Below are 115343 nucleotides of genomic sequence, written 5' to 3'. Positions count from 1 at the left end.
CGATTAGAGCGTAAACCTTAGACACATGTATTCAAAGGCTGCAAGTGGCTTTAGATTTTTAGTGAAAATCACCAAATCAGGTTTTGAAATTGGAATAAAACACTGATCGATGAAGTCACCCGCTCCTTATATTGTATACATTATCCTTTATTCAGAACGTATTCAAGCTTTTGTGCAGCGACCCGCTTTAGCTGTTCCGGATTCCTGCTGACCGGTCCTGCCACTGTCACTTCAACACCAGTCTTTCCGTCAATTGCCGTGCACCGTAGATAAGTGCCGACCTGACGAAGTTCAAAGTAAATCTCGGTTGGTGTGATATGTCGCGTAGCCATTGCTGCACTATGTTCCCTGGAAAAAATAAAGCACACCTATTTTGCGCCCATTTTCAAACAACGCAACACCTAACGAAAACGGGCCCGGCAAACCGGACCCGTCTGATTACTGTATCGACAAGATGAGCTACTTCTCGCCATCCAGCATTTTAACGATTGCCGAGAAGTCCATCCCGCCATTTCCACTGTTGGAATACAGCGCATAAAGGCTTTCAGCCAACGCCCCCATCGGGGTTGTCGCCCCGGATGCAGCCGATGCCTGCTGGGCTAATTTCAAATCCTTAAGCATCATATCCACCGCAAATCCCGGCTGATAATCGCGGTTGGCTGGCGATGTTGGCACGGGACCGGGGACCGGGCAATAACTGGTCAGCGACCAGCACTGACCGGATGCCTTAGATGAAATCTCAAACAGCTTTTGCGCATCAAGGCCAAGACGCTTGGCCAGCATAAAGGCCTCAGAGACCGCAATCATGCTGACACCCAGCACCATGTTATTACAGATCTTGGCCGCCTGCCCTGCACCGCTATCACCAGCATGAATAATATTGCTGCCCATCGCATCAAGGATCGGCTCTGCGCTGGCGAAATCGGCTTCTGAACCACCAACCATAAAGGTAAGTGTTCCGGCTGCCGCCCCCGCAGTCCCACCAGAAATCGGCGCATCCACCGCACCAAGGCCAGCAGCCCGTGCCAAATCAGCTGCCTTGCGGGCCGCATCCACCTCGATGGTCGAACTATCAATCAGAACCGTACCCGGTTTTGCATTGGCAATAATGCCATCAGGTCCATCATAAACGGACAATACATGCTTACCGGCCGGAAGAACCGTTACGACGAACTCAACATTCGATGCTGCATCCGCAACCGATGATGCTTTGCTTGCACCGGATTCCATCGCCTTTTCCACAGCATCGGCCGAAAGGTCAAACACCTTGACCGCATGACCGGCCTTCACAATATTGGCCGCCATCGGCCCGCCCATATTGCCCAGACCGATAAAACCGATATTCGCCATTTAAAGTCTCCTCTGATATCCCGCTTAAGGGTTTCTGTTTATTGTTGGTTCGTTACAGCCAGTTTCCGGCGCAGTGAATTCTAAAGACCAAGTTCTTTGTCCGCCGGAAGCAGTTCGAAATATTCGGCGACTTCGCGCGGGTCAACCTGCCCGATATCGCCATGCTGCCATTTCGGTGCGTGGTCCTTATCAATGATTACAGCCCGTACACCTTCAAATAGGTCAGGCTTGCACACCATGCGCTGGGACAGACGGAATTCCATATTCAATACATCGGCAAGAGACATTTCACGCCCCTGTCGAATTTGGTCGAAACTGACACAAAGGGCATTGGGCGACTTGCCGATCAGGATATCGCGCGTTTGCGACCCAAAACCGTCCCCTTCGCGCTCAAGTGCCTCAAATATTGCGACAACACTCTCACCCGCAAATGCGCGGTCGATCTCATCACGGATCGCTGCAAGCGGCGCGTCATCGAACGCCGTGGAATGCTGATCAAGGATGGATTCAACCACCGTTTCGGCATCCTGATCAAAAGGCGCATCGGCCAAGGCCGTTTTAAGAGCGTCGAGATCATCGCTTTTGACCCCATGGGTCGCAAGCCCGGCATAAAGGCAATCTGCCGCCTTGATCCGCGCACCGGTCAAACCAAGATACATGCCGATTTTACCGGGACAGCGCGGCAGGAAATAACCGCCACCGACATCGGGAAAGAACCCGATTCCGGTTTCAGGCATGGCAAACAAGGTCCGTTCGGTCACAACCTTGAACCGGCCATGGATTGAAACACCCACACCACCGCCCATGGTAATCCCGTCCATCAACGCGATATAGGGTTTCGGATATTTGGCGATGTAATGATTAAGGTGATACTCGCGCCGGTAAAACGCATCAAGCATCTCATCATCATCGACCTTGCGCGCATCATAAAGCCCGCGGATATCCCCACCCGCACAAAATGCCTTTTCACCGGCACCTTCAATGGTAACAATCTTGATCGACGGATCGGTTTCCCATGATATGAGCTGCGCCATCATCATATCGACCATGACCAGATCAAGAGCATTTAAGGCACGTGGCCGGTTCAAAACGATCCGCCCGACACCACCTTGCTGTGAAAACAGGACGGGTGATTCGTTGCCGGCATCACTTGGGTTGGTTTGATCGCTGCTCATAACTTTAGTCTTTCAGCGCTGCACGCGCGATAATCAGGCGCATGATTTCGTTAGTACCTTCAAGAATCTGGTGAACACGCAGGTCACGCAACAACCGTTCAATCGGATATTCCCGAATATAGCCATACCCGCCATGAAGCTGCAGCGCCTCGTTACAGACGTTAAAACCAGTATCGGTCGCAAACCGTTTGGCCATGGCGCAAAACTGCGTGGCATCATCGGTTTTATGATCAAGTTTCCATGCCCCTTTATGGAGCATCAAACGGGCAGCTTCGAGTTCGGTCACCATATCAGCGAATTTGAACTGCAATGCCTGAAACTGATCAAGGCTTTTGCCAAACTGTTTTCGCACCTTCATATGATCACGTGCATGTTCCATTGCCGCACGCGCGCCCCCGATGGAACAGGCCGCAATATTCAACCGTCCGCCATCAAGGCCCTTCATGGCGAATTTAAAGCCTTCGCCTTCTGCGCCTAAACGGTTGGCTACCGGAACCTTACAGTTAGTAAAAATAACGGCCGAAGTCGGCTGACTGTTCCAACCCATCTTTTCTTCAAGTTTGCCAAATGAAAGCCCTTCGGCATCCTTTGGCACAATGAATGTTGAAATCCCACCCGGGCTGTCATCGCCGGTGCGGGCCATCACAACATAAATATCACTGCGCGACCCACCGGAAATAAAGGCCTTTTCACCGTTCAGAACATAATGATCACCATCCAGAACAGCACGGGTACGAAGCGACCCGGCATCGGACCCTGCCCCCGGCTCGGTCAGGCAATAGCTGGCGAAATGTTCCATGACCACAAGCTTTGGCAGGAAGTTGGCACGTTGATCGTCTGATCCAAACGTATCAATCATCCAGCATGCCATATTATGGATCGAGATATAGGCAGCCGTGGATGGACAGGCGGCGGCCAGTTCTTCGAAAATCACCGCCGCATCAAGGCGCCCCAATCCGGTCCCGCCAAATTCTTCGCCTGTATAGATCGCAGCGAATCCCAGCTCAGCCGACTTACGCAAAGTTTCTTCGGGAAAGATGTGCTTTGCATCCCATTCCCCGGCATGCGGTGCCATTTCGTTCTGGGCAAAATCGCGCGCAGCTTGGGCAAATGCCTGCTGATCTTCAGACAGGTTGAATTCCATTGGATCGCCGCCTCTGATGTTTATCTATTTTCCCTTTACGTAAACGTGAAAACACCTCTTTGTCAATTCATTCGGTATAACAGTACCGAATTATCACAATAATCAACGAGCCCTCGATTTACGCGGAATGATACATCTTATTTTCGCCAAATGTTTCTTGCTGTTTCCCCATACCTGCGCTTACCTTTTGCCGTCAGGAAAAATCACAAATCAGGGAAACAGAAATCATGTCGTCCACCAAACCGGAAACCATTGTCCTACACGCAGGATACCGCGCTGATCCAACAACTGGATCGGTTGCCGTGCCGCTTTATCAAACCACCAGCTATCAGTTCCGCGACACCCAGCACGCAGCCGATTTGTTTGCGTTGAAGGAACTTGGCAACATCTATACCCGCCTGATGAACCCGACCAATGATGTGCTTGAACAGCGCGTCGCTGCCCTTGATGGTGGTGCCGCAGCAGTTGCACTTGGATCGGGACAAGCAGCATCGACCTTTGCAATCCTGAATATCGCGCAGGCAGGCGACAACATTGTCAGTTCGACCGACCTTTACGGCGGTACGTGGAACCTGTTTGCCAATACCTTTAAGCAAATGGGGATCGAGGTCCGCTTTGCCGATCCATCAGACCCGGAAAACTTCCGACGTCTGAGTGATGATAAAACCCGCGCCTTTTATGCCGAAACGCTGCCCAATCCGAAATTGCAGGTTTTCCCGATCCGTGAAGTTGCCAATATTGGCGATGAGCTTGGCATTCCATTGATCATTGATAACACCGCAGCCCCCGTGATCTGCAAACCGATCGAACATGGTGCCAGCATTGTCATGTATTCAACCACCAAATTTATTGCTGGGCATGGAACGTCGGTCGGCGGGATCGTGGTTGATTCTGGCAAATTTGATTGGGAAAAGCACGCCAAACGCTTCCCGCTTTTAAATGAACCGGACCCAAGCTATCACGGTGCTGTCTGGACACAGGCTGTTAAACCAATCGGCCCTGTTGCCTATGCGATCAAGCTTCGTTGCACGATCTTGCGCGATATTGGTGCCGCCGCCTCGCCGTTTAATTCTTTCCAAACCATTCAAGGCATGGAAACCCTGCCGCTTCGGATGGAACGTCATTGCGAGAATGCCAATAAAGTCGCTGATTTCTTGGCCGCCCACCCCAAAGTCACCAAAGTCATCCACCCAAGCAAGCAAGATGGCGAAAGCCGCCACCGTGCGGACACCTATCTTAAGGGTGGTTATGGATCACTGATGGGCTTTGAACTGGCAGGCGGCAAAGACGCGGGTGAGACATTCATCAATGCGCTGGAGCTGTTTTATCACGTTGCCAATATCGGTGATACGCGATCCCTTGCCATCCATCCGGCAACCACGACCCATAGTCAGCTTTCCGAAGCAGACCGTCTGTCATCGGGGGTCACGGATGGGTATGTCCGACTGTCAATCGGGATTGAGCATATCGACGACATTCTGGCGGACCTGACACAGGCACTTGATAAAGCCTGATCACTCAACGCCTTTGTGATCTTTAACTAACCGGTGGGACCAATGTCCCGCCGGTTTTTTATTGACGGCAGCCCTTAAACCGACATAAACATTTCCGGCAAAACATGCATAACGTGCAAAACAGGCAATGACATATGTCGAGCGTCACCACACGACAGGATGAAATCCTAAAACAATTGCGAAGCCACGGCACGGTTCATATCCATGACCTTGCCGCCCTTTTCCATGCATCGCTTGATACAATACGGCGCGATCTGCGTCAGATGGAAGATGATGGCCATTTGCGCCGCATTCATGGGGGTGCACTTCTTCCGAACAAAGCTTCAGAAACATACGAAGAACGCGCCCGTGAACTTCAGCCTGAACGTATTTCAATTTCCCAAAAAACCGCGCGTGATCTTATCCCCGATGACGCCGTTATGTTCTTTGACAGCGGCACCACCATTTGTGAAGTTGCCCGACAGCTTAAACCGTCCTTTCGTGGCACGGTCATTACAGTCAATCCAATGATTGCAGTCGTGCTTGCCAATCACCCCAATGCCGAAGTCATCATGCTTGGCGGGTCGATGCTCAAAAACGACATGGCGGTTTGTGGCCCAACCACAATTGATGAAATCCGCAAATACAATGCCGATATTCTTCTTTTAGGCACATGCGCGCTGCATCCCGAAACCGGCCTTTCAACCAGCAACCCGCAAGAACGCGCATCAAAGGCCGCGATGATCGCACAATCAGCTGAAATCATTGCGGTGACCACAGCGGATAAACTTGAAACCAGCCTGCCCTATCGGGTGTGTGACATTGACGCCATTTCACATCTTGTCACCGGACGGAAACTTTCGGCGGGCTACCTTGCCAATTATTCCGAACGCGGGATCAACATCATTCTGGCGTAGCCCCACACGCTGCGGAGCATCTTTTACATGCAAACCTATTCCATTGCCCACAACCGGGTCCGCGCCATCTTTTTCCTGCATGGCGCAGCCTTTTCAAGCTGGGTGCCTCATATCCCGCTGGTACAAGAACGGCTTGAACTTGGTCATAATGATCTAGGCGGCATTTTACTGGCTGCTGCGATTGGTGTTCTGGCCGTCATGCCAATTGCCGGACGACTTTCCGATCGCTTTGGCAGTGAACGCGTGGTGCGCTATTCGGGCCTCGCCTATTTCATTGCCGTGGGCCTACCCGCCTTCATGCCGAGTTACCTTAGTATTTCGTTTGCGATGTTTGCCCTTGGCTTTTCCGGCGCCTTCCTTGATGTCGCCATGAATACCAATGGACTGAATGTGGAACGCGCCAAGGGGCGCAGCATTATGTCGGGCCTTCACGGATTCTGGAGTCTGGGGGGCTTTGCCGGGGCCGGGTTTGCCGCCTTGTGGTTTGCCCTGCCGATTGGCATTGAATATCACCTGCCCACTGTTTTAGCCTTATTCCTTGCTTTGCACATCATTGCCCAGGCAGGCTTATTGCCCGATGGCGCGGTAAACAAAACGGCTGCTGAAGGAAAACCTGATCCCCAAGCAACGCACTCCCAACCGAAAACCAAAGAACGTTCGATGTTCCTTGTTCTCCTGCCGTTTGGTGTTTGTGCCTTTATCGGTCAATTTGGCGAAGGTGTTATCACTGATTGGGCCACGGTCTTTATGAATAGCGAACTGTCATCAGGCGCAACCATGGCCGCCATTGGGTTTGCCATCTATTCTTGTGCAATGGCGGTTACCCGGCTTTCGGGTGATGCGCTTGTTACTAAATTTGGTCGTGCGCCGGTCTTGCTGACAAGTTCCGTTTTGGCATCCGTTGGGACATTTATCATCGCCCTTGCCCCGCATTACATCATCGCATGGATTGGCTGTGGTATTGCCGGAATGGGGCTGGCTGTTATCTTGCCGTTATTGCTGTCTGCCGCCTCCAAAGCCACCGGCAAAGCTGGCGGAAGTGTTGTATCGATCATCGCAGCGACCGGGTATTCGGCCATCATGGCCGGACCACCAATCATTGGTGCTATCGGTGAGGTGACGGGCCTTGTCACGGCCTTTGCCCTGACGGCCAGCCTTCTTGGCATGATCATCCCGGTTTATCTGTTAACCATGCGTCATCGCTTACAAATTGCTGGCAATGGTTGATCGCGGACGCAAACTATCCCATAAATTGCTTTGCCCACCCTGCACGCGATGCAGCCTCACAAAACAGAGAACAGATCATGGCCAATAAATTCACCTATGGCACATTTCCCAATACCCGCCAGCGCCGTAACCGCATGTCCGATTGGTCACGCCGCATGGTCGCGGAAACCCGATTGACTGCCCATGATCTGATTTTACCGGTCTTTGTCATTGATGGCACCAATCAGCGCACCCCGATCCCGTCCATGCCCGACGTCGAACGCCAGTCAGTTGACGTTTTGGTCGAAACCGCCAAACATGCTGAAAAACTTGGCATCCCGGCCCTTGCGCTGTTTCCCTATATCGAGGCCAACCTCAAAACCAAGGATGCGCGCGAAGCATATAACCCAGACAACATCGTCTGCCGCGCGACCAAGGCGATCAAGGATGCCTGCCCCAATATCGGTGTCATTACCGATGTCGCGCTTGATCCGTTCAATTCAGATGGTCAGGACGGCATTGTGGTTGACGGTCAGATCCTCAATGATGAAACCACCGAAGCATTGGTGCGTCAGGCGCTGGTACAAGCCAAAGCTGGCTGTGACGTGGTTGCACCATCAGACATGATGGATGGCCGCATCGGGGCGATCCGCAAAGCGCTGGAAGGTGAAAGCCTTAAGAACGTGCAGATCATGTCTTATTCGGCGAAATATGCTTCATCCTTCTATGGCCCGTTCCGCGATGCGATTGGTTCGGCCAGCGCACTGGGCAAAGCGGATAAGAAAACATATCAGCTTGACCCGGCCAACAGCGATGAAGCCATGCGTGAAGTCGCCTATGACCTGGAAGAAGGTGCTGATTCCGTCATTGTAAAACCGGGCCTTCCATATCTTGACGTCTTGTATCGCGTCCGTCAGGAATTTGGCGTTCCGGTCTTTGCCTATCAAGTATCGGGTGAATACGCGATGCTGCGCGCTGCGGGTGCCAATGGCTGGCTTGATTATCTTGGCTGCGCGATTGAAACCCTGTCTTGCTTTAAACGTGCAGGTGCTTCTGGTATTTTAACCTATAGCGCCATTGAAGTCGCCGAAGCCATCGAAGGCTAATCCGCACTTTAACGACCAAAGTCAACGGATGAAAAAAGGACCTCGAAATGAGGCCCAAGAGCGCGGATTTTTGATTCAATTGGACATGCTGAAAAAAAGTATCCCATCAGAAAGAGTTGGAGACGGTGACACTGTCATCTCTGGTACCGTCCAATCATTTGCGACGCAAGATCGACGTGGCGATTGATTTCAGTTTCATCCATGTTCGGGGGCAGATTTGTATTGTGCAAATAACGGATGCCCGGCACATAATCCGATGATGTTATTGAAGATCCTGTTTTTCGTTAGCGGGAAACCATGACACTTGGCAGATATTGCATCGGATCTGATGATTTTCGGCCCCGGCGCACTTCGAAATGAAGTTGCGGGAACGTCACAGCGCCAGTGGTCCCGACACTTGAGATTCGTTGCCCCCGCGTCACAACATCACCACGTGCCACCAACGGGTTCTCTGTATGGGCATAGGCCGTTACGTAGTTATCGGCATGCTTGATCAGGATCAGATTACCAAAGCCGCGCAGCTCATTGCCGACATATGTCACGACGCCGTTTTCGGACGCCAGAATCGGACTACCACGGTTGGCCTGAATATTGATCCCGTCATTAAACAGACCGCCTGTACTTGCCCCGTATTTTAGAACGACCTTCCCCTGCACTGGCCAGATAAAGCCTTTACGGTTGGCTGGTTCGGCGATCACGACATCTTTGCGTACAGAGCTTCCCTGACCAGCAATCGGTGTATCGCTATTACTGCTTGCCACTTGCCACGTTCGTTCTGATGCCATTTCACGGGCCGCAACTGCTGCGTAATCTTGTGGCTTGATGCCTGGTGTTGGAATATTACCGCCACCTGATGGCGCGACACGGGTTGCTTGCGCCACTGTGCGATTCAATGGTGATGCTTCAGGTTCTTTGATTGGAACACTAACGACCTGTCGTTTACCGCCAATTGTGACTGTTTTCGTCTGCGAACTCGATCTGTTTGACGCCACAGCCATCGGAGCGGAGCTGTCATAATCTGCAGACCACGGTGGCAGGACCAATCGTTGTCCCGGATAAATCACATAAGGTTTGTGAAGATCGTTGCGCGATGTGAACTGCGCAAAATCCATTTTGTAACGCGACGTAAGTTCTGAAACAGTATCGCCCGGCTCAACGGTAATGACCCGTTCGCCGTTTTTCAGTTTCGGCATGCTATAGGGGCTATAGCTTGCACCATCGCCATAGACGACTGGAACTGGGACAGAATTTAGCAAACAGCCGCTCAGCACTGCGCTTGTCGTACAGACAAGCAGCAGAGTCTTTCCGCGTTGAACAACCCGTTTGACACAATTTTCCATCATGATCGCGATTGTCGACGATCAGCGGTTAACAATCGGTAAGCATCTGCTGGAAAAAGAACAAGTTCACGGATGGAATTTTACTAGAATTCTTCGGTGCCCGGCAGCATCGGAACAAATCTTACCGGCATCAATTCGGTAACCTCTACACCACTTGGTGTGCGCAGGACGCGCAGTAGAAGTTGCGTATGCGATACCTCGCCGACCGGTACAACCATGATCCCGCCAACGGCCAATTGATCAACCAGAACAGGCGGAACATCCTGAGCGGCAGCCGTTACAATAATCCGGTCAAAAGGTGCCTGCGCTTTCCAGCCAAGTCCACCATCCGCATGCAGGGTAGAAATGGTATGAAGACCAAGTTCACGGAACTTTTCTTCGGCTTCGCGTAAAAGCGGTTTGTGACGTTCAAGCGTATAAACACGGCGCGCAAGCTTCGCTAGTATGGCAGCCTGATAGCCGGACCCCGTCCCGACTTCAAGAACCTTCATCCGATCATTAAGCTCAAGTGCCTGCGTCATCAAGGCAACAATGTAAGGTTGCGAAATCGTCTGACCCTTGCTGATGGGCAAGGCGACATTTTCCCAGGCACGCTCAACAAACGGTTCCGCAACAAAGGATTCCCGTGGGATGTCAGCCAGTGCGCTTAAAACCGTTTCGTCATGAATTCCATCGTGGCGAAGCGTCTGAAGCAAATCAGCTATTTTTGTTTCACGCGTAATGACCGGATCGTTCACGGAAATGCTTTCGTCAGTTTGTCATATGTTTCGTAATGGGTGAAATCCAGACTGATTGGGGTCACGGAAATGTTGCCTTGTTCAATGACACGCAAATCCGCATTTGGATCTTCTGGCAGTTCTGACAGAATCTCCCCGACCCAGTAATAAGGTTCCCCACGTGGATCAAGACGTTCAGCAATATGATCACCGATCTTACGTTGCCCCTGGGTCGCAATTTGAACGCGTGCACCACAACGGGCTTCTTGTTCCGGGAAGTTTACATTAATCAGAACACCCTTGGGCCAACTGGTTTTAACCAAGGTGGCGACAACGTCGGTCAGGTGTTTTTCCGCAACAGTCCAGTCAATCATTTCACCAGAAAAATACTGGGAAAAGGCAATGGCCGGTACATCTAGCAATGTCGCTTCCATTGCGGCTGCGATAGTACCGGAATACGTGACATCTTCGCCAAGGTTCCCACCCCGGTTAATCCCGGACAGAACAATATCGGGCGGGGTTTCACGCATCACCTGTTGCAGGCTCAAAAGCACGCAATCGGTTGGAGTCCCATCAACGGCATAATGACGTTCATCGCGCTTGTGGATGCGCAACGGGCGGCGCAGGGTCAATGAATGCCCTGCACCGCTTTGTTCCATAGAAGGCGCTATGACCCACACATCGTCGGAAAATTCCCGCGCAAGCCGTTCAAGCAGCTTAATCCCTGGCGCATCAATGCCGTCATCATTGCTGATCAGGATACGTGCGTTGGTCAGATCAATCATGCCGTCATGCCTTAACGCGCTGAGATAACGTCAAGCCCACCCATATAGGGTTTGAGCACATCAGGAACCCGGATCGAACCATCAGCCTGCTGATAGTTTTCCATGACTGCAATCAAGCAGCGCCCAACTGCAAGCCCTGAACCGTTCAACGTGTGAACAAACTGGGTCTTTTTGTCACCGGTTGCGCGGTAGCGTGCATTCATGCGGCGGGCCTGGAAATCGCGGGTATTCGAGCAAGAAGAAATTTCGCGGTACTTGCCCTGCCCCGGCAACCAAACCTCGATGTCATAGGTTTTGCACGCCGAGAACCCAATATCCCCAGTACACAGAATAACCGTCCGGTATGGAAGCCCAAGGCGTTCGAGGACCGTTTCAGCACAGCGGGTCTTGCGGGTCAGTTCTTCGTCAGATTTCTCTGCCTCAACCACTGACACCATCTCAACCTTTGAGAATTGGTGTTGACGGATCATGCCACGGGTATCGCGCCCGGCAGAACCGGCTTCAGATCGGAAACACTGGGTCAGCGCGGTATAGCGCAGCGGCAGTTTGGCCTGATCAATGATATCGCCAGCCACCTGATTGGTCAGGGTGACTTCCGATGTCGGGATCAGCCAGTAATCATTGGTGGTTTTAAACGAATCTTCGGCAAATTTCGGCAATTGACCGGTGCCAAACATCGCATCGTCACGCACCAACATAGGGGTGGTGGTTTCTTCATAGCCATGTTCATTGGTGTGAAGGTCAATCATGAACTGTGACAGAGCACGTTCAAGTTTGGCCAATCCGCCCCGCAGAATGACAAACCGCGAACCCGACAGCTTTGCTGCGGTTTCGAAATCCATCATGCCAAGTTTTTCACCGATCTCGAAATGTTCTATCGGCTGAAAATCGTATTCACCCGGTGTACCCCAGCGATTGACTTCAACGTTATCATCTTCGTCTGCGCCGATCGGAACTTCCGCATCGAGAACATTCGGGAATGATGACAACAACAGATCAAGCTGCTCATTCAGGCTTGCCTGCCCGTCTTCTGCTTCTTTGATCTTGTCCTTTAGAGTGCCCATTTCGGCCATAAGGTCATCAGCATTTTCGCCATTTTTGCGAAGCTTACCAATTTCACCGGAAATCGTTTTGCGGCGTGCCAGCATTTCCTGATGTTCGGTCATCAGTTTGCGGCGCTCAACGTCGATATTCATCAGACGTTCTGCAGTGATTTCCTGTTTGCGCGCAGCCATTGCTGCGTCAAAAGCCTCGGGATTGTCCCGAATCCATTTAATGTCGTGCATCGAACAGCACCCTGTCAGTCAACTATTTGTGGCTTTATACGACGGGGCGGACACAAGGTCCACCCCGCCAAATCGGACGTTTTCGGTCAAGATTTTCAATTAACGAGCGTTATTGAAATCATCCTCACCGTCATCGTTTCGCGAAGGTCCGGACAAACGCGGAGAACCATCATCTTCGGATGATCTGGTCAAGGAAGTCAGACCGTCATCATAGGATGCAGCAGCAGCTCCTTGCTCATCAACGGCATCATCTGATGTTGCGACAGCAGTTTCAGACGACGTTTCCGCATTATCACTGTCATCTTCATCCTCGTCGTCGCCCTCTTCGGCTTCACGCTTGGCGCGTTTGCGTTCAGAGAACCGCGCCATGATGATGGAGATTTCATAAAGGATAATAATCGGAATACCCAAACCAACCTGAGAAATCAGATCAGGTGGTGTTAAAACCGCTGCAAACACAAAGGCAATCACAACAGCATATTTACGACGCTTGGCTAAGCTATCTGCTGTAACGATGCCTGCACGCGCCATGAGTGTCAGCAAGACTGGCAGCTGGAAACAAAGCCCAAAAGCAAAAATCAGCTTCATCACCAAAGACAGGTATTCCCCGACCTTGGCTTCAAGCTGAATCGCAAGATTTGATGCGCCACCTGCCTGTTCGAAACTCAGGAAGAATTTCCAGGCCAATGGCATGATCAGGTAATAAACCAGCGCCCCGCCCATAAGGAACAAGACCGGGGTCGCGAACAAGAACGGCATGAATGCCGAACGTTCGTTCTTATAAAGACCTGGTGCGACAAATGCCCAGAACTGCCCCAGAAACACGGGAGCAGAGACAAAAAGTGCAGCAAAGAACGATACTTTGACATAGGTGAAGAACACTTCGGTCAAAGCCGTATAGATCATGCGCCGGTCCGGACCCATGATATCTGCCAGTGGCCGCACGAGGAAACCATAGATATCCTCGACGAAATAATAGCAGACAGCAAAAGTGATAAAGAGTGCCAGAACTGCCCAGGTCAGGCGATTTCTCAGCTCTATCAGATGCTCCATAATGGGCATCTGTCTGTCATGCGCTTGCATGTTCACGCCTGGCTCTCCGGGTGGTCATTCTTTTTGCTCTCGCCAGCGGACGGTTTGGCAGCAGTTTTTTCAGCCGGGCTTTTATCTTCAGATGGTTTATCTGAAACAGCCTTGCTGCTCTTTTCCTTTGCCTTGTCGTCGCTTTTGGTAGAGCCGATATTTTTCTCTACAAAGTCAGTTGCACTGGTCGGAGCACTGGTGACCTGTTTGCGCAAGTCATCCAGTTCAGCTTCACGAATGATGTCATCAATGCCGCTTTGGAATTCGCGCGCCATTCCGCGCACTTTTTTCCAGTACCCAGCTAACTTGTACAGAAGATGCGGTAACTCTTTGGGGCCGACGACAAACAACGCGACGACGGCCACAAGAGCCATTTCGGTCCAGCCGATATCAAACATATGACTCGCCTATCTGAAGGAAACCCGACAGACGATCAGGATTTCACGGAATCCTTGTCTTTGCTCTCGGAAGAAACCGATGCAGAGGTCGTGTTTTCGATGGTCTTGGCCGAAGCGGCTACATCTTCTTCTTCTTTTTCATTAATGCCGGCTTTGAAGCTCTTGATTCCTTTACCCATATCACCCATCACTTTCGGCAATTTACCTGCGCCAAAGATGATCAGGACAATCGCAAGAATCAGAACGATTTGCCAAACGCCAATACCCATAACTTCAATCTCCAAAGATCCATTCTGCCTTCCGGCGTTATGCTCGGATAATGGCAGAAAGCCCCCCACTGTGCAATGCGACGGAAGGATTAAAAACCCGCACTGCCGCACACTTGTAATTCACCTGTGATTTGGCAGTCTGTTTTCCCTTTTAACGATTGGGAACAGTTTGCCGCGTCAGGACATAGGAAACACGAAGGTCATCTCAGGATCAAGCGTTATAGCGACAGAGTTCTGATTTAATGTCGAAAAGCGCCGTGGAACGCGGGCATGGATGTGTCCGCCCTTCTGCAACGTCAAATGCATCAGGTTGACTTCCCCCAAAACCCGAACCGCATCAACATTTGCCAAAATATCATGGCCATTCACCGCATCACCAACATGAAGGCCCTCTGGACGGATCAAAACATCAACATCAGTGCCATCATCATATTCGACGTTTGTGATTTCGCCGACGGGTGTGGAAATCGTGCCGTTGGAGACTTTTGCAGAGAAATGATTCACTTCGCCAAAGAAGGAGGCAACAAATCGGTTATCGGGATGAAAATACAGCTCTTCAGGTGTCCCATCCTGCATAATCGCACCTTCATTCATGATAATGATCCGGTCTGCCATATACATGGCTTCTTGTGGATCATGGGTCACCATGACGGTTGCTATGCCGGCGTTTTTTAGAACATGCAGGGTTGTGTCACGAAGATCCGCCCGCCTTGCAACGTCAAGTCCGGAAAACGGTTCATCCAGCAACATGATACGTGGTGTCGCTGCCAAGGCCCGCGCCAACGCGATGCGCTGTTGCTGACCACCTGAAAGTTCATGCGGAAAGGCATTGAGATAGTCGGCCATGCCAACTTGCGCCAAAGCCTTCTTTATGGCTTCAGAACGTTCACTTTCGGAAAAATGCCGCAAGCCGAAACCAATATTCTTGGCAACGTTTAGATGTGGAAACAGGGCATAATCCTGAAAGACCATGCCGACACCGCGTTTTTCCGGCTCGACATATTCGCCCGGTCGCGCAACGACCTGATCGCTGACAGTAATTTCCCCGACCTGCAATTGCTCAAGCCCGGCAGCCAAGCGAAGGGCGGTCGTTTTACCACATCCCGAAGGCCCCAACAAACACACCAGTTCCCCTGGAGCGACATCGAAGCTTACCTCGTGCAATACCCGATTATCACCGAACATATGCGAGACATTCGACATCTTAAGGCCGTCGGTCATCCAAATTCTCTTTTAACTGCAGTTGTCGCGCACTCAGAAGTGCAAATGATTAGCGAAATCTTTCGTAGAACTTAAGGTCCCGAACCTTTGGATGCAAGAAGATGGATCAATCTACCCCTCAAATCCTTCATCAGTCACGCGTCGGGTCATCTTCCGGTTCTCTGATGAAATCGTCATCGGAATCTGCATCCAGATCCGTCTCGATCTCTCGTTCGCCTTCATCCATCAGATTGGGATTGTCTGAATAGATCGTTTCATCAAGGTCTTCGAGATTTCGCGTCGTAAGCGCCTCTTCGACAACGGCATCGGCAACTTCGCCATCATCAACCAGATCCGGCAATGCATCATCATCCGAATTAGCCCCATAGCGGCCCATACCCGGCCGACTATCAAGCAACCCGGCGGCTTTCAGATCCGCAAGCCCCGGAAGGTCGTCACGATTTTCCAAACCGAAATGATCAAGAAAGTCATCGGTCGTCGCCCAAAGAACCGGACGTCCGGGCACACGTTTGCGACCACGCGGACGTATCCATTTGGCTTCAAGCAGAATATCAAGTGTGCCTTTAGACAGGGCAACCCCACGGATTTCTTCGACCTCGGAACGGGTGACCGGCTCGTGATAAGCAATGATCGCAAGTGTTTCCAACGTCGCACGCGTCATTTTCTTGGCTTTTTCAACCTCGATATGAAGGTCGCCCGCCAAATCGGTTGCGGTTCTAAACGCCCACTTTTCGCCAACCCGTTTAAGATTAACGCCACGTGGTGCATAGGTTTTGGCAATATCGTTCAGAATTGCCGAAACATCAGTGCCCTCGGGCAAGCGTGCCGCAATAACCCGTTCACTAACCGGTTCTGCTGATGCAAACAACACAGCTTCCACGACACGGATATGCTGAAAATCAATTTCAGGTCCCGTATCAACGCCTTCGATTTCAAACTGCGCGTCTTCGCTCATCACTTATACCCTGCCCCTCATTATCAGTCCCATGCTGGATCTGCCGGATTGGGACGGGGCAAATCCCCTTCGCGTGGCTTTTGCGGTGATCGCAACAAAATAGGACCAAAGGTTTCTTCTTGTGAAATTTCAAGTTCGCCATCACGGCACATCTCAAGACTTGCTACGAAATGAGCCGCCAACGCAGAACGTGCCTTAAGCGGTGTGCCCAAGCCATGCGGCATGAATTCAAGGAGCTTCGTCCAGGTCGGAACAAGCCGCCGACCGAAAAGATCACGCAACCTTTGGATCGCATCATCCATGGCGTAAAGATCAAATGCCTCGATCTCCAAGGTCTTGCTTTCAGAGGTCAGCATGATCTGCGCATAAGCTTTTAAAAGATCATACAGCGAAGCATCGTAAACCGAGGCCGTTGTCACACGTATTTCTTCTGGTGCGCCGCGTGCAAAGAATTCCCGCCCCAAATTTGGCCGTTCAAGTAACTTTTCACCTGCTGCTTTCATCGCCTCAAGACGTTTAAGCTGGAAAGCAAGAAGTTCGGCCATTTCTTCAGCGCTGAGTTCATCTTCATCACTTGCCTGTTTGGGCAGCAGCAATCGTGATTTCAGATAGGCAAGCCATGCGGCCATGACCAAATAGTCGGCCGCAAGTTCAAGGCGAAGGCCCTGTGCTGAGTTGATAAATTTAAGATATTGCTCGGCCAGATCAAGAATCGAAATCTTGATGATATCGACCTTCTGGTCACGTGCCAGTTCAAGCAGAACATCAAGCGGGCCTTCAAACCCGTCCAGATCAAGGATCAGCCGTTCAGCAAGACTCGGTCCTTCGTCATCGACCGGCTTTTTGTCGAACACCTCGTCCGGAATTTCCAACTCGAACTGGTCTGCCATCTGTCCTCGACTGTTCCCCAGACTGATCCATTTTTTGACGTCCTAGCAATCAGGCAAAGATATTTGCCAGAAATCTTACCAGTGCGTTGGCGGGTTCAAGAACCAGCCACTGAAAGATCGGCAAGTCTATTCCAAGTTTCGCCGTTACATAAGGCAGGAGAAAAACCAGACCAATCAAAACAATCATGCCGGTTTTTTCCATACGCGCCAAGACCCGCGCCACCGGAAGTGGCGAAATTGCTGTCAAAACACGTCCGCCATCCAACGGTGGGATCGGCAGCATGTTAAATACTGCCAGAATGCAGTTCAACCAAATCGACTGGTTCAACATTGTCCCCAGCCAGTCATTGACGGCAGGTGAAAAACTCGGCAGCCAAACCAGAAGCAGGATCGAGACAATCGCAAGCAACACATTCGTTGCAGGCCCGGCAACAGCAACCCCGATAATGCCAAGACGCTGTGGATGAAGGCGATGGAATGCCACAGGAACCGGTTTCGCATAGCCAAACAGGAAGGGTGCGGCTGTAACCAACAGCAATCCGGGGATCAACACCGTCCCGACCGGATCAATATGACGGATCGGGTTAAGACTTAAACGGCCCATACGCTGAGCGGTATCATCACCAAACAATTTTGCAGCAAAACCATGGGCTGCTTCATGCAAAGTGACGGCAAGCAATACCGGAATGATCCAGGTTGATGCCGAAATGATCAGGTCAATAGCGTCGTTCACTTGGCGGTATCCTCAGCCTTCCAGACCGACGCCAACAAGTCCGCAAGGCGCATCCGCCAGTCGGTTAGCTGTGATGCCGACGGCGTATCTGTTTTAAAACTGGCAATCTGGTTGGTGAAAGCTTGCGCGCGCGAAAGTGCATTGCCGCTAAGAATCGGCGTCATGGAAACAACTTCTTCCATCTCTGTACGCTTGCCATTGCAATGAAGTGCTACGTCACAGCCTGCCTGCAGGCATTCATGGGTACGGCTGGCGATGGAGCCGCCCAATGCTTCCATCGACAAGTCATCACTGATCAAAAGATTTTCAAACCCGATCTCGCCACGGATCACATCATTGATAATGGTTGGCGAAACAGTGCCGGGCCGTTGATCATCAATTGCGGTAAAGAGCAAATGAGCCGACATTGCCGCCAAGACATCTTTCATCTGCATGAATGGTGCAAAATCAAGCCGGGTTAGATCTGCATGTGATGCCGACACCACGGGAAGGTCTTTGTGACTGTCGACAGATGCACGGCCATGCCCTGGAATATGTTTAATGACTGGCGCAATGCCGCCATCAAGTAAACCAGCAGCAACCGCACTCGCCAACATCACCACTTTACCGACATCCGCACCATAAGAACGGTCACCCACCACGTCACTCATGCCCGGGAAACGTAGATCAAGAACAGGCGCACAGGCTGTGTTAAACCCTGCATCGCGTAAATCCATCGCCATCAGGCGTGCATTAATGTAGGCCGCCTCACGGGCGTCGTCGGGCTTTGTATCGAACAGGTCGCCAAAGACACCGGCAGCAGGAATTTTACGCCAATGTGGTGGCTTCAGACGCATGACACGCCCACCTTCCTGATCGACAAAAATCGGGATGTTGATGTTGCCGACAACGTCACGCAATGATTTGGTCAGGGCACGGACCTGATTGCGATCTTCGACATTGCGCGCAAACAGGATGAAACCGTAAGGAGTAGCTTCCCGAAAGAACCCCTTTTCCCAATTGCTTAGTTCCGTACCGCCAACGCCCAAAATACAGGCGCGCGGTTTATTGACTTCAAGGCCGGACAATGAGGCACCCCACATTGCGTTGTTTCAAATCAGCGCACAGCTTTTCCGCCGCAGTTGCATTGGCCAAGGGTCCAGCTTGCAAACGATAATAGACCCCCTTGTCTTCAAGCTCAGTGCGCTGCACGAACATCTGAAGACTACCAAGTAAGTCTTTGTTTTTCGACGACAATCTTTTCCATTCCACCGATGCACCAGTTTCTTCGCGAACAGATGCCAACTGAATACGAAAATCACCTGTTGATACGGCAGCGGTACTGGTTTGCGGGGCACTTGGTTTGGCAGTTTTGGTTTCCGCCGTCCGCTGTTCGGCAGCAACAACGGCCTTTTGCGCATCAGTTAATGCTGGTGTGGCAATTTCTGGCGCTTTAACAGCGGCACTCTCGTCCACAGGAGCATTTTCTGCTTCAGCCACCGTTTCGGCCTCATCTACCATTTCGGATTCTGCTGACTCCGCCGCCGGCTCTTCGACAACCGGTGTCGCCTTTTTCGTCGGGGCAACTTCTGGTGCGCGTGGCATGTCTGGCAACTCCTGCAGCACCACATTTGCATCTGGATCAACATCGCTTAGCTGATCATAGACCGTAGTGTTGCGGTGAGGAACTTCCATCCCGCCCGGATCTTCTGGTCTGATTTTGATGGGAGAAGGATCAGGAAGAAGAATTGGTAACTTACCATCATCCTGAATAGGTTGCCCTTGATTGTAGAACCAATACCCTGCCCCACCAAGTCCGCCAGCAACCACGGCAATCCCGAAGAACACGGTAACAATTCCCTTCATCATACTTTTCCGCGCAGGCGGCTCCGCCGGATAGTGATCGGCACGTTGCGCATGAAGGTCATGACCGTGTTCTTCGTTCATATTTTACATCTCCTCGACAGGCTTTACGCCAAGCACATCAAGACCCGACGCAATCACAATCGCAACTGCCCGAATCATCGCTAAACGCGCCAGAGTCGCTGCAAGATCATCGGCAACGATGAAGCGCAGCGATGTGTTGTCGCGTCCTTTGTTCCACAATGCATGGAATTCTGCGGCAATTTCTGTCAGGAAAAAGGCAATACGATGGGGCTCATGCGCAACAGCTGCCTGCTCCACAATGCGGGGCCATTCCGCCATGCGCCGCACAAGAAGTTTTTCTTCTTCGGTCGATAGCTGAGACAAATCAGCACCGCGAAGTGTTTCCTCAGAGAAATCCTGCCCCGGAAAAGCTTCGCCAGCCTGACGGAACACCGAATTAACACGCGCATTCGCGTACTGAACGTAAAAGACCGGGTTATCTTTGGACTGTTCAGTGACCTTGGCAAAATCAAATTCAAGTGCTGCATCGTTTTTACGGGTCAACATGATGAAGCGCACAACATCTTTGCCAACACGTTCAACAACGTCACGCAGAGTAACGAATGTTCCGGCACGCTTGGACATTTTGACCGGTTCGCCATTGTCAAACAGGCTGACAAGCTGACACAGTTTAACGTCCAGATCACCTTCACCCTTGGTGATTGCCTTGGTCGCAGCTTTCATCCGTTTGACGTAACCACCGTGATCGGCACCGAAGATATCGATCATCAGATTAAAGCCACGTTCATACTTATCGAAGTGATAGGCAATGTCGGATGCAAAATAGGTCCAGGTGCCGTCAGATTTTTTCAGCGGACGGTCAACGTCATCACCAAAATCGGTCGCGCGGAAAAGAGTCTGTGGGCGCGGTTCCCAATCGTCCGGTGTTTTACCTTTTGGCGGCTCAAGAACACCGACATAAATGTCGCCCTTTTTCTCAAGATGCTCAAAGGCAGATTGAACTTTACCGGCTTTGACCAACCCGTCTTCAGATGTAAACACGTCATGGGAAACACCCAGCATGCGAAGGTCTTCCTTGATGAGCGCCATCATTTCAACGATGGCAAAACCACGGAATTCTTCAAGCCATGCTTCTTCACCGGCATTTACCCATTTATCGCCATCGCGCTCGGCCAACTTCTTTGCTGGCGCGACCAGATAATCACCGGGATAAAGCCCCTGCGGGATGTCACCAATATTTTCGCCAAGTGCTTCGCGGTAACGCATATGAAGGGAGCGCGCCAGAACATCAACCTGCGCACCAGCATCATTGGTGTAATATTCTTTGGTAACGACATAGCCTGCTTTGGCAAGCAGGTTAGCCAAAACATCACCAACAACTGCTCCACGGCAGTGCCCCACATGCATCGGACCGGTCGGGTTGGCCGAAACATATTCGACGTTGATCTTTTCGCCCTTACCAAGGTTGCTATTGCCATAGTCCATGCCAACTTCAAGCACTTGGGCAACTTGTGACAACCAGAACTGATCCGCCATCCGCAAATTGATAAAACCAGGGCCGGCAATTTCAACATTTTCGATGTGATCAAGCAGTCGCAGTTTTTCAGCCAGTTTTTCAGCCAAATCACGCGGCTTCATGCCAGCGGACTTGGACAAAAGCATCGCGGCATTGGTTGCGGCATCCCCATGTGACGGGTCGCGTGGCGGTTCTACCGTTACACGTGCTGTGTCGGTTCCAGATGGGAGAACTCCATCTTTCTCAAGGGCGAGAAGCTGATTCTCAATGTCGCTTTTCAACAGGCTGAAAACATTCATGACTTTGAACTTTGCATTTTTTGGTTTTGGCCCCAAGGACCATTTGACTGGGGCTTGTTTTGAGCCATTTCGGCCCAAAACGCAAGTCACCCTTGGCAAAGCTGATTACAGGTTTTGACATTTCAGCCATGCACGCTAAATAGTGACTTAAATACTACGATCTTGCCGTGCTATCATACGGACAAGAATCGGAACTATCCCTGCCAGTTATCCGGTGGGTGAAGATCAAGGAGTGTTGAATGACCGAAGCTTCACGGCAAGTCCAAATGACTGAAAGTGCCGCGAAACGTATTCAGGAACTGATCGCAAGCGAAGGTGCTGCGAACACGATGCTGCGTTTGCAGGTTTCTGGCGGCGGCTGCAGTGGATTTCAGTATGAGTTCTCACTAGATACGGGCACCACCAGCGAAGATTGTATCTTCGAAAACCATGGTGCGAAAATGGTAATTGATGAAGTGTCGCTTGATCTTTTGGGCGGTGCCGAAATTGATTTCGTTCGTGAATTGGTGGGTTCTGCGTTTCGTGTGAATAACCCGAATGCAACATCGTCTTGTGGATGTGGATCGAGTTTCTCAGTTTGATCCAAATCGGAAAAACGATTTATAAAACGGGGTCCGTTATTTTCGGACCCCGTTTTGTTTGACCAGAACACCCTGACCCGCAAGAATCGAGGAACGAATGAAAATCGCCACTTGGAACGTCAACTCGATCAAGGCCCGTTTGCCCAATATTCTTGAATGGTTGCAAGAGGCGAAACCAGATGTCGTCCTGTTGCAGGAAACCAAAACGGTTGACGACGCCTTCCCGGCGATGGAGATCGAGGATCTTGGCTATAACATCACGATCCATGGACAAAAGACCTATAACGGTGTCGCGATTTTCTCGAAATATCCGATTGAAGATGTCGAACGCGGCCTTCCCGGAAATGACGAGGACGAACAGGCCCGTTATATCGAAGCCACCATCTCCTCACCCAACCCGGTCCGTGTAGCATCTATATATGTCCCTATGGGAACCGCCATTGGTGACGAAAAGTTTTACTACAAACTGAACTTCCTCGACCGTCTGATTACCCGATTTGAAAAAATTCAGGCCAGTGGCGAAGCAGCAGTGATGGGCGGCGATTACAACATCGCGCCAGATGACTCAGATGTCTACGATCCTGCCAAGCTACACGAGACGGTTTTGTGTTCGACAACAGAACGCAAACGCCTGCGAACCATGATGAATATGGGATATACGGATGCGTTCCGTACTTTTAACCCGAAAGGCCACCAATATAGCTGGTGGGATTACCGGGCCGGTGCGTGGAACAAGGATAATGGCCTTCGGATTGACCATCTTCTTTTGACCCCTGCAGCTGCCGATCGGCTAAGCGCTTCTGACATTGACCGCGACCCACGCGGCAAGGAAAAGGCATCTGATCACACGCCAGTGTGGTGCATGATTGACGATTAAAGACGTCAATACCACCAGGTTGATCTGATAAAACGACAAAGGGCCGCGCAAATTTTGCCGGCCCTTTGTTTATAAGAAATTCAGATCGTGAACGTTACTCAGCAGCCTGCTGAAGCGCACAACGATAAGCGACAATATCATCGATGCTGATCACGACCATGTCGTGTTTCTGGGCATAGACAACCAATTCTGGAAGTCGCGCCATGGTGCCATCGGGATTGGTCACTTCGCACAAAACGCCTGCCGGCTTAAAGCCAGCCAAACGCATCAGATCCACCGTTCCCTCTGTATGGCCGCGACGTTCAAGAACGCCACCAGACCGCGCACGCAACGGAAACACATGACCTGGACGCGCCAAGTCAGATGGCTTTACATCATCGGCAATTGCCGCTTTAACCGTGGTCACACGGTCAGCGGCGGAAACACCTGTGGTGACACCGACTTTGGCCTCAATCGTGACGGTAAAGCCCGTTCCCATGCTTGACGTGTTGTCTGCGACCATTGGTGGCAGATCAAGTGCTGTGGCTTTTTCGTCCGTCAGGCACAAACATACAATACCGCTACAATCGCGGATAAGCATGGCCATCTGTTCATTGGTCAGGTTTTCTGCGGAAAATATAAGATCGCCTTCGTTTTCGCGATCTTCATCGTCGACAACCAAAACACCTTTTCCTTCGCGCAAATCTGCCAATGCACGTTCCATACGTGCATGCGGATCGCCAAAGACCGAAAGGTCTGATTGTGGTTCGATACTCTGATTCATAACCGTCCTCTTCGGATGGGGCTTACGAACCAGGGCAAACAAAGAAAGGCCCGCCTTGTGACAAACAGGTCACAATACGGTCACAGGCAGACGGCTTTGCAATCACGCAAACGCGTTCATGTTCTTCCGTCACGCTTTATCCTCTCCCATCCGGACTATTACCGTCGGCTCCGGAATTTAACCGGATCTGCTGACCCCATTGATCTTACGATCAACGGGCGCTCGCGGGCTTTCCAAAACTGGATTACCGCCGGTAGGGATTTGCACCCTGCCCTGAGAATAAGCGCCGTGTTTCAACGACAAAGCTGATCACAATTGATCAACCGCGCGCACTTTAGAAAAGTACCGCACAGTTGTCAAACACCTTACAACCCCTAAAAACTTGGGGTCTAAACTTCCGTAAGGATTTTTCCCGCACGGAAATGGAAAGCACATCCGTTTTTCCGCGCTTCGCGCGGCGCCCATTGGCAAACCGCACAGCGTTTATCAGATGAGCGGCGTTTGCTCTTACACTCACGCTGTAAATATGATCCCAACATGGCATCGATATAGCTTCCTTGAAAGACATCAACGCCAAGGCTCCTGCCCATACGCAACGCTGTCCGACTGTCACAACGGGTCAGGATAAGGTTTTGCTCAGAAAACAACGTTGCAAATTCGCGCAATCGTTCGGCGACTTCCGTCCGACGTGACCCGACAATGCTCTGGTCCCAAATTACCTTGATAAAATCGACATTCATTTTGCGTGGAGAGAGGAATTCAAGAGCCGGCAACGTAATGCGGTCCAAGCCGACTTTAATGCCTAAGGAATGGAGGAATTTGCATGCATCTTCAAATTCCCACCAATTCGCAATGGCATTCTCCATTGAAAACTCAATTGCCATGTTTGCAATCAATTGACCATCATCATGCTCAATAAAATCTGCAAAAGCATCACCCAGGACTGTCTGCACCATCATATTTAAGTGCAGCCGGTCTGGTAAAATAGAAGATGCAATGGATGTCGTAACATCCATCAGCTTTTCATCGAGAACTCGCAGCAGAACTTCAAGTTCTCCCGCCCCTTCCAGAAGGAAGCTTGCCAGATGATGCTGCCGTAAGTAATCCAGTGAGCAATAGATTTCATGCCCAAGAACCTGACGGCGGGAATCATCAAACTGAACGATTGCCTGACGTCGACAAGAATCGAACACTGCATCGGTAGTGACCGCTCCGCGCAGCATCTCAGACATGTTGAACCGTTCATAGCTGTCGGCCATCTGTCCTGACGACAATGAAACACCGAACATATCACCAAGCGTTTCTTTGTCCGCTGGCCACTGAAAACGGTTCCAAAGATTTTCGGGGACAGCCCCCAACCCTTGCCGTTCTACAATCTCTTCAAGCGTTTCACGAACATGCTCGACAAAATTGGCATCATCTTCTACCCATTTTCCGCCTTTAACACAGGCCACCATCCCGTTTTCGAGACGATGGACCTGCGTATTTTCAGGCAGATGATGAAACGCATCACGTGAAATCGCCTGATAATCGTCAGCCACCAAACGCAGATCAGCTGGGATTTTGAGAATACCTAGATTAAGGATTTTCCCGTTCGCAGCATGCTTGCGCAGGCTTTCAACAAAACGGTCAATCGTTAGGGCAGGTTTTGACGTGTGGGCGTTCATGGGTAATCCTGTAAAAGGTCACGAGCTACATCATACCAATGATATCGTTGACTTACACTAAATAACTATACCATTGCATAGTGAAACACCCATCTTTAGTGCCAGTTCAGTGAAGAATGTTTTCGCAGGGACACCAACCTTCTCGCCATCTACCTTACCAACAGCTCGTAACCCTTGTAACGCGTTTGCAGTAAATACGGCATCAAATTCCCTGAGCATCTCTGGCTTCTTAGAAGAAAATTTGACATCAACACCAGATTTCTCAGCCCATTCAAGAACGTAACTACGTGCAAGTCCACATAGAATTCCCGTTCTCTCATCCGGCGTCCAAAGCGTTTCACCCTGAATGCCAAAAATGTTCGCCACACTGGTTTCTGCAACATCCCCATCAGATGAAAGGATGATTGCATCATCACCGCCATAACTTGTCACTTCCTGTTTGGCCGCAATATTGTCGAGATAATTTAGACTCTTGATACTTCCAGCTACCGACCAAGCATTGCGCCGTATCTTCTGTGACGTGCAGAGGCTTAAACCCATATTTGGATCAACCGGAACAAACGGCGTTACCGAAATCAGAATAGTTGGCTTGGGTTTCGACGGTGGCAACAACCCACGTTCCCCCGAGCCACGCGAAACCGTCAGGCGAACGATCGCATCATCGTCTCGAACTTCCGCAAACAAAGTCTGTACAATGCTGGCAACGTCTTCGGCGTCAGGTAGCAAATCAGTCGGGAGTTTGAGTACGTCGGCATGACGGGCCAGCCGTTCCATATGGGCTGCAAGCCAGGCAATGTTGCCCTTATGGGCACGCATCGTTTCAAAAAAACCGTCTCCCAAAAGAAACCCGCGATCTGTCACTGGAATAACGGCTTTGTCCTGATCGTAAAAGCGGCCATTCATCCATACCTGCATCACGTTTTCCCTTCTATTTTGACGCTCCGGGCATGCAAGTTAGGTTCATGAAATTTGCCAACAACTCATGTCCCTGTTCGGTCAAAACTGATTCTGGATGAAACTGTACACCAAATATCGGAAGCTCCTTATGGGCAAACGCCATTACTTCGCCTTCTGGTCCTGTTGCCGTTTCGACCAAGCTGCCATCTTCTGGCAAATCGACAATAAGTGAGTGATAGCGCGTTACTTGCAAAGGATTGTTTAATCCGCCAAACAATCCTTCAGCGCCATGACGAATTTCAGAAGTCATGCCATGGACCGGGCGTTTTGCCCGGAGCACTGTTCCGCCAAACACCTGTGCAATCGATTGATGGCCAAGGCAGACACCCAGCATTGGAAACTCTGACTTAAGCGTATCAATCAGCGACAGGCTATTTCCCGCATCATCAGGTCCACATGGTCCGGGTGAGAAAATAATGGCCTCTGGTCCTAATGCACGGACTTGATCTGCATTGATCTGATCATTGCGAACAACCATGACCTTGCGACCTAATTCTTCAACATAGCGCGCCAGATTAAAAACAAATGAATCGTAGTTATCGATGAGAAGGATCACGTGAAATCACCCTCATCAAGACCAAACAGCTCAAACATCTTCGTCGCTTTGATCAATGTTTCTTCGTATTCAAGTTCAGGATCACTGTCGGCAACAATGCCACCACCAACGTTAAAAGCCATTCGCCCCCCATTCACACAAAGCGACCGAATGGCAATGTTGCTATCCATCACACCATCAAAACCCAGATACCCAATTGCACCGCAATAGGCTCCGCGGGTTGTTCCTTCTAGTGCTGTGATTATCTCCATCGCGCGAATTTTTGGCGCACCTGTGATCGATCCACCCGGGAAACTTGCCCGCAACAGATCAACAGCCGATTTATCATCCTGCAAATCCCCGGTCACTGTCGAAACCAAATGATGCACATTCGCGTAACTTTCCAACGCACAGATCGCAGGTGTTTTGACCGAATGGGGTTTGCAAATTTTTGACAAATCATTGCGCAAAAGATCAACAATCATAATGTTTTCTGCCCGATCTTTCGGTGAAAGCATTAATTCCTGAGCCAGTTCCGCATCGCTTAATGGGGTTTCCCCACGTGGACGAGTTCCTTTAATCGGCTTGGTTTCAACCTGCCCTTTTTTGACCTTTAGGAACCGTTCAGGAGAATTCGATAAAACAGCTACATCCCCAAAATTCAGGAATGCCCCAAACGGTGCTGAGCTGATATCTCTCAGGCGGCGATACAGGCTAAAACGGTCTGGTATTTCATCCGTGTTATATTCCGCCCGAAAGCTTTGCGACAAATTTGCTTGGAAAATATCGCCTGCAAAAATGTAATCGATCACCTTTTGAACCGAACTTTTGAAACTTGATCGGTCAAAGTTCGACTGCCATGCTATTTTGGATGGCTTGTGCGGGACGGCTGGGGCCTCATGCAACGGCCGCGCAAGACGCAGATATTTACGCACCAATGCCATCCGTTCAATCGCACGCTTTTCACGCGCGGGGCCAGTTTCCTCGGGTGTGCCAGTGGAAATCAGCCACATCCGACGGCCTTCTTGATCGAACGCGATCACAAGATCGTAAATACCAACAACCATGTCGGGCATCGAAAGCCAGTCATCTTCGGCAGTCGGCAAAACTTCTGTCTGATGGGCCAGTTCATACCCGAAATAACCTACTGCCCCACCTTGGAAGGGTGGTAGGTCATCATGGCTTTCCTGCTGGTACCGTGAAAGCAACCCACTCAGCACAGTAAACGGATCGCCCGGCACAGGGAAACCATCAAGTATCACCTGCCCATTTTTCGACGTCAGTTTATGGAGCGGTGACATAACGATATAGGAAAACCGATCCCGGTCACCGGAATCGAGAAAATGGCTGTCCGCAAACGGCGCAAAGGCACCATAGGCATCAACAGGTTCGATATAGGGGCATTCTTCGACGAGCATTGGCAGCGGCATTCTTGCAGGACAGAGTTCAGTCTGCGCCAATTCATTGGATCAGTACAGTTCCTGTCATTAACATGGTTGCGCTAATCTATGCGATTCTTCGTCGATCTGGCGAAGACTTTTATCTTCTTACTGTTATCGACAGCTAAGTAAATGTGCCGTCCTAAAATACGTTGACGGTTTTACTTGAGCCAGCGGATGATCATCCGATGGCTTTTTGATGCACATTTTCTGGAGTTTGCATTTCCAGAGAGATGTGCGGTCGGATGGTATTGTAAGTATCAACGGCCTCTTTGACCAATTTACGGAGATCCTCGAAAGTTTTGCACCGGTGTAAGAGGAACTCCTGTTTGAGAATACCGTTCATGCGCTCGGCCAAGGCATTCTGATAACAATCATAGCCATCGGTCATTGACGGTGTGATTTGATATTTTCTCAACACCTCCTGATAACAGCCTGAACAATATTGGAGCCCCCGATCAGAATGGTGGATCAGAGGCTATTCACTGTCAAAGCGCCTAAAATGAATAGCAACAGAACCCGAAATGGCACTATTTGACTCTAATCTGGATATCAAAATGAACCAATTACACACCGCCTCGCTGCGATGACACCGCGTTTAAACGTCGTCATAGCCGGTTAATTCACGTTGATGATAAGCCCATCATAAGCCGGTTCGACATTGTCAGGTGTATCTGCCATCGCCTGTGCGTAATCGAACTTGATGCTCATGTGGGTCATATAGACTTGTTTTGGTTTGAATTCTTCAACCCACTCCAAAACCTTTTGCAGATGCGCATGTGTATTATGTGGTCTATGACGCAGGCAATCGACCACCCACACGTCAAGATCATAAAGATGTTGCTTGGATGCTTCTGGGAAGTCGACGACATCTGTGGAATAGGCAAACTTGCCGATTTTAAAGCCAAGTGTTTCGCCGTAACCGTGATCTTGCGAGAATACGGTTATTGGGACCCCTGCTGCCTCAAACGGTCCTGTGATCATATGCGGGATCAAAACCGGTTTGAAATAGAATTCGACGCCGTCTGGTAGCGGGGTAAATACGTAATTGAAGCGATGATCAATGTCAGAGATCGTCTCGGCCGATGCATAGATATCTATCGGCTGATCCATCGCGACATTTAGCCATCTGACATCATCAATGCCATGCACATGGTCGGCGTGTGAATGGGTGAATAAAATTGCATCGAGATGATTGATGTCATGACGCAAGGCTTGTGCGCGGAAGTCTGGTGTCACATCGACGAGTATTTTCTTACCCGCCTCCTCGATCAGGATTGAGCTTCGTGTTCTCCGGTTTAGTGGGTTATTCGGATCACACTTCCCCCATCCGAGGCCAACAGATGGCACCCCATTTGATGATCCGCAGCCAAGAATGGTTACTTTGGTCACTGTGCGCCGGCCCCCGGCACCAGAAGATGTTTGCGATCGGCTTTGGTGAACAGGTTAAAGAAGTTATCAGTCGTTATCCGGCTGATTTCTTCGAGGCTGACACCCTTGATTTCGGCAAGCTTTGTTGCCGTATGTGCGACATAACTTGGTTCATTTGGCTTTCCGCGCTTTGGCACCGGGGCCAAATACGGTGCATCGGTTTCAACCAGCAAACGGTCAAGCGGCACATCTTCCAGAGCGGCACGGATTTCCTTGGCCGAATTAAACGTGATAATGCCCGAGCAAGAAATATAGAACCCGATCTTAAGCGCACGCTGTGCAAGTGCAGCCGAACTTGAGAAGCAATGAATAACGCCGGTAAACGGCCCCTTTTCATATTCTTCTTCAAGGATGTCCATCGTGTCATCATCCGCATCGCGGGTGTGGACAATCAATGGCAGGCCGGTTTCGCGGCAGGCAGCAATATGTGCGCGGAAGCTTTGCTGTTGCGCATCACGCGGAGCATTGTCATAGAAATAGTCAAGCCCGCTTTCCCCAATGCCGATGACTTTAGGGTCCGATGTCTTTGCCAGTAATGCATCGGGGCTTGAAAGCCCCTCCTCGCCAGCTTCATGTGGATGAACGCCAATCGTGCAATAGATATGGTCGGATTTCTCGGCAATGGCGCGCACCTGATCAAACGTCGAGAGCTTAACGCCGATACTTACCATCATGCCAACACCTGCATTTTGGGCGCGCGCAATGGTTCCCGCGAAATCTTCAGAAAACTGGGGGTAATCTAGATGACAATGGCTGTCGACAAGTGCGACATTCATGCCTTGTCTCCTTCGTCTTCTGTCTCTACGTAACGTGGGAAAACACCAGATGGTTTTGGAATTTCCGTACCCGGTGCCAACGCATGGTCAGGACCGAGGAATTCGAACCCACGTTTGTCATCTGCAAGAACAATAAGATCCAGAATCTTGGCTGCTGATTCGGGCATGATGGGCTGTACCAGAATGCCAACATGACGAATGACTTCGGCCAAAACATACAGAACCGTTTCCATACGTGCAGGATCGGTCTTTTTAAGTCCCCAAGGCGCCATTTCATCGACATAGCGATTGGCATCCCCTACGAGGCTCCAAATGGCTTCCAAGCCTTTGTTGAAGGCCTGTTCGTCAAATAGCGGACGAACAGTGTCAAGCATGCCATATGCCTTGCCAAGTATGACCTTGTCCGCATCGATAAATGCGCCCGGCGTTGGGATTGCAGCATTGCAATTCTTGTGGATCATGGACAAAACGCGCTGACACATATTGCCAAGGTCATTGGCAAGTTCGCTATTCATGCGGTTGACCATGGCTTGATGACCAAAATCACCATCATTACCAAACGGCACTTCGCGCATCAGGAAATATCGGGTCTGGTCTAGTCCGTATTTTTCGGTCAGATCATATGGGTCAATGACGTTGCCAATAGATTTGGAAATCTTTTGACCTTCATTTGTCCACCAGCCATGGGCAAACACGCGTTTAGGCGGCGTGATGCCCGCTGCAAGCAGAAATGCCGGCCAGTAAACAGCATGGAAGCGCAGAATATCCTTCCCGACCATATGCAGGTCTGCAGGCCAGAACTTTTCAAGTTTTGCAGGGTCAGCATCGGGATAGCCAATGGCCGTCAGATAGTTGGTCAGCGCATCAAGCCAAACATACATGACATGGTCTTCGTCACCCGGAACAGGAACGCCCCATTTGAAACTGGTGCGTGAGACGGAAAGATCATGCATGCCGCCTTTAACGAAGCTCAGAACTTCGTTTCGGCGTGCCTGCGGTGCGATAAAGTCAGGGTTGTCGTCATAGAACTTCAGCAGACGATCCCCCCAAGCCGAAAGCTTGAAGAAATAGCTTGGTTCGGAAACCCATTCGACAGGTGCACCTGTTGGTGCAAGTTTCTCACCGTCTTTTTCGATCAGTTCTTTTTCGCCGTAGAACGCCTCGTCGCGTACGGAATACCAGCCATCATAGGATCCAAGATAAATCTCGCCCTTTTCTAGCAATGTATTCCATAGGGCCTGACAGGCCTTCTTATGACGTTCTTCGGTCGTCCGAATGAAATCATCATTCGAGAAGTTCATGTGACCGGCCAGATCGCGGAAATTCTGCGATACCTGATCTGTAAACAACTGCGGATTGATGCCCTTGGCTGCTGCCGACTTGTCGACCTTTTGACCGTGTTCATCCGTACCCGTCAGGAACATCACATCATACCCGTCCAGGCGCTTAAAGCGGGCCAAAACATCGCAGGCAAGCGTGGTATAGGCATGGCCAATATGGGGCTTGTCATTGACGTAATAGATCGGGGTCGTGATGTAATAGGGCTGTTTGTGCCCGGTCATAGTGGCAAATCCTTCGTGCAAGTCGTGAAACAAAACGGCCCGAAATGGGCCGTAATGGTCAAAATTTCGATCATTGGGCCGCGATATCAGTTTCGCATGGTGTCTTCAAGCATGAAGAAGGCATTCAGCAAGGCCTGCTTGCGATCCAGATGCAACCCACGGGTCGCGCCCATCAATTCGTTGATCTTTTCCCATACCTCTAGCCATTGATCAAGCGGTTGCGCGGCGGCCATGCGTTGCATGGCAGGTAATTCACCGTCGACGACCTCTCTTGGGGGCTGACCGGTTGCAGCAAAACGGATCATACGAGCCAACCACCAATGAAGAAGTTCGGTGATGGTGGTAAAGGATGCGTCTTTATCCGCGGGGGAAAATCGTTCGGCGAATTTGTGTTGTGCAGCGACGTCAGCATTGGGAAGAGCCGCGATAATGTTTACAAGTTCAGTATAAAGACCTAACCCACCAACTTCTCGAAGCTGCAATGCGCGCCCAATGCTGCCTTCCGCAAGACCAGAAAGCGCATCTCGTTCACCAAGACCCATTTCAGGACAATACCGACCTAGAAGATCAACAACCTGATGGTCTTCAAGCGCTCCTAAATTCAGGCGACGGCAACGTGATCGAATGGTCGGAAGCAATCGTCCGGGATGATGAGCAACAAGGATCATCATTGCGTTCGAAGGCGGTTCTTCAAGAACTTTCAGAATGGCGTTGGCAGCGTTGCGGTTAAGCTCGTCCGCGGCATCAACAATCACAATACGCCACCCGCCCTCGGCCGAGGTTTTGGACATGAAATTGCCGACCGTTCGCACGCTGGCTACGGTGATTTCACCCTGTAGGCGTTTTTTCTTTTCATCATACAGGCGTTCGACGACTTTAAGGTCACCATGCCCGCCACCGGCAATACGGCGCGAAACCGGATCTTCCGGATCGACATAAAGCCCATCTGATTGATCACCAAACAGACCAGCACCACCATTTTCGCCGCCGCCAGATAAAATGAACCGCGCCATACGATAAGCAAGGGTGGCCTTGCCAACACCGCGCGGCCCGCAAAGCAACCATGCATGATGCATGCGCTTGCTATTCCAGGCTTCAAGAATGGTTTTCTCGGCCTCTTCATGGCCAAGAAAAGCATCATTCTTTCGCGGTGCAAATGGTGTGTCTTCTTCAGTAATTTCGTCGCGGGCCATGGATTATCGTCCCTGCCTGGCAAGACTGTCTTTAACCGCTTTAATAACCCGTTGGCTGACAACTTCGATCTCGCCAGCCGCGTCAATCACCCGGCATCGCACAGGTTCAGATGCCGCAATTTCGCGAAAACCATCCCGTAGACGTTGATGGAAGTCAGTTCCCATACGCTCAAACCGGTCTTCTGCTGCACTGACATTGGCAAAACGTTCCCCTGCCCGTTCCAACCCGGTCTCGATCGCAAGATCAAAAACAAGTGTCAGGTCCGGTTTAAAATCACCAATGGCCAAGGCCCACAAGTTGCGGATGTAATCAGCGCCCAAGCCGTGGCCATACCCCTGATAGGCAACGGATGAATCTGCAAACCGGTCGCATAGAACAACTTTTCCGTCAGCAAGTGCTGGACGAATGGTGCGTTCGACATGATCACGGCGAGACGCAAACATCAGAAAGGCTTCGGTAACAGCATCCCAGCGACCGGGATCGCCGGTGAGTAAAAGGTTGCGAATTTCTTCTGCACCTGCGGATCCGCCAGGCTCACGGGTGACAACGACGTCGTGTCCAGAACCCCGAAACCATTTCTCAAGGCATCGGATTTGGGTGGACTTGCCGCTGCCTTCACCGCCTTCAAAGCTAATGAACAAACCGGGCTTACCCGTCACCCGTTTGCCCCCCAAAGCAGGTATTTGATCGCAGCGCCAATACGCCCGACAAAACCAAGACGCCCGACATCATGTGCGGCATACAGCGGGAATTCTTTGGCTTCCTGATCGGGAACTTCGACTTTTAGTGTGGCAATTTGATCGCCCTGACTGATTGGCGCAGGAATTGGCCCTTCGTAAACAACCGAAACCTTCATATCGCGGCTGGCACTTCGCGGCAGGGTCAGAAGGATGTCCTGATCAGCAACCAGATCAACCTTGGTTTCGGCACCAAGCCAGACATTGGCCGCACTGACCGTCGCGCCCTTGGCAAACAGGTCATAGTTGTCAAATTCGCGGAAACCCCAATCAAGAAGTTTCTGGGATTCGGTGCGACGTTCACGGACTGAACCCAAACCATTGACAACAATGATCAATCGGCGACCGTCACGTTCGGCCGATGCCGTCAGTCCGTATCCGGCAGCTTCCGTGTGACCCGTTTTCAAACCATCAACACCCGCACTCGTACCTAAAAGCGGATTACGGTTCGGTTGACGAATGCCGTTATAGGTGAATTCCTTGACGGAATAGAGTTCGTATAAATCCGGAAAACTACGAATGGTGTCGCGGGCAAGTATCGCCAAGTCATGAACGGTAACAAGATGCCCATCTGCAGGCCATCCGGTCGCGTTCTTAAAGACCGACTTGGTCATCCCAATACTGCGCGCTTCTGCGGTCATTTCATCGGCAAAAGCTTCTTCGGTGCCTGCAAGGCCTTCAGCAACAACAATTGCAGCATCATTACCAGATTGCACAATAATCCCATGCAAAAGATCAGAGACCGAAACGTTGGAGTTTACCTCGACAAACATTTTCGATCCGCCCTTGCGCCAGGCTTTTTCGCTGACGTGGAACGTGTCGTCCATCGAAACACTGCCATCTTTGATATACTTGAACAGCATATGGACGGTCATCATTTTCGTCATGGACGCTGGTTCGGTTAGCGTGTTGCCATCCTTGTCGAGCAGAACCGCGCCCGTATCGAAATCCATGATATAAGCTTCGCGGGCATTGGTTTCTATCGCCTGCGCGCTGGTCATAGACATCGCCATGACGGACCCCAGTATCGCGGCCCCGGCCACTACCCGGTTCAGACTATTTTTGAACGGAATTGGCGGCATCAAAGTCATAGCGTCCTAACCCTGTATATGAGAATCTGTTTCCATCGGTTGCCCGATGTATTTGCAGTGTTGCTTATGTCGCAAATCCGGCAAAATTGTGCAACATTCAGCGACTTTTCTCACAAAACAAAATTCTTCATGAGAAAGGTATGGCTGTAACTGAACCGCCAAAGCGTTAGCACAGCAAGCGTTTGATAATCAACAGCCTGACTTGGCTGAATCACCATCCGCGCATTCAACAACAACCTTTGCACCGTTCTGCCCGGTGGCGATAACACGTTCCAAAAGAATGTCCGCTTCGGGGACTGTGTTTAACGGACCAAGCCGAACGCGGTAAAATGTGGTTCCTTTTACGTCAATCGACTCAATCTTGCTTGGGGCAAGATCATAAAGTCGGTTGCGAAGGTTCAACGCGTTGTCATAGATCGAAAAAGCACCCGCCTGAACAAAGATCGATGATGGAGGCACCGGGGCGACTTCAACAATCGATACTTCTTCGACTGTCCCTTCAAGCGGTGTTGTCGAAACGCTTGAAGTTGGTGCTGATGGCGGAGTCAATTTAATCTTGGACGTCGTTGGGGCGCCGCTATCGGTGATTGGACCATCGTCAAGCCGCACTGTCTCAACGACATCACGCGGAGCCGCCGTAACTGTATTTTGTTCGGCGACTGTGACGGCAGGAGCTGCTTTTCCCTGTGCAATCGCAGCCATTTGACGACTTTCAGATTCGACCACTTCGACCATGACTTTTGCAGTGCCCTTTTTCTCGAACCCAAGCAACTGGGCGGCACGGCGCGACATGTCGATGATACGTCCGTGGGCAAACGGGCCACGGTCATTGATACGAACTTTAAGCGAACGGCCGTTTTCAAGGTTCGTTACGCGCACAACGCTCGGCAGTGGCAAGGTACGATGGGCAGCCGAGACTTCGTACTGGTCAAAAATTTCACCATTTGCCGTTGGCTTTCCATGAAATTTTGGCCCGTACCAAGATGCAATCCCCGTTTCGCTATATTCATAGTCAACTGCGGGATAATACCACTGGCCTGCAATCTCATACGGATTACCGATCTTGTAATTGCCAATCTGCGTTGGCTGGGTCTGTCCACCCATGCGTTTTACGCCATGAACAGCAAGCTGGGTTTCAGCACAACCAGCCAAAAGCATACCAAGAGCCACCACGCCCGTGGCGAGGCAGCCCTTTTTACGCATATGTGCAAAAGCACTTTTTCTTGGTTTTGGCATCAAGGTGTCCCCGCTTAAAGATGCTCTGTCTCATGAGGTGCGGGCAAACGCCCCTTCACCGAAATCAGTCTAATTATGACCAGCAATCGCATTTGCCAAGGTACCTACGGCAATCGCAAAGTATGTCGACCTGTTCCAATGCATGATGGTGTGGAAGTTATTATAAACCATATATGCAGGGCCTTCACCGTCATTTACGGTTACAATTGATGCTTCCATATCGGCTTTCGGAAGATCCGTGCCATTGGGCATGCGAACACCAAGGTTCTGCCATTCTGAAATCGGCTTGCGAATGTCGCGACCTTCCAGTTTGGTATCAAAATCTTTTGGAATACTAACCTTGCGGCCCCAACGCTCGTCAGCCTTCCAGCCGACAGACGAGAGATAGTTAGCAGCAGATGCAAAGACATCTTCCTTTGCACCCCAAAGGTCGATCTTGCCATCATCGTTCCCGTCGCGGGCGTAATTCAGGAAGGTCGACGGCATAAACTGCGCCTGCCCCATTGCACCGGCCCATGATCCAGTCATGTCTTCGGCAGCAATGTGACCGGCATCAATGATGGTCAGGGCGTTCATCAATTCTTTACGGAAATATTCAGCACGGCGGCCTTCAAAGGCCAAGGTCGCGAGAGAATCGACAACTGAATATCCGCCGGTGAAACGACCAAAGCCAGTCTCTATGCCCCAGAACGCCGTCAGATATTGTCCCGGAACGCCGTATTTTTTGGCTGCCGCGTCAATCACGTCACGATTTTCCGCATATTTCCTGCGTCCTTCATCGATACGCGATTGCGGCACAACGCGCTGAATATACTGCTCGAAGGTCAGTTTGAATTCAGGCTGGCTGCGGTCATATTCAATAACTTTTGGGATTGGTTGGGTTTTGGCGAAGGCGATCTCAAGCGTTGGTGCCGAAATCCCTTTGGCGGCGGCTTCGTTCTTGAAGTCGACCAGCCATTCATCGAACCCTTCTGTGGTGAATTCTGGAAGTTTTTCGTCTGTCTGAGCAAAGGCAGGTGCGTTCACAGTCAGGACAGCAAGCACCGAAGCAGCGGTCATCAGTTTCCAGAGTTTCATCAAAAGCCCCATCCAGGATATTTAATTTTCAGTCGCCTCGGATTGTGGTCCGGGAAACCATTCATTCGATCGACCCGTCCAGTAATAGGCGGTCAAACCAACCCATTCACGCAGACCACGGCCTAGGGATTTGATACCGCCTGAGACGTTAAGACTTGCTAAATGGATGCCGTCTGATGTGAATCTTCCAACCGGATATGGAATAACTTTCCAGCCTGCTTGGCGAAAAACCCCGACCGCGCGCGGCATATGATCCGCAGAAGTCACTAGAACCCAAGGCTTTTGTGCAAGTTCGGGCCATTTCCCATAAACCATCTCATGGCTATTTAGGGCATTCTCATATGTGTTCCGCGCCTTTGTCTCGAAATGCATATTCGGCGTTCGCATTTTCGAATCGCCCAGCCAAGCGGCTAAAACAGCACCTTCGCTAAAACCGCGGTCAGATAGAGCCCCGTCTCCACCGGTGAAGATAACGGGTTTCGTTGGATATTGGTTTGCCAAACGTAACATCGTGAACACCCGATCGGGCGCACTCAAAAACTGTACTTCACCGCGGTTCAAATAGCTGGCAGGATCAATACTACCCGATAGCGTCACAACACCGGCAAATTCAGTTTCACCCAAATCAGGTCGCTCAAACCGAGTTTCCAGTGTTTGTGACAGGAACGCACCCAGGGGAATGGCTGTGATGAGTAACGAAAGTGCGGTCACCCCCACCAATCCGCACAAGGAAAATCGGCGTGTTCTTTTCAGGAACAGGAGGCAAAACAGTGCAAACAGGACGATGCCATGCACCAAGCTGATATTGATTAAATATCCGACGGTTTTTGAAAGAAAATAGAACACGCAATATAAATCCGAATGTTGCTCACCTTATGGTTGCTAGTACCATACTGAAATCACATTATTTAACCAGCATTCGATGCAATATTCGATTGCCCTATTGACAGCGCCGCGCACCCAATTTATTGAAGCGCCCAGAGCGAAATGCTCTGACCAATTTGCGGAGAGGTGGCAGAGCGGTTGAATGCAACGGTCTTGAAAACCGTCGTGCCTTTACGGGTACCGTGGGTTCGAATCCCACCCTCTCCGCCATTCCCTTCAGACAGTGCAGAATTTAAGAATCTGGCGCAGACGTAAAAGACTGCGGCAAACGTGTGCTGTATCTGCTTTGACGTGTGAAACACCGTCTAAAAGGCCAATGATATGAGCGAATTACCCGCCTGCCCCAAATGCCAATCTCCCTATACTTACGAAGACGGCGACTTACTTATTTGTCCTGAATGCGCGCATGAATGGTCGTTATCTGCTAATACATCTTTGGAAAATGTTGTGCGCGATTCCAATGGAACGCCGCTTTCTGATGGTGACACAGTAACGGTTATCAAGGATTTGAAGGTCAAAGGATCGTCTTCAGTCGTCAAGGTGGGCACGAAGGTTAAAGGCATTCGGCTTGTCGAAGGTGACCATGACATTGATTGCAAAATCCCGGGGATTGGTCCGATGGGGCTGAAGTCGGAATTTGTGAAGAAGGTTGCTGAATAATCACCCAAAGTTTTGAATTGTAAGCAAAAAAGCGCACCAGATTTGGTGCGCTTTTTCGTATTGAAATCAATTGGTGTTAGGCGGTTTTAGTCAGCACCACCGGTTCGGAATGTTGTCCCCGGTTTAGGATTGATAACACGTTGGATAAGCAACGTTGCGACCGCAATCGCGATACCGATCAAATCAGTAACCAACCCGCCAGAGATCATGAACAGTGCTGCAATGATCAGCGCGACGCGTAAGAACCACACAGCATTACGTCCAAGGAACCAGCCTTGAACCCCGGCCGAGAGTAAGAACACGCCTACAACAGCGGTCACAAAGGCCTGTCCAATCTGCAAGTACGTTCCGTCCATCAGAATGGCCGAATTGTAGAAGAACATGAACGGTACGATAAAGGCTGCAATCCCGATTTTGAACGATGCAACAGACGTCTCCATCGGGTTCGCCCCGGATATCCCGGCGGCGGCATAAGACGCCAAGGCAACGGGTGGCGTAATCGCCGATACAACAGCAAAGTAAAACACGAAGAAATGTGCTGTAAGCGGTTCAATTCCAAGCTCAATCAAGCCTGGCGCAACCACAGATGCCGCAACAGCATAGGCCGCCGTCGTCGGCATCCCCATCCCAAGAAGGATGGCGATCAGCATAGCAAAGACCAATGCCAGAAGCTGTGATGCTTCAGCCAGTCCGAGAAGCAGGTTCGAGAAGCGTGCACCAACACCGGTAAGAGCAATCACCCCAACGATAATGCCCGCACAGGCACATACCGCAATGATCTGGATCGACATCCCACCTGCAAGCTCAAAGGCCTTCAGAACGGATTTAACACCCACCCGGTTTGGCGTCAGCCAACTTACCACCACAGCTGCCACTGTTGCCAGTGTACCTGCGCGAATTACCGAATAACCGAGGAACAACGCAACGATCAGAATAATGATCGGGAAGAACAGATAGACCTGCCTTACCATGACGTTAAAGCGCGGAAGTTCTTCTTCTTTCATCCCGCGCATGCCGAGTTTGGCCGCTTCGAAATCAACCATGAAATAGATCGACACGAAATACAGGATGGCCGGAATAACGGCGGCGATCGCAATGTCGGTATACGGAATGCCGGTGATTTCGGCCATGATAAAGGCACCTGCCCCCATGATTGGCGGCATAATCTGTCCACCGGTCGAGGCGGCTGCTTCGATCGCACCTGCGGTTTTCTTGTGGTAACCGACCTTTTTCATCAACGGAATGGTAAGCGACCCTGTCGCCACAACATTCCCGGCCGAAGTGCCATTAATCATCCCCATCAAACCGGATGCAAAAATCGCAACCTTGGCAGGACCACCACGGGCACGACCGGCAACCGAAAAGGCAAAATTGACGAAATAGTCGCCAACTTTCGATGCCTGGAGGAATGCAGCGAAGATAATGAATAGAATGATGTAGGTGGAAGAAACCGCCGTCGTCGGGCCAAGAATACCGGCATCAGTATAAACTTGGCTAAAGAATCGCTGCCAGGTAATCGCCGGTGATTGCAGGAATCCCGGAAGGAACTGGCCAACAAAAACGTAAACCAAGAAGATCGTCGCAATGATCACGAGTGCTAAACCTGCTACACGGCGGGTAAGCTCCATAATCAGCAAGGTTCCTGAAATCGCAGCAATCGAAATGCCAATCGGTGCGAACGGCGTCCCTGTCGAGTTGCGCATCAATGTGCCATAGATCGTGATCAAATAAACAGCAACGGCAAGCGCGCAGACAGTGAGGACGAAGTCAGGTGGAGAATATTTGTCACGGGTGGTTTTATGGAACCATGAGAGCACAATGGCACCAACTGTCGCAGCCATCAAAGGCGCGCCAAATACCCACGTTTCATTGAATTTAATCCGCGTATCCATCCCGTTCCACATGACACCATTATCAATTTCAAAGTAGAAACTGATCGCCGCACCAACTGCAACAAAGGCCGGGACAAGCAACACGTAGGACAGATAGCCAAGCAGTGGTGTTTCATTACTTGTGTCGTCAGAAAACTGGCTTGCAGAGTACCAGAGAAAACCAAGTGCTAATGCGCCCGCGACGTGGACGATACGGAAATTCCACGTCTCAAGCGGGAAATCAGGTAGGAAACCCAAGTTAACGAAGCCACCTGTCATGCCTGACAACGAGACGCCATTAAGGGCCAACATATGGAACGCGGCGTAGATCGCAGCCGTGATTGTAATAAATGTTAGCCCCCGGCCCTGAAATAGACGGCGGTTGCTTTCAACCGGTTCATCATCAACACCATCGGCGATGAGATGTTCGTCTTTCATTTTAGTCGGTTCGGTCATCAGGTTTTCCCACACTCTTGTTCATTTGTTTTTGGCAAGCTTCTTGGCGGCGATTGAGTCAAAGCGGGCCGCCATTGACTGGCGGCCCGCCTTTCGGCGTAAAGATCAGGCTGACTTAATAAATCATGTCAGCCGGAATGGATCCGCCATTTTCATTGAACCATTTGGCGGCACCCGGGTGCCATTTCATGACTTTGTTCTTGTCCCAGTTGCTTGGAACCGTCGAACGTGCAGCACGGTGGATTGAAACCATGCGGTCATTGTCAGACATCACAACGTTGGTTGCTTCATAAACGAAGCTTTCCGGAAGATCGCAATTGGCAATCGCAAAGTTCCACATGGAAACCGAACGTGCCGGAGCGGTCAGTGTTGTGTAAGTGTCAGCAGCAATGTCAAATCCAGATACCGGGAAGGCATCCATGATCTTGGTCTGTTCGTCAGTGGTGAACTCGATAATGTTCACATCGGTCTGAACTTCAAGCTGGCTGACAGCTGGAACCGGAACGCCAGCGGCGAACGCGATCACGTCAAGAAGTCCGTCCTGAAGCTGACCACCAAGGTCGGACCAGCCGCCATTGCGGCGTTCAAAATTCACACCGAGTTCTTCAAGCATACGCGGGAAGTAGGTGTCCGAAGTTGAGCCAGCCGGGCCGAAGCCGATTTTTGCACCATCAGGAATTTCAGATACCGACGTGATCCCCGAGGATGACAGTGCGGTGATAGAGAAAGGCGTCTGGTACATCGGGAACATTGCACAGGCTTTGTCCATCATAACACCCGGTGCAATCGGGTTGGTACCTGCAAGTGATTCAGCCGCGGGGCCCATCGTGGTCATGCCGAATGCGGCTTCAGCAGTGTGCACCAGTGCCATGTTCTGCATTGGGCCGCCGGTGACTTCACCACCGCCGGAAATGCCAAGTTCTTCAGCTACGAGGTTTGCCCAGCCCGAACCATATGCGAAATAGGTTCCGCCCTGTGATGCGGTCCCTACGGTGAAACTGTCTGGCCATCCGGCACGATCCTGAGCAACGGCAGCGGTGCTGCCGAAAGCGAACGCGACCGCCATCCCTGCAAATAAAGCGCGTTTCATTTTATTTCCTCCGTTAAACGGTAGTTTATAAGACTTTGCCCCCAAAAGGGTTCACACATATGGGGAACATCAAGGTTGAAGGCAATGTGGTCTATTATCAATAACTAAATCGGTCACATTGCATAGTGATGTTGATCTCTTACTCTATGCGACTTTCGTCTAACGTCCTCCGATACGCCTCCTCTGAGTGCGTATAATCGACTTTACTCAATTAATCATGATTCTGATGATATAATCGCTTGTAATCGCGCGATAACATTCCAATTTGATTAGTTAGACCTTTGCTTGGGGGACTAAATGTCGTTAAACATTGGCAGTCGAATTTTGCTTGCTGCAGCGTTGATCGTTGTGGCCACATTTGCCGCCTTCATTCTGTATTTTGACTTTCAGCAACGCACCTCAATTCAAAGTGCACTTCAGTCGAAACTGACAGAAAGCGGGTCTCTTGCCACGTCAGGTATATCGAACTGGCTGGATGGTCGCAGGCTTTTGATTGAAAGTCTGGCAAACAACATTGCACGAGATAGCTCCCCCGAAGCTGTAAGCGAAGTTGCCAGCGGTGAAGCGTTGGTTGAGTCCTTTATCTTTTCCTATTTCGGCAGTGCAGACGGCGTCATGACAATGTATCCGCCAGATGACCTGCCCCCTGATTACGATCCACGCAAACGCCCATGGTATGGTGACGCAGTCGCCATCGGCGACAGTACATTAACCGAACCTTATACAGATGCATCCACCGGTCAGTTGATTGTGACGGCCACCACCCCCGTACTTGATGGCTCTAAACTGCTTGGTGTTGTCGGTGGGGATATCGACATCACCATTCTGGGAGATCTGGTGCGCAGCATTGACTTGGGCGGGATTGGCTATGCCTTCATGGTCAATGATCAGGGTACTGTTATCATTCATCCCAATGCCGACTTCACCCTAAAACCAATTGCAGAGGTTTTTCCCGAAAACACGCCAACCGTGGCGGCAGGCATGGAAAGTGTCGTGAACGGCGCCGGTGATCAGTTGTTTACCTTCTTCCGGGTCGATGGATTGCCATCGGTCAACTGGTATCTGGGTTTCGCACTTGATCGCGATGCTGCTTATGCATCCCTTAGCGAATTCCGCTATACCGCGATCCTTACCGCGATTATTGCGGTTTTGGCCATTATGGGCCTGATGGGAATATTGGTCCGCAGTTGGGTTTCTCGCCCTGTACTGAGTATGACCTCGGCAATGACCCGCCTTGCCAAGGGCGAAACTAATGTCGAAGTGCCCGGAACTGATCTTAAGGACGAGATTGGTGCAATGGCCGCAGCTGTGCTGGTTTTCAAGAACAATGCCGCAGAAGTCGACAGACTGGCCCGCGAGAATGAACAGGCCACAGAACGATCCGTTGAAGAACGAAAACGTGCGCTTGATCAAATGGCAGACAATTTTGAGAAAAGCGTGCTTTCGATTGTCGAAACAGTTGCCGAAGCAGCAGAGCGTACTCAAACGGTCGCAACCCAGCTTTCTGCAAACGCTGAAGAGTCCACTGCCCGTGCAGCCGCCGTATCCAATGCGGCGAATATTACGACAGAAAACGTTCAGGCCGTTGCATCCGCGACCGAGGAACTCTCCGCGGCCATTCGCGAGATCGGTGCACAGGTTACCCAGTCTATTAGCGTAGCAACAGAGGCCGTGGATGGGGTCAACAACACGACAGCAACGGTGACTGAACTGGCCGAAGCCGCCGAGCGGATTGGCAAAGTTGTCGGGCTTATTCAGGATATTGCGGGTCAAACAAACCTGCTGGCACTTAATGCCACCATTGAAGCCGCCCGTGCTGGCGATGCAGGCAAAGGCTTTGCCGTTGTTGCCGGCGAGGTGAAGTCGCTTGCCAATCAGACCGACAAGGCGACTGGAGATATCCAAACCCAAGTGGACGGAATTCAGGGGTCCTCTGCCCGCTCTGTCTCAGAGATTGAATCAATTTCAACAACCATCGAACGCATCAATGAGTTTTGTAACGCGATTGCTGCTGCTGTCGAACAGCAAGGCGCTGCAACACGTGAGATCGCCGATAGCGTTCAACGTGCAGCATCGGGCACGCAAGAAGTTTCCCAAAACGTTTCGGCAGTGTCGGATGCATCAAACATGGTGAGCGAAGAAGCCAATTCGCTTCTTACATCATCACGAGAGATGCGTGAGCTGGCCCAGCGATTGCGAGAAGAAGTTCTTGGGTTCTTGAAATCTGTTCGCGACAACAAATAATCAGATCTGGTTGCAGGTTCGAACCAAACACCATCGACCTTATGAAGCGGGTCGGTGGTGTTTTTATTTGTGATCGGGCTTGGGAAAAACATCTGGTGTCAGCTACGAGGTTGGGAGGAGTCTATAGAACATCGTTCTGATCATTTGATCGCAGTCAAACCGTTGCCCGAATATCGAGCGTGGTTTTTTATTGCGTAAAATCCCTTACTCATGCACGATTTGTGCGATGCGGTTCTTGCTTATGATGAGTAACCGTCTGAAACCGCTGTTTTCTTCATAAAACTGCAAAAAATCAGTGGAAATACTCTCATCGGATGGGCAATTATTGACGGAATGAGAGGCGCGTTAGCGTGTCTTGTGGGGGAGCATCTGATTACAGGTGCTAAGACAAACGAAAAACTGAGACTCTCAACAGGGGAATTTTTAACTCGATATGAGCAAAAACATACCCGCCCTTCAGGTCGAAGGAATGTTCAAAAGTTTTGGGGATCATGAAGTCCTCAAAGGAATAGACCTTGCGGCCAATACAGGCGATGTAATTTCGATTATTGGCTCCTCTGGATCAGGCAAAAGTACTTTTCTGCGTTGTATCAATCTGCTTGAAACCCCCAATGCGGGGAAAGTCCACGTTCACGGCGAACTTATTCGCATGAAGACGCTTAAGGACGGATCGCAGGATGCCGCAGATAAAAAACAGCTCCAACGCATTCGAACCAAACTGGCAATGGTTTTTCAAAGCTTCAATCTTTGGAGCCATCTAACCATTCTGGAAAATGTCATCGAAGCACCGGTTCATGTTCTTGGCATTCCGAAGAAAGAAGCAATCGAGCATGCAGATGCCTTGCTTCAGAAAGTCGGAATGTATGAGCGCCGTGATTATTATCCGGGCCATGTATCTGGTGGCCAGCAACAGCGTGCTGCGATTGCGCGTGCGCTTGCCATTGAACCCGAAGTTTTATTGTTTGACGAGCCGACCTCGGCCCTTGACCCGGAGCTGGTGGGTGAAGTGTTGAAAGTCATGACAGATTTGGCCGAAGAAGGCCGTACGATGTTGGTCGTCACCCATGAAATGGGCTTCGCAAAAGGCGTATCGAGCCACGTAATGTATTTACATCAGGGACGAGTTGAGGAATTTGGCAATCCGGCTGATGTATTTGAGAATCCAAAATCAGAACGCATGAAGCAATTTCTTCAGCGGGACTTCTGATTTGGGCAGGCCGTAATTTGTGTGGTTGCGGTCGCAAGGATGGGAACAATGAATTGTGTACCATTCCAATTAACAAGGGAGAGTTTAAATGAAAAACTGGATTAAGGTTGCATCTGCCGCTGCTATTGGCATTGCACTGAGCGCGTCGGCAGCAAATGCTGCTTGGGAAAAAGTCGTTGTCGCGACCGAGGGTGCCTACCCTCCGTTCAACATGATGGACGAAAACGGCAAGCTCATCGGTTTTGATGTGGATTTCGCAAACAAACTTTGTGAAACCGCCAAAATTGAATGTGAAATCGTTGCTCAAGACTGGGATGGTATGATCCCGGGTCTTCTTGCCAAGAAATATGATGCGATCATTGCGCAGATGTCGATCACGGAAGAACGCAAGCGTTCCATCGACTTTTCCGACTATTACAGCAGCACCCCTGCTGTTTTCGTTGGTAAAGACGGCATGAGCATTGAGGCGTATAAAGACGGCGAAGTCATGGACGGTGCACTTGATGGTAAAGTCATCGGTGTTCAGCGTTCGACCACCCATGCGAACTTCCTGGAAGATAACTTCCCGGACATCGAAATCCGCATGTATGGTACGCAGGACGAAGCACTGCTTGACCTGACGGCTGGTCGCGTAGATGCAACCCTTGCTGATTCCGGTACACTTGACGATTGGCTGAAGTCCGAAGAAGCCAAAGGCTATGGCTTTGTTTCCAACCAGTTCGCACCGAGCGAATGGTTTGGCGATGGCGCAGGCATTGGTATCCGTCAGGAAGACCAGGACCTGAAAGAAATCTTCAACAAAGCTTTGGCCGAAATGCTTGAGAACGGCTCTTATGCAGAGCTGAATAAAAAGTATTTCCCGGCGATCAATCTGCATCCGAATTGATCTGCGAAATATACTAGGGGCGGCAAATTATTGCCGCCCCACCCTTATTGTTGTTCGGTCTTCTGTTAGGGGCGTGAAGAACGATCAGCATCAAGGAAAGCTGGAGACATTATGCTCGATTTATACGGCCGCGGCTGGCAAATGCTTGAAGGGGGACTGGTTACAGTTCAACTTTGCCTAACCGTCTTGCCATTCATGATTATCATCGGATTGTTGGGCGCATCTGCCAAACTTTCCCGTTATCGTACATTGCGCATTATCGGGGAAAGCTACACCGTTCTTATTCGCGGCATTCCTGAGCTTCTTGTTATTTTATTGATCTATTTTGGTGGCACAATCGCCGTTCAAAACCTCGCCGAATTGATATCGGGTGAAGAAACCCGTGTTGATATCCCGGCATTCTGGTCCGGCGTTGCCGCACTGGCCTTGGTTCAAGGTGCTTTCGCATCCGAAGTATTCCGTGCGGCCATGCAATCCATTCCAGTTGGCCAAATCGAAGCTGCGACCGCATGCGGCATGAGCCCACGCCAGATTTTCATCCGTATTAAGTTGCCGCAACTCTGGCGGTTTGCCCTTCCGGGGCTTAACAACCTGTTTCAGGTTCTGATCAAGGACACTGCCCTTATTTCAGTGGTTGGTGTCGAAGAAATCATGCGCAAAGCGGCCATTGGTGCCGGAACAGAAAAAGCACCCTTTACCTTCTATCTGGTTGCGATGCTGATGTTCCTTGCATTTACAACAGCTTCGCTGATTGTCTTCAATCATCTTGAAAAGCGGGCTGCCCGCGGAATTGCGAGGGCGTAAGAGATGTTTGAAGATCTGATATACGTTCTTGGAAAATATGACGGATGGCTTTGGCAAGGTTTTTTGCTTACGGCTGAATTACTGCTCATTTCCGTAACATTCGGGACACTGCTTGCGATCCCTCTTGCGGTAGCACGTGTTTCCAAAAAAGTCTGGATACAGGCGGTCCCGTTCGCATTCATCTATGTTTTCCGTGGTACACCACTGATCGGTCAGCTGTTCATGATGTATTACGGCGTCGGGCAGCTTGTTTCAAACATTGATGGCATTCAGGACCACTGGAGCTGGGTCTATTTACGCAATCCCTATTGGTATTGCCTGCTGACCTTTGTTTTAAACACGGCTGCCTATGTTGCCGAAATTATGCGTGGTGGCATTCAGAATGTGCCGAGTGGCGAATTGGAAGCGGCACGTGCTTGCGGCATGTCATCATCGACGACATATCGCCGCATCATTTTCCCCCGCATGTGGCAAATGATCTGGCCCGCTTACACCAATGATGTGATCTTTACGCTTAAGGCCACCTCGCTTGCATCTACCGTCACCATGATGGAATTGACAGGTGCGGCGCGCAAAATTGTCGCGCGAACGGCCCTGCCCTATGAAGCGTTTATTTCTGCCGGCGTGATCTATTTGATCATCGTCTATACCCTGACATTTGGCTTTAAGGGTGTTGAGCGTTATTTACGCCGGAACGAACGCCGTAAAGACAAAGCGCCAGGGGCTGCCAAACCCGCCTCCGCATAAGAGTTAGAATACGAAAGCAGCCCGGTATCTTGGTGATAGGCATCCGCAAAACTGTTGCGACATGCTTTGATCCAGCCGGGCTTCTTTGCCCCACGTCGCCATTTTCCAGGACACCACCATGCAAGAAGAACGCATTGAACTCCTTCGCCCCCAGATGGGCACATCCCGCGCATTAACGGTGCGCCGTTATGGCAAAGCCGGTGCAGGTCCCAAGGCATACTTCCAAGCGGCGTTGCACGCCGATGAGCTTCCCGGTGTCATCACCTTGCATCATCTTGAAGCGCTTTTGAAAAAAGCGGATGAAAAGGGTGAAATCACCGGCGAGATAGTCGTTGTACCGTTCGCCAACCCGATTGGCTTTACGCAATATGTCGATATGAAACCGCTTGGCCGGTTTGAGATGCGTAGCGGTCAGAACTTCAACCGTCACTACCCCGATCTAAGTGATGCGCTGATCGATGCTGTTGACGGAAAACTTGGTCAAAACCCGGACGAAAACGTCAAATTGATCCGTACAGAATTGCGTCGTCTCATTGTGAAACATCGCAAGGATGTGAGCCCGTTGACCGATCTGCAGGACCTTCGTCTTACCTTGGCGGAACTTGCGATTGATGCTGATTATGTGATGGATCTGCATTGTGATTGGGAAGCACCCATGCATCTTTACATTAGCGATCACAACTGGCCAGACGCGGCGGATCTGTCCGCACAAATCGGCTCAGAATGCAGTCTGATCGCCGAAATTAGCGGCGACAACCCGTTTGACGAGGCGTTTAGCCGTCCATGGGTCGAACTCCGCCGTGCATATGGCGACAAATTCCCGATCCCGATGGCGACCCTTGCCACCACCATTGAATTGCGTGGTGACCGCGATGTCTATGATGAATATGCCATTCCAGATGCGGCAAACATGTTCAAGTTTCTGCAACGCCGTGGGTTAATTTCGGGTGATCCGGGGCCCCTGCCCGAAGCAAAATGTGATGCGACCCCACTTTCTGGTGTTGATCGTGTGATGGCGCCACATGGCGGTATGGTTGTGTTTGCTGCCCAAGCTGGCGCCAAGGTCAAAGCAGGTCAAGAATTAGGATATGTTCTTGATTGCGAAAACGGTGAAAAGACTGTGTTTTCAAGCAGTGTTGATGGCGTTCTGTATTCCCGAATTGGAACGCGCTTGATCGTGCCGGGGGGATATTTGTGTTCTGTTGCTGGTGACAAGCCGATAGCCGGACGTGAAGGACAGCTGTTGTTGTCGAAATAACTTTTCTTTCCAGCGTTCAGAGCCGGTTCTTCCTGTTCTGATTGAAACTGTGTTTTAGGACGGATTGATTGATTGCCGGGGCAAGGTTGGGTACCTTCTTGGCTGTTGATTGATCCGTCTTTATTTTTGAGATCAGATGTGGTCTTAAACCCGACTTTCGCCGCGATCTTATGCATTGATATGAGATCGCGACGTTTACCAAAATAACCGCGCACGGCGCGTTGCTAGGATGCTTTGATGTTCGACCCGAAAACTGTTTCTGACGTAATTGCTGCTGCCAAACAAAAGGCAGTGGCCGACGCTGATACTGCGCGTCGTGCCATTTCCGTTCTGGACCTTACCAGTCTGAATGACGATGACACGCCAGAGGTCATCGAAACTCTTTGCAAGCGTGCCCAAACCCCTGAGGGTAATACGGCTGCTGTTTGCGTCTATGCCCCGTTTGTCGAAACATCATGGCGCACGTTGGGACAATGTGGTGTTAAAACCGCCACGGTGGTGAATTTCCCCGAAGGCGGAACCAATGCGCAGCGTGTCGGGGATGAAACCGCTGACTGCGTAGCAAAGGGTGCAGACGAAATTGATCTGGTTTTCCCCTACAAAGCGTTCCTTAACGGTGACAGCATGGTTGCGGCTGAAGTGGTCGATGCCACACGGATGGCCTGCGGTCCGATGACGACGATGAAAGTCATTCTTGAAAGTGGCACGTTTGATGACCTGACCAAGGTTTACGAAGCAGCCCGCCTTGCGATCAAGCATGGTGCGAATTTTGTGAAAACATCTACCGGGAAAGTGCCGGTCGGCGCGACACCGGAAACGGCTGTTGCCATGTTAAGTGCAATTCGTGATGCCCGTGATGAAGATGGTGTTGATGCAGGTTTCAAGGCATCTGGCGGGGTTAAAACCACCGAAGATGCCGCCCTTTATATTGCAATTGCCGATAGCATCATGGGCGATGGGTGGGCCAAGCCCGAGACATTCCGCTTTGGGGCAAGTGGCGTTTTGACGGCCCTTCTTGCAACTTGTGGCGTCAATCCGGGTGATGCACCTGCTGCGACTGGCAACTATTAGAAAAACTGACTATCTGCGAGATAAGATATTCGCCAGATCAGGCTTGAAGGAAGACATCAATGGCACGTGCCATCATCATTGTAGCAGACAGTTTTGGAATTGGCTCCGCACCGGACGCATCGAAATTCGGTGATCAGGGTTCAGATACCCTTGGTCATATTGCCGAACATTGCGCCAAGGGCATTGCCGACAGCGATCAGCGCAGCGGCGAGTTGAATGTTCCCAATATGGTGGCACTTGGTCTGGGCGAAGCAGCCAAAGATGCGACGGGCCGCGTTCCGCCGGGACTGGACCATGGAGGTGCGATTATTGGTGCCTTTGGTCATGCCAAGGAACTGTCGCGCGGCAAGGATACCCCAAGTGGCCATTGGGAAATTGCCGGTGTGCCGGTTGACTTTGACTGGGGTTATTTTCCGCTGACCGTTCCGACATTCCCGGCTGAACTGACGGATGAGCTCATCAAACAGGCAAAACTGCCGGGGATATTGGGCAACTGTCACGCGTCGGGTACCAACATCATCGCTGAACTCGGGCAGGAACATATCAAGTCCAGAATGCCGATTTGCTATACCTCGGCCGATAGTGTGTTTCAGATTGCCGCCCATGAAGAGCATTTTGGTCTGGACCGTCTTTATGAGGTTTGCGAGATCGCGTTTAAATTGGTCGAGGCCTATAACATCGGTCGCGTCATTGCCCGCCCGTTCATTGGTGAAAGCCCGGCCGATTTCAAACGGACTTCCAACCGTCGTGATATCGCAGTGCCGCCGCACAAACCGACCCTGCTTGAACAGTTTAGTGATACGGGAGGCAAGGTGATTTCGGTTGGCAAGATCGCAGATATCTATGCCCATCGTGGCATTGCCAAAAAGGTCAAGGCATCGGGCAACATGGCCCTTTTTGATGCCATGATGACCGAAATTTCCGAGGCACCCGATAACAGTATTGTGTTCACCAACCTTGTGGACTTCGATATGGAATTCGGTCACCGTCGTGACGTTCCGGGCTATGCAAACGCACTTGAAGAATTTGATAAACGTATCCCGGAACTTCGTGCTGTGCTGAAACCCGGTGATCTGGTGATCATTACTGCTGACCATGGCTGTGATCCATCTTGGCGGGGCAATGATCATACCCGTGAGTTTGTTCCGATCTTGGCATTCGGTCCGGCAATCGCCCCCGGCCCGTTGGGGATGCGCGAAACTTTTGCCGATATAGGACAAACGGTTGCCGATCACCTTGGGATTGCACCGCTTGGAACAGGTACCTCTTTCTTGAATGGATAACGTCGTGAACTGGCAGGTCGGACAAAGCGAAACATCAATGACACCCATCCGGATCGAAGCGATTGTCGATACGATTTGCCCATGGTGCTACATCGGGAAAAAACGTCTGGAAAAGGCATTGTCGCGTGAGAAATTCGACAATCTGATCATTAACTGGCGCCCTTTCCTGCTGAACCCGGATATGCCAAGTGGCGGCATTGACCGCAAACTGTATCTGTCGGCGAAATTTGGCGGGGCTGACAGTGCAACCCGCGTTTACAAGACGATTGAAGATGCAGGTGCTGCTGTTGGTATTGATTTCAAATTTGAAGACATCAAAGTCACGCCGGATTCAACGGATTCTCATCGTCTGATCTATAAGGTTTGCGCAGAACGTCCGGCTGTTGGTAATGCGTTGGTTGAAGACCTGTTTGTTGCCTATTTCCTAGAAGGGCAAGACATTGGCGATCATGAGCTGTTGGCTGAAATCGCCGTGCGTCATGGTAGCGACCGTACGGAAACTTTGGAATATCTGGCGGGTGATATGGACCGCGAATTTGTCGGCCAAGAAAACCGCGTGGCCCATCAAATGGGCGTCACCGGGGTTCCCTGTTTCCTGTTTAACAGCCGTCACGCTCTTTCAGGCGCACAGGAACCTGATATTTTACAACGGATGATCCGGCTTGCGCGACAGGAAGAAATGCCAGTTTAACGTTTCTAGTTGGCAAGACAAAAAGGCGGGATAACAATTTGTTACCCGCCTTTTCTTTATGTGTTAACTGCGATATCTGACAGCCGTTTCATCAGACGTTTAAGGCCTTCAAGACGATCAGTCGGGCCATCCCATCCTGCGGCATAGACAATCTTGTGATCCGGTCGCAGGCGCGCGACGCCAACCTGTTGCTGAATGAACCCGATCAATCCACCCGGATTGGGGAATTCGTTATTATGCAGCGTGATCAAAGCACCTTTCGGCCCAGCATCAAGCTTTTCAATATTGGCAACACGGCACCATTGTTTGATGGTGACGACATCCAGAAGGTTTTCAACTTCTTTCGGCAGTTTGCCAAACCGATCGATCATTTCCGCTGCGAACTGGTCAACTTCTTCGCGTGAACGCAGTTCGGAAATTCGGCGATAAAGTCCAAGGCGAACACCCAGATCCGGAACATAACGATCCGGGATCAGAACCGGCATGCCAATATTGATCTGTGGGATGAAGCTTGCTTCTTCAGACGCGTCAATCTCACCTTTGGCCTCGGCCACGGCCTCTTCGATCATTTGCTGATAAAGTTCGATCCCGACTTCCTTGATGTGACCGGACTGTTCTTCGCCAAGCAGATTGCCTGCGCCACGAATATCAAGATCATGGCTGGCAAGGTTGAACCCGGCACCAAGGTTATCAAGCGTTTGCATGACTTCAAGGCGCTTCAGTGCCGTTGCGGTCAGCTTCTTACCATTCGGCAATGTAAGATAGGCATAGGCACGTTGTTTGGACCTACCGATGCGGCCGCGCAGCTGATAAAGCTGAGCCAACCCAAACATATCTGCACGATGGATGATCATGGTATTGGCGTTTGGAACGTCGATCCCTGATTCAATGATATTTGTCGCAAGCAGAAGATCAAACTTACGATCTGTGAAATCGGTCATGACCTGTTCAAGATCACGGGCACCCATTTGACCATGGGCTACATCAAACTTGATTTCCGGCACTAAGCTTTCAAGTTCCTTGGCCACTCGGCCCAGTTCATTCACGCGCGGGCAAACATAAAATATCTGACCACCACGATGGCGTTCGCGCAAAATTGCTTCGCGTACGACAACCGGGTCATAGGGCGTGATATAGGTTCGGACAGCCAATCGGTCGACCGGCGGTGTGGCAATGATCGATAGTTCCTTCACTCCGGTCAAAGCAAGCTGCAAAGTCCTTGGGATCGGTGTTGCCGTCAAGGTCAGGACGTGAACATCGGATTTCAGTTCTTTTAAGCGTTCTTTGTGCTTAACCCCGAAATGCTGTTCTTCATCCACGACCAAAAGACCAAGGTCCTTGAAATGAACACCATTGCCCAAAAGCGCATGTGTGCCGCAAACGATGTCGACATGCCCGCTTTCGATATTGTCTTTCACCAGTTTTGCATTTTTGCCGGTGACCAAACGTGAAAGTTGCTCAACCCGAACCGGCAGACCATCAAATCGCTGTTTAAAGTTTAGATAATGCTGTCGGCACAAAAGAGTTGTCGGTGCAACGATGGCAACCTGTTTCCCTGACATGACGGCGGCAAAAGCCGCACGCATCGCAACTTCGGTTTTGCCAAAGCCAACATCACCACACACAAGACGATCCATTGGCTTGCCCGCGGAAAGGTCATCAAGCGTATCGTTAATCGCACGTGCCTGATCTTCGGTCTCGGCAAACGGGAAACCTGCACAAAATTCGTCATAATTGCCTTCGGGTGCTTGCAAAACAGCACCTTTGCGCAGATGACGTTCGGCAGCAACCTTGATCAGCTTACCAGCCATATCGCGAATACGTTCGCGCAATTTGGCTTTGCGGGCCTGCCACGCAACACCGCCCAGCTTATCAAGGATCGACAATCCTTCGTCCGAGCCATAGCGTGACAGCACTTCGATGTTTTCAACCGGCACAAACAATTTGTCACCGCCATCATATTCCAGCTCAAGGCAGTCGTGCGGTGCACCACCGGCAGTGACGGTTTTCAGGCCAAGATAACGGCCAATACCATGTTCCAAGTGGACAACAAGATCGCCTTCGGAAATTTCGGATGCTTCGCGCAGGAAGTTATCAGCCTTGCGGCGTCGACCACCCGGACGACTCATACGGTCGCCAAGGATATCCTGTTCGGTTACAAACCAAAGGCCTTTGCGACGGAAACCACGTTCGATATCAAGGATGACTACGCCAACATGCTCATGGCTAAGATCATCAATGACGTCTTCCCAGCATTCACAAGGAACAACTTTGCCAACGCCATGTTCGCGCAGCAGCGACACGATCCGGTCACGTGAACCATCGGAATAGGTCGCGATTACTACCTGATTTTCTTTGCCACGCTGGGCCGTGATGAAATCACGTAGTTCGTCATAAAGATTGGTGTCCGCACGCGCACGTACATCGCCAAAATCCCGCCCTGCGCGTGCGCCAAGATCAAAAATCCCGCGTTCGGGGTTTTCATCATCGTAATATGGCGAATATTCCAGAACAGTCCGATCCGACAACATGCGGTCAAATTCGGCATGATCAAGATAAAGTCGTTCTGTCGGAACCGGCTTATAAACGTTATCACCGGCAAGCCCGCCGCCCTTGATGTTCAGGCGTGCCTGATAGTAATCGTCAATCATCTCAAGACGATTTTCGATAACTTCGCTGTACTGATAATCAAGGGTGACAATGCTGTCTGGCAAATAGGCAAAAATCGTATCAAGCCCGTCATGGAACAGCGGCATCCAGTGTTCCATGCCACCATATTTCAGGCCGTTCGAGATCGATTCATAGAGCGGATCGGTTTGGGATACCGCGCCAAACAATTCACGATATCCGCTGCGGAAACGCGAAATACTGTCAGGATCAAGAAACACTTCACCCACCGGAAGAAGTGCGATTTCTTTAATCTTGCCGACGGTGCGTTGGCTTTCAACGTCAAACCGGCGGATGCTTTCGATTTCATCGCCAAAGAAGTCAAGACGTACCGGGTCTTTCATGCCAGGGGCAAAGATATCAACGATATCGCCCCGAACAGCATAGTCGCCGGGTTCCATCACCTGTTCAGCCCGGTTATAGCCCATGCGTTCGAAATACACGGTCAGTTCCGTGCGGTCATATTCTGTGCCGGCCTTGAAGGCGAGCTTACCTTTGCGCATCACATCAACACGCGGAACACGCTGCATCGCAGCCGCCGCTGTTGTTAGCACGATACGTCCAAAGCCAGCGGCCGGTTTGGTTCCCTCTGACAGCGTAGTCAGGGTTTCAATTCGGCGTGCTGTGACTTCTGAAATCGGTGAAACACGATCATATGGAAGGCAATCCCAAGCCGGCAGAGTCAAAACTTCGACTTCGCCAGCAAAAAAGCGCAATGCTTCTGCCAATTGCGACATGCGTTTGTCGTCGCGCGCAATATGCAGGATGGTTGCGTTCTTTTCCGCTGCCTCCAATAGCTCACGCAGGATCAGGGCGTCGGAACCTTCCGGTACCCCGCCAACACGTTTGCGACCTTTGGCCGATATGATTTCTTTGATTTTATTCAATGGATTATCAGGCGTTGCTCAATTCCTGAATCATCTGCAATACGTCGGTATTGTACTGCGCGGGTGCTGCTTCCTTGCCTGTCGCCCATTTAAAGAAATCCGCATCCGGGACTTCGTTAATCAGAACTTCAAAGGCATCAAGCTGCTGTTCAGTCAAAGTATTGAGATGCTTGTCCATAAAGCGCCCCATCAGGATATCATTTTCTTTGGTGCCGCGGTGGCTGCCACGGAACAGCAACTTCTTGCGCCGCATTTCAAGTTCCGAAATGTTTTCAGTCATGATCGATCTCCTGGCTTATTCTTTGGGGCGCCCTGTTACCGGGCTGCCGCACATTATTCTGTGGCAAGGTTTGTACGGCAAAACGCCGTCTGGGTCCATGCTGTGATCAGGCGATTTTGCATCAATTGGTGACTTGACGGTTGTAGCAGGATAATTTTGTTGTATACCCGTGACGTAAACGCAATTGTTCTATTAACGTTCTCATCGAAAGTTGCAACGAAAACCGACATGCGCCCGGAAATCCTGTTCCCGCTTTTTGCTGAAATTGACACCCTTCCCGGTATCGGGCCGCGGTTAAAGCCTCTTGTTGCGCGGTTGATTGCTGGCGAGCATGTCGTTGACTTGCTGTGGCATTTACCTTCAGGGATCATTGACCGTCGGTTTTCCCCGCCGCTGGAAGAAACCATCGATGGATCTGTCGTTACCATGGATGTCTGGGTCGAACGTCACGATCCCCCGCCCAATCGCCGCCGACCGTATCGTGTAATTTGTAAAACCCAAAGTGGATCGCTTGTTCTGGCATTCTTTAATGCGCGGGCAAAGTACCTTAATGAAGTTTTGCCTGTTGGCGAAAAACGCATCATTTCGGGCAAGATTGATCATTATCGCGGTGAATATCAGATTACCCATCCCGACCGGATCGGGACCGAGGCCGAACGCGATGAAATCCAGACGGTCGAGCCGGTATATCCGATGTCAGCCGGTGTGACTGGCAAAACGTTGACCAAGGCAACCCGTGCCGCATTGGCAACAGTGCCTGAATTTCCGGAATGGCATGATCCGGCATTGGTTGCCCGTCATAAATGGCCAGATATTCTAAGCGCGTTACATACGGTCCATAACCCACAAGATGATGCCGACCTGTCACCAGATCATCCGGCGCGCAAACGGCTTGCCTATGACGAGTTACTGGCCAATCAGCTCGCACTGGCCTTGATCCGGGCCAAGATGCGCAAGCTTGGTGGCCGGATTACCAAGGGCGATGGGAAGCTGCGTGAAGGATTGGCAAGCCACCTGCCCTTTGCAATGACTGGTGCGCAACAACGATCGTTAACTGAGATTTATCACGATATGGCCAGTGAAGGTCGCATGTTGCGCCTGCTGCAAGGTGACGTCGGATCGGGCAAAACTGTTGTGGCCTTAATGGCAATGCTGAATGCTGTGGAATGTGGACGTCAGGCCGCTTTAATGGCGCCAACAGAAATTCTGGCCCGTCAACATTTTGAAACGATCTCGCCGTTACTCGAACAAATCGGCATTACCTGTGCAATCTTGACCGGTCGGGATAAAGGAAAGTCGCGTAAAGCCACCCTTGAAGGGTTCGTAAATGGTGACGTCCAGATTGCAGTTGGAACTCACGCGCTGTTTCAGGATGACGTTGTGTTTAAGGACCTTGCCTTTGCTGTGGTTGATGAACAGCATCGCTTTGGTGTGCATCAACGCCTGATGCTCGCCGGGAAAGGTCAGGCTGTTGATGTGTTGGTTATGACAGCAACGCCGATCCCGCGCACCCTGACCCTGACAGCTTTTGGCGACATGGAAGTTTCACGGCTTGATGAAAAACCGCCGGGACGTAAGCCGGTGGATACGCGGGTTTTGCCGATTGATAAAGTTGACGATGTTATTTCTGGCATTGGTCGCGCCATGAGGACCGGAACCAAGATTTATTGGGTTTGTCCGCTGGTTGAGGATTCCGAAATTCTTGATCTTCAGGCCGCTGAAGAACGCTATCGTGTGCTGGTCGATTTGTTTGGTGAAAGTCGTGTCGGACTTATCCATGGCAAAATGAAGGGCAAGGAAAAGGATGAAGTCATGGAGCGATTTTCCCATGGCGATACATCGATCCTTGTTGCCACCACTGTGATTGAGGTTGGGGTTAATGTCCCTGAAGCCACGATTATGGTAATCGAACATTCCGAACGGTTTGGACTTGCACAGCTTCATCAGTTGCGCGGACGCATTGGCCGTGGCGATGCGGCATCTACCTGTTTGCTGCTTTATGGCAGCCCGCTGGGTCAGGTGTCCAAAGCGCGGCTTAAAATCATGCGTGAGACCGAAGATGGTTTTGTCATCGCCGAAGAAGACCTGAAACTGCGTGGGGCTGGTGAAGTTCTGGGAACGCGCCAAAGCGGGCTTCAGGAATACCGGTTGGCCAATCTTGAGATGCATAGCGATTTACTGGCGATTGCACGTGATGATGCGCGCCTGATTGTGAATCGCGACCCGGAGCTTCAAAAAACCCGCGGCGAAGCATTGCGTCTGTTGCTGTATCTGTTTGAACGCGATGAGGCCGTTCGATATTTCCGTTCCGGATAAAGATAAAAGAAGGGCGCCTTGATCCAAAGCGCCCTTCTTTTTGATTAAGATATGCCCGCAAATAATGATGTGAAAACCGTGTTACTTATGCATCTTCGCGGGTTTTACCGTTTTCATCCTGTGGCTTTTCGCTGGGTTCCATACGCGTGGGAATATCGCGCGACACCAGAATGGGCACGTTTTCCTTTTCACGCAAAACGTCGACATCTTCATATGTTTTTGCGGCGACCCTTGGTTTTTGCTGCTCATCAAGGGGGCGACGGTCTGGCGGGGTTACAATGCCACCAGACATCACCATCTTGATTGCTTCTTCAACGGTCATATCAAGGATGACAAGATCGCGCTTTGGCACGAACAACAAGAAACCTGATGTCGGGTTAGGTGTTGTTGGCAGGAAGATATTGATAACCGTATCTTCTGTCAGATGCTGTACTTCACCCTTGGTTTCGCCGGTGATAAAGCCAACCGCCCACATGCCGCGACGCGGATATTCCAATAAAACTGCCTGACGAAACGCATTTGACTGATTGGCCAGTACCGTCTCAAGAATTTGCTTGATCGCGCTATAGATGCTGCGAACGGCCGGAATGCGCCCCAGAATACGTTCATATAGTTTGATCAGCGCCCGACCCGCAAAGTTCGTAGTGAACCAGCCAACAATGGTAATGAAAACAAGAATCACCAAAAGGCCAAAGCCGGGAATACCGTAATCCTCATACCCAACAGGTAAATAGTTTTCCGGATTGTAGTGCGCGGGGATCAGCGGAATAACTTTGCTATCGACAAACTCGATAAACCACCAAGCCAAACCAAACGTAATCGCAAGTGGTGCGCTAACAAGAACACCAGTTAGGAAATAGGCTCTCATTCGGGCAAAGAAGCCCGGACTTGGAATCGCATGACCGGAACTCTGATTGTCCGTATCATTCTTGTCGTCGCGCTTGGCGTTCATTGATCACCTGTGCTGAAGTGCCGCATCCAAAGGCCAACTCGCAAGAATAGCTTTTGGCATTTAGTATTTGTAAGTAAGAATATGGCTATGCTGCGACATCGGGCCGGGGAATTCCCGTTCCTTGATGTGATAGCAGTATTCAAGTTTGCGGCGCAACCAACAAACCGTAAATGCCGGTTTCTGAACTGTTGTGGAGATGTTTTGCAGGTCTGGATTGTCGAATATATTTATGACGATGATGGCTCAGTCGGGGTCAAAACATCCAAGGTGCGCGCACCTGATTACGAAACCGCACGCCAATATGCCCTTGGCAGCGCCCCTGCCAAAGATTTTGTGATGTCTCTTCATCCAGAATCCGAAGATCAGTTTCTGGGAACTCCTGGTATCCGTGCCCGTGAAATGACTGGGAAAGTCGTGCACGACCTGCCTGATCCGGATGATGATTTGAAAGATGACGATGACGATTTCTGAAATTGATGAGCGCAGCTTCTTACCACGCCCGATTATTGGTGTCGGTGCCGTGGTTTGGCACCAGGATCGCATTTTGCTGATCAAGCGGGGCAAGGAGCCCAATATTGGCAGTTGGAGCATTCCAGGCGGTGCGCAGGAAATCGGGGAAACGGTTCGTGATGCCGTGTGCCGTGAAGTTATGGAAGAAACCGGCGTTAAAATTTCCAGCCCGATTTTGGTTGATATCGTTGATTTAATTTCGCCCGCCAAAGATGGCAAAATCGAATATCACTACACATTGATTGATTTTGTTGCCGTCGCCCTTAACCCTGATGTCCGCCTTGGTGGCGATGCCGCCGATGCAAAGTGGGTAAAGATCAGTGATGTTACGAACTACAAGCTTTGGAACAAAACAATTGAGGTGATTGCGAAATCACGATCAATCCTGTCTGGAAATTAAGCTGCTTCATTTTGGCAACAGGCTTTGCCTTTCTGAGATATCCGCCCCATCCATCGGACAATCACAAAAAAGGCGGCACCCATAAGATGCCGCCTGATTTTTGATCATTCACGCAGAACTTAAGCAACAGCATGTTGCGTCAGAACGCTTTCCTGAATTTTCTTGAACGCCCGGGCTTCAAGCTGCCGAACACGTTCGCGGCTTACACCAAATCGTTCGCCAAGTTTCTCAAGCGTGATCGGATCATCGCTCAGGAAACGGGCTTTGATGATTTCCTGTTCACGTTCTGGCAATTCGCCCAGAGCATTTTTCAACATGCCATTATGCAAAACGCGTTCTTCGGCATCCGCAACGATGGCTTCCGGGCTTGGTGCGTCAGAAGACAGGGTATCGAGATATTCCATACCTTCGTCTTTTGGCATTGGTGTGTTCAGCGAGAAATCACGCGCCGCAAGACGACGGTTCATTTCAAGTGCTTCACGATTGGTTACACCAAGCTTTTCGGCAACCTGACCGGCTTCTTCTGGTGACAATTCACCGTTGTCATAGATGTTAAGCTGGCGTTTGGCTTTACGCAGGCTAAAGAACAGCTTTTTCTGGGCTGCCATCGTGCCAAGTTTGACCATAGACCAGCTTTGCAGGATATATTCGGTCACCGCAGCACGGATCCACCACATTGCATAGGTCGACAAACGGAAACCGCGCTCGGGATCAAATTTCTGCACTGCGCGCATCAGGCCGGTATTGCCCTCGGCAACAAGGTCAGCCATCGGCAGACCATAGCCGCGATAGCCAAATGCAATTTTGGCAACCAGACGCAAGTGGCTGGTGACAAGCTTATGCGCAGCCTCAGTATCATCATGATCAAGATACCGGTGCGAAAGCATATATTCTTCATCCACGGTAAGCATTGGAAATTTCCAAACTTCGCGGAGGTACCCCGAGAAACCTTCTTCTTGGGAAACAGCAGGTAATTTAATGGCGCTCATTTTTATGTCCTCCTGAGAGGTTTACGCGTTGACACCTGTATTGGATACGGAGTCCGTCAGAAGTTAGATGACGCGCAAACACTGTCGGTTGTGAATTTATTCACACGGACGACCGGAAAGATAACTGGAGATCTTGTTTGATCCGGTCGCTATTTCATTCCATAGAGTCCTATGGAAGAGGACAGAAGACGCTAATAAGAAGTTCATTCATGGTGTCTCATCCTTACATGAAGCAAATCGACAATTTACATGTCCGCCAATTGGCCGGACTTTGATCCGGCGGTGCCTTATGGGCCCCCACCCGCATTTATTAATATATCTAAACCCGACCAAATCCGTCAAGAACTTCTGACCAGTATTTCAGCTATATTATTCGTCAAACATCAGCATCTTGGAAACCATAGCCGACAAACGCGGTCAGGTACTCAAAACGCCAACAATTCACGGTAAAATCGATATAAGGCTAAACAAAGGCAAATTAACCGATTTACTCGTGAGTAGTGACTTGTGGTCATATATCCGGTGCGCGGGTAACCAAAAGGTAAACTATCGCATGCGCGATTCTGGCATTTCAACAAGACGTTCTTTAATATCCCGCCACACCACTGACCTCCTTATTTGGGACGAACAATGCCAGCTTTACCAGTAACAGCCCCCTGCCCATGCGCCAGCAACCAGACTTACGGCGAATGCTGCGGAAAATACCATGCTGGCAAAGCCAAGGCCGCAACCGCCGAAAAACTGATGCGGTCTCGTTACAGTGCATTTGTTGTTCGTGATGGTGCGTATCTGTTGGCAACGCTTGCCAAGGAAAAGCATGACAGCTTTGACGCTGAAAGCATCAAGCACGATCAAACGCGCTGGAGCGGGCTTGAGATTGTTGAATGCGTAGCGGGCGGATTGCTTGATCAAAGCGGGAAAGTTGAATTCATTGCCCGCTTTATCGAAGACGGCCAGCAAGGTCAGCTTCATGAGTGCTCAAACTTCGAGCGGCGCGGTGGACAATGGCATTATGTTGATGGTGTGTTTCCGGATGGAACAGCCAAAACAGCGGCAAATATCGACCAAAGAAACGAGCCAAGCAGCGATAAATTCGCCAAAACTGGGCGAAACGATCCCTGCCCTTGTGGTTCGGGTAAAAAATTCAAAAAATGTTGTGGTTGAGCTAGCGAGCAAGCTCCAGTGCCCAACGATGAAATGGCCGGATTAGGGTCTCAAGGGCTTCATCATAAGGAATCCAGATCAACTCATGATCATGTTCAAGCGGCGGGCCCAATCGTTTGGTTAATTCGCACTCAAAGAACGTTCCACGTTTGAGCCGATAGCGGCCTTTTGCAGTGTTGTTTAGATATTGGGTCGCAAAACCAAGCCGTGAAACTATGCGAATCTGATAACCGGATTCTTCGTATGCTTCGCGATGCAACGCATCCTGTTCACTTTCACCCGCTTCAACACCGCCCCCCAGAAGAACAATGCCCTTTGGCGTACGCGCAACGGCGACTTCGCCGCTATCGTTTTTGATAACGGCATAGGCACAGTCCTGTACGTGATAGCTTTGCCCCATGCGCGGGGTTCCAAATATCGGACCAACCAAATTTGCCACCCCTGCCTTCCACTTTCGAATTTTTCATCCAGTTTATATTGTGTTTTCTTTATTCTTTATAATGCGATAGCGCGATCAAGCATAGCTTGGCACCGTGTCGTATCGTAGCGCAACTGGCTCTGCCGCGCGCTGTCAAAATATTGACTGAGCACGTCATCGCTGACTGGTTCGGGCACTGCCCCATATTTAGTAACGAGTTTCTGGTGATAGGTTTCAGGCAAGGCCAAAGCTTTGCGTTTATTCTTGAACAAGAACTTTTCAGCCAACGTAAAGTCAAACTGCATATTGCGATACAGGATTGTCTGATAATTCGCATGCAACCCGATTTTGCCATCCGGTGTGATTAGAAATAGTGGAAACATCACGGCAAGATCCGGCATAATCCGGTTTGGATAGACCTGACCTTTCCAATATTTTTCGGCGAGATCGGCATAACCGTCATAATCAGCAATTGGCAACATGCGTGCCTTGGGTAACGGTAGTATCTCGACTTTCGGCTTGGCAATATTGACCGTGTCATTTGCAACATCGACATACAGACTGCCAAATTGAAAGGCGTTCTGAAAATACTGGTTGCGCAAATTTCCCCAGATCCGTTTTGCTAAGCCACCATTAACGGCAAAGTCGCGCAATGCTGTCATGCCGGGTGTTTTTGGCGCAGAAAGTTCCTTCTCCATGATTGTTTTCACGCCAAGCGTGATTTCCTGACAGAAACCTTCTGGATATGTTTTCCCGTATCTGACCGTTGTCACATCATATGACTGATCAAACGCAGCACGTAAGCGCATCATATCAGCCTGCAGTTCTTTGACGCGCGGAAGCAGGTGTTTTTTGGTCAACTTGACCTGTTTGAAATTCACAGGCGCAATTTGCTCGTCCTCGGCGCGGGCCGTGATGATTTCAAGTGTCAGGGACTGAGATGACGTCATGACGTTTACTGCGTGTTAGAGGCCAAGGTACTGTCATATAAACATATATAGAGTATCGGAACGAAAACACCCCAAAACAGATCATGTTTCGGGGTGTTTTAAAGTCAGCTCTACTATTGAGCTTAGAACGGGATCTCGTCATCAAGGTCCGGGGCACCAGAAGGAGCCGATCCGCCACCAGATGAAGAACCACCATTGCCCCAGCCGGCATCAGATCCGCCGCCATAGCCACCAGAGTTATCCGGACCGCTGCTGCCGCCACCATATCCGCCGCCGGACGATGCACCGCCGCCCTCACCGCCACGGTTATCGAGCATTGTCAGGTTCGAATTGAAGCCTTCAAGAACGATCTCGGTGGTGTAGTTGTCTTTTCCGTCCTGACCCTGCCATTTGCGGGTCCGAAGGACACCTTCGATGTAAAGCTTGCTGCCTTTTTTAACGAAGCGCTCGACAACATCTGCAAGGCCTTCGTTAAAGACGACGATACGATGCCATTCTGTACGCTCGCGGCGTTCACCAGACTGACGGTCGCGCCATTGTTCGGAGGTCGCAATGCTGAAATTGGCGATCTTTTTGCCAGCCTGAGTAAACCGGATTTCAGGATCGCGCCCGAGGTTCCCGACGAGAATGACTTTATTGACACTACCAGCCATGGGTTATCTTCCAAAGTTTGTGTTGTCCGCTGCCCTGAATGACCAAGGCTTGTGAATTATCATTGCGCAAAAATGCGCTGCATTAAAGTTTCAAGTGAAACGCGATCCGTTTCATCAAACGAGCTATGCTCGACACTATCGATATCAAGCACAGCAATCAATTGTCCATCGCCATTGATCACTGGAACGACGATCTCGGAATTTGTGCGGCTGTCACAGGCAATATGCCCCGGAAAGGCATGAACATCTGCAACAAGCTGGGTTTCAAGCGTCGATGCCGCGGCACCACAGACACCACGACCAAACGGAATACGAAGGCATCCGAGCGTACCCTGGTACGGGCCGACAACCAATTCGTTTTCTTTTGCAGGATCAACAACATAAAATCCGGTCCAGAAGTAGTAATCAAACTTCTCAGACAAAATACAGGCAACTGTTGCCATCAATGCGGTGACGTTGGTTTCCCCTTCGGTGATGCTAACCAGTTCTTTTATGGCATCGGCGTAAAGGGATTTCTTCAGTTCTGCCTGCACGGTATTCTCCTTGATCTGTGAGATACGAACTACCCCGTTCGTACAGTCGGAGACAAGGGTAAATTCACCCTATCGTCAAAACAAAAAACACCTCTGACGAAATATACCCGTCAGAGGTGTTGTGATCTGTTCGATTAAAGCAGTTAGATACGTTTGCCGCTATCAACATCGAATAAGTGAATTTTATCGGCCGCAACTGAAAGACACAGCTTTTCATCCTTGGCAAACTGACGTGTACCCTGAACGCGCAGCGTCACATTATCGGCATTCGCCCCGAAATCGAGATATGCCAGCGTTTCCGCCCCCAAAGATTCCACCATGCGAACGCCAGCTTTTATGCGACCGACATCTGCGTCAACTAGTGTCAGATGTTCTGGGCGGATACCTACCGTGACAGTCCGACCGGCTTCGACATCATGGTCAAGATCAAGCTTGACGCCATCACCCACCGTAACGTGGCTTCGATCATCGGCAACTTTGCCGGTTAGGAAGTTCATTGCCGGGGATCCGATGAAACCAGCAACAAACTTGGTCGCTGGTTTTTCGTAAATTTCAATCGGACTTCCGATCTGCTCGGCCACACCGCCATTCATGACAATCAGACGGTCGGCCAACGTCATGGCTTCAACCTGATCGTGCGTTACATAAACTGATGTAATACCAAGACGTTGCTGAAGGTTCTTAATTTCCAACCGCATATCAACGCGCAGCTTGGCATCCAGATTTGAAAGTGGTTCGTCAAACAAGAAGACCTTTGGTTGACGCACAATTGCTCGCCCCATCGCGACACGTTGGCGTTGACCACCGGAAAGTTGTCCCGGTTTGCGTTCAAGCAGATCATCAAGCTGTAAGACACGCGCAGCTTCACGTACCTTACTGTCGATCTCAGACTTGCTATAACCCCGGTTTCGCAGGCCATAGGCCATATTGTTATAGTTATTCATATGCGGATACAGCGCATAGTTCTGGAAAACCATGGCAATATCGCGATCAGCAGGCGCGACCTTATTGACGACCCTGTCATCAATGCTTATTTCGCCACTTGAAATGCCTTCTAGACCAGCGATCATGCGGAGCAAGGTGGATTTTCCACAGCCCGATGGGCCGACAAGAACGGTGAATTCCCCGTGGTCAATTCCAAGGTCAATCCCGTGGATCGCCTTATAGCCGTTCGGGTAAGTTTTTTCGGCCTGATGAATGGTAACAGTTGCCATCTTAGTATCCTGTATGCGGACAAGTTATGTTCAATTCGACAGATCAAGGCGCGAGATTATTTCTCTGTCTCGACCAGTCCCTTGACGAACATGCGCTGGAAAACGACCACGACGAGAACCGGCGGAATGGTTGCCATGATTGTTAATGCGAATGCCTTGGGAAATTGCGGTATCTGCCCGCCTTCATAGAGCGAGTTATAGACCTGCTTGATCCCGATCACGATGGTGTAAAGCTGATCATCTGTGGTCATCAAAAGCGGCCATAGATACTGGTTCCAGCCAACGACAAACATGATGATAAAGATCGCTGCAATCATCGTGACGGACAGTGGCACCAAGATGTCGATAAAGAACCGAATGGGCCCTGCCCCGTCCAGACGCGCGGCTTCAAGCAACTCGTCTGGCACCGAACGATAAAACTGCCGGAAGAAGAAAGTGCCAGTTGCCGAAGCAATCAACGGCAAAATCAAACCAGTATAGGTATTGAGCAACCCAAGCCCGGCCACGACTTCGTAGGACGGCACAATGCGCACTTCAAGCGGCAGCAAAAGGGTCGAGAAAATCACCCAAAATAGAGGCACAGCCAGTTTGAAACGGAAATAGACAATCGCGTAAGCCGCCATCATCGAAATGATAACCTTGCCGATCGCAAACCCAAGACCTAGCACCATGCTGTTAAACAGCATTTCCAACGCAGTAACCCGACCTTTGGTCGCACTCGGATCAAACAGAATGGCGCCATAATTCTCGAAGAAATGATCTCCCGGCCAAAATTGCAGGCCATTCTGGAAGATGTATTCCGGGGTATAAGAAGAAGACGAGAACGCAATCCATACCGGCATGATCATAAAGAGCGCGCCAAGGATCAGAATTGCGTGATTGGTCAAGATACGCCAGTTCGACTGATACATAACGGCCCCCTAGTAATGAACTTTGCGTTCGATGAAACGGAACTGGAACACGGTCAGAACACTGACCATGATCATCAGCAAGACCGATTGGGCAGAACTGCCGCCCAAATCCGCACCGAGGAAACCATCAACATAGACCTTATAAACCAGCGTCGCGGTTGAACCGCCGGGCGATCCTTTGGTCGATACGTCGATGATGCCAAACGTTTCAAAGAAGGCATAAGTCAGATTGATCACCAGCAAGAAGAAGGTTGTTGGTGCCAGCAATGGGAAGGTTATTGTCCAGAAACGGCGCTCGGGACTTTTGCAGTCAAGTGTTGCTGCTTCCTGTACCGATTTTGGAATGCCTTGTAGTCCAGACAGGAAGAAAATGAAGTTCACACTGACCTGTTTCCAAACGGCAATCAGAATGACCACAAAGGCTGCGTCATTGGCGTTTTCAATGTGATTGAATTCAAAGCCAAAGCTGTTGAAGGCAAAATAAAGATCCCCCATCAGAGGATTGAACAGCATACTACCCAAAAGGCCTGCGACAGGCGGTGCAATCGCATAGCCCCACATCAAAAGCGTTTTGTAGGATTTCGCCCCTCGGACCACTTCATCGGCGCGAACAGCCAAAAACAGTGATATCGCGATGGAAAGAACTGAAACCAAGACAGAAAAGACAACGGTAAAAATGGCAGATCGCGACCAGGAACTGCTTGATAGGACATCTTCGAAATTGCGGAACCAGACAAATTGCGAAGACATGCCAAATGCGTCTTCAAGTAAGAAGGACTGGTAAAGCGCCTGAGCGGCTGGCCACAGGAAGAATATGGAAATAATCAAAATTTGGGGTGCAATAAAAAGATAGGGCACCGCGCTATGTTCAAATTGTACGCGTTTCATCGCCTACGCCACCTTAAAACAAGTCCGGAAAATGCAAAACAGGGCGACCAACAAGGGCCGCCCCGCATTTGCGAAAAGCAAATTAGTTCGAATAGGTGTCGTTGAAACGTTTCAGAAGGCCGTTTGCTTCTTCTTCGATCGTTGCGAACGCAGCATCAACGGTTTCTTCGCCGTTCATGATTTTGTCGACTTCACGATAGATAACTTCACGAATCTGAACATAGAAACCAAGGCGATAGCCTTTGGTCCACTCGCCACCTTCTTCGGAAAGCTGCGTGATACCAACTTCTGCATCCGGGCTTTCGTTGTAGTAGCCGTCTTTTTTCGCCAGCTCATAAGCAGCCGTGGTGATCGGCACGTAACCGGTTTCTTTGTGCCAGTAATACTGGGTTTCCGGTTTGGTCAGGAATTTGAAGAATTCGGCAACACCGGCATCTTCCTCGGCATCATGACCAGCAAAGGCGAACAGAGATGCACCACCGATAAAGGTCGATTTCGGCGCATCACCAACACCTTTCCAGTATGGAAGGGTCGAAGTGCCAAAATCAAACTGTGCCGATTTACGCAGGCCACCGAAGGAGCCCGATGAACCGATCCACATCGCTACGTTCTGCTGAACGAACGCATCCTGGTTCGCACCCCATGCACGGCCGTAATAACCGTAATAGCCTTCGTCTTTCCAGGCTTTGACGTGTTCCCAGTGGTCTTTCAGGGCTTCGTTGTTGTACAGAATTTCAACATCCGTGCCGTCATAACCATTATTGCCCGTCGCCATCTGAAGGTTGTGGCGCGACATGAAGTTCTCAAAGAAGATCCACGGGCTGTGCGACTGTGCAAGTGCTGTATAACCTGCTTCTTTCAGCTTCGGCGCAGCAGCTTCAAATTCCTGCCAGGTTTTCGGAACATCAACACCAGCTTTGGCCAAGGCGTCTTTGTTGTAATACAGAAGCGGGGTCGAGCTGTTGAACGGCATGCCAATCATTTTGCCGTCAGAATCGGCATAAAAATAACGAACACCCGGGATGTATTCATTGATGTCAAATTTGACATTATTGGCTTCAAGCAGGTCCTGAACCGGCTTAACCGCCCCCTTTGCGTTGATGATGGTAGCTGCACCAGCATCAAAAATCTGAATGATGTTTGGCTGGTTTTTCGCGCGGAAAGCAGCGATACCGGCGGTCATGGTGTCTTCGTAACCACCCTTGTTAATGGCAACAAGGTGGTATTCGGACTGGCTGGCATTAAAGTCAGCAGCGATCTGATCTACTACACCGCCAAGTGCACCGTCCATTGCGTGCCACCAAGTGATCTCGGTTGCTGCTTCTGCGGTGTTGCCAAGGGCAAACACGGCGGCCGCAGCCATCAGAGTTTTGCGAAACATGATCTGTTAGCTCCCAAATAAAAAACATCTGCGCTGAACCGCCTGTTGTTCGGTTCAGCGCAACGCATTCGTTTTCTGTCGAGAACCCTGTTTCCTCAAGTGACAGTTTTCGGAAATTTACTTTTCGAACACAAAAAGGATCAATATTGATCTTTTAACCATGCCGTTTGATCATAATTCGCGATCTATTTCTGTTCATCTGAACATGAAACAAGTGGCGGATTTATCGATATTTTTCACTCACACCTTAAGAGGCCACTTTCCTGATCACATTCAATATATTGTTAGTTATGATATTTTTGTTTCCATAATGTGACAGCGCAAGAAAACAAACGTCTGAAGGCAACCGCCTTTAATCCACACAGTCACGAAAAAGGGTGGCATTTCTACCACCCTTCATAAATGTTCGTTTGTGAAGTTATAGTTCTTGCGACTAGCTCTTTTTGTCGCGCTGAACGAAGACGGACAATAATGCCAACCCGCCAGACACAACCATCAACAACAGTGACAATGCATTCAATACCGGCGTTGAGCCTTGTTTGAGGCGGTCAAACATTGCGATTGTTAAAGGCGCATCTGAACCAACCAACATCAAGGTCGTGTTAAAGTTTTCAAACGACATCAAAAAGGCAACGATCCCCGCCCCGACCAATGCAGGCTTCAGGAATGGTATTGTGATCGTCCAAAATGCTGCCTGCCGCGTGGCGCCAAGGTTGAGTGCCGCCTCCTCAAGGCTTAGATCAAACTTTCGCAAGCGTGCTGATATCACCAGAGTCGTAATCGTCGTGATGAAGGCGAATTGGCCAATGATCACAAGGAACAATCCCGGCCGCAGGAATTCAAGATCCCAACCAAGGGTCTCCTCGACACCATTGGCGATGGCATTGGAGAATACCAGAATTGAAATGCCCAGAATAACGCCCGGAATCACCAAGGGTGATAGCGAGACGATATACAGCAGGCTCTTGCCGGGAAAATGGCTGCGCTCAAACAAAAACGCATTGCAGGTCCCCACTGTGACGGACAGAACCGTTACCCAAAATGCAACAAACGCCGACACCCCGACACTTTCAAGCAGCTTGCTATCGTTGAAAATCCCGATATAGGGGCCTTCATTGCCAAAGAACCAGGCAAGAGTGCCGCCTTCCCATGGCATGGACGGGAACAGGCTGTCATTGAATGCGAACACGCCGACCACGATCAAAGGTGCGCTTAGATAGATAAAGAAGATCGTGATGTAGCCCGCATAGAGACCCTTGTAGAATTTGGGCTGTGGAATACTTGGAATCATAATGCGCCCCCTAGCCCACGGTTTCTGAAAGTGTCTGCTTACTAAGCTTCAAGCCAATCCACACAATCACGGATGACAGAACCAGCAACAGGAAGCCAAATGCCGAACCAGATTCCCAGTTAAAGCGCGTAATAAATTGCGTATAGATTTGTTCGGTAAACCACAGACTGTCTTTTCCACCCAAAAGGTTCGGTGTCAGGTAATTTCCCAAGGTCAGCATGAACACAACGATGCACCCCGAAGCTATGCCCGGCATGGCATGGGGAATAACGATATCACGCGTTACGGTAAAGGCATTGCCACCAAGGTCATATCCGGCCTCAATCAGGCTATCATCAAGGCTGTCAAGTACGGAGACCAAAGGAACAACCATGAACAGCATCGAGGTATAAACAAGCCCGACCATGATGGCGGCATCGTTATAAAGCATCTCGACCGGACCAGAAGCGATCCCTGCCCACTGCAAAAAATTACTGATCACCCCGCTTTCACGCAGAAGGATCATCCAGCCGAATGTCCGAACAAGTTCGGACACCCAAAAAGGGATCAAACACAACAAAAACAGTGCATTCTTACCTTTGCCGCGCATGACTTTCGCAATGTAATACGACACAGGAAAGCCGATCACAAACGTTAGAAATGTCGCGAAAATCGACATAACCGCAGTACGAACATAAGTATTCCAATAAAGTGGTTCGGCGAAGAATTCGGTATAATTGATCAGGCTGAACTCATACTTTCCATACGAAATTCGTTCGCGCATGGAAACCAGAAACAGATCAATATGTGGCAGGATGACCAACAGGAAAAGCCATAACAGCAATGGCAATGCCAGCAAAAGCAAACCAAAGCGAAATGTGTTGCTTCCTGTCACAGAAGCCGTGTTGCTCATGCCCCTGCTCCATTGCCATTCGAAGCAAAGCAGCGGGTTTGCGCGACACTCCAAGATAAGTTGATTTCATCGCCCGCTTTGACCGATGCAAAAGCACCTGTCTGCGGCAAAGCGACCGTCATTTCATGTCCGGTTGTGTTTTCTCGAACCTGCAAGCTGCTGGCGGCACCATTAAACAGGACATTTTCAACCTTTGCCGACAGTTGGTTATCAGACGAACCGGATCCATCAATGGCGATTGCTTCCGGGCGAACAAAGACATCCACCGACTGTCCGTCACTCAAATCAATGCTGGTATCGCGTTGGGCAATGACTTTGCCGCCATTTGCCAGATTGATCTCAACCTGATTGTCATTGCCACCGTTTACGGTGCCGCTCCAGCGATTACTTTCGCCGACAAACCCCGCAACAAAGGCCGTTTTCGGGTTGTAATAAAGGTCCTGTGGCGCACCCACCTGTTCAAATCGACCAGCATTCATCACGGCAACCTGATCAGACATGACCAAGGCTTCGGACTGATCATGAGTGATATAGACAAAGGTCGTCCCGATTTCGTGCTGCAGCTGTTTGAGTTCGACCTTCATATGTTCGCGCAACTTCAAGTCCAACGCACCCAACGGTTCGTCAAGCAGCAATACAGCAGGATCGAGCACAAGACAGCGCGCGATTGCAATACGTTGCTTTTGCCCACCAGAAAGCTGACTGATCTGTTTGGGCCCAGAATCGGGTAAACCAACACGTGCCAGTGTTTCACTAACTTTTTGCGCAATGGTGGCCTTATCATTACCGCGCCGTTTCAGGCCATATGCGACATTTTCAGCAACGTTCATCATTGGAAACAGGGCAAGATGCTGAAACACCATATTTACCGGTCGACGGTTTGGTGGCACTCCAAGGACCGATGATCCCTTGATCAGGATGTCACCCGATGTTGGTGCCTGAAAACCGGCAAGCATCCGAAGGAGTGTTGTTTTTCCACAGCCGCTTGGCCCAAGGATGGAAAAGAAAGACCCTTTGGGGATTGCCAGCGAAATGTCATTCACAGCGGTGAAGTCGTCAAAATTTTTGACCACATTGCGGCATTCAAGGTCAAATTGGTCAGCCATAGGAGCCCTGTTCACGTTATTTTTGTCGATGGAGCCAGTTAAATGGCATGCGTCATACTGCAAAGCAGAATGTCCCCGGCATGAATTCACGCCGGGGACAAAAGGTGTTTCAAAACACGTATGCTTAATTCGACTGTGCGGCTTTCACACGGTCAAGGGTCTTGCCTTCAAGAACTTCAAGACCTGCAGGAACGGTTGGATACCATTTGATGTTATCCAGATCGGCGGGCGGGAAACTGCCCTGGAACTGAGCTTTCAGTGTGTCATCTGCGAATTCATCAGCACCTTTCGATGCCGTGAAGTTGCCAGCATTTGCCGTAATTTTGGCAGCGATTTCTGGCTGCATGACAAAGTTGATCCACTGATAAGCGGCATCTTCGTTTTTGGTTTTACGCGGAAGAACAAAGGTATCGATCCAACCAAGGGCACCGGATTTCGGTGCAACAAAGGTGATATCGGCATTATCATTGTTCAGCTTCCAGCCGCCGGTATCCCAAGCCATGGCAGCAACAACTTCACCCGAACGCACCAGGTTGAGCAGCGCATCGCCCCCTTCCCAATAGGTTTTGACGTTCGCTTTGCACTCAATCAGCTTGGCTTCAACTGCATCAAGGATTTCCTGATACTTGGCTTCGTCACCATATGCTGCGAACGGATCAAGACCCATTGAATAGGCAAATCCAATCAAGGTCGGACGTTTCAAACGGTAAGAAACCTTACCTGCCACATCTGCTGCACAAAGATCGGTGTAATCGGCAACGTTTGCTGCCTTTGTTTTATCAACGATCAGGCCGCTGGTGCCCCATACATGCGGAACACCGAAAACTTCACCATCAACCGTGGTATTGGCTTTGGTCGCAGCCAGCATCGATGCGATGAATTTTTCGCTGTCAATTTTCGACAGGTCCATCGGCTTGTAGATGCCGTATTCAAGCTGCGCACCCGCAATACGATCCTGTGACGGCTGTGCAAGATCAAATCCGCCACCACCGGTAGCGCGGAGCTTGGAGATCATGTCTTCGTTGTTAGACAACGTAACTTCGACATCGATGCCGGTTTCTTTTTCGAACTGTTCAACAACTTCATCAGGGGCATAGCCACCCCAGGTCAACAAGCGAAGCTCATCAGCCTGTGCAGTCGAAACAAGCGAAACCATTCCTGCAATTGCCGTAAGACCGAGCAAGGAACCACGCAATGCGCCGTGTTTTTTAGACATTTTGAATCCTCGTAATGAACGTGATGGCATTTCCCTATAACCGGCATGATGCTTTTGTAGCATTTGTTGAAATCCGGCACAGGTATCATCGCAAACTATTTCTGTTGATACGAAAGAAAAGTTGAACATTTTTCTTTCTTTCGAACACTTCAAGTCCATTCTTGCGCCATCGCCCTGCCAACGGCAAGTTAAAGTTCTGCAACAGTTTTTTGTTGGCAGCGCAGCAATTATATGCGCAAACGCAAAAAAGGCGCCCCAAAGGACGCCTTCTTCAAAAATTCGTATTAAAACGCTTAATCGGCTATTCTTCAGCGCTGAATTCAGAAGGGAAATTGACCTTGGTAAAGGCCTTTCCATCACTGTTAAACAGGTGTGCTGCGCCGGCTGGTGCAGAAGCCGTTACGGCTTCGCCGATTTTCACCCGACTGTGCCCCGGTGCACGCACCGTCACCCGGTCACCGTTGGCAAGCTTCAGATAGAGATAGGTGGAATCGCCAAGCTTTTCGACAACATCCACTTCCCCATTAACGGTCAAAGCCCCCTCTTGACCAAGGGCAAGATGTTCTGGGCGAACACCAAGTTCAACCTGTTTGCCAACAGCATCCGCCGGCACATCAAACGACAGAACGGATTTGATCCCACCGGGTACGGAAACGGTCACCTTATCTTTTTCGACAGCATCAATGGTGACATTGGTGAAATTCATTGCAGGCGATCCGATGAAGCCCGCGACAAAACGGGTTTCCGGATGGTGATACAACTGCATCGGCGATCCGACCTGCTCAACATTACCGCCATTTAACACAACAATCTTGTCTGCCAAGGTCATGGCTTCGACCTGATCATGTGTGACATAGACAATGGTGGATTGCAGGCTTTGATGCAGCTTGGCGATTTCGATGCGGGTCTGAACACGCAATGCGGCATCAAGGTTTGATAACGGCTCGTCAAACAGGAAGACCTTTGGTTGACGCACAATCGCACGCCCAATGGCGACGCGTTGCCGCTGACCACCGGAAAGCTCGGACGGGCGACGATCAAGCAATTGATCAAGCTGCAGGATGCGTGCAGCTTCCCGCACACGGGCATCAATTGCCGCCTTGTCCTGTTTATCAAGCTTCAAGCCAAAGGCCATATTCTTATAAACTGTCATATGCGGATAAAGCGCATAGGACTGAAACACCATGGCAATTCCACGATCACGCGGGCTTTTGGTGTTGACCACCTCGCCATCGATCATCAGATCGCCGCCGGTGATATCTTCCAGCCCGGCAATAATGCGCAGCAACGTTGATTTGCCGCAGCCGGACGGGCCGACAAACACAACAAATTCACCGTCCTTCACATCCAGATCAATACCGTGCAGTACATCAACGGCACCATAGCTTTTGCGGATCTGGTCAAGTTTCAAGTCAGCCATTTATTCAAAGCTCCTATCAGCCAACACTTATTTCACCGCGCCAGACGTCAGGCCGCGAATGAGTTGTCGGGAGAAAATCAGATAAAGGATCAGGATCGGAATGATTGCGAGGCTTAGCGACGCCAGAACGGCGTTCCAGTCGGTCACGTACTGCCCGATGAACTGCTGAACACCCAGCGTAATGGTCTGTTTTCCATCACCCGGTGCAAGAATCAGCGGGAACCAAAGATCATTCCAGATCGGGATCATGGTAAAGACGGCGACAGTTGCAACAGCCGGACGGATCAGTGGCAAAATGATCGCAAAGAAGATTTTGAACTCCCCAACCCCGTCACAGCGTGCGGCTTCTTTCAAATCCTTGGGAATTTGATGCATGAACTCGGTCAGGATAAAGATCGCCAAGGGCAATCCTTGCGCGACGTAAACCAGCACCAGCGCCGTCAACGTGTTGACCAACCCCAAATCAACAACAAGGTTCAAGATCGAAACGGACCCAAGCCGGATTGGGACCATGATGCCAATCGCAAGATAAAGTGCTAATGCCGTACCGCCAGGGAATTTGTATTCCGATAATGCCCATGCCGCCATCGCGGCCAACAGAAGGACGATGACGATGGTCACGACCGTCACTGTGAAACTGTTATAGAAAAACAGCTCGAAATTCGATTTCGCCAGCACCTTGGTAAAACCTTCAAGGCTGAAGGTTTCGGCATTTGGCAGCCCCATCGGATCCCGAAAGATCGCTTTGCGGGTCTTGAAGGCGTTAATGACCACCAAAAAGATCGGATAAAGCGCCACCAGCGTGTAGGTCAGAAGGATCGCGTGCACGATCACGGCCCGACTGGCGTCTTCCCTGCGGATATTGGAAAAACTCATGACTGCCCCCGACTACAGCTGATAACGCGCCAGACGGCGCTGAATGGCGAACAGATAGAACAGAACGCCTGCCAGAATGATCAGGAACATCAAGGAGGCAACGGTTGCCCCAAGATGAGGGTTACCCAATTGCAGCTGGTAACCAAAGAACGTTCGATAGAACAAGGTGCCCATAATGTCGGTCGAGAAATTCGGCCCGGCAAGCGCACCCTTTACGGCATATATCAGGTCAAAGGCGTTGAAATTGCCTACAAATGTCAAAATGGAAACCATTGCGACCGTCGGCAGTACCAGTGGCAGTTTGATATGGATGAAAACTTCAAAATGGGTCGCGCCATCAACGATTGCCGCATCCACCAGATCATCGGGTATTGCAAGCAAAGCTGCATAAATCAGCATCAATGGAATACCGACCCACTGCCAGACAGAGATGAAGGATAACGTAATCAACGCACTACCTTCTTTACCAAGCCATGGGCCAAATAATGATTTTAGCCCAATGATATCAAGAAGGTCAGCACCGACACCCCAGACAGGGCTTAGGATCAACTGCCAGATAAAGCCAACAATCACCACGGAAAGCATGGTCGGCATGATCATCATAGTGCGATAGGTATTGCGAAAACGTAGTTGCGGTAGGCTAAGGATACCCGCCAACGCAATGCCGATCGGGTTCTGGATCAACATATGAACAGCAAAGAACTTCATATTGTTCCAAAAACTGTTCCAGAAGGTTGCTGACCAATCAGGGTCCGCCAGAATGGTGCGATAGTTGTCCAGCCCGACAAAAGCCGCCTCGCCGCCACTTGGCGTCGCATAGAAACTAAGACGGATGGAATCGAGCAACGGATAGATCATGAACAATGTGTAGATGATCGTTGCTGGAGCCAGAAAGGCAATCACAGGCAGTTTTGCCTTGCGCCAATCGGTCATGGGGCCGGAATGCGCCATACCTTATCCTGTATTTCCAAGAGTAAAAGGTTGAAGGCCTTTTTGCCTTCCGAATTCGGTGACCGCTTATTCGCGCCCGGCGGTCAATATGGTAACAGCTTGCTTTTGGCTGCACCTGCACGAGCATACAGTAAGGATGGCAGAAACCAGACGTCTCCGCCATCCTTTGAAGGTTTTACTGGTGTGGTGCGTACCACTTCTCCAAACCAGCTTCAGCAGCACCTGCAGCCTCTTCTGGCGTCAGTGTCGCGTTGATGGTCTGAGCCGAAAGGTTCCACAGATCGTTTTCAAGGTTCGGTGTCCCGCGCGACAGGATCTGATACGAGTTACGAATGGTAGACTCGCATTTCTGACGCCAGCTTACGAACTCGCCTGCAACCGGATCGGTGACTTCGACTTTATGTTTCGAAAGCGAGAAGAAGCCCGGCAGCGCATTGGAATAAAGCTCGGCAAATTCAGAACCGGTCATCCACTCAAGGAAGATTTTGGCTTCTGCAGCATTTTCAGAATTTGCATTCAGGCCAAGTGCAATATCGGTATGGTCACTGATATAGCAGGTCTCGGCACCAGCAGGTGCAGGCGGCGGGAATGCGCCGAATGCAAAATCAGCTTGATTGTTGAACAACGAAATGTCCCAAGAACCAGCTGGATACACGGCCGCACGACCAAGCGAGAACAGGTTCTGGGCATCCGGATAGGAAATAGCTTCAAAGCCATCTGGCAAGTAGTTCGCCCAAGTTGCCAATTCCTTGAAGGTATCAACATATGGCGCATCAGTAAATTTCGCGCTGCCGTCGATCAAGGCTTTACGACCTGCTTCACCAGCCCAATGGTTCGGACCGATATTCTGAAAGCCCATGGTGGCAGCTTCCCACTGATCAGCCGTTCCCATTGCCATCGGAATGTAGCTGCCATCTTCCTTGATTTTATCAAGCGCAGCATAGAATTCTTCACTGGTTTTCGGAACTTCGACGCCAACTTCTTCAAAGGCTTCTTTGTTGTAGATGAAGCCATGAATTACAGATGCCATCGGCAGGCAGAAGGTTGCAGAACCATCATCGGTCTGCCATGCAGATTTGGCAACGTCAGAGAAATTGTCCATGCCGTTGAGATCATCAAGAGCTGCAAGGTTGCCTTGCTTATAAAGCTCAAGCGATGCATCAAACGGACGGCAGGTGATCAGGTCGCCAGCAGTGCCACCGGCAAGCTTGGCATTGACCGACGCGTTATATTCGGTCGGCGGTGTCGGTTTGAACGACACGTTGATGTCCGGATGGGCTTCGTTGAACGCCGGAATGATTTTTTCATTCCAGATATCAATATCATCGTTACGCCAGCTCTCAATAACGAGATCGCCAGCAGATGCCATCATTGGGACCAGGGCGACACTTGCCGCCAGGGCCCCGGCCAGGCCTTTTGCTAAGACTTTATTCGACATTTATGCCTCCTCTGATCAATGTCGGCGGACCGGCATCCTTTTGATGTCAGTCCCTGTACTCAAGAGCTGCCCGGAGATTTCCATTAGATAGCCCAAGAATTTCTTGCGCCCGTGCTGGCGTGTGGCCTTTGACCACAAGCACAGCAGGACGAATATCGAAGTCTGATTTTACCAGCGCATCTTTGGCCTGTTCTTCATTGCAAGATGCAATGCGCGCCACGATGCGGACGGCGCGATCACGCAGTTTTATATTTTCTGCGCGCATACCGACCATCAAGTTATCAAACAAACGACCCAGCTTGTTCATCACAAGGGTCGATAAGATGTTAAGCGCGGCCTTTTGTGCGGTTCCGGCCCCCATACGGGTTGAACCGGCAACAACTTCCGGTGAGCTATCAAGAAAAATGCCGCTTTCAGCAATTTTCAAAAGGATCCCATCCGGATTGTTGCAAATACCCACCGTGAACGCGCCACGTTCGCGCGCAAGTTCAAGTGCGCGCAGTGTATATGGCGTCATGCCACTTGCCGCGATGGCGATAATTGCGTCTTTGTCCGAGATATTGTGTTGGGAAATTTCACGCGCTGCGAGGTCGATATCGTCCTCGGCACTGTTAAATTCATTTGGCGCACTTTGCAGCCCGCCGGCCAGCATGACGATAGTGTGTTCTTCGGGCCAGCCAAATGTGCCACCAAGTTCCTTGGCATCTTGCCAGGCAACTGTACCAGACGTTCCGGCACCAACATAAACGAGACGCCCGCCGCCCCCCAGGCGACGTGCAATCCCATCAGCAGCTGTTGCCAGATCTTCCAAGACAGGACCCACCGAAGCAACAGCGCGCATTTGGCCTTCCCACAAGGCCATAAGGAAATCGGCGTCGGACCATTGATCCAAACCGGCAAATCGCGAATCAAAATCTTCTGTGCGTGATGCCATTTTTCCGTCTCCCTCACAAAATTAAATACCATTGTGATACCAGCGAAGCAAGTCCATTCGTGAATAAATTAACGAACCGACCACTCGAAACCACATTACTCATTGTAAATCAGGTGTTTAAATTGATTTTTGGATATTCCGCCTCATCTCCTGCGTATATATACCGACTCCAAAAACAGACCACTGAACAATATAGTGGCGTTATATTGGTATTGATTTTTAAGATACCACTCTGCTATGATCCGGCCACAAACAAGAAGGCAGTTAATCCAAAAATGAACAACGAACGGCTTTATCTTGGTGTTGATGGTGGCGGAACACGCTGCCGTGTGCGCATAGCAAACGCATCCGGCGATGCTCTGGGCGAAGCTGTGAGTGGCGGCGCCAATACCCGTTTGGGCATGGATCACGTTTTTGGTGAAATCATTTCCGCGGCATCATTGGCTCTTGAGAACGCTGGTTTGGACGATTCTTATCTTGGTGACCTTCATGCAGGACTAGGCCTTGCAGGGCTTCCCCTTGAACGTGAACGTAAACTTGCCCACGCTTATGCCCATCCATTTGCCAGTATTTGTTTTGCGACGGATGCCTATACAGCGTGCCTTGGCGCACATGACGGTGCAAATGGTGCGATTCTGATTGTTGGAACAGGAACCTGTGGCCAGGCCATCATTGATGGTCGAGAACTCTCGATTGCGGGCTGGGGGTTTGAAGTTTCCGATCTTGGAAGTGGCGCGCGGATTGGACGCAATGCGATTGAAACCGCCCTTCTCGCCCATGAAGGCCTCGCCGAACAAACTGTCCTGACAACAGAAGTTATGGCGAAGTTCGATCACAACCCTGAAAACATCGTGACCTTTGCTGAAACTGCACGACCGGCAGATTACGGCGCATTTTGTCCAATGGTCTTTGCCTCCGAAGCAGCCGGCGATCAGACAGCCGTCTTGCTGATTCAAAATGCAGTTGCCGCCAATTTGCAAATTTTGCGCAAACTGGTTGCGTTTGGCGCGACACGTTTGACCTTGATGGGTGGTTTGTCTGAACAAATGGCAAAACGTATGCCCCAAGACATTTCTGACATGCTGGTTCCTGCTAAGTATGACGCCATGCATGGTGCGATCCTGATGGCGAAACAGCGTGAAAGCATTACAGCATGACCACAACGCAGGACATCATCGCAAACCTTCGCACCCGGGAGATCGAAAATACCGGGAATGGCCCGCTATATCGCCGTTTGCAAACGGCATTAAAAGCCGTGATTGATGATGGCATTCTACAGGTTGATGATGCGTTGCCCAGTGAACGTGATCTCGCCAACGAGCTCAACATCTCGCGGGTGACCGTTCGCAATGCAATGCGGGCATTGGTCGAAGAAGGTGTTTTGGTTCAACGCCACGGTGCTGGAACATTTGTCGCACCACGTGTTGAGCAAGCTTTGTCTCGATTGACATCTTTTACCGAAGATATGATCACGCGTGGTATGGATCCGGGTGCAATTTGGCTTGAGAAAACGATTGGCCACGCATCCCCGGAAGAAGCCATGGCTTTGAACCTGTCACCCGGTACGGAAGTGACCCGTTTGCGGCGTTTGCGTACCGCCAATGACAAGCCGATGGCACTTGAATATGCGGTTATTCCACGTGCCTTTTTGCCAAGCCCCGATGAAGTCGACAAATCGCTTTATGACGCGTTGGCAAGATACAATAAAAAGCCCGAACGCGCGCTTCAGCGTCTTCGGGCTGAACTTTTTGATGACGAAACAGCCAAAATCCTCGGTGTTCCTGATGGCAGTGCTGCACTTTATATCGAGCGGCGCTCATTCCTTGCCAACGGTACACCTGTGGAATTCACCCGGTCCTATTACCGGGGCGACAGTTATGACTTTATCGCTGAAATGCAGGTAGATGCCCGCTGACTTTAAATGTCGGGTATCTAGCAGATTATTGAGGGAACACTGGAAATGACGACAAGTTGGCGCCCGAAAACACAGATGGGCCGCGAATTGGCAGAAGCCCCGGCAGTTGTCGCCAAACAGATTGCACACAACACAGCCGCGATTGCCAAACTCGCAGAAGATCTCCGTGCAAACCCGCCGAAATTCGTTGTGACCTGTGGTCGTGGCAGTTCCGATCATGCCACGCTTTATGCGAAATATTTGATCGAAAGCCAGCTTGGCATTCCGGTCGTTTCAGCAGCACCATCAATTGTTTCGATCTACAACCGGTCGATTGCATCAAAGGATTCTTTGTTCATCGCGGTTTCCCAATCGGGCAAAAGCCCGGACCTTGTAAAAAACGCCGAAGCCGCCCGTAAAGCAGGCGCACGCACAGTTGCACTGGTCAATGTGGTCGATTCACCGCTTGCCGATACCGTAGATCACATTATTCCGCTAATGGCGGGTCCGGAAACGAGTGTTGCGGCCACCAAATCCTATATCGCGACGCTGTCATCTATTGCCCAGATTGTTGGTGCTTGGACGAAAGATAGTGCGTTTAACAAAGACCTTGGCAATTTGCCTTTGTCCCTGTCGGCTGCACTGGATCAGGATTGGCATGGCGCATCGGACACGATTGCAAAATCAAATGGCCTTTATGTCATTGGTCGTGGTCCTACATTTGCGATAGCCCAGGAAGCCGCCCTTAAATTTAAGGAAACCAGCAGCCTGCATGCTGAGGCCTTTAGTGCCGCAGAAGTCAAACACGGTCCGATGGCGCTGGTGACCCCAACTTTCCCGATGCTTGTCTTCTCTCAGCAGGATGCATCGCGCGACAGTGTTGAAGATTTCCTGACTGAAATGCGGGCAAAGACAGACAATCTGTTTGCCGCAGAAACGGGCTATGCCGATGTCAAGGGCCACCTTCCGGTGGTCGAGGATATCCACCCGCTTCTGGCACCAATCGCCATGATCCAGACATTCTATACTTTGGCTGAAAGCGTTGCCTTGGCGCGCGGTTGTGATCCCGACGCCCCTCCGCACCTTTCGAAAGTAACGGAGACCCACTAATGACTGCATTTGCCATTACCAATGCCCGTATTTTCGATAGCACGGAGTTTCTTGAAGGCAAAGCAGTCGTCGTGCGCGACGGCAAGATTGATGTTATCTGCGATGCCAAATCCCTGCCCGCTGATCTGGATGTGATTGATGGCAAAGGGCAAACTCTTGCGCCAGGTCTGATTGATGTTCAGGTCAATGGTGGCGGCGGTGTTTTGCTAAACGATCAGCCCAACATTGATGGCATACGCGCCATTATGACAGCCCACCGTAAATTTGGCACAACGGCAATGCTCCCAACCTTGATTACAGATCACCGTGACAAGATGGAAGCCGCCATTGAGGCTGTTCAGGGTGCAATTGATTACGGTGTGCCGGGCATCGTGGGTATTCACCTTGAAGGCCCATATTTAAATGTCGAACGCAAAGGCGTTCATTCTGCGGACATCATCCGACCAATGGAAGATGACGCGCTTGAACTTCTGACCCGTCTGCCCAATGGTCGCATTTTAGTGACCATGGCGCCGGAAAAAGCCGCCAAAGGCACGATCAAAGCCTTGGCCGATCAAGGTGTTCTGGTCTGCGCTGGCCATACGGCCGGTAGCTATGACGATATTCAACATGCAATTGGTGAAGGTATGCGGGGTTTCACGCATCTTTTCAACGCCATGAGTCCCCTTACCCACCGTGAACCCGGCGTTGCCGGTGCGGCCATGTCAGATGACCGCACGTGGTGTGGCCTGATCGTTGATGGTTATCATGTTCATCCGGCTGCCGTAAAAATTGCCGTGAAGGCCAAGGCAACCGGCAAGATCATGCTGGTGACAGATGCAATGCCGACCGTTGGCGCTGATGACAAGCGGTTCATGCTTGGTAATGAAGAGATCATCGCAATGGATGGCCGCTGCGCATTGGCGGACGGCACGTTGGCCGGTTCCGATCTCGATATGATTTCTGCGGTTAAAAATTGTGTTGAAATGGTCGGGATCGAACTTGGCGAGGCGCTTCGTATGGCGTCCCTTTATCCCGCAGCCTTCCTTAAGCTTGATCATATGATGGGACGCATTGTACCAGGATATCAGGCCGATTTGATCCTGATTGATGATGCTTTCAATGTGACCAAAAGCTGGATCAACGGCATAGAATAGTAAAAAAATCAAACCATTATCAGGTTTTCAGGAGACACAAAATGAAGCCGGTTCGCATTCTTGTTATCGGTCTGGGTAATATGGGCATGTCCCACGCCAAGGCTTATCACGCGCTTGATGGATACGAAATTGTTGGCATTTGTGCCCGATCTACCATTCCGTCCGAAAAGTTGCCTTCCGGGTTTGATGCCTATCCGCAATTTACCGACTATTATACAGCTTTGGCGGAAACCAAACCCGATGCGGTTTCGATCAATACCTATACCGAAACCCATGCGGATTTTGCGATTGCTGCCTTTGAATCTGGTGCCCATGTGTTCATCGAAAAACCGTTGGCCGCCACTGTCGAGGATGCCGAACGTGTGGTCGCAAGTGCCAAGAAGCACGACCGCAAACTGGTCATTGGTTATATCCTGCGCCACCATCCGTCCTGGGAAAAGTTTGTCGAAATCGCCAAGACATTGGGCAAACCACTTGTCATGCGCATGAACCTCAATCAGCAAAGCAGTGGGGCTTTTTGGGAAACCCATAAACGCCTGCTAAACAGCGTGTCGCCGATTGTCGATTGCGGCGTACATTATCTTGACATCATGTGCCTGATGACAGGCGCAAAGCCGGTCTCGGTCAATGCGATGGGCGTTCGTCTGTCCGAGGACGTTGCGCCGGATATGTATAATTACGGTCAACTTCAGGTGCGGTTCGATGACGGTTCAATTGGCTGGTATGAAGCCGGCTGGGGCCCGATGATCAGTGAAACTGCCTTCTTCGTCAAAGACGTGATCGGACCAAAGGGTTCTGTATCAATCACCGATGTCGAAGAAAAAGGTGCTGGATCGGCCGACATCGACACCCACACCAAGACAAACGCGCTAAAACTTCACCATGCTGCCACAAACAGTGCCGGAGAATTTACACAATTGGACGAGATCATCAAAACTGATGACGAGCCCGATCATGACGGCCTGTGTCTGCGTGAACAGCAATTTTTCCTAAAGTCTATAACGGAACATCTTGACCTGACGCAGCATATGGAAGATGCATTGGGCTCTTTGCGGATTGCCCTTGCCGCGGACCAGTCGGTTCGCACAAAGGCACCTGTTTTACTCTGACCCCCAGGAGGAGTACCCACATGCCTTCCGTTAAACCCGGTGTTGTTACCGGTGCTGCCTACCGTGACCTTGTTGCTGCTTGCAAGCAGGACGGTTACGCACTTCCTGCTGTTAATATTACATCGTCGAGCACGATGAATGCAGCCCTTGAAGCCGCTGCAAATGCCGGTTCTGACATTATCATTCAGCTTTCGAATGGTGGTGCACAGTTCTTTGCTGGCAAGGGTATCAAGGACGCCGACGCTGCCCGTGTTGTCGGCGCTGTGTCGGCGGCACGTCATGCACAGCTTCTGGCTGAGTATTACGGTGTTGCTGTTGTCATGCATACCGACCACGCGAACCGCAAGTTCGTGCCATGGGTCGATGAAATGCTTAAATGGAGCGAAAAGGCCTATGCCGAAACCGGCAAGGCGCTTTACAGCTCCCATATGCTTGATCTGTCCGAAGAATCGCTGGAAGATAATTTGTCGACCTGTGAGACTTTCCTCAAGCGTATGGCCGCCATCGAAATGAGCCTAGAAATTGAACTGGGTGTTACCGGTGGCGAAGAAGACGGCATTGGTCACGAACTTGATACGTCAAGCGACGAGATTGATCCGCGTCTTTACACCCGTCCCGAAGAAGTCGAAGAAGCCTATCGTCGCCTTTCGCCGATTGGTCATTTTTCGGTTGCGGCTGCATTTGGTAATGTGCACGGCGTTTATAAGCCAGGCAACGTCAAACTGCGTCCGGAAATCCTTTTGGAAAGCCAGAAGTTCGTTTCCGAGAAGCATGGTCTTGGCGATAGCCCGCTAGACTTCGTGTTCCACGGCGGATCAGGTTCGGAAAAAGAGAAAATCGAAGAAGCCGTCGGCTATGGCGTTTTCAAGATGAATATCGATACCGATACCCAGTTCGCTTATGCCCGGCCGGTCGGCGACTATGTCGAAGCCAATGATCGCGCCTTTAAGTTCCAGGTCGATCCTGAAACCGACAAGCCTTACAAGAAAAACTACGACCCACGCGTCTGGATCCGTGAAGCCGAACTTTCGATGGCAGCCCGCCTCGAAGAAGCTTTCAAGGATCTTGGTGCAACCGGTCGGTCGGTTATCAAAGGCTAATCTGACCGAAAAGGTCATAAGATTTGTGAAGCCCGCCGGACTTGTTCGGCGGGTTTTTTCGTGCATCCATGATGGTACAGGTTGTGAAAAGTCAGTCTCCTGACAAATACTGACAGGAACTGTCAGGGGCTTGCTTGCGTATAGAGCCTGGCTCCTCTATACACATTTCGAACAATTCAGGAACAAAAGGCCCGACATGCTGACGAAAATTTCGGTTCGCGGTGCGAAAGAACACAATCTGCAGAACATTGACGTAGAACTGCCGCGCGATGCGCTGGTGGTCATTACCGGCCTGTCGGGTTCGGGTAAAAGCTCCCTCGCATTCGATACAATCTATGCTGAAGGGCAGCGTCGTTATGTCGAAAGCCTCTCGGCCTATGCACGCCAGTTCCTTGAACTGATGCAAAAGCCCGATGTCGAATATATCGACGGTCTTTCACCGGCAATTTCCATCGAACAGAAAACAACGTCACGCAATCCGCGGTCGACCGTCGGAACCGTGACCGAGATTTACGATTATATGCGGTTACTTTGGGCACGTGTTGGCATTCCCTATTCGCCAGCAACCGGTCTTCCAATTGTCAGCCAGACAGTTTCACAAATGGTCGACCGCGTTCTGGAGATGGAAGAAGGTACGCGCCTTTATCTTCTGGCCCCCATCGTGCGCGGCCGCAAAGGTGAATACAAAAAAGAACTGCGGGACCTGCGTTCGCGCGGTTTCCAGCGCGTAAAGATTGATGGGGAAATGTACGACATCGACGACGCGCCGGAACTTAACAAGAAACTCAAACACGACATTTCAGTCGTGGTCGACCGTCTGATTGTTAAGGATGGAATCGGAACACGTCTTGCGGACAGCTTTGAAACCGCCCTTGAATTGACCGATGGCATTGTTCTGACCGAAGACGCCAAATCCGGCGATACGACGGTATTTTCGGCCAAATTCGCCTGCCCTGTTTCCGGCTTTACGATTGAAGAAATCGAGCCACGTCTGTTTTCGTTTAACAATCCGTTTGGCGCCTGCCCGGCCTGCGATGGTCTTGGGACCCATATGGAATTCGACCCGATGCTGGTCGTGCCCGATGAAAGCAAAACGCTTGATGATGGCGCAGTTGCCCCGTGGGCTAGCACGACGTCAAAATATTATCTGCAGACTTTGAAATCCGTTGCCAAGCATTTCGGATTTAAAACCAACGTTGCTTGGGAAAAACTGCCCAAAACCGCACAGGACATCATCCTGTTTGGATCGGGTGACGAAGACGTCACGGTCACCTATGACGATGGTTCGCGCAGTTATAAGGTTTCGCGTCCGTTTGAAGGCGTTATTCCCAATATGTCGCGTCGCTGGCGCGAAACCGATAGTCAGTGGGCCCGCGACGAGCTTGCCAAATACCAGATGGTTTCAAACTGTCCGACCTGTGATGGTCAGCGTCTAAAACCGGAAGCCTTGGCCGTTAAGGTCGACGGGGCTGAGATATCACGCATTACCAGCCTTTCAATATCCAAGGCCGCGGATTGGTTCTTGGCACTTGAAGATAAACTGACCGCCAAGGAAACCGAAATTGCGCGCCGGATCTTGCGTGAAATCAATGATCGGTTGCGATTCTTGCGCGATGTTGGCCTGGATTACCTGTCGATGTCGCGCACATCTGGCACCCTTTCGGGCGGTGAAAGCCAACGTATCCGATTGGCATCACAGATTGGTTCGGGTCTAACCGGTGTGCTTTACGTTCTTGATGAACCCTCCATCGGTTTGCATCAACGCGACAATGACCGTTTGCTTGAAACGCTGAAACGTCTGCGTGATCTTGGCAATACGGTTCTGGTCGTCGAGCACGATGAAGACGCGATCCGGGCAGCGGATTACGTTGTTGATATGGGGCCCGGTGCCGGTATCCACGGTGGTCGTATCGTTGCCGAAGGAACACCAGAACAAATTCAGCAAAACCCCAATAGCTTAACGGGTAAATACCTTGTCGGGACCGAACAGATTGCCGTGCCCAAGGAACGCCGTAAAGGCAATGGCAAGTCGATCAAGATCAAGGGCGCAACTGCCAACAATCTCCAAGGCGTGGATGCTGACTTCCCGCTTGGTAAGTTCGTCTGTGTGACAGGTGTTTCAGGCGGCGGAAAATCAAGCCTTGTGATCGAGACGCTTTATAAAGCGCTGGCTAAGCGGATGCATAATGCCCGCAACCATCCCGGCGCACATGACAACATTACCGGCATCGAACATATCGATAAGATCATTGATATCGACCAAAGCCCGATTGGCCGGACACCGCGATCAAACCCGGTAACCTATACAGGCGCCTTCACGCCGATCCGTGAATGGTTCGCCCAATTACCCGAAGCCAAAACACGCGGTTACAAGCCGGGACGTTTTTCGTTCAACGTCAAAGGCGGACGCTGTGAATCCTGCCAAGGCGATGGGGTCATCAAGATAGAAATGCACTTCCTGCCAGATGTGTATGTCGAATGTGATCAGTGCAAAGGCAAACGATACAATCGTGAAACACTCGACATATCGTTTAAAGGCAAATCGATATCTGACGTTCTTGATATGACCGTTGAAGAAGGTGCAGACTTCTTCAAGGCGGTACCGTCAATCCGCGACAAGATGGAAACGCTTAAACAGGTTGGATTGTCTTACATCCATCTGGGGCAACAGGCGACCACCCTTTCAGGGGGGGAAGCTCAGCGCGTCAAGCTTGCCAAGGAGCTGTCAAAACGCGCCACCGGCCGCACGATCTATATTCTTGATGAACCAACGACCGGCCTTCACTTCCACGATATCCGCAAACTTTTGGAAGTGCTTCATACCATCGTTGATCAGGGCAATACGGTTGTCGTGATTGAACATAACCTTGACGTCATTAAGACTGCCGACTGGATCATTGATATCGGGCCGGAAGGTGGTGATGGTGGCGGAAAACTTGTCGGTACAGGAACCCCGGAAGACATCATGGCCAACAAGGAAAGCTACACTGGCCATTACCTTAAACGTCATCTTGGGTTGGAATAGAAAACATCTGCGGGGCAGTATCACGCTGCCCCGCTTTTCCTATCCGGAGTTGGTCACCCTGTTTTCGACCCGCTTGACCAAGGCCGTGCTAAGCCGTTCACTGAAACCAGACAAAAATGCAAACACCAGAACGATGGAAATTTGCTGTCCGGCTGCCGCAGAATTACTGATCTGATCTAGGTCATCAAGATTGTGCAATTCATCCAACGGAATTGGCAAAATGCCCGCGCGCAAGGCCAAAAGCACAACAAGCGCAAAACAGAACCCCATACATGGCCGGAAAAGGAAGTTAAAGAACACTGATGCCGGTTCCATTTCATCCCATGGCGTATCTTTGCCAAGCCGCATCATCATGCTGGTCAGCGCGCCAATTGCCCCGAAGCTGCCGACAAAGAACAACAGATCATAGCTGAACCCGAATATCTTGCCGCTTCCGGCACTGATGATGTTGTCAACTTGTACAAACAATAGAACCGCAAATATCAAAACGATTGGCGACAAAGCCAATGCAAGGGCTGCAATCCGAAGACTTTTGTTAAAGGATGTCTCCATCGGATTACCATCCGGGACCGGTTTAGGAACGTCTTTTTGTTCATGCACGAGATCATGCAGATACCCTTGCACAAATCCATCTCTGCCCTGATTTAAGGCCAGAAGCATAAGAACGGCATCGGAATTCTTTCTCTCTGATTGGGCTTCTGGTTGTCCGCTGCCATCACGCCACCAACGCAAGAATGCGCGCATGACAAGTGATGCGCGCCATCCCTGACGGGTGGCAACAACATATTCGATCATGCTTTCGATATCTGCCGGACTAAATACGCCTTCACCAGAGTTCCCGAACGGGAAGCCAAGTCTGCGTTCTTTTACCTCGTGCGGCTCAGGTCCCTCGTCCTTGGCAGGTTCGCGAGTATCTGCATCACATATCACTTCACGCAATTGCCGCCGACGCGGCACCAGACCGATGACCGGGCAATGGGTAGGTTCATAGCCATATGGGTGATGCGGGTAGCTCATATGATGTGCCATCTTCTCGTGTGAGGGACAGAACGGCTCTGGCATATAAGACGTACTATCTGTGGCATTGTGAAATTTTATCGGCTTATGGCCCTGTCTCAGACAAATTGTGCGTAATTGACTTGAAATCGGGTCCATTGCACCGCTATGTGTGTGCCAAGATTTAAAACACATTCTGCGCGAGGAGTTCGCATACGTGAATACGGCAAAACCTGTTCATATTATTGGTGCCGGTCTGGCCGGCAGTGAAGCCGCTTGGCAGCTTGCCGAGGCCGGTGTTCCTGTCATCCTGCATGAGATGCGCCCGGTACGTCCGACAGATGCGCACCATACAGATAAGTGCGCCGAATTGGTCTGTTCGAACTCCTTCCGATCTGACGACAAAGAATATAACGCGGTTGGCTTGATCCACGATGAAATGCGTCGTGCAGGATCGATCATCATGCGCTGTGCGGATCAACATAAAGTACCTGCTGGTGGTGCGCTTGCTGTTGATCGCGAAGGTTTCTCGCAAGCTGTGACCGAGGCGCTTGAAAACCATCCGTTGATCACGATGGAACGCGGTGAAATTGATGGTCTGCCACCCCAAGAATGGGAACAGACCATCATCGCAACGGGTCCGTTGACATCAGGCCCGCTTGCCGAAGCAATCCGTTCGGAAACCGGCGAAGAAAGCCTTGCCTTCTTTGATGCCATCGCGCCAATCATCTACAAAGAAAGCATTGATTTCGATAAAGCATGGTTCCAGTCGCGATATGACAAGGGCGATGGCAAGGACTATATCAATTGCCCAATGAATGAAGCGCAATACAACACCTTCATTGATGCTTTGATCGAAGGCGACAAGACCGAATTCAAGGAATGGGAAAAAGACACCCCGTACTTTGACGGCTGCCTTCCAATTGAAGTTATGGCTGAACGTGGTCGCGAAACGCTGCGCCACGGCCCGATGAAACCGGTCGGCCTGACCAACCCGCATGACCCGACCAACAAGCCACGGGCAATCGTACAGCTTCGCCAAGATAATGCTCTGGGCACGCTTTACAACATGGTCGGTTTCCAGACGAAACTGAAATACGGGGCCCAGGCGGATGTTTTGCGCATCATTCCGGGGCTGGAAAAAGCCGAATTTGCCCGCCTTGGCGGCATCCATCGCAATACTTTCTTGAATTCTCCTCGTCTTCTTGATGGCACCCTTCGCTTGAAATCGCGATCTGACTTGCGCTTTGCGGGACAGATCACGGGTTGTGAGGGCTATGTCGAAAGTGCGGCTGTTGGTCTTATGGTCGGGCGTTTCACCGCTGCTGAAAAAGCTGGTAAGACGCTGCCTGCCCCGCCACTGGCCACAGCCATGGGAGCCCTCCTTAACCACATCACGGGTGGTGCCGATGAAAGCACATTCCAACCGATGAATGTGAATTTCGGACTGTTCCCTGATCTGGAACTCACCAAACGTGTTAAAGGCCGTGATCGCAAGAAACTTTATACAGATCGCGCCATTCCACTGTTTGATGAATGGCTGAGTGCAATCTCAGCAGCCTGACAAAATGACAAAACCCGCATCAAAAGATGCGGGTTTTTCTGTTCTGTATCGTAGTTGCTGTGATCAGGGATAGGTTTTGGGCTGACGTGTCAGTTTCCCGGTAACATCCCGAATTTGTTCACCGTCTCGGAAACGTCTAAACACCAAATCCATGTTACCATCATCGTCAAGATTACGCTCATATACCTGCATCTCGTAACCACCTTCATCAGTGATATAAAGCGCATGGATGGTCAGGGTTTTATCAACAATACGCGCCCAAAAGAATGGCTCACCCTTTAACGGGTCATTTGGAATGCGTTTGCCAAACAGGCCCGAACGCATTGCACTACCATAGATATCAGGGCGCTCGGTCGAATAAAATTCGATATTCAGTGAAACGTTCTTTTCACGGCCATCTGGCTTATGAATGACGGTTGACCAGTCAACGACAAAACCCCGTTCAGTTTTATCAATGACCACGTCAAGGTCACGCGCCTGAAGTTCGCCCTCGGCATGTTCAATCGTTTCACCGTGATACATACCAACAAATGGATCAATGCTTTCCGCCTGACCAATTCGGGAAGACAGCCCGACCAAACAGATCAGTCCCACGAAAATCAGATTCTGCAACCAATGCTTTCCAAACTTGTCATTCGGATGTGCCATTTGGATCCTCACCTTCGGTGTTTAAACCGATGTTGCGCCGTGTAATCAAAGCGTTATCACGCTAACACGTCCTGATCACAGCTGTCTTATGCTTTATCATTAATGTAGATGATATTTTCGCGATATCCAGTGTCGCCAAAATCCGCACGCTCAATATCGCTTCAACAAACCATTTAACGTCAATCGCAAGCTCGCTGGTCGGGCAAGGCCAAACTCGGCAGAAAACGGATCAAACTTGGCCTTTGCCAGTTTACGAAGATATCCATCGGCCAGAACAACTGGCAAAGCGGCAGTATGTGCATTTTTAGGCAAAGCTGCACGGTGCTTACGCGCTTCACTTATACGGTCACGTGCAAGTTCCGCCAGTTCACGGGCTAAAGCACGCACTTCATCCTTTTTACGAAACTCAAAGATATCGCTTTGCCCAACGCTGTGATGTTCCATGCGATCCTTGGGCAAATAAAGCCTTTTACCACGTCCATGAAACACCATCGCACGCATGATCCCGACCAGCCCATAGGCATTACCCGCAAGACGTGCCGCATGTTCTGCGTCTTCGCCCGTCGCACCAAGAAGACGCGCTGCAAACACGGAAAGTTGCCCCGATGTTTGGTCGATATACTGATCAAGTTCCTGTTGATTGGCCGGTTGGCGGTCTTCCAGATCAAACTCACGCGCGGCAACCAAAGCTTCAAGGTCCGATATCGAAAGCAAACCTGTTTGCAGAAGTTCCGCCATCGGTTCGACAACCTCATGCTTGCGAACTGTGCCCCCTGCCAGCTCTGTCAGGGTATCCTGCCACCACTGCAGGCGGATATGCCCCAGCATGACATTACTAACCATTTCACGGGTTTTCGAAACTTCCTGGTTAAAGGCATATAACGTGAAAAGATGTTCTCGTTTTTCCGGTGCTGCAAACAGTGCGCATAAAAAACGGTCTCGATCATTACGACGAACAAAGTCAGCACAGTAGGAAAGTTTTGGCGTATCAGTCATTCTTACTTATCCGATCTGACGTGTGCGAGATTGATCGTCGTTCGGGATGGATGTCATTTCCGGCATGGTTTCGACATATAGCGATTGCGACGGGAAGGCAAAGGCAGCGCCCTCCTCTTCGACAATGCGTTTAAATGCGATGATGTGGCGATTGCGGATTTCGCGCCAGACAACCCAATCCGTTGTGGCGGTAAAATAATACAGATCAATATTGATCGAACTTGCCCCAAAATCAGACAGATGCACCATTTGAACAACGTCGGTTTGGGCGACATCATCGTCATCCCGCAAGAAACTGCGCAGATTCTCGACGATGGTTTCCATCTGCTTGGCCGTTGTTCGATATTCAAGGCCAATGACCATTTTAATGCGTCGATGGGTCATGCGTGACCAGTTGATCACGGGCGAATCAACAATCTGCGCGTTGGGCATGGTCACCAGTGCCTTGGCAAAGGTGCGAACCTTTGTAGCACGCAGGCCGACAACCTCAACCGTACCTTCAAAATGCGGTGTTTCGATCCAGTCACCACGTTTGTAAAGATTGTCTGCAAAGATGGTCAGCCCACCAAAGATGTTGGCAACAGAATCCTTGGCTGCAAGCGCAACCGCCATCCCGGCAAGGCCAAGACCACCCAAGAACGCTGAGACATCAATGCCCCAGTTTTCAAGAAAGATCACCCCACCAATAACAACGATCAGGGTTTTCACCCCGCGAATGAAGAACTGCCGAAGATCATCCCCAAGCCCGGCACCAAACCTCCCGATAAACCGGTTAAATGAAACGCCAACAGGTTCAACCGCCCGAAAGAATGCCCAGAAAAGACAGAACGACGCGGCAACAGCAATGATCTCTATAAGTGCGCTATCAATACCAATAGGAAATTCAAGCAATTCGATCGCTAAATAGATACCCAACAGCATCACGAGTGCCTGAAGCGGCAAGGCAAAGGCATCAAGTACGTTGGCGATCATACTTTGCGACCGCTGATGTGCAATTCGACCCAAGAGACCAATGGCACCGCGGACAAGAACACGCTTGAAAATAAAGAAAACGATAAGCACCAAAACGGCGCCAGTCCATCTACCAACATCACCGCCGCCAAGCATGTCGATCCAGGTATTCATTTGACCGATGACTTCTTCATTCAGGCTGTCGAGTTCGGTAGTAATTTCATCCATGGCTTGTAACGTATTCTGCTGTTAAGGTTATTTTCTGATATTCGCGAAACTATAGCGTGCAGCTAAGCATTTCTGGCCTTTGTATAACAATTAAAATGGCGCAGGCATATGGCATCCTTCACGTCCGGGCGATTACATGTAATTGGTGGCGGCTTGGCAGGTGCTGCCCTTGCAACAGTGATGGCAGAAGATGGTGTTGATGTTGCTTTGTATGACGAGGCCGAGCCATTTGAAAGCCGCTGGACCCGTGGCATGCAAACGGCCCCTAAAAGCCATAAGACAGCCGAACCAGAAATCTTTTACGATCCAGAGGGACTGGTTGCAGATTATTTCGCCCGATTTCCTGAAATTCCAACAAAACTGATCCGCTCAGCACATTGCGTCATGGGCCTGAAACGCGGACGACGCAAACCGGCTGTCATAAAGCTTGATCATGGCATAGCACACGCACTGGTCGCACGCAGACTTGGGTTTGTTCTACGAACCATCACCGCGATCAATCTTTGGCATCAACGGTTTGCGAGCGAAGAAATACGGGCTGGAAACTCATCCTTTCCCAGTGATTTCGATACTGATGAGCAAGCAAACAAGCCTGGTACATATCATCGGGACGCTTTGGCGGTTCTTGCCGAAGTATTATTTTCGATGCCTGCTCATCGCTGTTCGAGCGCGCTACTTGCACGCGTCCTTGCACCCAATCTTCGATCCCTTATTTCAAAGTCGCATGATCCAGTATTTTCGGCGATCGACCCGATCATTTTAAACGACATCGCCCTACCGACACTTCGGGAACGGTTTATCACTTCTGGCGGGAAAATTAACGCCTATACCAAGCTGGGCGATATCGACAGCACATCAGAATATGCGACGGATCTCTTGTTTGATGATGACACGCAAATCGTCCTGAAACCCAACGATGCGGTCGTTTTGGCACTTCATCCGCGCCCTTTATGCAATACCGTCCCAGATATCGGCATTCCACCTGCCCCGGCACGCCGCCAAACCATGGCGTTTGAATTAAAACGCTCCTTCGCGGAACCGCGGTGCTTGTTGATCAGCGACGATATTGTCCGGGCAATTTATTGTAGCCGCCGCCATATCCAAGTCAGTTTGAACAGCAGTTTCCACCTACCGCCTGACGGAACAATTGATCAATTTGCCGAACGCATTTGGAAACGCTGTGTTTGGTTATGTGATCAATATTTGAATATGGACCTGCAAGCGCGTTCTCAGAATAATCAAGATGTTGATTATCCCAATTTCCGCTTCATTGATACCGAGGCCCCCTTCCCCGAATTTAGCCCCGGGCTTGCAGCATTTCGACATCGACTGCGCCCACCGTGGAAGAACCTGTTTTTATGTGGCGATTCATTTCCAGCGGAATATCCCCCTGGACCGGCTGCATTATTTGCCAGTGTCAAACAGGTTCGTCAGCAATTACAGGGTTTCTTTAGCCAATAAAACAATCAAACCGCTATCAGGGCTGCTGCCACGCGGCGGGCTTCTGCGACAAGAACGTTATAGGTTCGACAAGCTGCACCGGTATCCATCGGTTCGATAACTATCCCATGTTCTCTCAAAGCCTGTCGCCATTCCATTGGAATCTGGGTTAGCCGTTTCCCCATGCCCAACAAAAGAATGTCGGTGGTTTCGGCGGCTTCAATGATGCGCTCGAACGAATTCAAAGTGATGTCATCAACAGATTTCACGTTCCAAGTATAAACGGAATCTGGAAACAACAAAACTGACCCTACGACGGTATCTTCGCCAAACCGAAACAGACCATCTCCATAACTGGTTACCAGTTTTTGGCCCTCGACTGCCATTGTACTTACTTCAAGAGACATGTTTCCTCCATTTAGATGCTTCTTAAGCTTTCCGAAGCCTGATTGACATATCAGAGAAGATCGACATTTTCCGTTACAGCTTTTCCACGCCAGAGAATGAACAAACCGGAAGTAACCACGATACCACATCCTAACAGCATCATCATGTCCGGCTCTTCTCCGAATACGGTCATACCCAGGGCAATACCAAACAGCAATCGCGAATATCTGAAGGGTGTGACGGCCGAAACATCACCGCTGCGCATCGCTTTCATTAGAGCCGCATAGGCACACGCGCCCATCAGGATTGCCCCCAGAAAATAGAGAACGCTTCTTCCGTCGAGCCAAGTGAACGATTTTTCATCCCAAACAGAAAACAACAAACCGGCTATGATAATTGCAACGAAACCATAGAATCCCAGAATTGATGTACTGAGTGAAAGCGGTGCAGCACGGCTCGCTAGATCACGCGCAGCAAAGCCAATCGTACCGATTACGGCAAGCAAGGACAAAGCGGAAAAGCTGTCGGTGGTTGGGCGAAGAATGATCAAAACGCCGAGCAAACCAATCAGGATCGCAGTCCACCTTCGCCATCCGACTTTTTCGCCAAAAAGTACTGCTGCGCCAAGAACCACAATAAGCGGTGTTGCCTGAAGAATAGCCGTGGTTGACGAAAGCGGCGTAAGAGCAAGTGCAAGCACGTAAAACAAGCGCCCGACAACTTCAAAAACAACCCGGATATACATGGTTTTGGACAAAACGTCTCGGTTCAGCAGGGATTGCCCCTGAGAGCGCGCGACAATTGCGAACAAAATTGCACCGCCAAAACCGAATAGAATAAGGACCTGCCCAACCGGGTGCGTTTCCGAAACAGCTTTAACCAACGCATCTTCAACGGCAAAGGTGATCATTGCCGCCATCATCCAAAGGCTTCCCTTTAGATTGGCGTGGTTAGGATTACTTGCATCTATACCGAGTTTCATGGGGCAGAAACCAGATTTTAAAGGACATCAATACCGGCAGAGAACAGCCGAAAATGGTGACGGAATTAAAAGGTAAAAGGCCGGACTTGTTGGTAGTCAAGTCCGGCCTCTTTTAAAGATTTGTTCAAGTAGCCTAACTGATCAGGCTTCGACTTCCTTGCCTTCCTCGGCTTCTGGGATTTTACGTTTAAGACGCAAGACAACCAAAAGCGGAGAAGCCACGCAAATCGACGAATAGGTCCCGATCACGATGCCAAAGATCAGGGCCATCGTGAAACCACGGATCGCTTCGCCACCAAACGCAAACAATGCAATCAACGCCAACAATGTGGTGAGTGATGTCATGGTCGTACGCGACAGGGTCGAATTGATCGAAAGATCCAGAAGATCCGGAATTTCCATTTTACGGAACTTTCGGAGATATTCGCGGATACGGTCAAACACAACAACTGTATCGTTGATGGAATAGCCCGCAACCGTCAAAACCGCCGCCAGTGTAGCCAAATCGAACTGAACACCCGTGATAACAAAAAATCCGATGGTGATCAGAACGTCATGCAGAAGTGCGACCACCGATGCGACGGCAAACTGCCATTCGAACCGGAACCAGATATAGATCATGATCAAAAGAAGCGAGATCACGACGGAATAAAATCCGGCTTCTTTAAGCTCGCCACCAACTTTCGGGCCGACCAGTTCACTACGACGGATGGTCACATCTTCGCCAAGGGCTTCTGTAAGCTGCGCCAATGCCGTCATCTGGGCTTTTTCATCACCGTCTTGGCGTTGTAGCTGGATCAGGATATCGTCTGGTTCACCAAATTCCTGAATCGAAATATCGCCAAGACCAAGACTTCCAAGATTGTCACGCAATCCGTTGATATCTGCGGGGCCATTGGTCTTGATTTCAACAAGGATACCCCCGCGGAAATCGATCCCGAAATTCAGCCCCTTGGTGAAGAATAAGCCAACAGATGCCAACACCATCACCAAGGATACGATATAGAAGATTTTCCGGAATTTGAGGAACGGGATGTTCACGTCTTCCGGGATAAGATGCAAAGGTTTCATATCTTCCCTGTTCCCTTCCTCAAAGTACCAGCTCAGTCGGACGACTGCGCTTCACCCAGGCTGCAATAAGCAGACGGGTCAACCAAATCGCCGAGAACATGGATGTGATAATGCCAATTGCCAGCGTCACGGCAAAGCCCTTGATCGGGCCAGAACCGAAGCTAAACAGTACAAGTGCAGCAATCAGCGTGGTGATGTTGGCATCAAGAATGGTCGACATTGCACTTCGATACCCGGCATCAATCGCATTAATGATCGTCCGACCATTACTTCGTTCTTCACGAATCCGCTCAAATATCAGAACGTTTGCGTCAACGGCCATACCAACCGTCAGAACGATACCTGCAATACCCGGCAAGGTAAGCGTTGCCTGGAGAACAGACATCACCGCCAACACAAGGATCAGGTTCATCATCAATGCGATGTCAGCATAGACGCCAAAGCGGCCATAGCTGATCACCATAAAGGCAATAACAAAGACAAGACCGAGTACAGCAGCAATTTCACCTGCCTCCACTGAATCCTGACCAAGGCCGGGACCAACAGAACGTTCTTCAAGGATTTGCATCGGCGCAGGCAATGCACCTGCACGCAGCAACAACGAAAGATCGTTGGCTTCCTGAACGCTGAACTGACCAGTGATGATACCGTTACCACCAAGGATTGGCTCATTGATGCGGGGTGCAGAAATCACCTCGCCATCAAGAACAATCGCCAGTCCACGACCTGCACTCTTACTAGTGACATCGCCAAAGCGTGCACCGCCGGCTGCATCAAAGCGGAATGAAACGACGGGACGGCCATCGCTAAATGTGGGTTGAGAATCAACAAGGTTATCGCCTGAAACCACAACACGACGGTCAATCAGATATTCACGAATTCCAGCCGCTTTGTCACCTTCATCTGCCGATGGCAGGATCATGGTTCCTGGTGGAAGCCCCGTTGCACGCGCATCAGCAGCCGTTTTTTCGGCATTGACCAGATGGAAGTTCATCTTTGCTGTACGCCCCAGGATCGCACGTAAGCGCGATGGGTCATCAAGCCCGGGAACCTGAACAACCATGCGGTTTTCGCCCTGACGCTGGATCGACGGTTCGGTCGTTCCAAGTTCATCAACACGACGTCGGACAACTTCAAGCGACTGTGCAATTGCACGGTCGATCAGTTCCTTACGCGCAAGATCGTTATAGGAAACAAAGATGTTGTTCCCATCATTGCTTACATCGGTGTTCGGCTCAGCCGCACGCGCAATCTCAAGGGACTTTTCAACATCCTCAGGTTTGAGAACAGTAATCTCAGCACCATTTGAAGAAGCTTCGCGTGGGCGATTGCGAATCTGCTCTTTGCGAAGTTCGGTACGAATGGTGTCAGCCAATGCGTCATATCGTTCACGCAAGACGCTATCGGTATCCACCTCAAGCAGCATGTGCGAACCACCACGAAGGTCCAAGCCAAGGCTGACTTGTTTGCTCGGCAAATAGCTAGAACCTGTCGGTAGAATTGACGAGGGCAGGAAGTTTGGCGCGGCGTAAACTACGCCCAAAGCACACACCAGAAGGACCAGTGCTACTTTCCATTTTGTAAAATAAAGCATGTGTTTTTTGACCGGATCTGTCTGGGTCAACCTTGGTCTGGCTCCAAGATCATTGGAACTACGGGTATTTTGTACCGCTTCAGGCCACCGGTAAAATGCAAGAAGGCGGAGCCATATGCCCCGCCTTACTTAGCGCGAAGAGATCAATCTTTTTTGGTCTCTTCTTCGTCTTCTTCTTTATCGTCTTTGGTATCACTTTTGGCCGGTTCGGTTTTCGACAGCACCGACGAAACCATACCGCGTGCCACTTTAACTTTGACACCATCAGCAATCTCGACCGACAGCTCATCATCACCAATTACTTTGGCAACGGTGCCGATCAGGCCACCAGCAGTGACAATTTTGTCGCCACGGCGGATCGCCCCGAGCATTGCTTTATGTTCTTTCTGTTTTTTCTGCTGAGGACGGATAAGCAGGAAATAGAAAACAACGAAAATCAGGATAAGTGGCGCGAACTGCATCAGTGCGCCTGCACCGTCTGCACCACCAGCGGCCTGAGCGTAAGCCGTCGAAATAAACATTAGGAACTCCTAATTCCTCAGAACAAAAAATATCAACTGCCGGAATATAACGGGGTGCTACGTCAAAGCAAGGACGAACCGGATTTTTCACAGGAAAATAACGTCCTGTGTGGCTTCGTTCACCCTGTGTTAGCCTCAAGAACCGTCAACAAGCTGTTCTATTCTATCCTCGATATGCTAGCTTTCCGGCCATCATGGGGTGAAACAGTAAAACAACTCACCCCGTCCCTAGCCCATGTCACCCAAGAATAAGAAACATCCAAGAGGCTTCAATGAATACCGATTTTGATAACTTATTGCCGACATTTGAAAGAATTGCGACCGCACTTGAGCGCATGGCTCCACCTGCGCGCACCGAAAACGACCTGAGTGCTGCGGATGCTTTCGTCTGGCAGGCTGAGACCAGTTACCTGCAGCCCGTACGCAATGTTAATCGCATTGATATCAGCCTGTTGCAGGGAATCGGCCAGCAAAAAGAAATTCTTTATAACAATACCAAACGATTTACCGATGGCCTGCCGGCCAACAACGCCCTTTTGTGGGGCGCACGTGGTACCGGCAAGAGTTCGATTGTCAAGGCCATGCATGCCAAGATCAACTTGGAACGCCCCGCAGCCTTGGCATTGGTCGAAATTCATCGGGAAGATATTCCAAGCCTGCCCGAGCTTTTGCATATCTTGCAGGAAAGCGGTCGAAAGACAGTTCTTTTCTGTGATGATCTATCGTTTGATATGCAAGATGAAAGCTATAAGTCGCTAAAGGCTGTTCTTGAAGGTGGCATTGAAGGTCGCCCGAAGAACGTTATCTTTTATGCCACGTCAAACCGTCGCCATCTGATGGCACGCGACATGATCGAAAACGAGCGGTCCACGGCAATCAACCCATCCGAAGCCGTCGAAGAAAAGGTATCGCTTTCAGACCGTTTTGGCTTGTGGCTTGGATTCCACAACATTTCGCAAGACGTTTATTTCGAAATTATCGAAGGGTATGCAAAAGAGTTCAAACTGGACTTACCAATAGAAGAATTGCACGCACGGGCCAAAGAATGGACAGTTACCCGTGGTAGCCGTTCTGGTCGTGTTGCTTGGCAATTCATTCAGGAAATTGCGGGTGAACTGGGCAAGACCATTGACTAGGAGGTGTTTACATTCATTGACAACATTTGAGCGCGGCGACGAGGTTCAGGAACCCCATATAGTTTCTGGCAAGTTTGCCGTAACGGGTTGCAATACGTCTGAAGTTTTTGATCTTGCTGAAGAAACGTTCAATCATATTGCGCTCTTTGTAGAGTTCTCGGTCGAAAGGCCGCCATTGTGCTGTTGTGGTTCGGCGGGGTACGACAGGTTTTTCTCCGGTCGTGGGGATAGCGTTCATGGCGCGTTGGCCGTCATAACCTTTGTCCGCCAGCACATAATTTGCCTTCAAACCTTCGAGAAGACCTTCGATTTGGGTGATGTCGTTGCGCTCACCACCCGTCAGGATGAAACGTACTGAATTGCCCAAGGCATCGGTGGCTGCATGGACTTTGGTGCTCAGTCCACCTTTGGACCGTCCCAGTGCGTGAGCTTCAAACCGATCTTCGGATTGATCGCTTTTTTTGGGGCACCTGCACTGTGCTGATGGGCGCGCATGATGGTACTGTCGACCAGGATATACTCAAAGTCGGCATCATCGCTCAACGCTTTGAAAAGGTTCTCCCAAACCCCTTTGCGACACCAGCGATTGAAACGCTGGTAGACCGTGTGCCAGCGGCCAAACTCCTTGGGCAGAACAGGCCAATGTGCTCCTGAGCGCGCCAGCTACAGGACCTCCTCCACGAACAGGCGGTTATCCTGTCCCGTGCGTCCGAGGTCTGTTGCTTTGCCCGGTAACAGTGGAGCCATCCGATCGCAAAGCGCATCACTTAGTTCCTGTCGATCCATTCAGGCTGACCTCCATACAGCCAGAAGCTTGAATCATATTCTCGGCTAAAATCATATTCTCGGCTAAATGAGAATCCTAAATGTAAACATCGCCTAGGCTATCAAACGCTTTCTGCAACCAGTTTAGCCCGGATATCGGCAACAGCCTTTTCAGGGTCAATGCCACTTTCACGCAGGCTAACCGCGGCTTCGTTCTCGATTTTTCGAAGCTCCCCCAAAGTGGTCTGAACGTCCTCAAGCTGCTGCTCAAGCTCTGCGATCCTGCGACGACCAACCACCATCAAATGTGCCAATTGTTCGGTGCGCGTACGGTCTGCATCGTAAAGGTCGATATATTCTTTTATGTCTTCCAGTGAAAAGCCAAGCCGCTTGCCGCGTAGAACCAGCATCAGGCGCGCACGGTCACGATAGTTGTAAACCCGCGTCGCACCGGCGCGCTGCGGGGCAAGAAGGTTTTTGGTCTCATAGAACCGGATCGCACGCGGCGTGATGTCGAACTCTTCGGCCAACTCGGTGATACTGTAAAGCTTGTCGTTCATGGTTTTTCTTGTTTGATGACTATAATGGAACAACATCGCAACATTCGGACATTTCAGTCAACATATTTACGCTTACGTCACCTTAAAACACCCAATTAGCAATATTACGATCACGTCGTTTCAATCCGTTGGCACGGGCAATGACCGGACATAATTAAGGTCAACAGGAACATAATCCGGTCCGTCAATAACTCGCCCATTTGTGATTGCACCAGGCCAATAACAAGCAGGACTTACCCATACATTGCCATCGGGCATTGGTATGATGATATCATTCTGATAACCCACTTGATATTCCATCCGCAGATCAAAATTTCCGGCTAATCCATCAACGAACACTGGGCCAATCGCTGAGCGCGGGTCGATTAAGACATCATCATATCGATCAAAGACCGCTGGATATGTATCGTGATTGGCAAGGTCGCCGGTGAACTTCACCGGCAAGGGCGGTGTCGCAGAAAGATTCAGCTCCTTCTCATCGCCAAAGAAAGTCTGGTCTAACGGCATCAAATCTTCTGGTAGAGATGCTGGATCAGCGTGCTCGATAGCATTGCGCGCATTGATCAATCCACGCGTTGTCCCCTTCTTTATGTATTTTTGGCGTAGGAAAAAGCTATTGTTCAGACAAACCGATATGTAGTCGGGTTGCGCAATCTTCCCGCCTTTTCCCAATTTGAAAACGGCCCCGCCGTTATATTCATCACCTTCTGGTCCAGGTCGGCTATCAAACCAGCAAATGTTTGAGAAATAATACCAAAACCCACCACGCACACCATCCTGTGAGAAAAGTTTGTGGCAATTATAGAACCGGTTCCGGCCAATCCACCAACCAAGTGCCGTTGCTTCGGGCTCGACTGGATTATCGCGGATATAGCTGAATTGATTATCAAGGATTCTCACATCACGGTTATAGGTTCCGACCGGCGCATCAAGATTTTCTTCCGAGACATCCATCCGCACCCCGTTATAACAATCCCGGATGTCGTTCCTTGCCAATTCGATGTCACCAGCAATGTCATCCGCACCAAAAAACGCCCCGTTGAGATAACGGTATTTGACCTTGATGACGTTACCATCATTGTCTTTTCCGTCATGGATTTCGTCCCACCGGATTGTGCGCCACATACTCTGATCCTGAACCCAGCGACATTCCACGATGGAAATCCGTTCACTTTGCAAACCGTTTGCGTAAAACGCATAAGTTCCCTCGGTGATGCCTAGTTGCTTGAAGGATAAGGTATGGCTGTTCTCGATATAAATTGCACTGGGCCATGCACGGGTGATGCTTAGTTGTTCGATCTGAATATGGGCAACATCAATCAATTGAAATACCGCAAATCCATCACGCCTAGGATTACTTGCAGACACCGTCATGTCGGGTTGTTTTGCCCCGTCAATCACAACCCCCGTTTCCCCGCGAACAATAATCGGGTTTTCAAGAGTTCCGTTTCGGGGAAACCGTAGAGGATGCTCAAAGCGATAGTCACCCGCGATCATGCGGATGATCTGCCCCGGTTGGCTCCATGCAATTGCTTTATCCAACGTGGTTGTTGACCTTAGATGGGCATCAATCCAGTGATCTGCTCCATCCGCCGAGACGTAAACAATATCCATACCCGCCCACTCCCTGTCTTTTTGGTCCTACCTCTTTGAACATTAACGCAAAACAATTTCATCCGTCATCAATTTGAGTAACGGATGATATCATACTTTTTGATTTTTTGTATGAAATCATTTAAATCAGTAACGTGCTTTGGGCAAACCTAGGCTTCCATGCAAAAATCCAGAATAAAGGACCATCAATGTCCCTCGTCACCGGACTATTTTCAAAGGTATCCCTGTCTCTTGTGATCGCCGCATCCTTCACGGCAACGGCACAGGCCCATTTTCAGAAACTGATCCCATCAACCAATGTCGTCGATCAGGATACCGGGCGGAAGATCACCTTTGATGTGACATTCACCCATCCGATGACCAATGGACCGGCGATGGACATGGCTGAGCCGCTTCAATTTGGCATGCAATATGATGGGGTAAAGACCGACCTTTTGGGCGCGCTTAGCCCAAGGACGGTCGACGATCACGCCGCCTTTGATGCCGAAGTAACAGTAAAGGCGCCGGGTGGTTACGCCTTTTATATCGAACCGGCTCCTTACTTCGAACCGGCTGAAGGCAAATATATTATTCAATACACCAAGACCATTATCGATGCCTATGATTCCGGTGAAGACTGGGATCAGATGGTTGGTTTCCCTGTTGAAATTGAACCGCTGACCCGTCCATACGGCATTTGGACCGGCAATATGTTTTCGGGAATGGTACGTCACAACGGCACAGCCGTTCCGTTCGCAGAAATTGAAGTTGAGTATGCCAATGACGGTAGCATCACTCTTCCCAATGCGACCTTTGCAACACAGGTCATTAAGGCCGATGCCAATGGCATTTTCCACTATGCAATGCCCAAGGACGGCTGGTGGGTTTTTGCTGCGCTGATCGAAGATGGTACCATGGCGGCCCCAGAAACTGACAAACAGGTTCCCGTCGAACGTGGTGGCGTTCTGTGGGTTAAGACCGACCCCATGAATTGATTTCAACGGACGGGTTGGAAAGCGGCCTGCCCGTCCTTATCCGTCCCGGCGTTCCGATCCCTTTGCGATTAAACCAAACTGGCTTCAAACCATGGCTGTGCTTCCCCGTAAACTTCTGATGTTTTTCATACTGTTATGTGCCGCACCACTTGGCACCGCACAGGCGCACAACCTGAATGTTTTTGCGATGAGTGATGGGGATACCATTGAAGGTTACGCCTATTTCACTGGCGGAACGCGCGCACAGAATGCCAATATCGAATTACACGACAAAACGGGTCAAACGATTTTCGCGACAACCGCAGATGACCAGGGAAGCTTTGCCCTTCGTGTCAGTCACCGGACAGACTATGTCGTCTTTACCGACACCCACGATGGTCATATCGCAGAATTCAAAATCTATGAGAACGAATTTTCTGAAAACCTACCACGCCCGGGGGCAAATGATCAGATTACGGTAAGCAAACTTGAAACAACCCTTCCTGATCAGGGTTCAAAAAGTCCTGCTAGCACCACCCCAAAAACACTCGACAGCACCGAATTGGATCTGAACAGCCTTTCAAAAGATGAGCTGACAGGCTTGATCAACCGTGCTGTTGCAAGGCAGATCGGCCCATTGCGTCAGGAAGTGAATTCCTATCGAAATGATGTGCGAATGTCAGACATTCTGGGCGGAATTGGCGTGATTATTGGTATTTTCGGCATTTGTGCCTGGGTAGTTGCACGGCGACAAGTCGCCCGCTGACAGCGCCCCATCCGTCAAGACGGACAGAATAGAAACAGCTCAGACCTTTTCACTGCCTTCTACCGGCCATCTTGTATGATGGCTATCAATCACGAACCGATGCTTATGTTCGACTGGCGGGTGATAGTGCTGATGGCGATGATTGTGATCTCCGTGATCGTGGTTATGGTCTTTACCACTCTCTTGCGCAGGTTCCGTACCAGCCTGTCCATCATGGACATGAACATGGTGCGGATCATCATGCCCATGGGGATGGTCATGCCAAATTCCCGGATGGCTATGACGAATTTCAAGCGGGTCTTGCCGCGGCCACATGAAATGGGCAGCAATTAAACCAACAAACGCCAACCCACCTGATGCCATAAATGCATAGGAAAGCCCGGCCAAACTTCCCAACCAACCCACAATGCCATAGGCAATCAACCACCCCGCATGCGAAAGCGCGAAGTTCGCCGCAAAGAAGGCTGAGCGATCACCTGCCCCGGCAGATCTTTGAACCAAACGACCACCGGGTGTTTGCGCAAATGTGCTTCCGGCACCGGCAATTGCCCATAACACGCCAAACGCAGCAACATGGTGCCATTCAGCACCCATTAGCACCGCACCAAACACCATTGCCATCGCCGCACTGACAATCCCCATCATCATCAGGCGCCGTTCACCAATCCTGTCAATCACACGTGGGATCAGAAAGGCCGCCAACATCGATCCGCCGCCAGCGCATGCCAAAAACGCCGTCGTCATAAGTGCACTGCCGCCCAGCACCCCACGAGTCAAAACCACTGTATTGACGATGATCATCGCCCCGACACATGACACAGCAAAGTAGACGGCCAACAATCCGCGAAGCCGTGGTGTTTTCAAATACGCCACCACGCCAAACAACGTGTTGGCATAAAGCCCGCCATCCCTGTCGATCGGTGCTGCCTTGGGTAAAACGGCTGTCACTATCAAAATCGCGGACAGCACAAATGTCGCACTATTTGCCAAGAACAAACTGTCAAACGACCAAACGAAAAGAAGTCCTGCCGCCAATGCCGGACTGACAAGGTTTTCCAGATCATAGGCCAACCGGGCATACGAAAGCCCCTTGGTATATGCCTTTTCGTCTTCGAGGATTTCGGGAATGATGGCCTGAAAGACCGGCGTAAAGGCCGCTGACGCAGCGTTGACGACAAACACTAAAACAAAGATCTGCCATATCTGGTCAACGAATGGCAGACACAGAACAATCACAGCCCGCAAGACATCAAGCCCAACTAACCATACCCGTCTTGGCAGCAAATGTGCCATCCCGCCCGCGACTGGTGCTATGATTAGATAGGCCACCATTTTTAGAACCAGCACAGAACCCAGAACCCGCCCCGCATCCTCGCCGGCAAGGTCATAGGCCAGCAGCGACAAGGCAACTGTCGTCAAACCAGTCCCGATCAGGGATGTGGTCTGGGCGGCAAATAAATGGCGAAAGGCTGATATGGAAAACGGTGACATATTTGACGTCATCCGGACTGCGTTTCAGAGGTATTACTAAATGTGCGAACGATCAAAGTGAAGCAAGAGATTGCGCATGCTGTTCTGATCCATGACTGAAATTATCAGAGGTCGTAGATTTTTTCATTTCACCCTCTTTGATCTTGCCACCACGCAATTCAATTGTCCGGGTTGCCAGTTTACGCCGGAAATGTGGATCATGAGATATCAGGATCATGGCTTGCGGTAGTTCAAGCAAAATCTCTTCAAGCCGCTGCATGTTCTCTTCATCAAGCGCGTTTGTCGGCTCATCAAGCAATAATACATCCGGCTTCATCGCAAGAACGGCAGCAACGGACACCAACCGTTTTTCACCACCGGACAATTCGTGGGTGATGCGTTCGCGAAGGTGTTTGAGATGAAGTTGATCAAGAACTTCATCGACAATCACCAATGCTTCTTCACGGCTGGCACCCAAGTTCAGCGGACCAAATGCAATGTCTTCGACAACTGTCGGGCAGAAAAGCTGATCATCCGGGTCCTGAACAATAAACCCCACCCTACACCGCAAATCATGAAAATCTGCATCCGTGACGCAAGATTTTCCAAATGCCGTTATCTCGCCGCCATGTGGCTTAATCAGACCAACAAGGATGCGCAGCAAAGTACTTTTACCTGCGCCATTCGGACCGGTAACAAACAGGCGTTCTTGTTGATCAAGCGCCAAGCTCACGCGATCAAGAACACTTTGTCCTGCCCGATATCCATAGGAAATGTCGTTTAATTCAATAAGCGAAGACATAAGCACGATCCATAACGACAAGCATGGTTACCAGCAGGAAAAATGCCACGGCAAGTACACCGTCGCGCGGGCGGAAAATCAAATGATCAATCATCGGGAAATGGCCACTAAAGCCACGACATTTCATGGCTTCAAGCACGCGTTCAGCACGTTCCAGCGACCGCACCAGCAACATGCCAAACAAATAGCCGAACGAGCGATAGGTATGAATAGTATTACGCGCCTTAAACCCACGCAGCTTCATCGCCATACGCAAACGATGATATTCGTCATGCAGAACTGAAATATAGCGCACCGTAAACATCATCAAATGCACAAGAGCAGCCGGGCAACGCAGCCGATACAATGTATGCCCCAACGCCACAGGTGTCAGGCCCGAAAGCAGGCTTAGCATCATCAACACAACGGCATTGGCCCGAATGCCGATCAGGATGGCGTGATGAAGCCCCTCCTGACTAGCATCCGCCCCGAAAATCGAAAACATCGGTGTCCCGGGCGTTGTAAAGGGCAACATCACCAGCATAACAATGATGAAGCCATCCATCGCCGCCATGCGCTTTAACGTCAAACGCAGCGGAAGGTCGGTCAAAAACACGGTCCCAATGGCCAGCGCAAAAGCACCCAGCGCAAATTCAATCTGATGAAGACTCACCACCATGATAGCAAACAGGCCTGCTGCAACCACGCGTACACGTGGATCAAATGATCCGACAAAGGATGAAGCCTGATCGCCACTTCCCTGTACGCTTAATGGTTGGTCATGCCCGAATAGATGGCTCATGGTTTGGTTGCTTTGGCTCTCAAACGTCGTGCGGCAATGTAATACGCGATCCCGAAGAACCCGAATATATAGCCAATACCCCCAAGAATCGATTGAAGATCGTTCTTTTCTTTATAGGCGGTGATTTCACGGCGAAGTGGCCGCAATTCGTCCCGGACAATTGCAGCGATCAGTTCTTCCTGTTCTTGCGAAATCGCTTTGTTGCCACTGCTATTTCCATTGGTCGCCAAAGCAGCCTGTGCATCACTACTCGAAGATTGCGATACACTTTCGTCAAGCGTGTCTATGTCCGAAAGATCAGCAATGGCAAACATCGCCTCGGCCACATGTCCCGCCCCAAGATCAGCACGAAATACCAAATCGATCTTCTGATTTGGCGTGTAAACGAAAAAGCCATCTGCATCGGTTTTGACTTCATCGATTTTATTGCCCTGAGGATCAAAAACCTCGACCAGCGTATCTGCGGCCATGTCGCCGTTGGAAAAGCCAATCTCGCCTTCGACGTTTGATCCACTAGGAAAGACCGACGCAATGACCTTGTGGGCATGCGCATGCCCTGCCCCAAGCACCAGCCCGGCCAGAAGGACAGTTGCAAACAGCCTAGCCATTATTGACCTCGCTTGCCTGCTTCGTACCTGCAGTCGAAATTGCCAACGTGACCCCCGACATCTGATCAGCAGGCATCAGCAATTCCGGCTTTACCTTGACGATCAAATAGACCGCTGCGGCCGAAATCAGGCCTTCGACAATCATGACCGGAATATGGGCAAAGAACACAAGTTTGGCAGCAGGAATAAACGCGTCACCGCTTAGCATCAGTGAAATTGCCACAAACAGTGTGGTCAACGCGATCGAAGATGCCCCGGCCAAACCACCCCAAATGGTAGCCCCTGCCGGATTGCGGCGTGCCACCATCGAACGGAATACAAAACCGGCAATCACCGCCGGAAAGGCAATATTGACCGTATTAACGCCAAGCACGGTAAGACCACCAAACCCGAAGAATATTGCCTGCAACAGCAATCCAACGAACAATGCAGGGAATGCAGTCCAGCCAAGAACAAGCCCGGCCAGACCGCTCATGATCAAATGCACACTCGATGGACCGACAGGCACATGAATAAGCGAAGCAACAAAGAACGTTGCCGACAAGACCCCGGTCGCCGGGATCTTGTCGATCGGCAATTTTCGCAAGCCCAGCCCAAGCCCGGCAACTGCAAGAACACCACCACCAATTAAAACCTCAGGAGCCAGCGCCCCATCGACGATATGCATTTATCTTTGTCCCTAAGCCTATTTCACATCATAGGCGCGAACCCACAGGACAGCATCCTGTGAAAGCTCTTTTCCCTGAAATTCTTCATCAGGGCCACTGCCAAGTGCTGCAAATCCCCAAAATCCTGCTTTGGGAATTCCAAAAGTGAAATAACCGTTTTCATCGGAAATTGCGACAATTGCACCACCGGGCATCGGAGATGCCGTCGATGTTTTTGGTGAATTGGTCGCCATATCTGGCTCAGCCGCCATGAATTCAATTTCGACTTCGATACCGGTAGCAGGTTTTCCTTCGCTTAACACCCGCCCGGTAAAGGTTGATCCCGCAACGATATTCGTCGGTCGGTTAAGAGGCAGAATTTCGGTTTTAAGCCCCTGAGATTCCATCCAATCGGTTGGAATTTCATTGCGGTTCACATAGGACTTTGTCAGCTGCTGAATATAAAGATCTTCGCTTTCTTCATAATACGGTGCCGGTACGACAACCATGACGTAATCGCCACTGCGCTTAAGCGTGAGTGTCCCGTCATATGCGGCTGCCGAGTTCTCAGATCCAGTGAAAATAATCGGGGAAAGCGTTGATTTTAAATCAATCTTTTCACCGCGATGAACCGCGTAGAACTCAAGCGGTTCACCCATATCCATGACATGCCCGTTTTCAAACGGGTGCCAGAAGATCAGTTTAACCGGTTGATCACCCGGTTTTGTGACATTGACTTCTGGCGTATAGACCAATTGAAAATGTGCCTGTACAGGCAAAGAAGTCATTAAAAGACAGGCACTTGCGACAGCAAACCTGTTTACGGTCTTCAACATATAATCGTCTCTTTCGCAAACGATGTACGCATGGCAAAAGCCCAACGCACAGGGTTAGGATAAAGAACGATAGGATGGCTGGAAGCAAGATACCGGCATCAGTTGCGAGACCGCATTTTCCCCTGCAACCTGACGCTCACCCCGGCGTCCAACAGCTCAGTACCAAGCAAACAGCGCTTGGTAGTCAAAGGCAGGTCTCCTGGCTCACGGTTTCAAAAGCATTACGCCTTCCCGGTTTGCACCAGTGGCATGTGTAATGCTCGGACCGCTTACAGTTGCGGGGGCAGCCATGGCATTGTCAAAAACGCACCATGTTCCCTTTTAAGTCGATCCATACGGATCAACACCAAAGACATCTTCATATTCCATGTGCGGTGAAGTCCTGTCAACTCCTAGCAAAGGTCGATGACAATTATCTTTTCGCAGCCGTGACTTGACCTGTTAGGCACTCAGGGCAAATATCATGACCAACAAACTTACCAAGCATTGAATGCTTATAATTTTATTGGGTGGAAACAATATGACCCCGGAAACAGTTTTGGTCTTCTGGTTCAAGGAGCTTGAACAAAAACAGTGGTTTATCAAGGATCTGACCCTTGACCGTCACATCATTGAACGATTTTCGGATTTTCATACCGCGGCCAGCCTTGGTGAACTTTATCAATGGCGCAAAACAGCTCATGGCCGTCTTGCCGAAATCATTGTTCTTGATCAGTTTTCGCGCAATATGTTCCGCGATCAGCCACAATCTTTTGCCTCTGATCCGATGGCGCTTGTTCTTGCCCAAGAAGCCGTCGCACTTGGCCTTGATAAAAAGCTGACAACCCCGGAAGAACGGGCGTTTTTGTATATGCCCTATATGCATTCGGAATCCGAACTGATCCATGAGGTTGCCATTGATTTATTTGCCCAACCGGGACTGGATAACAATTACGACTTTGAAGTCAAACATAAGAAAATCATTGATCGATTTGGTCGCTATCCGCATCGCAATGATATCCTTGGGCGTACAAGTACAGCCGACGAAATCGCATTTCTAAAAGAACCCGGATCATCATTCTAAAATGCAAAAAGGGACGAATACCCGTCCCTTTTTGGTTAAACCCGGTTGGTTTAGAATGTCTTAGCCGACATTCTTGTCGCGTTTGTCCCACCACTCTTGAACCAGGCTTTCCGCCTCATCCATATAGTCGGCTTTACCCGCAAGGAACGCCCCCATGGCGGCACTGCCCTTAATGCGGGCCTCTGCCGGGGCATCTTCGACATCACCGCGCCAGACGGCAAGGAAATGCTTAAGCGATACCGGGCTTTGATCATCAAGATCTTTCTCGCTTTTGGACAGCAATGCGGGCCAACGGACATCGCATAACTCACCGTTATCAAGCATTCGAAGATCAACATGCTTGAACGGGGTCCGCTCCGCCTCGCCGCCACCGCCCTTGATCACGCCAATACGTGGCAATGCCAACAGTTTTCCGGTTTCACGATGAACATCCAGGAATGCCGGGTGAAACACCCCCAGAAACGCCGCACGCGCCTGTAGTGGATTAAACAACCGCAACAAGGTATTGACGGGGCTGCGCAATCCCAAAAGCGATCGCAGACCAATCAGTTCCTGCAATTTCGGATGCATATGACGCAGCGGAAGATAAGCAAACCCCTTGGCCGCAATATCCGAGCGGGCTTCTTCAGCTGACATGGCAACCGACAGCTTTAAAGCTTTGACTGCGGCTTCTGTTCCGACCCCGTTTACAAGGTGGGAATTATACCCGTGCATCAAAACCGGCACGCCATTTTGTGACAGCAGGTGAGCAGACAACACGAACCATGGCAGGCCGCGCGTACGCCCCGCCGCATAGGATGGCCAATCAAGCATTGGCTGACCATTTATTTCACCATCGGCATTATCATCGGGATCAAGGCGGGCCGCTTTGCGCACGGCCTCAATCATGCCGGCCAGTTCATCTGGCGTTTCAGCCCGATAGCGCAGCATCAGCAAGAACGCGCCAAGCTGGATCGGCTCGACCTCATCGCGCAGAATCATGGAGAAAGCATCGAATGCTTCTTCGCGTGTCAGACTGCGTGAACGGCCAGGCCCCCGGAAGAAAGTACGCAAATAGCCCGAAAACGGATGTGCTTCGGGTAAATGGCTTTCTTCCTCGAGCTGTTCAAGGTGCTCGTCGGTCATCAGATTTCACCGATTATAGTTGTCATTACTGGTCGTGGACGCGGGTAAACACCCACTCCGTCTCGGTCGAAAGATCATCCTGATAGCAATAGCCATCCTTAGCGAACTTCTTCAAATTTTGCGGATTCTCAAGACGGTGATCAATCATGTAACGCGCCATCATGCCACGTGCACGCTTGGCTGAGAACCCAACAACCTTGGCCGCACCACCTTTGACTTCTTTAAAGACCGGTGTAATCACCGAACCAGTCAGAAGTTTGGTTCTGACTGATTTAAAATATTCGTGCGATGCCAGATTGATCAGGCTCCGATCCTTATGCCCGTCGGTCAGGCTGTTGATTTCTTCGGCAATTTTATCGCCCCAGAAAGCATAAAGGTCCTTACCACGCGGATTAGAAAGGCGCGTTCCCATTTCAAGTCGGTATGGCTGCATCAAATCACGTGGCTTTAACAAGCCATACAAGCCAGACAGCATACGGAAATGCTTTTCCGCCCAATCAATGTCTGTGGCTTTCATCGTATCCGCATCAAGGCCGACATAGGTGTCACCCCGAAAGGCAAAAATAGCTGGTTTGGCATTGGTACGATCAAAAGGCCGTGAAAAATGCTGGAAACGCTGATAGTTCAAGTCGGCAAGATTTTCGCTAATGCCCATCAGTTTCATCAAATCGCCGCGGCTTTTTTTCCGCGCAACTTCAATAAGTTCTTCGGTGTCGTCCAAAAATCCAGGTTCGGAAACGGCCATTTCCGGCACATCCGTTTCGAAATCCAGCTTCTTGGCTGGGGACACAACAGCAAGCATCAATCTGCCTCTTCTCTTTCATCTCGGGTCAATTTGTCGTAACAAGCCACAAGGCATGGCTAATGTCTAGGGCCCAAGCCCATGTGCAGGAGTATACGGCTGTACATGGATTTGGACCCTTGGCGTTAACCATAAACTTCTAATCTTGCAGAAAATCCGTCATATACAAGATATTGACGGAAGAAAGGACCAGTTATGAGTGAACAAGTTCGCGCGTCGCACATTCTTTTGATGTATGCCGGTTCGGCACGGTCGACCGCTACACGCACCAAAGAAGAAGCATTGGCCCAAATCAATGCGCTTAAAGAACAAGTCGCAAACGGTTCGGATTTCGCTGATCTGGCGAAAGCAAACTCTGATTGCCCGTCCGGCCAGCAGGGCGGCGATCTTGGGATGTTTGCCCGCGGCATGATGGTCCCGGAATTCGATGCTGCTGCATTCAGCATGGAAGTCGGCGCGACCTCTGACGTGGTTGAGACCGATTTCGGTTACCACTTGCTTCAGCGCACCGCGTAATTTCGCACACTTCGCTAAAACGTTTAAAGGCTGGCGCATCTTTGCCAGCCTTTTTCTTTTGCCAAACCTTAACAATGCTGCGGCAT

The 115343-nt window shown here is 50.5% G+C and carries 109 protein-coding genes, 1 tRNA gene, 2 pseudogenes and 2 riboswitches (1 of these 114 only partly in view); of the genes and pseudogenes, 35 read left to right on the top strand and 77 right to left on the bottom strand.

Going from position 1 to position 115343, the window contains the following annotated elements:
- Positions 1-140: 140 nt before the first annotated feature.
- The 4 genes from ACQ0MK_RS07130 to ACQ0MK_RS07115 form a co-directional block, all read right to left on the bottom strand.
- On the bottom strand, positions 141-332 hold the full coding sequence (locus ACQ0MK_RS07130) for a DUF6898 family protein (protein ID WP_430475442.1): 192 nt from the start codon (positions 330-332) through the stop codon (positions 141-143).
- Between the two features lie 127 nt (positions 333-459).
- Positions 460-1350 (bottom strand): 3-hydroxyisobutyrate dehydrogenase, encoded by an 891-nt coding sequence (gene mmsB, locus ACQ0MK_RS07125; RefSeq protein ID WP_430475441.1) that lies wholly within the window; start codon positions 1348-1350, stop codon positions 460-462.
- An 80-nt stretch (positions 1351-1430) separates the two neighbouring features.
- On the bottom strand, positions 1431-2525 hold the full coding sequence (locus ACQ0MK_RS07120) for an enoyl-CoA hydratase/isomerase family protein (RefSeq protein ID WP_430475440.1): 1095 nt from the start codon (positions 2523-2525) through the stop codon (positions 1431-1433).
- Between the two features lie 4 nt (positions 2526-2529).
- Positions 2530-3669 carry an acyl-CoA dehydrogenase family protein gene (locus tag ACQ0MK_RS07115; protein ID WP_430475439.1) on the bottom strand — a complete coding sequence of 380 codons (1140 nt, stop codon included), beginning with the start codon at positions 3667-3669 and terminating at the stop codon, positions 2530-2532.
- Positions 3670-3896: 227 nt separating this feature from the next.
- Between ACQ0MK_RS07115 and ACQ0MK_RS07110 the strand changes: the two genes are divergently transcribed.
- The 4 genes from ACQ0MK_RS07110 to hemB all read left to right on the top strand — a co-directional run bounded on the left by ACQ0MK_RS07110 (position 3897) and on the right by hemB (position 8391).
- Complete coding sequence (locus ACQ0MK_RS07110; RefSeq protein WP_430475438.1) at positions 3897-5183, top strand: O-acetylhomoserine aminocarboxypropyltransferase/cysteine synthase family protein; 1287 nt, start codon at positions 3897-3899, stop codon at positions 5181-5183.
- Positions 5184-5317: 134 nt separating this feature from the next.
- Positions 5318-6079, top strand: a complete 762-nt coding sequence (locus ACQ0MK_RS07105; protein WP_430475437.1) for a DeoR/GlpR family DNA-binding transcription regulator — start codon at positions 5318-5320, stop codon at positions 6077-6079.
- 27 nt (positions 6080-6106) lie between these two features.
- A complete protein-coding gene (locus ACQ0MK_RS07100) occupies positions 6107-7306 on the top strand; it encodes an MFS transporter (RefSeq protein WP_430475436.1) in 1200 nt (399 codons plus the stop codon).
- A 77-nt stretch (positions 7307-7383) separates the two neighbouring features.
- Positions 7384-8391, top strand: coding sequence for a porphobilinogen synthase (gene hemB / locus ACQ0MK_RS07095; protein WP_430475435.1), 1008 nt, complete (start codon positions 7384-7386; stop codon positions 8389-8391).
- Positions 8392-8675: 284 nt separating this feature from the next.
- On the opposite strand, the gene ACQ0MK_RS07090 is transcribed toward hemB, so the two are convergent.
- From ACQ0MK_RS07090 to argS, 14 genes are all read right to left on the bottom strand, one after another.
- Positions 8676-9647: a peptidoglycan DD-metalloendopeptidase family protein gene (locus ACQ0MK_RS07090; protein ID WP_430475434.1), complete on the bottom strand. Its 972-nt coding sequence runs from the start codon at positions 9645-9647 to the stop codon at positions 8676-8678.
- 167 nt (positions 9648-9814) lie between these two features.
- On the bottom strand, positions 9815-10468 hold the full coding sequence (locus ACQ0MK_RS07085) for a protein-L-isoaspartate(D-aspartate) O-methyltransferase (RefSeq protein ID WP_350041577.1): 654 nt from the start codon (positions 10466-10468) through the stop codon (positions 9815-9817).
- Entirely contained in the window at positions 10465-11232 is a 768-nt protein-coding gene (gene surE / locus ACQ0MK_RS07080; protein WP_430475433.1) for a 5'/3'-nucleotidase SurE, read from the bottom strand. Before surE ends, ACQ0MK_RS07085 begins: the two co-directional genes overlap by 4 nt.
- An 11-nt stretch (positions 11233-11243) precedes the next feature.
- On the bottom strand, positions 11244-12518 hold the full coding sequence (gene serS / locus ACQ0MK_RS07075) for a serine--tRNA ligase (protein WP_430475432.1): 1275 nt from the start codon (positions 12516-12518) through the stop codon (positions 11244-11246).
- 99 nt (positions 12519-12617) lie between these two features.
- Entirely contained in the window at positions 12618-13580 is a 963-nt protein-coding gene (gene tatC, locus ACQ0MK_RS07070; protein ID WP_430475431.1) for a twin-arginine translocase subunit TatC, read from the bottom strand.
- A 23-nt stretch (positions 13581-13603) separates the two neighbouring features.
- Positions 13604-13999 (bottom strand): Sec-independent protein translocase protein TatB, encoded by a 396-nt coding sequence (gene tatB / locus ACQ0MK_RS07065; protein ID WP_350162734.1) that lies wholly within the window; start codon positions 13997-13999, stop codon positions 13604-13606.
- Positions 14000-14034: 35 nt separating this feature from the next.
- Entirely contained in the window at positions 14035-14268 is a 234-nt protein-coding gene (tatA, locus tag ACQ0MK_RS07060) for a twin-arginine translocase TatA/TatE family subunit (RefSeq protein ID WP_350041581.1), read from the bottom strand.
- 177 nt (positions 14269-14445) lie between these two features.
- On the bottom strand, positions 14446-15489 hold the full coding sequence (locus tag ACQ0MK_RS07055) for an ABC transporter ATP-binding protein (RefSeq protein ID WP_430475430.1): 1044 nt from the start codon (positions 15487-15489) through the stop codon (positions 14446-14448).
- Positions 15490-15619: 130 nt separating this feature from the next.
- Positions 15620-16444, bottom strand: a complete 825-nt coding sequence (gene scpB, locus ACQ0MK_RS07050) for an SMC-Scp complex subunit ScpB (protein WP_430475429.1) — start codon at positions 16442-16444, stop codon at positions 15620-15622.
- Between the two features lie 23 nt (positions 16445-16467).
- Positions 16468-17334, bottom strand: a complete 867-nt coding sequence (locus tag ACQ0MK_RS07045; RefSeq protein WP_430475428.1) for a segregation and condensation protein A — start codon at positions 17332-17334, stop codon at positions 16468-16470.
- A 49-nt stretch (positions 17335-17383) separates the two neighbouring features.
- Positions 17384-18067 carry a site-2 protease family protein gene (locus tag ACQ0MK_RS07040; RefSeq protein WP_430475427.1) on the bottom strand — a complete coding sequence of 228 codons (684 nt, stop codon included), beginning with the start codon at positions 18065-18067 and terminating at the stop codon, positions 17384-17386.
- Positions 18064-19134 carry a beta-N-acetylhexosaminidase gene (gene nagZ / locus ACQ0MK_RS07035; protein WP_430475426.1) on the bottom strand — a complete coding sequence of 357 codons (1071 nt, stop codon included), beginning with the start codon at positions 19132-19134 and terminating at the stop codon, positions 18064-18066. Before nagZ ends, ACQ0MK_RS07040 begins: the two co-directional genes overlap by 4 nt.
- Positions 19121-19993 carry an SPOR domain-containing protein gene (locus ACQ0MK_RS07030; protein WP_430475425.1) on the bottom strand — a complete coding sequence of 291 codons (873 nt, stop codon included), beginning with the start codon at positions 19991-19993 and terminating at the stop codon, positions 19121-19123. Before ACQ0MK_RS07030 ends, nagZ begins: the two co-directional genes overlap by 14 nt.
- Positions 19994-19996: 3 nt before the next feature.
- On the bottom strand, positions 19997-21748 hold the full coding sequence (argS, locus tag ACQ0MK_RS07025; protein ID WP_430475424.1) for an arginine--tRNA ligase: 1752 nt from the start codon (positions 21746-21748) through the stop codon (positions 19997-19999).
- A 239-nt stretch (positions 21749-21987) separates the two neighbouring features.
- On the opposite strand from argS, the gene erpA reads away from it, so the two are divergent.
- Entirely contained in the window at positions 21988-22329 is a 342-nt protein-coding gene (gene erpA / locus ACQ0MK_RS07020) for an iron-sulfur cluster insertion protein ErpA (RefSeq protein WP_430475423.1), read from the top strand.
- Positions 22330-22426: 97 nt separating this feature from the next.
- On the top strand, positions 22427-23206 hold the full coding sequence (xth, locus tag ACQ0MK_RS07015) for an exodeoxyribonuclease III (RefSeq protein ID WP_430475422.1): 780 nt from the start codon (positions 22427-22429) through the stop codon (positions 23204-23206).
- Between the two features lie 94 nt (positions 23207-23300).
- Here the strand turns inward: xth and ribB are convergent, their stop codons facing one another.
- From ribB to ACQ0MK_RS06940, 15 genes and pseudogenes are all read right to left on the bottom strand, one after another.
- Positions 23301-23969: a 3,4-dihydroxy-2-butanone-4-phosphate synthase gene (ribB, locus tag ACQ0MK_RS07010; protein WP_430475421.1), complete on the bottom strand. Its 669-nt coding sequence runs from the start codon at positions 23967-23969 to the stop codon at positions 23301-23303.
- A gap of 134 nt (positions 23970-24103) precedes the next feature.
- Positions 24104-24254, bottom strand: a riboswitch (FMN riboswitch).
- A gap of 104 nt (positions 24255-24358) precedes the next feature.
- Positions 24359-25636, bottom strand: a complete 1278-nt coding sequence (locus ACQ0MK_RS07005) for an EAL domain-containing protein (RefSeq protein ID WP_430475420.1) — start codon at positions 25634-25636, stop codon at positions 24359-24361.
- Positions 25637-25693: 57 nt separating this feature from the next.
- Entirely contained in the window at positions 25694-26551 is an 858-nt protein-coding gene (locus ACQ0MK_RS07000; protein ID WP_430475419.1) for an aminotransferase class IV, read from the bottom strand.
- A 13-nt stretch (positions 26552-26564) separates the two neighbouring features.
- Positions 26565-27149 (bottom strand): anthranilate synthase component II, encoded by a 585-nt coding sequence (locus tag ACQ0MK_RS06995; protein WP_430475418.1) that lies wholly within the window; start codon positions 27147-27149, stop codon positions 26565-26567.
- The gene (pabB, locus tag ACQ0MK_RS06990) at positions 27146-28546 is read right to left on the bottom strand and encodes an aminodeoxychorismate synthase component I (protein WP_430475417.1); all 1401 of its coding nucleotides are present in this window, start codon (positions 28544-28546) and stop codon (positions 27146-27148) included. The genes ACQ0MK_RS06995 and pabB overlap by 4 nt, the downstream gene beginning before the upstream one ends.
- A 202-nt stretch (positions 28547-28748) precedes the next feature.
- Positions 28749-29039: pseudogene (locus ACQ0MK_RS06985) on the bottom strand (transposase); the annotation flags it as partial.
- Between the two features lie 146 nt (positions 29040-29185).
- On the bottom strand, positions 29186-29959 hold the full coding sequence (locus tag ACQ0MK_RS06980; RefSeq protein ID WP_430475416.1) for an MBL fold metallo-hydrolase: 774 nt from the start codon (positions 29957-29959) through the stop codon (positions 29186-29188).
- Positions 29956-30774 (bottom strand): TatD family hydrolase, encoded by an 819-nt coding sequence (locus ACQ0MK_RS06975; RefSeq protein WP_430475415.1) that lies wholly within the window; start codon positions 30772-30774, stop codon positions 29956-29958. Before ACQ0MK_RS06975 ends, ACQ0MK_RS06980 begins: the two co-directional genes overlap by 4 nt.
- A complete protein-coding gene (gene metG / locus ACQ0MK_RS06970) occupies positions 30771-32336 on the bottom strand; it encodes a methionine--tRNA ligase (protein ID WP_430475414.1) in 1566 nt (521 codons plus the stop codon). The genes ACQ0MK_RS06975 and metG overlap by 4 nt, the downstream gene beginning before the upstream one ends.
- 86 nt (positions 32337-32422) lie before the next feature.
- A complete protein-coding gene (locus ACQ0MK_RS06965; protein ID WP_430475413.1) occupies positions 32423-33529 on the bottom strand; it encodes a DNA polymerase III subunit delta' in 1107 nt (368 codons plus the stop codon).
- Positions 33530-33532: 3 nt separating this feature from the next.
- Positions 33533-34189 (bottom strand): dTMP kinase, encoded by a 657-nt coding sequence (gene tmk, locus ACQ0MK_RS06960; protein WP_430475412.1) that lies wholly within the window; start codon positions 34187-34189, stop codon positions 33533-33535.
- Entirely contained in the window at positions 34186-35280 is a 1095-nt protein-coding gene (locus ACQ0MK_RS06955) for a D-alanyl-D-alanine carboxypeptidase family protein (protein WP_430475411.1), read from the bottom strand. Before ACQ0MK_RS06955 ends, tmk begins: the two co-directional genes overlap by 4 nt.
- 267 nt (positions 35281-35547) lie before the next feature.
- Complete coding sequence (locus tag ACQ0MK_RS06950) at positions 35548-36594, bottom strand: septal ring lytic transglycosylase RlpA family protein (protein ID WP_430475410.1); 1047 nt, start codon at positions 36592-36594, stop codon at positions 35548-35550.
- A gap of 69 nt (positions 36595-36663) precedes the next feature.
- Positions 36664-37671 (bottom strand): lytic murein transglycosylase, encoded by a 1008-nt coding sequence (locus tag ACQ0MK_RS06945; RefSeq protein WP_430475409.1) that lies wholly within the window; start codon positions 37669-37671, stop codon positions 36664-36666.
- A gap of 21 nt (positions 37672-37692) precedes the next feature.
- Positions 37693-38517: a YdcF family protein gene (locus ACQ0MK_RS06940; RefSeq protein WP_430475408.1), complete on the bottom strand. Its 825-nt coding sequence runs from the start codon at positions 38515-38517 to the stop codon at positions 37693-37695.
- A 159-nt stretch (positions 38518-38676) separates the two neighbouring features.
- Here ACQ0MK_RS06940 and ACQ0MK_RS06935 point away from each other — a divergent pair.
- Both ACQ0MK_RS06935 and ACQ0MK_RS06930 read left to right on the top strand, forming a co-directional pair.
- Positions 38677-38766, top strand: a tRNA-Ser gene (locus ACQ0MK_RS06935).
- Between the two features lie 111 nt (positions 38767-38877).
- Positions 38878-39216 carry a zinc ribbon domain-containing protein YjdM gene (locus ACQ0MK_RS06930; protein WP_430475407.1) on the top strand — a complete coding sequence of 113 codons (339 nt, stop codon included), beginning with the start codon at positions 38878-38880 and terminating at the stop codon, positions 39214-39216.
- Between the two features lie 86 nt (positions 39217-39302).
- Here the strand turns inward: ACQ0MK_RS06930 and ACQ0MK_RS06925 are convergent, their stop codons facing one another.
- Together ACQ0MK_RS06925 and ACQ0MK_RS06920 are read right to left on the bottom strand one after the other, a co-directional pair.
- Complete coding sequence (locus tag ACQ0MK_RS06925; protein ID WP_430475406.1) at positions 39303-41543, bottom strand: TRAP transporter permease; 2241 nt, start codon at positions 41541-41543, stop codon at positions 39303-39305.
- Positions 41544-41658: 115 nt separating this feature from the next.
- Positions 41659-42633 (bottom strand): TAXI family TRAP transporter solute-binding subunit, encoded by a 975-nt coding sequence (locus ACQ0MK_RS06920; protein ID WP_430475405.1) that lies wholly within the window; start codon positions 42631-42633, stop codon positions 41659-41661.
- Between the two features lie 297 nt (positions 42634-42930).
- On the opposite strand from ACQ0MK_RS06920, the gene ACQ0MK_RS06915 reads away from it, so the two are divergent.
- The 9 genes from ACQ0MK_RS06915 (at position 42931) to ACQ0MK_RS06875 (ending at position 52824) form a co-directional block, all read left to right on the top strand.
- Complete coding sequence (locus ACQ0MK_RS06915; RefSeq protein ID WP_430475404.1) at positions 42931-44877, top strand: methyl-accepting chemotaxis protein; 1947 nt, start codon at positions 42931-42933, stop codon at positions 44875-44877.
- 433 nt (positions 44878-45310) lie between these two features.
- Positions 45311-46084 carry an ABC transporter ATP-binding protein gene (locus ACQ0MK_RS06910; RefSeq protein WP_430475403.1) on the top strand — a complete coding sequence of 258 codons (774 nt, stop codon included), beginning with the start codon at positions 45311-45313 and terminating at the stop codon, positions 46082-46084.
- Between the two features lie 88 nt (positions 46085-46172).
- Positions 46173-46970 carry a transporter substrate-binding domain-containing protein gene (locus ACQ0MK_RS06905; RefSeq protein WP_430475402.1) on the top strand — a complete coding sequence of 266 codons (798 nt, stop codon included), beginning with the start codon at positions 46173-46175 and terminating at the stop codon, positions 46968-46970.
- 111 nt (positions 46971-47081) lie between these two features.
- Positions 47082-47774 carry an ABC transporter permease gene (locus tag ACQ0MK_RS06900; RefSeq protein WP_430475401.1) on the top strand — a complete coding sequence of 231 codons (693 nt, stop codon included), beginning with the start codon at positions 47082-47084 and terminating at the stop codon, positions 47772-47774.
- A 3-nt stretch (positions 47775-47777) separates the two neighbouring features.
- Complete coding sequence (locus tag ACQ0MK_RS06895) at positions 47778-48521, top strand: ABC transporter permease (protein WP_430475400.1); 744 nt, start codon at positions 47778-47780, stop codon at positions 48519-48521.
- 118 nt (positions 48522-48639) lie between these two features.
- Positions 48640-49779, top strand: a complete 1140-nt coding sequence (locus ACQ0MK_RS06890; protein ID WP_430475399.1) for a succinylglutamate desuccinylase/aspartoacylase family protein — start codon at positions 48640-48642, stop codon at positions 49777-49779.
- 237 nt (positions 49780-50016) lie between these two features.
- On the top strand, positions 50017-50850 hold the full coding sequence (gene deoC / locus ACQ0MK_RS06885) for a deoxyribose-phosphate aldolase (RefSeq protein ID WP_430475398.1): 834 nt from the start codon (positions 50017-50019) through the stop codon (positions 50848-50850).
- Between the two features lie 59 nt (positions 50851-50909).
- Positions 50910-52133 carry a phosphopentomutase gene (locus ACQ0MK_RS06880; protein ID WP_430475397.1) on the top strand — a complete coding sequence of 408 codons (1224 nt, stop codon included), beginning with the start codon at positions 50910-50912 and terminating at the stop codon, positions 52131-52133.
- Positions 52126-52824 carry a DsbA family oxidoreductase gene (locus ACQ0MK_RS06875; RefSeq protein ID WP_430475396.1) on the top strand — a complete coding sequence of 233 codons (699 nt, stop codon included), beginning with the start codon at positions 52126-52128 and terminating at the stop codon, positions 52822-52824. Before ACQ0MK_RS06880 ends, ACQ0MK_RS06875 begins: the two co-directional genes overlap by 8 nt.
- A gap of 56 nt (positions 52825-52880) precedes the next feature.
- Here the strand turns inward: ACQ0MK_RS06875 and mfd are convergent, their stop codons facing one another.
- Complete coding sequence (gene mfd, locus ACQ0MK_RS06870; RefSeq protein ID WP_430475395.1) at positions 52881-56378, bottom strand: transcription-repair coupling factor; 3498 nt, start codon at positions 56376-56378, stop codon at positions 52881-52883.
- 7 nt (positions 56379-56385) lie between these two features.
- The gene (locus ACQ0MK_RS06865) at positions 56386-56658 is read right to left on the bottom strand and encodes a succinate dehydrogenase assembly factor 2 (RefSeq protein WP_430475394.1); all 273 of its coding nucleotides are present in this window, start codon (positions 56656-56658) and stop codon (positions 56386-56388) included.
- Between the two features lie 228 nt (positions 56659-56886).
- On the opposite strand from ACQ0MK_RS06865, the gene recG reads away from it, so the two are divergent.
- Positions 56887-58974, top strand: a complete 2088-nt coding sequence (gene recG / locus ACQ0MK_RS06860) for an ATP-dependent DNA helicase RecG (RefSeq protein WP_430476012.1) — start codon at positions 56887-56889, stop codon at positions 58972-58974.
- A gap of 85 nt (positions 58975-59059) precedes the next feature.
- On the opposite strand, the gene ACQ0MK_RS06855 is transcribed toward recG, so the two are convergent.
- The gene (locus ACQ0MK_RS06855) at positions 59060-59926 is read right to left on the bottom strand and encodes a DUF502 domain-containing protein (RefSeq protein WP_430475393.1); all 867 of its coding nucleotides are present in this window, start codon (positions 59924-59926) and stop codon (positions 59060-59062) included.
- A gap of 87 nt (positions 59927-60013) precedes the next feature.
- Between ACQ0MK_RS06855 and ACQ0MK_RS06850 the strand changes: the two genes are divergently transcribed.
- The gene (locus ACQ0MK_RS06850; protein ID WP_430475392.1) at positions 60014-60397 is read left to right on the top strand and encodes a hypothetical protein; all 384 of its coding nucleotides are present in this window, start codon (positions 60014-60016) and stop codon (positions 60395-60397) included.
- Positions 60378-60836 carry an NUDIX hydrolase gene (locus ACQ0MK_RS06845; protein WP_350059767.1) on the top strand — a complete coding sequence of 153 codons (459 nt, stop codon included), beginning with the start codon at positions 60378-60380 and terminating at the stop codon, positions 60834-60836. The genes ACQ0MK_RS06850 and ACQ0MK_RS06845 overlap by 20 nt, the downstream gene beginning before the upstream one ends.
- Positions 60837-60955: 119 nt before the next feature.
- Here the strand turns inward: ACQ0MK_RS06845 and rpoH are convergent, their stop codons facing one another.
- The gene (gene rpoH / locus ACQ0MK_RS06840) at positions 60956-61825 is read right to left on the bottom strand and encodes an RNA polymerase sigma factor RpoH (protein ID WP_350040667.1); all 870 of its coding nucleotides are present in this window, start codon (positions 61823-61825) and stop codon (positions 60956-60958) included.
- Between the two features lie 630 nt (positions 61826-62455).
- Between rpoH and ACQ0MK_RS06835 the strand changes: the two genes are divergently transcribed.
- Positions 62456-62989, top strand: a complete 534-nt coding sequence (locus ACQ0MK_RS06835) for a YchJ family protein (RefSeq protein ID WP_430475391.1) — start codon at positions 62456-62458, stop codon at positions 62987-62989.
- A 1-nt stretch (position 62990) separates the two neighbouring features.
- Here the strand turns inward: ACQ0MK_RS06835 and ACQ0MK_RS06830 are convergent, their stop codons facing one another.
- From ACQ0MK_RS06830 to ACQ0MK_RS06750, 17 genes are all read right to left on the bottom strand, one after another.
- Complete coding sequence (locus tag ACQ0MK_RS06830; protein ID WP_430475390.1) at positions 62991-63428, bottom strand: NUDIX hydrolase; 438 nt, start codon at positions 63426-63428, stop codon at positions 62991-62993.
- Between the two features lie 56 nt (positions 63429-63484).
- The gene (locus ACQ0MK_RS06825; protein WP_430475389.1) at positions 63485-64357 is read right to left on the bottom strand and encodes a hypothetical protein; all 873 of its coding nucleotides are present in this window, start codon (positions 64355-64357) and stop codon (positions 63485-63487) included.
- A gap of 122 nt (positions 64358-64479) precedes the next feature.
- Positions 64480-65010: a single-stranded DNA-binding protein gene (gene ssb, locus ACQ0MK_RS06820; protein WP_350040671.1), complete on the bottom strand. Its 531-nt coding sequence runs from the start codon at positions 65008-65010 to the stop codon at positions 64480-64482.
- Positions 65011-65069: 59 nt separating this feature from the next.
- On the bottom strand, positions 65070-65543 hold the full coding sequence (locus ACQ0MK_RS06815) for a GAF domain-containing protein (protein WP_430475388.1): 474 nt from the start codon (positions 65541-65543) through the stop codon (positions 65070-65072).
- Positions 65544-65686: 143 nt separating this feature from the next.
- Positions 65687-66757: a sn-glycerol-3-phosphate import ATP-binding protein UgpC gene (locus tag ACQ0MK_RS06810; RefSeq protein ID WP_430475387.1), complete on the bottom strand. Its 1071-nt coding sequence runs from the start codon at positions 66755-66757 to the stop codon at positions 65687-65689.
- Positions 66758-66813: 56 nt separating this feature from the next.
- Positions 66814-67668, bottom strand: a complete 855-nt coding sequence (gene ugpE, locus ACQ0MK_RS06805; RefSeq protein ID WP_430475386.1) for a sn-glycerol-3-phosphate ABC transporter permease UgpE — start codon at positions 67666-67668, stop codon at positions 66814-66816.
- Positions 67669-67677: 9 nt separating this feature from the next.
- Positions 67678-68556, bottom strand: coding sequence for an ABC transporter permease subunit (locus ACQ0MK_RS06800; RefSeq protein WP_430475385.1), 879 nt, complete (start codon positions 68554-68556; stop codon positions 67678-67680).
- A gap of 82 nt (positions 68557-68638) precedes the next feature.
- Positions 68639-69937 (bottom strand): extracellular solute-binding protein, encoded by a 1299-nt coding sequence (locus ACQ0MK_RS06795; protein ID WP_430475384.1) that lies wholly within the window; start codon positions 69935-69937, stop codon positions 68639-68641.
- Positions 69938-70370: 433 nt separating this feature from the next.
- Positions 70371-71228 (bottom strand): ABC transporter permease, encoded by an 858-nt coding sequence (locus ACQ0MK_RS06790; protein WP_430475383.1) that lies wholly within the window; start codon positions 71226-71228, stop codon positions 70371-70373.
- Positions 71229-71238: 10 nt separating this feature from the next.
- Complete coding sequence (locus ACQ0MK_RS06785) at positions 71239-72120, bottom strand: ABC transporter permease (RefSeq protein ID WP_430475382.1); 882 nt, start codon at positions 72118-72120, stop codon at positions 71239-71241.
- Positions 72117-73226, bottom strand: a complete 1110-nt coding sequence (locus tag ACQ0MK_RS06780; RefSeq protein WP_430475381.1) for an ABC transporter ATP-binding protein — start codon at positions 73224-73226, stop codon at positions 72117-72119. The genes ACQ0MK_RS06785 and ACQ0MK_RS06780 overlap by 4 nt, the downstream gene beginning before the upstream one ends.
- A 124-nt stretch (positions 73227-73350) precedes the next feature.
- Positions 73351-74442: an extracellular solute-binding protein gene (locus ACQ0MK_RS06775; RefSeq protein WP_430475380.1), complete on the bottom strand. Its 1092-nt coding sequence runs from the start codon at positions 74440-74442 to the stop codon at positions 73351-73353.
- 301 nt (positions 74443-74743) lie between these two features.
- Positions 74744-75862 carry an ABC transporter ATP-binding protein gene (locus ACQ0MK_RS06770; RefSeq protein WP_430475379.1) on the bottom strand — a complete coding sequence of 373 codons (1119 nt, stop codon included), beginning with the start codon at positions 75860-75862 and terminating at the stop codon, positions 74744-74746.
- A gap of 27 nt (positions 75863-75889) precedes the next feature.
- Positions 75890-76738 carry a carbohydrate ABC transporter permease gene (locus ACQ0MK_RS06765; RefSeq protein WP_430475378.1) on the bottom strand — a complete coding sequence of 283 codons (849 nt, stop codon included), beginning with the start codon at positions 76736-76738 and terminating at the stop codon, positions 75890-75892.
- Between the two features lie 12 nt (positions 76739-76750).
- On the bottom strand, positions 76751-77689 hold the full coding sequence (locus ACQ0MK_RS06760; RefSeq protein ID WP_350044320.1) for a carbohydrate ABC transporter permease: 939 nt from the start codon (positions 77687-77689) through the stop codon (positions 76751-76753).
- A 175-nt stretch (positions 77690-77864) separates the two neighbouring features.
- Entirely contained in the window at positions 77865-79127 is a 1263-nt protein-coding gene (locus tag ACQ0MK_RS06755; RefSeq protein WP_430475377.1) for an ABC transporter substrate-binding protein, read from the bottom strand.
- Positions 79128-79173: 46 nt separating this feature from the next.
- Positions 79174-80061 (bottom strand): N-acetylmuramic acid 6-phosphate etherase, encoded by an 888-nt coding sequence (locus ACQ0MK_RS06750; RefSeq protein ID WP_430475376.1) that lies wholly within the window; start codon positions 80059-80061, stop codon positions 79174-79176.
- Between the two features lie 275 nt (positions 80062-80336).
- Here ACQ0MK_RS06750 and ACQ0MK_RS06745 point away from each other — a divergent pair, with 275 nt between their 5' ends.
- From ACQ0MK_RS06745 to uvrA, 7 genes are all read left to right on the top strand, one after another.
- The gene (locus tag ACQ0MK_RS06745; protein WP_430475375.1) at positions 80337-81218 is read left to right on the top strand and encodes a BadF/BadG/BcrA/BcrD ATPase family protein; all 882 of its coding nucleotides are present in this window, start codon (positions 80337-80339) and stop codon (positions 81216-81218) included.
- Positions 81215-81976, top strand: a complete 762-nt coding sequence (locus ACQ0MK_RS06740; RefSeq protein ID WP_430475374.1) for a GntR family transcriptional regulator — start codon at positions 81215-81217, stop codon at positions 81974-81976. Before ACQ0MK_RS06745 ends, ACQ0MK_RS06740 begins: the two co-directional genes overlap by 4 nt.
- Before the next feature lie 45 nt (positions 81977-82021).
- Positions 82022-83065, top strand: coding sequence for an SIS domain-containing protein (locus ACQ0MK_RS06735; RefSeq protein ID WP_430475373.1), 1044 nt, complete (start codon positions 82022-82024; stop codon positions 83063-83065).
- On the top strand, positions 83065-84201 hold the full coding sequence (gene nagA / locus ACQ0MK_RS06730; protein WP_430475372.1) for an N-acetylglucosamine-6-phosphate deacetylase: 1137 nt from the start codon (positions 83065-83067) through the stop codon (positions 84199-84201). The genes ACQ0MK_RS06735 and nagA overlap by 1 nt, the downstream gene beginning before the upstream one ends.
- Positions 84202-84242: 41 nt before the next feature.
- Positions 84243-85310, top strand: coding sequence for a Gfo/Idh/MocA family protein (locus ACQ0MK_RS06725; protein WP_430475371.1), 1068 nt, complete (start codon positions 84243-84245; stop codon positions 85308-85310).
- Between the two features lie 20 nt (positions 85311-85330).
- Positions 85331-86410, top strand: a complete 1080-nt coding sequence (gene fbaA / locus ACQ0MK_RS06720) for a class II fructose-bisphosphate aldolase (RefSeq protein WP_430475370.1) — start codon at positions 85331-85333, stop codon at positions 86408-86410.
- A 196-nt stretch (positions 86411-86606) separates the two neighbouring features.
- Positions 86607-89435 carry an excinuclease ABC subunit UvrA gene (gene uvrA, locus ACQ0MK_RS06715; protein WP_430475369.1) on the top strand — a complete coding sequence of 943 codons (2829 nt, stop codon included), beginning with the start codon at positions 86607-86609 and terminating at the stop codon, positions 89433-89435.
- Positions 89436-89474: 39 nt separating this feature from the next.
- Here uvrA and ACQ0MK_RS06710 read toward each other — a convergent pair whose 3' ends face one another.
- Positions 89475-90452: a hypothetical protein gene (locus ACQ0MK_RS06710; protein ID WP_430475368.1), complete on the bottom strand. Its 978-nt coding sequence runs from the start codon at positions 90450-90452 to the stop codon at positions 89475-89477.
- A gap of 196 nt (positions 90453-90648) precedes the next feature.
- On the opposite strand from ACQ0MK_RS06710, the gene trmFO reads away from it, so the two are divergent.
- The gene (gene trmFO / locus ACQ0MK_RS06705; RefSeq protein WP_430475367.1) at positions 90649-91995 is read left to right on the top strand and encodes a methylenetetrahydrofolate--tRNA-(uracil(54)-C(5))-methyltransferase (FADH(2)-oxidizing) TrmFO; all 1347 of its coding nucleotides are present in this window, start codon (positions 90649-90651) and stop codon (positions 91993-91995) included.
- Between the two features lie 63 nt (positions 91996-92058).
- Here trmFO and ACQ0MK_RS06700 read toward each other — a convergent pair whose 3' ends face one another.
- The 3 genes from ACQ0MK_RS06700 to ACQ0MK_RS06690 form a co-directional block, all read right to left on the bottom strand.
- The gene (locus tag ACQ0MK_RS06700) at positions 92059-92643 is read right to left on the bottom strand and encodes a hypothetical protein (RefSeq protein ID WP_430475366.1); all 585 of its coding nucleotides are present in this window, start codon (positions 92641-92643) and stop codon (positions 92059-92061) included.
- Positions 92644-92793: 150 nt separating this feature from the next.
- Positions 92794-93639, bottom strand: coding sequence for a phytoene/squalene synthase family protein (locus ACQ0MK_RS06695; protein ID WP_430475365.1), 846 nt, complete (start codon positions 93637-93639; stop codon positions 92794-92796).
- Between the two features lie 6 nt (positions 93640-93645).
- Entirely contained in the window at positions 93646-94818 is a 1173-nt protein-coding gene (locus ACQ0MK_RS06690) for a mechanosensitive ion channel family protein (protein WP_430475364.1), read from the bottom strand.
- Between the two features lie 108 nt (positions 94819-94926).
- On the opposite strand from ACQ0MK_RS06690, the gene ACQ0MK_RS06685 reads away from it, so the two are divergent.
- A complete protein-coding gene (locus ACQ0MK_RS06685; protein WP_430475363.1) occupies positions 94927-96279 on the top strand; it encodes an NAD(P)-binding protein in 1353 nt (450 codons plus the stop codon).
- A 5-nt stretch (positions 96280-96284) separates the two neighbouring features.
- Here ACQ0MK_RS06685 and ACQ0MK_RS06680 read toward each other — a convergent pair whose 3' ends face one another.
- From ACQ0MK_RS06680 to yajC, 5 genes are all read right to left on the bottom strand, one after another.
- On the bottom strand, positions 96285-96665 hold the full coding sequence (locus tag ACQ0MK_RS06680) for an Mth938-like domain-containing protein (RefSeq protein ID WP_430475362.1): 381 nt from the start codon (positions 96663-96665) through the stop codon (positions 96285-96287).
- A 50-nt stretch (positions 96666-96715) separates the two neighbouring features.
- Positions 96716-97627: a DMT family transporter gene (locus tag ACQ0MK_RS06675; protein WP_430475361.1), complete on the bottom strand. Its 912-nt coding sequence runs from the start codon at positions 97625-97627 to the stop codon at positions 96716-96718.
- Positions 97628-97768: 141 nt separating this feature from the next.
- Positions 97769-98698 (bottom strand): protein translocase subunit SecF, encoded by a 930-nt coding sequence (gene secF, locus ACQ0MK_RS06670; RefSeq protein WP_430475360.1) that lies wholly within the window; start codon positions 98696-98698, stop codon positions 97769-97771.
- A gap of 19 nt (positions 98699-98717) precedes the next feature.
- Positions 98718-100292: a protein translocase subunit SecD gene (secD, locus tag ACQ0MK_RS06665; protein ID WP_430475359.1), complete on the bottom strand. Its 1575-nt coding sequence runs from the start codon at positions 100290-100292 to the stop codon at positions 98718-98720.
- Between the two features lie 143 nt (positions 100293-100435).
- Positions 100436-100813, bottom strand: a complete 378-nt coding sequence (gene yajC, locus ACQ0MK_RS06660) for a preprotein translocase subunit YajC (protein WP_350041574.1) — start codon at positions 100811-100813, stop codon at positions 100436-100438.
- Between the two features lie 272 nt (positions 100814-101085).
- Between yajC and ACQ0MK_RS06655 the strand changes: the two genes are divergently transcribed.
- Positions 101086-101949: an ATP-binding protein gene (locus tag ACQ0MK_RS06655; RefSeq protein WP_430475358.1), complete on the top strand. Its 864-nt coding sequence runs from the start codon at positions 101086-101088 to the stop codon at positions 101947-101949.
- A gap of 13 nt (positions 101950-101962) precedes the next feature.
- Here ACQ0MK_RS06655 and ACQ0MK_RS06650 read toward each other — a convergent pair.
- The 3 genes and pseudogenes from ACQ0MK_RS06650 to ACQ0MK_RS06640 form a co-directional block, all read right to left on the bottom strand.
- Positions 101963-102735 (bottom strand): annotated as a pseudogene (locus ACQ0MK_RS06650) (IS5 family transposase).
- 101 nt (positions 102736-102836) lie between these two features.
- Positions 102837-103274, bottom strand: a complete 438-nt coding sequence (locus ACQ0MK_RS06645) for a MerR family transcriptional regulator (protein WP_430475357.1) — start codon at positions 103272-103274, stop codon at positions 102837-102839.
- A 120-nt stretch (positions 103275-103394) separates the two neighbouring features.
- Positions 103395-104888, bottom strand: a complete 1494-nt coding sequence (locus ACQ0MK_RS06640; protein WP_430475356.1) for a hypothetical protein — start codon at positions 104886-104888, stop codon at positions 103395-103397.
- A 188-nt stretch (positions 104889-105076) separates the two neighbouring features.
- Here ACQ0MK_RS06640 and ACQ0MK_RS06635 point away from each other — a divergent pair, with 188 nt between their 5' ends.
- Entirely contained in the window at positions 105077-105862 is a 786-nt protein-coding gene (locus ACQ0MK_RS06635; protein WP_430475355.1) for a DUF4198 domain-containing protein, read from the top strand.
- Between the two features lie 91 nt (positions 105863-105953).
- A complete protein-coding gene (locus ACQ0MK_RS06630; RefSeq protein WP_430475354.1) occupies positions 105954-106607 on the top strand; it encodes a hypothetical protein in 654 nt (217 codons plus the stop codon).
- Between the two features lie 39 nt (positions 106608-106646).
- Here ACQ0MK_RS06630 and ACQ0MK_RS06625 read toward each other — a convergent pair whose 3' ends face one another.
- The 6 genes from ACQ0MK_RS06625 to ACQ0MK_RS06600 are packed head-to-tail and all read right to left on the bottom strand — an operon-like array spanning position 106647 to position 111751.
- Positions 106647-108098, bottom strand: coding sequence for an MFS transporter (locus ACQ0MK_RS06625; protein WP_430475353.1), 1452 nt, complete (start codon positions 108096-108098; stop codon positions 106647-106649).
- 52 nt (positions 108099-108150) lie between these two features.
- A complete protein-coding gene (locus ACQ0MK_RS06620; RefSeq protein WP_430475352.1) occupies positions 108151-108879 on the bottom strand; it encodes an energy-coupling factor ABC transporter ATP-binding protein in 729 nt (242 codons plus the stop codon).
- Positions 108863-109660 carry a cobalt ECF transporter T component CbiQ gene (gene cbiQ / locus ACQ0MK_RS06615; RefSeq protein ID WP_430475351.1) on the bottom strand — a complete coding sequence of 266 codons (798 nt, stop codon included), beginning with the start codon at positions 109658-109660 and terminating at the stop codon, positions 108863-108865. The genes ACQ0MK_RS06620 and cbiQ overlap by 17 nt, the downstream gene beginning before the upstream one ends.
- Entirely contained in the window at positions 109657-110268 is a 612-nt protein-coding gene (locus ACQ0MK_RS06610; protein WP_430475350.1) for a cobalt ABC transporter permease, read from the bottom strand. The genes cbiQ and ACQ0MK_RS06610 overlap by 4 nt, the downstream gene beginning before the upstream one ends.
- Positions 110261-110935, bottom strand: coding sequence for a cobalt transporter CbiM (gene cbiM / locus ACQ0MK_RS06605; RefSeq protein ID WP_430475349.1), 675 nt, complete (start codon positions 110933-110935; stop codon positions 110261-110263). The genes ACQ0MK_RS06610 and cbiM overlap by 8 nt, the downstream gene beginning before the upstream one ends.
- An 18-nt stretch (positions 110936-110953) precedes the next feature.
- Positions 110954-111751: a DUF4198 domain-containing protein gene (locus ACQ0MK_RS06600; RefSeq protein ID WP_430475348.1), complete on the bottom strand. Its 798-nt coding sequence runs from the start codon at positions 111749-111751 to the stop codon at positions 110954-110956.
- 172 nt (positions 111752-111923) lie between these two features.
- Positions 111924-112117, bottom strand: a riboswitch (cobalamin riboswitch).
- A 154-nt stretch (positions 112118-112271) separates the two neighbouring features.
- On the opposite strand from ACQ0MK_RS06600, the gene ACQ0MK_RS06595 reads away from it, so the two are divergent.
- Positions 112272-112814, top strand: coding sequence for a DUF924 family protein (locus ACQ0MK_RS06595; protein WP_350044332.1), 543 nt, complete (start codon positions 112272-112274; stop codon positions 112812-112814).
- A gap of 60 nt (positions 112815-112874) precedes the next feature.
- Here the strand turns inward: ACQ0MK_RS06595 and ACQ0MK_RS06590 are convergent, their stop codons facing one another.
- Together ACQ0MK_RS06590 and yaaA are read right to left on the bottom strand one after the other, a co-directional pair.
- On the bottom strand, positions 112875-113939 hold the full coding sequence (locus ACQ0MK_RS06590) for a glycosyl transferase family protein (RefSeq protein ID WP_430475347.1): 1065 nt from the start codon (positions 113937-113939) through the stop codon (positions 112875-112877).
- 25 nt (positions 113940-113964) lie between these two features.
- The gene (gene yaaA / locus ACQ0MK_RS06585) at positions 113965-114741 is read right to left on the bottom strand and encodes a peroxide stress protein YaaA (RefSeq protein ID WP_430475346.1); all 777 of its coding nucleotides are present in this window, start codon (positions 114739-114741) and stop codon (positions 113965-113967) included.
- A 195-nt stretch (positions 114742-114936) separates the two neighbouring features.
- On the opposite strand from yaaA, the gene ACQ0MK_RS06580 reads away from it, so the two are divergent.
- Entirely contained in the window at positions 114937-115257 is a 321-nt protein-coding gene (locus tag ACQ0MK_RS06580) for a peptidylprolyl isomerase (RefSeq protein WP_430475345.1), read from the top strand.
- Between the two features lie 85 nt (positions 115258-115342).
- Here the strand turns inward: ACQ0MK_RS06580 and ACQ0MK_RS06575 are convergent, their stop codons facing one another.
- Position 115343, bottom strand: partial view of a DUF1491 family protein gene (locus ACQ0MK_RS06575; RefSeq protein ID WP_430475344.1) — a 1-nt sliver only. It continues 350 nt past the right edge of the window; just 1 of its 351 coding nucleotides falls inside the window; its start codon lies beyond the right edge, outside the window — the gene reads right to left on this strand; only part of the stop codon is in view: it crosses the right edge, with 1 base visible at position 115343.

The organism is Thalassospira lucentensis (genome assembly GCF_050516545.1).
GTDB lineage: Bacteria > Pseudomonadota > Alphaproteobacteria > Rhodospirillales > Thalassospiraceae > Thalassospira > Thalassospira lucentensis_C.
Note: the sequence above shows the minus strand (reverse complement) of the source record. Positions and strands in the feature narration are given on the sequence as shown.

Coding starts and splice junctions, on each gene's coding strand:
- ACQ0MK_RS06945 (WP_430475409.1), bottom strand. CDS start 37,671: ATGAAACTCTGGAAACTGATGACCGCTGCTTCGGTGCTTGCTGTCCTG.
- ACQ0MK_RS06675 (WP_430475361.1), bottom strand. CDS start 97,627: ATGAAACTCGGTATAGATGCAAGTAATCCTAACCACGCCAATCTAAAG.
- fbaA (WP_430475370.1), top strand. CDS start 85,331: ATGCCTTCCGTTAAACCCGGTGTTGTTACCGGTGCTGCCTACCGTGAC.
- ACQ0MK_RS06925 (WP_430475406.1), bottom strand. CDS start 41,543: ATGACCGAACCGACTAAAATGAAAGACGAACATCTCATCGCCGATGGT.
- secD (WP_430475359.1), bottom strand. CDS start 100,292: ATGCTTTATTTTACAAAATGGAAAGTAGCACTGGTCCTTCTGGTGTGT.
- surE (WP_430475433.1), bottom strand. CDS start 11,232: ATGATTGATCTGACCAACGCACGTATCCTGATCAGCAATGATGACGGC.
- cbiQ (WP_430475351.1), bottom strand. CDS start 109,660: ATGAGCCATCTATTCGGGCATGACCAACCATTAAGCGTACAGGGAAGT.
- ACQ0MK_RS06905 (WP_430475402.1), top strand. CDS start 46,173: ATGAAAAACTGGATTAAGGTTGCATCTGCCGCTGCTATTGGCATTGCA.
- ACQ0MK_RS06800 (WP_430475385.1), bottom strand. CDS start 68,556: ATGAAACGCGTACAATTTGAACATAGCGCGGTGCCCTATCTTTTTATT.
- erpA (WP_430475423.1), top strand. CDS start 21,988: ATGACCGAAGCTTCACGGCAAGTCCAAATGACTGAAAGTGCCGCGAAA.
- yajC (WP_350041574.1), bottom strand. CDS start 100,813: ATGTTTATTTCGACGGCTTACGCTCAGGCCGCTGGTGGTGCAGACGGT.
- ACQ0MK_RS06685 (WP_430475363.1), top strand. CDS start 94,927: ATGGCATCCTTCACGTCCGGGCGATTACATGTAATTGGTGGCGGCTTG.
- ACQ0MK_RS06775 (WP_430475380.1), bottom strand. CDS start 74,442: ATGTCTAAAAAACACGGCGCATTGCGTGGTTCCTTGCTCGGTCTTACG.
- ACQ0MK_RS07045 (WP_430475428.1), bottom strand. CDS start 17,334: ATGGCAGACCAGTTCGAGTTGGAAATTCCGGACGAGGTGTTCGACAAA.
- ACQ0MK_RS06915 (WP_430475404.1), top strand. CDS start 42,931: ATGTCGTTAAACATTGGCAGTCGAATTTTGCTTGCTGCAGCGTTGATC.
- ACQ0MK_RS06795 (WP_430475384.1), bottom strand. CDS start 69,937: ATGTTTCGCAAAACTCTGATGGCTGCGGCCGCCGTGTTTGCCCTTGGC.
- mmsB (WP_430475441.1), bottom strand. CDS start 1,350: ATGGCGAATATCGGTTTTATCGGTCTGGGCAATATGGGCGGGCCGATG.
- nagA (WP_430475372.1), top strand. CDS start 83,065: ATGACTGCATTTGCCATTACCAATGCCCGTATTTTCGATAGCACGGAG.
- ACQ0MK_RS06975 (WP_430475415.1), bottom strand. CDS start 30,774: ATGAATGTCGCACTTGTCGACAGCCATTGTCATCTAGATTACCCCCAG.
- ribB (WP_430475421.1), bottom strand. CDS start 23,969: ATGAATCAGAGTATCGAACCACAATCAGACCTTTCGGTCTTTGGCGAT.
- ACQ0MK_RS07115 (WP_430475439.1), bottom strand. CDS start 3,669: ATGGAATTCAACCTGTCTGAAGATCAGCAGGCATTTGCCCAAGCTGCG.
- metG (WP_430475414.1), bottom strand. CDS start 32,336: ATGACCGGGCACAAACAGCCCTATTACATCACGACCCCGATCTATTAC.
- ACQ0MK_RS06780 (WP_430475381.1), bottom strand. CDS start 73,226: ATGGCTGACCAATTTGACCTTGAATGCCGCAATGTGGTCAAAAATTTT.
- rpoH (WP_350040667.1), bottom strand. CDS start 61,825: ATGAGCGCCATTAAATTACCTGCTGTTTCCCAAGAAGAAGGTTTCTCG.
- ACQ0MK_RS07120 (WP_430475440.1), bottom strand. CDS start 2,525: ATGAGCAGCGATCAAACCAACCCAAGTGATGCCGGCAACGAATCACCC.
- ACQ0MK_RS06695 (WP_430475365.1), bottom strand. CDS start 93,639: ATGACTGATACGCCAAAACTTTCCTACTGTGCTGACTTTGTTCGTCGT.
- ACQ0MK_RS06930 (WP_430475407.1), top strand. CDS start 38,878: ATGAGCGAATTACCCGCCTGCCCCAAATGCCAATCTCCCTATACTTAC.
- ACQ0MK_RS06595 (WP_350044332.1), top strand. CDS start 112,272: ATGACCCCGGAAACAGTTTTGGTCTTCTGGTTCAAGGAGCTTGAACAA.
- ACQ0MK_RS06610 (WP_430475350.1), bottom strand. CDS start 110,268: ATGGCTAGGCTGTTTGCAACTGTCCTTCTGGCCGGGCTGGTGCTTGGG.
- ACQ0MK_RS06645 (WP_430475357.1), bottom strand. CDS start 103,274: ATGAACGACAAGCTTTACAGTATCACCGAGTTGGCCGAAGAGTTCGAC.
- tatA (WP_350041581.1), bottom strand. CDS start 14,268: ATGGGTATTGGCGTTTGGCAAATCGTTCTGATTCTTGCGATTGTCCTG.
- ssb (WP_350040671.1), bottom strand. CDS start 65,010: ATGGCTGGTAGTGTCAATAAAGTCATTCTCGTCGGGAACCTCGGGCGC.
- ACQ0MK_RS07030 (WP_430475425.1), bottom strand. CDS start 19,993: ATGAACGAAGAACACGGTCATGACCTTCATGCGCAACGTGCCGATCAC.
- scpB (WP_430475429.1), bottom strand. CDS start 16,444: ATGAGCGAAGACGCGCAGTTTGAAATCGAAGGCGTTGATACGGGACCT.
- ACQ0MK_RS07000 (WP_430475419.1), bottom strand. CDS start 26,551: ATGCAGGTATGGATGAATGGCCGCTTTTACGATCAGGACAAAGCCGTT.
- cbiM (WP_430475349.1), bottom strand. CDS start 110,935: ATGCATATCGTCGATGGGGCGCTGGCTCCTGAGGTTTTAATTGGTGGT.
- ACQ0MK_RS06835 (WP_430475391.1), top strand. CDS start 62,456: ATGCCAGCTTTACCAGTAACAGCCCCCTGCCCATGCGCCAGCAACCAG.
- ACQ0MK_RS06710 (WP_430475368.1), bottom strand. CDS start 90,452: ATGAGCTACCCGCATCACCCATATGGCTATGAACCTACCCATTGCCCG.
- tatB (WP_350162734.1), bottom strand. CDS start 13,999: ATGTTTGATATCGGCTGGACCGAAATGGCTCTTGTGGCCGTCGTCGCG.
- ACQ0MK_RS07055 (WP_430475430.1), bottom strand. CDS start 15,489: ATGACCGACGGCCTTAAGATGTCGAATGTCTCGCATATGTTCGGTGAT.
- ACQ0MK_RS06855 (WP_430475393.1), bottom strand. CDS start 59,926: ATGAACGCCAAGCGCGACGACAAGAATGATACGGACAATCAGAGTTCC.
- argS (WP_430475424.1), bottom strand. CDS start 21,748: ATGAATGTTTTCAGCCTGTTGAAAAGCGACATTGAGAATCAGCTTCTC.
- ACQ0MK_RS06740 (WP_430475374.1), top strand. CDS start 81,215: ATGACCACAACGCAGGACATCATCGCAAACCTTCGCACCCGGGAGATC.
- uvrA (WP_430475369.1), top strand. CDS start 86,607: ATGCTGACGAAAATTTCGGTTCGCGGTGCGAAAGAACACAATCTGCAG.
- ACQ0MK_RS06950 (WP_430475410.1), bottom strand. CDS start 36,594: ATGCCAAAACCAAGAAAAAGTGCTTTTGCACATATGCGTAAAAAGGGC.
- ACQ0MK_RS06920 (WP_430475405.1), bottom strand. CDS start 42,633: ATGAAACGCGCTTTATTTGCAGGGATGGCGGTCGCGTTCGCTTTCGGC.
- ACQ0MK_RS06640 (WP_430475356.1), bottom strand. CDS start 104,888: ATGGATATTGTTTACGTCTCGGCGGATGGAGCAGATCACTGGATTGAT.
- ACQ0MK_RS06880 (WP_430475397.1), top strand. CDS start 50,910: ATGGCACGTGCCATCATCATTGTAGCAGACAGTTTTGGAATTGGCTCC.
- ACQ0MK_RS06620 (WP_430475352.1), bottom strand. CDS start 108,879: ATGTCTTCGCTTATTGAATTAAACGACATTTCCTATGGATATCGGGCA.
- tatC (WP_430475431.1), bottom strand. CDS start 13,580: ATGCCCATTATGGAGCATCTGATAGAGCTGAGAAATCGCCTGACCTGG.
- ACQ0MK_RS06625 (WP_430475353.1), bottom strand. CDS start 108,098: ATGTCACCGTTTTCCATATCAGCCTTTCGCCATTTATTTGCCGCCCAG.
- recG (WP_430476012.1), top strand. CDS start 56,887: ATGCGCCCGGAAATCCTGTTCCCGCTTTTTGCTGAAATTGACACCCTT.
- xth (WP_430475422.1), top strand. CDS start 22,427: ATGAAAATCGCCACTTGGAACGTCAACTCGATCAAGGCCCGTTTGCCC.
- hemB (WP_430475435.1), top strand. CDS start 7,384: ATGGCCAATAAATTCACCTATGGCACATTTCCCAATACCCGCCAGCGC.
- ACQ0MK_RS06850 (WP_430475392.1), top strand. CDS start 60,014: ATGCTGCGACATCGGGCCGGGGAATTCCCGTTCCTTGATGTGATAGCA.
- ACQ0MK_RS06745 (WP_430475375.1), top strand. CDS start 80,337: ATGAACAACGAACGGCTTTATCTTGGTGTTGATGGTGGCGGAACACGC.
- ACQ0MK_RS07110 (WP_430475438.1), top strand. CDS start 3,897: ATGTCGTCCACCAAACCGGAAACCATTGTCCTACACGCAGGATACCGC.
- ACQ0MK_RS06600 (WP_430475348.1), bottom strand. CDS start 111,751: ATGTTGAAGACCGTAAACAGGTTTGCTGTCGCAAGTGCCTGTCTTTTA.
- ACQ0MK_RS06735 (WP_430475373.1), top strand. CDS start 82,022: ATGACGACAAGTTGGCGCCCGAAAACACAGATGGGCCGCGAATTGGCA.
- ACQ0MK_RS06680 (WP_430475362.1), bottom strand. CDS start 96,665: ATGTCTCTTGAAGTAAGTACAATGGCAGTCGAGGGCCAAAAACTGGTA.
- ACQ0MK_RS06875 (WP_430475396.1), top strand. CDS start 52,126: ATGGATAACGTCGTGAACTGGCAGGTCGGACAAAGCGAAACATCAATG.
- ACQ0MK_RS06900 (WP_430475401.1), top strand. CDS start 47,082: ATGCTCGATTTATACGGCCGCGGCTGGCAAATGCTTGAAGGGGGACTG.
- ACQ0MK_RS06700 (WP_430475366.1), bottom strand. CDS start 92,643: ATGGCACATCCGAATGACAAGTTTGGAAAGCATTGGTTGCAGAATCTG.
- ACQ0MK_RS07005 (WP_430475420.1), bottom strand. CDS start 25,636: ATGAACGCCCACACGTCAAAACCTGCCCTAACGATTGACCGTTTTGTT.
- ACQ0MK_RS06765 (WP_430475378.1), bottom strand. CDS start 76,738: ATGAGTTTTTCCAATATCCGCAGGGAAGACGCCAGTCGGGCCGTGATC.
- deoC (WP_430475398.1), top strand. CDS start 50,017: ATGTTCGACCCGAAAACTGTTTCTGACGTAATTGCTGCTGCCAAACAA.
- ACQ0MK_RS06770 (WP_430475379.1), bottom strand. CDS start 75,862: ATGGCTGACTTGAAACTTGACCAGATCCGCAAAAGCTATGGTGCCGTT.
- ACQ0MK_RS06580 (WP_430475345.1), top strand. CDS start 114,937: ATGAGTGAACAAGTTCGCGCGTCGCACATTCTTTTGATGTATGCCGGT.
- ACQ0MK_RS06955 (WP_430475411.1), bottom strand. CDS start 35,280: ATGGCGATGTCTATGACCAGCGCGCAGGCGATAGAAACCAATGCCCGC.
- ACQ0MK_RS06690 (WP_430475364.1), bottom strand. CDS start 94,818: ATGGATGAAATTACTACCGAACTCGACAGCCTGAATGAAGAAGTCATC.
- pabB (WP_430475417.1), bottom strand. CDS start 28,546: ATGCTCGTCGAAGAATGCCCCTATATCGAACCTGTTGATGCCTATGGT.
- ACQ0MK_RS07130 (WP_430475442.1), bottom strand. CDS start 332: ATGGCTACGCGACATATCACACCAACCGAGATTTACTTTGAACTTCGT.
- ACQ0MK_RS06865 (WP_430475394.1), bottom strand. CDS start 56,658: ATGACTGAAAACATTTCGGAACTTGAAATGCGGCGCAAGAAGTTGCTG.
- ACQ0MK_RS06725 (WP_430475371.1), top strand. CDS start 84,243: ATGAAGCCGGTTCGCATTCTTGTTATCGGTCTGGGTAATATGGGCATG.
- ACQ0MK_RS07105 (WP_430475437.1), top strand. CDS start 5,318: ATGTCGAGCGTCACCACACGACAGGATGAAATCCTAAAACAATTGCGA.
- ACQ0MK_RS06630 (WP_430475354.1), top strand. CDS start 105,954: ATGGCTGTGCTTCCCCGTAAACTTCTGATGTTTTTCATACTGTTATGT.
- ACQ0MK_RS06890 (WP_430475399.1), top strand. CDS start 48,640: ATGCAAGAAGAACGCATTGAACTCCTTCGCCCCCAGATGGGCACATCC.
- ACQ0MK_RS07100 (WP_430475436.1), top strand. CDS start 6,107: ATGCAAACCTATTCCATTGCCCACAACCGGGTCCGCGCCATCTTTTTC.
- secF (WP_430475360.1), bottom strand. CDS start 98,698: ATGAAACCTTTGCATCTTATCCCGGAAGACGTGAACATCCCGTTCCTC.
- ACQ0MK_RS06910 (WP_430475403.1), top strand. CDS start 45,311: ATGAGCAAAAACATACCCGCCCTTCAGGTCGAAGGAATGTTCAAAAGT.
- ACQ0MK_RS06635 (WP_430475355.1), top strand. CDS start 105,077: ATGTCCCTCGTCACCGGACTATTTTCAAAGGTATCCCTGTCTCTTGTG.
- serS (WP_430475432.1), bottom strand. CDS start 12,518: ATGCACGACATTAAATGGATTCGGGACAATCCCGAGGCTTTTGACGCA.
- ugpE (WP_430475386.1), bottom strand. CDS start 67,668: ATGTATCAGTCGAACTGGCGTATCTTGACCAATCACGCAATTCTGATC.
- yaaA (WP_430475346.1), bottom strand. CDS start 114,741: ATGCTTGCTGTTGTGTCCCCAGCCAAGAAGCTGGATTTCGAAACGGAT.
- ACQ0MK_RS06655 (WP_430475358.1), top strand. CDS start 101,086: ATGAATACCGATTTTGATAACTTATTGCCGACATTTGAAAGAATTGCG.
- ACQ0MK_RS06590 (WP_430475347.1), bottom strand. CDS start 113,939: ATGACCGACGAGCACCTTGAACAGCTCGAGGAAGAAAGCCATTTACCC.
- ACQ0MK_RS06965 (WP_430475413.1), bottom strand. CDS start 33,529: ATGGCCCGCGACGAAATTACTGAAGAAGACACACCATTTGCACCGCGA.
- ACQ0MK_RS06755 (WP_430475377.1), bottom strand. CDS start 79,127: ATGTCGAATAAAGTCTTAGCAAAAGGCCTGGCCGGGGCCCTGGCGGCA.
- ACQ0MK_RS06760 (WP_350044320.1), bottom strand. CDS start 77,689: ATGGCGCATTCCGGCCCCATGACCGATTGGCGCAAGGCAAAACTGCCT.
- ACQ0MK_RS06750 (WP_430475376.1), bottom strand. CDS start 80,061: ATGGCATCACGCACAGAAGATTTTGATTCGCGATTTGCCGGTTTGGAT.
- ACQ0MK_RS06895 (WP_430475400.1), top strand. CDS start 47,778: ATGTTTGAAGATCTGATATACGTTCTTGGAAAATATGACGGATGGCTT.
- ACQ0MK_RS06785 (WP_430475382.1), bottom strand. CDS start 72,120: ATGAGCAACACGGCTTCTGTGACAGGAAGCAACACATTTCGCTTTGGT.
- ACQ0MK_RS06790 (WP_430475383.1), bottom strand. CDS start 71,228: ATGATTCCAAGTATTCCACAGCCCAAATTCTACAAGGGTCTCTATGCG.
- ACQ0MK_RS06825 (WP_430475389.1), bottom strand. CDS start 64,357: ATGACGTCATCTCAGTCCCTGACACTTGAAATCATCACGGCCCGCGCC.
- ACQ0MK_RS06810 (WP_430475387.1), bottom strand. CDS start 66,757: ATGGCAACTGTTACCATTCATCAGGCCGAAAAAACTTACCCGAACGGC.
- ACQ0MK_RS06845 (WP_350059767.1), top strand. CDS start 60,378: ATGACGATGACGATTTCTGAAATTGATGAGCGCAGCTTCTTACCACGC.